Genomic DNA, 115343 nt, shown 5'->3' on the forward strand with positions numbered 1-115343 from the left:
TTTCTACTTTTCCTTGTATTATCTTGTGTCTATATTTGGTACACCACACTATATGATACTGGATAGTATAAACATACCCTCTCCCATAAGTAACTTTTCCCATATGTCACATCCTTTGATTATATGACAACATATGTAATGGTATGATTCTAGTGTTTTTAATGCCTTTAGTTTGTTTTTATACAAACATGTGTCGCCACTAACTCATGACTGAAGTCACGAGAATGCGTGGCGACTCATTCAATTGCCTGCCAACTGTTCGCAAATAGAAAAAGCCGAACACAATTCGGCTTTTTCATTATGACCAGCTTCTTATTCCAATCACATCAATTATATTAATATGCTCAATTTCTTTCGAGCTGTAGCCTCCTATCATAAAAGCCAATTGAACTGAAAACCCTATGCCAAAGACTGTTATTATCGTCCCTATTCCAACAGGCCCCCCCAGCATGGCTCCTATTACAAGTACTGCCATTTCGATTGAATTTCTTATTAGCCATACCGGCTTGCCGGTTTTCTTTACTAGAGTCTCCATCATACTGTCTCTTGGACCTGCCCCAAGACCTACCCTCAGATAAAAAAATGATGCCCATCCCATCATCAATATTCCGAATAGGAGCAACGCAACCTTGAGTATAAGCGTTTCTGGGGTGTAAAATATCCCAAGAGATTGCAGTAGGTCTATAAAAAAACCTATGAAAAACATATTGAATACGCTCCCCAGCCCGGGAATAACTCCACAAAAGTATGCTATCACTATTATTGCAACCCCTGTCAATTGAGACACTTGACCAAGGGTAAGATTCGAATGCTTCACTATTCCCATATGGAAAACATCCCACGGGCTCATTCCAAGGTCAGAATAGAGCGTCGACAGTATTCCCACCGCAAATAACAGAAATCCAAAGAAAAGAGATGGCATCTTTTTTATAATGTCTACAACTGTCAATTTTTCTTTTCTCATGTAATCCCCCCATTGATTTCGGCTACGAGCATGCTTATATACCCTACCTATTACACAGCAAAGCTTGCTTTGCTGCCATCTTTTGAAGCGGTTATCTCAAGCCTTGCATTTATTCTCTCCTTGAGCTCCGGCACGTGAGATATTATACCCACAAGCCTTCCGGACTCCTGAAGGTCGATCAGGCACTCAACTGCGCTGTCAAGCGATTCTGGATCCAGAGAACCAAAGCCCTCGTCTATGAATATCGTATCCAGGCTGACTCCACCGGCATATGCCTGGACAATGTCAGCAAGTCCAAGAGCGAGCGAAAGTGAGGCCTTGAAGCCTTCTCCTCCTGAAAGGCTCTTTACATGCCTTGCTTTGCCCGTATAGTTATCGAAAACTTCGAGTTCTAGCCCCTCCTGTTTTCTGCCCTTGCCCTTTTCGTCTTTCCTCAGGAGAAAGAATCTACCCTGGGTCATCTTATCCAGCCTGACATTGGCCGCCTTTATTATCTCGTCGAAATATGCCGCAAGCACATACCTTTCGAATGTAAGCCTTTCTGTATTTTCCCCGTTGGCTATGCCTGCCAGTCCTCCCACAAGCCTCAGACGCTCTTCATGGCCTTCGATTTCGCCGGCTATGCGTTCCATCTCTTTCAGCGCTTTTTGATTGTTGGTTCGTCTGGCATATATCATCTTTATTGTTCCATCGAGTTCCTCGCATTCCTGCTTAAAGGCTGCGAGCTCTTTTTCTATACATTCTACCGCAGTTTCCTTGAGTCCTTTCGCCTCTGACTGAGCCTTTATAAAGTTGTCTGAAGCCGACTTAAGCTCCTGATAATATTTGGTTATGTCATCATCAGTTTCTTCAATATCCTGCTTGCTCATCTTCAGCTCTGCAAAATGAGCATAGTCTTCAAATCCAGCTGCAGACAGCATATCCTCAAGCCTTGCTCTTAATTCATTTATCTCCTTTTCATTTTCACCTTCTGATTTTGCCGCAGCCTCTATCTCCTTCTCGGTTGTAGCCTTGTCTATTTGAGCCTTGCTGTGTTTTTCGCGCGCCGTATCGAGCGCCTTTTTCATAGTCTCGAGCTTGTCTTCCAACGCCTTTATTTTTTCATAAAGCCCTCCAAGAGTGCGTAGCTCCAGGGGTATCTCTTTTTCAATTGCTTGGAGCACACCCTCTTCTCCCTTTTGCCTTATCTGGAGCTCCTTCTTGTCCTCTTCGAGCTTTACAAGGTCCTTTTCTTTCTCTCCCATATGGAGCTCCAGTTTTTTGATAGACTCTTCTACCTTAGCCTTGCTTTTTGCAAGCTTGTCAATATCCTTGAGGCTTTTATCAAGCTCTTCAAGCTCATGCCTTAGCTTTTCGCCCTTATTTCTCAAATACGCTTGGAGCTCAACTTCTTCAACATCCATTAGCTCTTGCCCGAGGTCAGGTTTCAGATTCTCCCGCTGTTCCGATATGGAATCCCTAAGGCTCGTTATTCCTCCGTTTATGTTGGCCAGCTTCTGCAGCATATCGTCTTTATTTTGTTTTAGGATTTCATATTTATTCTTGGCATGCTTCAGAGTCTCTTCGGTTGGCATTCCCTCTATAAAAGCAGCCGGCAACGGATGATTTTTAGAACCGCAAACAGGGCATGGATAGCCTTCTACTAAGCTTTTTGCCAGAAGTCCGGCCTGTCCTTTTCTGAACATGTCATCGCTTTTTTCATACAGCTCCTTTGCGTGGATAAATGTCATTTCAAAGGCTTTATATTCTTTTTTAAGGTCGAGGTGCTTTTTCTGCTCATCTGAAAGCTTTTTGCATGTTTTATATATTTCTATGAGCCTCGCAATGAGTGAATTTTTCTGACTAAATTGCTTTTCAAGCTTTTCTCTTTGAATCTGTGCTTCGTTTGAAAGGCGCAACTCCTCAGTCAGCTTTTTATGTTTTTCTTTGTCATCTTCCAAGCTCTTCTTTAGATTTTCCAGCTCATTGCTCGTTTTCGCCAAGTCGCCGAGAATAACACCTATGGCCTTTTGCTTGTCCTCATATTCCCTGACTTTATGGGCAAAACCGCCGAGTTTCGTGACTTCTTCTGCTATCGCTTTTCTTTCCTGTTCTCTGGCTTCTTCTGACATGAGCACTTTTTTGCTGCTCACCAATTCCGCTTTGCAAACCTCCAGCTTTTTGACCAGCATCTCGCGTTCAGCTTTCTTAGAATTCAGGGCAAGCTTCTTTTCTTTTACGGCTTCGTCCACTATCGAAATCTCAAGTGCCCTTCTTCCCATGGCCAGCCTTGCCACTTTATCTTCATATGATTTTTTTTGACACTCCAGGCTTGCAAGCCTCTCTCTGGCAGCCTCCATTTCACGAAGCTTTTTGTTTGCCTCTGCAGCCTCCAGCATTGTCTTTTGAAGTTTCTCCTGGCCGAGCCTTCCGTCTGATAGCTTTTTCGAGAGCTCTTCCTGAAGCGCTTCATCACTCTTTATTAGCATGCTGCTTCTTAATATGATCTCAGGAATATTGAGTTCTTCTGATTCTAGAAGCTCTCGTAGCTCCTCGTTTTCTTCTGCATCTATGTGTTTTGCATTTGTTTCCAGTTTTGATTTAGCCTCGCTTATTGTAATGCGCAGCTGCTTTCTATCTTCCTGCAACCTCTTTTGTAAGGCTTCGAAAGCCTGCGTTCCAAATATCTTCCTGAATATCTCCTCGCGCTCCTTGCTTTCAGACTCTATTAGCTTTCTAAACTCCCCCTGGGGCAGCATCACTACCTGTCTGAACTGGCTCCTGCTTATGCCCAGGATTCCTCCTACTTTCTCGTCAACGCTGTTTATCCTGGTAACAACAGACCCATCTGGCAAAACTAGCTCTGCACTGGACTCCTTGATTGTGTATCCTTCTCCCCTTGCTTTTTTCTTCTCCTGCTGCGGATGTCTTTTTATGATATAGGTTTTCCCTCTAAGTTCGAATTCCAGCTCCACGTATGTTGGACTGTCTACCTCCGCAAAATCGCTCCTTAAATCGCTTTTGTCCCTGCTGCTTCCGGAGGCCTCTCCAAACAGTGCATAGCTTATAGCATCGAATATTGTAGTCTTGCCCGCTCCTGTTGGTCCTGTGATAAGGAATATATTGTTGCCCTGTAAATTTCTGAAATCAAGCGTCTCCTTGCCTGCATAAGGTCCAAATGCACTCATTACGAGTCTTATAGGCCTCATTATTTAATCAGCTCCTTTCTGAGCGGACTCTATAGCCTCTTTGACAATTTTGTTTTCTTCATCGTTCATATTCTTACCGCATATTGCCTCATAAAATTCCTCAAAAAGCTCAAATTTCGACTTTTCTCTGTGTCCGGCACCGGCCGACGTCCTGCCTGTTGCAGATTCTCTGGATTGCATTCTCTCTAGTCCCATTATATTTGGATACACAGCTCTTAGCTTTGTTATCGGGTCAAAAAGTTCACCCTCGTCTGTGAGCCTTGCAAAAATATAGTCGGCGGTGTCTCCGCCCGAATATACATTGGGACTTACAAGTTCGCTTAAAGGGCCTTGTATTACCCTCATATCTCTCACTGGAGCAAGTGACAGATGTTTTGTTGTCACATCTCCTGATTCGCCGATCTCTACTACTACGACGCCTTTCTTGTGCGCTGCCTCCGAAAAAGAGTATTTGAGAAGCGAGCCTGAATATCTCGTTTTTTCGCTTCCCGCTCTCTGCGGTCCGTGGAGATGTCCCAGGGCTGTATAGCAGAAATTTTCAAAGCATTCTGCATTAACTATTTCACTCCCACCCACACTCAGCGGTCTTTCCGATTCACATCTTTGCGGTTCTTCTGTTTCATATGATTCTTCATTGCTTTCTTTTTTGGAATATGCTATGTATCCGTGGGCCACTGCCACCTTTCTTGCAGAGCCTTCGGCGTTTGCTTCTATTCTTTCTATTATTATTCTCATCATATCATCATGAGTTGATATTTTCTCATCACCGAGTAGATGTCTTGCCTCCCTCGGATCCGAATAGGGTATCAGATAGAAATCTACAGATCCGAATTCGTCATAGAGTTGTACTCTCTTGGTCTCCGCGCTGAGAATTCCGGCGATGTGCAATCCCTTATCCGACAGCAGCCTACTCCCAAAAGAGAGCCTTTCAGGACTATCATGGTTGCCCGCTATCGCAAGTACTGGAATCTCAAGGTCAAGCAGTATTCGGTTCAGCGCCCAGTCAAGCAGTTCTACTGCTTCCACAGGCGGTATGCTCCTGTCGTATATGTCGCCTGCTATTACGAGAGCGTGCGGCTTTTCCTCCTCCAAAATCTCAATAAGCTGCTCAAGGGCATGCCTTTGGTCCTCCAGCATGCTGAATCCGTTCACAATCTTGCCTATATGCCAGTCAGAAGTATGGATTATTTTCATCCCGTCCTCCTCTTTCCGTTAAATTTATAATCGAAATGCCTTCATAATACTAATATACACATACTGATCATGCATATTCAAGCTGAAAAAAATCCCCTGCTTTCCATTAAAATAAAAAAAACCCCGATGAATTATCACCGGGGTTCTTGATTACTATCCTATTACAGTTACTTTAGCAGCTTGAGGTCCTTTTGGTCCTTGAACTACTTCGAACTCAACTTCTTGTCCTTCTGCAAGTGTTTTGAATCCATCAACTTGGATTTCTGAGAAGTGTACGAAAACGTCTTTTCCGTCTTCTCCAGTTATAAATCCGTATCCTTTTTCTCCGTTAAACCATTTAACTGTACCTTTCATATTCTAAAACCTCCAAAAATTAAAATTCCTTTAATTCTGACAATCAATTTTTTGTAAACGTTAACCTGCAGAACTGTTTGATGCTTCTTGCAAATATGTACTAAACAAAAAATCACATTGAGAATTAAATACTACATTTAGTATATATTCAAAGCCATATTTTTGCAATAGCTTTAACAATTATTTTTCCAAAATGAGCAGATATTATAACCATGAAAAAAACATTCGATTTTTAGTTGAAATCCTACATTGATAACATAAATTTAATTGAAATTTTTCCAAAACAAGTGTATCATAATAAAGTTGGTAATTTTTAATGATTAAACGTGTCTGCAGATGTGCTGCACACTTAATATAACTTAATATAAAAAAGAGGTTGATCAGAATAATGAAGAAGAAGATAATCAATATCGCGGTAATTGCCCACGTTGACGCTGGCAAGTCGACACTTGTAGACGCTCTCCTTTCACAGGGCGGCGTTTTCAGAGAAAACGAAGAGGTAGTCGAGTGCATAATGGACAGCAACGACATCGAAAGGGAAAGAGGAATAACAATATACTCTAAGAACTGCGCTATAGAACACGACGGCATCAAGATAAACATAGTCGACACTCCCGGCCACGCCGATTTCTCATCTGAAGTTGAAAGGATTATGAAAACTGTCGACACTACAATACTTCTTGTGGATTCAAGCGAAGGTCCAATGCCTCAGACAAGGTTCGTGCTTCAAAAAGCTCTGCAAAACGGTCTAAGGCCTATACTTTTCATAAACAAGATAGACAAAAAGGACCAGAGGGCTGAAGAAGTCGTAGACATGACATTCGACCTTTTCGTGGAGCTTGACGCAAATGACGAACAGCTTGACTTCCCAATAGTCTATGGAATAGCAAGAGAAGGAATTGCAAAGCTTGAAATGAGCGATGAGAGCAGCAACCTTGACCCGCTTTTCGATCTTATTAAGAACCACGTTCAGGCATATCCTGATCTTGACTCCGACCCGCTTCAGCTTCAGATATCATCGCTTGACTACGACGAGTACGTTGGAAGACTTGGCATAGGCAGGATAACAAGAGGAACTCTTAAAAAAGGACAGCAGGTGTCTGTTTCAAGAAGAGACGGCTCAGTTGTAAAAGCAAAAATTTCCAAGGTAATGGTAAATGAAGGCCTCAACAGAGTTGAGAAAAACGAGGCAACTAGCGGCGATATCGTAATACTTGCAGGAATAAGTGACATTTCAATAGGGGAAACTATATGCGACGTTGACAATGTGGATCCTATGGAAATGATAGAAATAGAAGAACCTACTCTTGCAATGAACTTCCTTGTCAACGACTCTCCTTTCTGTGGCAAGTCGGGCAAATTCCTAACTTCAAGACACCTTAAGGCAAGACTTGAAAGGGAACTGGAAGTCAATGTAGGCCTTAGAGTCGAAGAGCTGGAAGGCAGAGACGGCTTCAAGGTTTCAGGAAGAGGCGAGCTTCACCTTTCAATACTGCTTGAAAACATGAGAAGGGAAGGCTATGAGCTTGGAGTTTCAAAACCTGAGGTTCTATTCAAGCATATAGACGGAACTCTTTGCGAACCTGTTGAAAAAGTAATAGCTACAGTACCTGACGAGTTCAGCGGCACTGTAATATCAAGCCTCAACCAGAGAAAAGGCATAATGGAGTCAATGCACTCTGAAAACGGCTACACGAAGATTGAATATCTTGTGCCTACCAGAGGACTGCTTGGTTACAGAAGCGGCTTTATAAACGAGACAAGAGGTGAGGGAACGCTTGTCAAATCATTCCACTCCTACCAGCCGCACTTTGGCGAGATACAAGGCAGACTAAACGGCGTGCTCGTATCCCAGGAAGCAGGCGTAACTATGGCATACGCACTTTTCAACCTAAGCGACAGGGCAACTATGCTTGTAGATGCTGCTGTGCCTGTATATGAAGGAATGATCGTTGGCATAAACAGCAGAAAAGAGGACATGGTAGTTAACGCATGCAAGAACAAGAAACTTACTAACGTAAGAGCTTCCGGATCTGACGATGCTGTAAAGCTTAACGCCGCAAAATCCTTCACGCTTGAAGAGGCTCTTGAATTCATAGAAGATGACGAGCTTGTTGAAGTAACGCCTGATTCTATAAGGCTTAGAAAGAAGATATTAAACGCCAACGACAGAGCAAAATCCTATAAGTCGAACAAGGCCGTTTAATAAAACTGCTAACATCGAAATCAAACAAAGGTGTACATTCTTGAGATCACTCAGGCATGTACACCTTTTCTGTTTCTAGTAAGTCTGATTTATAAACCTTATCATCCTGTCGAGAGCATCCTCCAGGAGATACTCTGCGTGCTGCATTGCATATTCAACGCTCATTGGTGAACGCGTTATCGGCATAATGCTCTTAACCCCCGATTCATACAGCCATCCGACGTCCCCTCTTATTCCTCCGCATACTGCATAAAGGGGCACTCCATTTGCGGCACACACCTTTGCGATGCCGGAGATTGCCTTGCCCCTTGCTGACTGGCTGTCAATTCTTCCTTCACCGCTTATTACAAAACTGCACCCTTTGAGTATACTTTCAAAATCAGCCACTTCGAGCAGGGTCACTATCCCAGACCTCAGCTTGGCTTTGCAAAATGCGCAAAGCGCGCCCCCGACTCCCCCTGCCGCTCCTGCACCTGCAATCGCATCCATGTCTATACCGAGTTCCTGTATTACCTTTTCCTTGTATTTAACCATGCCTCGCTCTAGCAGCTCCAACTCATATTCTCCCGCACCCTTTTGGGGAGCGTATACATATGTGGCTCCACTCGCTCCTGTGAACGGATTGTCAACATCGCACATCACTGTGATGGTTGAATCTAAAAGTCGTTTGTCAAGCCCTGTGATGTCTATGCTTTCTATATGGAGCAGATTCTCTCCGCATGGCTTTATCTCGTTCCCGCTTCCGTCAATGAATCTGACTCCAAGCGCATGCAGCAAGCCTGTTCCGCCGTCATTTGTCGCGCTTCCCCCGATTCCCACTATGAAATTGCGAAATCCCAGCTCGAGTCCGAGCCTTATCATTTCACCTGTTCCTAACGAGCTGGCAATCAGAGGATCCCTTTCCTTTTCAGATAGAAGCGTGATGCCGCTTGCCTGGGCCATTTCCACAAAAAAGCATCCATCCGCTTGTCCGCAATATGCGTCTATTTCCCTGCCGATAGGATCATGCACCCTCGCCCTTATTTTCTGCCCGCATGTCAGCTCCAAAAGAGCTTCAAGAGTTCCCTCGCCTCCGTCGGCAATCGGCACTCCCACCACCTGAGCGTCAGGATAATGCTTTTTTATAGCCCTGCTTGATACTTCTATGATTTGAACGGATGAAAGCGATCCTTTGAATGAGTCTGCGGCGACTACTATCTTCATTTTAGGACTTCCTTGTTCACGCAAGTCTGGGGTCTTTCTCCGCTAAGCACGCTTACAATATTTCTTGCAGCTATAAGTCCCATCTCTTCCCTTGTTTCTATTGTTGCTGAACCAATGTGTGGCAGGAGCACTACATTTTTCATGTCGTAGAGCTCTTCTTCTATTAGAGGCTCATTCTCGAATACATCGAGTCCAGCAGCCCATATTTTGCCTTCTCTTAAGGCTCTCACAAGAGCCTTCTCATCTACCACAGGCCCTCTCGCGGTGTTTATAAGCACCGATGTGTCTTTCATCATGTCAAGTTCGGCATCACTTATATAATGTTTTGTTTCCGGATTCAGCGGCACATGCAGCGATACAAAGTCGGATTCGCGAAGGAGCTCCTCCTTGCTTACAAAGGTTCCACCGGTTTCCTTTTCAAAATCTTCGCTTCTGCTTCTGCCTGTGTAGAGTATTTTCATGTCAAAGCCTCTCGCCTTCTTTGCAAAGTTGGTGCCAATCCTGCCTCCACCTACTACACCCAGGGTCTTGCCCGTTACGTCTCTTCCAAGCAGCAGAGTGGCCTTCCATGAGTCGAACTTCCTGTCTCTTACATACCTGTCCCCCTCAGCAATCCTTCTGGCCGCAGCAAAAAGGAGCGCCCACGCCAGATCGGCTGTTGCATTGTCAAGCACCCCCGGAGTGTTCGTAACTAGTATCCCTTTGCGGGTCGCATGCTCAACATCTATGTTGTTGTAGCCCACCGCATAGTTGGCAAATATTCTGCAGCCGTGAGCGGCGTCAAGCACCTCCTTGTCAATGGGGTCAGTAAGCAGGCACAGTACCGCATCCTTGCCTCTTACCCTCTCCACAAGCTCTTCCTTAGACATCTGGCGATCATCGCCATCATATTCCACTTCAAAATGTTGCTTCAGCAATTCTACTGCAACCTCCGGAATCTTTCTCGTTACAAGAACCTTTTTCATAAGCCTCACCCCTATAATTTTTTCTTCTATACCATTTATATCCCTTTTCTAAAATTTAAAAACCCGCCGCTGAAGCCATTAATTAATGTCTCCAGTAGCGGGCTGCAAATGTAATCGCTATATATTATTTGAACTGCTTGATTTTACAAAAGCAAGCTTTGCAAACTGTATCAGCACAAGCGGCATGGCCGAAAGTCCAAATATGGTTGCCAGCTGACCACCTGCAAGAGGAGCCACTTCGAACACCTTCATAAGAGGCTTGATTTCAAGAACCGACATTAGCAGAACTAGTCCTATTATGGCTGCATACCAAACATACGGATTACTGAAAACTCCTGCTGCAAATATCGACTCCCTCGCCCTGCAGTTGAAACCGTGCAGCAGTCTCGAAAGACAAAGCGTAGCGAATGCCATTGTGCTTGCAAGCATATGGCCCCCGCTTGAGAGTCCTATGTGGAACGCCGTCATTGTAGCTATGGCAATCAGTATACCTTCAAAAAGAATCTCCAGAGAAAACTGTCTGCTCAGCAACGGAGCGCTTATGTCTCTTGGCTTGTCATTCATTATATTCTTCTTGTAAGGCTCCATGCCTATTGCTATGGCAGGAAGACTGTCTGTAAGGAGGTTTATAAACAGTAGGTGCACAGCTGCAAAAGGAACCGGCAGAGCCATAAACGATGCATAGAGCACCGAAAGTATACCGGCTGTGTTTCCCGAAAGCAGGAATCTTATAGAGTTCTTTATGTTCTCGTATATGCTCCTTCCGTTTGATATTGCCTTTACTATAGTTGAGAAGTTGTCGTCAGTAAGCACCATTGACGATGCATCCTTGGCAACCTCTGTTCCAGTTATGCCCATTGCCACGCCGATGTCAGACTGCTTGAGAGCAGGAGCGTCATTCACTCCATCGCCTGTCATTGCAACTATGTTGCCCTTGTCCTGCCATGCCCTTACTATCCTTATCTTGTGCTCAGGTGAAACTCTGGCGTATACAGAAATGTTTTCAACCTTTTCCCTCAGCTCTTCATCAGTCATGTCATCGAGCATCTGGCCTTCCATGGCCTCTGATTCGTGTTTTAATATGCCTATCTGCTTGGCTATGGCCGACGCAGTTATTTTATGGTCACCAGTTATCATGACAGGTTTTATTCCTGCGTTTGCGCATGCCTCAACGGCTGAAGCCGACTCTTCTCTTGGCGGATCCATCATTGATATAAGTCCAAGGAATGTCATGTCTTTTTCGTCATCCAAGCCTATTTCAGTATTATCTTCAATTTCCTTGTAAGCAAACGCAAGCACCCTTAGCCCATTTTCTGAAAAGCTTCGATTTGCGGCTTCGATTTCTTGTAAATCTTTTTCCGATATGCTGGATATTCCGCTGCATTTTTCTATAGCTACAAGTCTTTTTGCAAGCACATCCACGGCACCCTTGGTTACAAGCAGCGTCTTTCCGCCTATGCAATGCACCGTACTCATGAGTTTTCTTCCTGAATCGAATGGAACCTCTCCGAGCCTTGGATATTCATCCCTGGCTTTAATCTCGTCAATTCCATACTTTTCCGCAAGATTAACAAGAGCTATCTCCGTAGGATCGCCTATCTCCTTGTCAAAAGAAGTCACAGCATCATTGCAGAGCACTGACATCAATACAAGCTTTTGATCCAGGTCTTTGCAGCCTTCTTTAGACTCGTCTTCTACCACTTTACCGTCAACAAACAGCTTCTGCACTGTCATCTTGTTTTGAGTGAGCGTTCCGGTCTTGTCAGAACATATTACAGATATGCTTCCAAGACTCTCAACAGCGTGTAGCTTTCTTATTATGGCATTTTCCTTGGCCATCTTTTGGGTGCCTATCGCCAAAACTATTGTCACTATTGAGCTTAATGCCTCCGGTATAGCCGCTACTGCAAGCGCCACCGCGAACATGAAGGAATCTATTACTGATCCGCCCCTGAATATGTTGAGTGCAAATATGACCGCACAGATTGCAAGTATTGCTATTGCAAGCTTCTTGCCGAAGTTGTCCAGATTTTCCTGAAGCGGCGTCTTTTTCTCCTGCGTGCTTTCAAGCAGGTTTGCTATCTTACCTATCTCTGTTTCCATACCTATGCTCGTCACGGCAACAACTCCCCTGCCGTATGTAACAAAGCTGCCCGAGAAAACCATGTTCTTGCGGTCGCCAAGAGCTATGTTCTCGCCCTCTATAGCGTCTGTCAACTTGTCTATGCTCTCGGATTCGCCAGTCAGCGAGCTTTCATTTATCTGCAGGCTGTATGTCTCTATGACCCTGCCGTCGGCGCTGACATAGTCGCCTGCGTCCAAAAATAGTATATCTCCAACCATCACTTCTCTAGAGGGTATCTCAACCTTCTTGCCATGTCTTAGGACTTTTGCCGTTGGCGACGATAGAGCCTTGAGACTCTTAAGCGACTCCTCCGCCTTGACATGCTGCACTGTTCCTAGTATGGCGTTTATGGTGATTACTACAACAATTACTGCCGAACTTTCAAATTTTCCAAGGAAAGCTGAAATTACAGCCGCGGCTATAAGTATGATCACGAGAAAATCCTTGAACTGCTCCAAAAATACCATCAGAGTGCTCTTTTTCTCCGCCTCGACTAGTTCGTTATAACCGTACTGATCTCTTCTTTTTTCAACTTCTGCGTTGCTCAACCCTTCTTTATCTGTGTTCAGGTGCAGCAATGCATCTTCAACGGTCTTTTGATAAAGCCTGTACATGTTATGAATGCCCCTTTCATAGTATGAGTGTGTGAAATGAAGAATTCACATTATAATAATATATCACAAATAAAAAACGCCTACAATTGCGGCTCGATTAGAAATAGATTAAAAAACACCTGCACTTGGGCAGGCGTTTTGGAAGCCGTCAATGCCTATAACCTGGCGCATTCAAGATATATTTGCTTTCTGTCCGCTTCGAGTTTACCTTCAGAATGCTTTTCCCAATCCACAATGTATACCCTGCTGCTGTATACTATCGGTGAGATACCACTGAGCACTCCGTCTGCCGTGCTGCCTGCTGATGCGCCCATTATGAAGTAGTCATAATTCTTCTTTATTCTGGATATTCCTCTAACAAGCGTCTCAATATATTTTCCACCATCTTCTCTTGCAGCGTAAAATGCCACAGTGTAATACTTTAGAGTTGTACCTGGCTTGGGCATTTTGGGAATGCCTAATACTTTGAAAAGTGGCGATATGGCCCTGAACGCCTTGTATCGCCCCTTATAGCCAATAACTATGTGCTGTTTGTATCCGCTTTGATCCCATGGCGCCCCACATGCCAACAGTTTTCCGGTGCTCTTGTCCTTCAACACATAAAAATCGCTATATTTAAGCGGAAATTCAGTTTCACCATACAGATCTTCTCTGCTTATGGCAGGGTAGAAATCATAAAGCCCCCCCTGCTTCTTGAAAATCTCAAGCATATACTCAACGTCCGCCTCGCATGCCTGACTCAATTCAAAATCACCTGGCGCTCCTTTTTCAGGCAGATTCGTCCTTATGCAATGGACATTGTAGCCACCTGAGTAATTGTAGTCAGGCATTGACCTTCTTTTCTTTTCGAACATATTTTGCACATCTTTGTTGTCGCTTAGAATTGTCGTATATACATGCTCCACACCTTTATCCCTGAGTATATCTCCAATATATTCATATGCAGATGGAAGCAGCCTTGGATATTTCTTTCTGTGCTCTCTAGCCATCCTGAGCGCAAATATATAGCCCACCTTCACCGCTCTGCCTCCTACATATAGCCTGTTAATAGCACAAGCCCCGAAACCTATGAAGTCGTCGGTTTCCCTGTCCCTGCATATTACGACCAAAACATCTTCTCCCTCTTTCTTTAGCGAGAGCACTGCGTTTGGCCTTCGTGTATATAGTATGGATATGCCTCCCTTGAACTCCTCTTCCTCAAGCACCCTAAGTATGTGGCTGCTGTATTCTTCTCCAGCTATTTCAAACTTGAATCTGGAACTTCTATTTTTGTAGCTCATCAAATCCATCTCCTATAGGAAGCTCGAGCTTTTCGTCGGTTTCCCTGTAATATCGAATCAGGCTATACTTTTAGTCTTTAATGTCTGTGTTGTCAACCATCCGTTTACGGTCAAACTCCCTTAGCCTGTCTGCGTAATTTTTGTACGCATAGTTGCACATAAAATTCAGCGGAAGTACCTTGTGGAGCCTGGCTATCCTTTTTAATATTGATGGTGTGTTGTAAGTCTGCGTCCAGGCATATATGTTGCCTTCCTCAAGCTGCTGAGCGCTAATCTTCTTTGGCTTGAAAACGCAGTGCTCCACATCGTACATTGCCCAGTTGTCGTCAGTTATCCTGCCTTCCGTTTTGAGCTTCTCATAAAGGCTCGTTCCCGGGAATGGGGTAAGTATGGAATACCTCGGGAGATCCAGCTTTAGCTTTATAACGTACTCTACGGTGCGCTCGAACACATCAGGTCCGTCTTCGTCGGAGCCAAAGCAGAAGGTTCCGTTGACTGCTATACCGTGAGCATGCATAACTCTCATCAGCTCGAAATAGTCGACGTTCTTGTTTCGCGTCTTGTTCATATCGCTTAGCGAGAGCTGGTTTATGGATTCAAAGCCAATTAGCAGCCCCTTGCAGCCGCTTTTTGCCATGAGCGCTATTAGCTCCTTGTCGTGAACTATGTCAGCTGTCGAAAGCCCGAACCACCATTTTTTCAGTGGAATCATTTCCCTGAAGAGCTCTCTTGAATACTCGGGGTCAGCAATAAGATTGGGGTCAATAAAGAGCACATCCTTGCCGCCAAGCTGCTCCATCTCCGCTATCACATCTTTGACCGGCCTCTTGAACAGTTTTCCCTTGTGCAGCGCATAGACTGCGCAAAATGCACAATCGTTCACGCAGCCCCTGGTAGCCTCCATGCTGTTTATAGTTATGTAGCCGTCTTTTTTGAGAAGCTGGCGAAGCGGCGGTTTTACAAGCAGAAAATCATTCTCCTTGTCGGCATAGTAAAAATCCTTTAAAGAACCCGTCTTGAAATCAAGCAGCATCTGAGGGAACGTCCTCTCAGCAAAACCAACCGCCACAGAATCGGCGTGCTGCTTTGCCTCCATTGGCATGAGCGTCGGGTGCGGGCCCCCTATTATTGTAGTTATGCCTTTTTTTCTGAAATGCTCGCTGTAGGCATAAGCCCTGGGGGCAGTACCAGTTATGGCCGTTATGCCTATAATATCCGCGTCTATTTCCAGCGGTATTCTCTCCACAGTCTCGTCGAATATCTGGACTTGAGCGCCCAATTCTTCCGGCACGTACCCGGCAAGCGAGGTCAGCGTCAGAGGCGCGTAATGTATTGCTTTACCGAAATTACCAGTATATCTGTGCATGGCCCCTGCCGGAGCCAATAGAGCAATTTTCATGGAGTTCACTCCTCCCATTTAGTGAGGCTGCTTTCCTCAAACCACAAAGCCAACTTGTTCTTCAAATTATACCCTCACCAATTCTGATGTAACGTTTTTGTAAATGCCTGATATAACTCTCGTATAAGCTTATTATTAATGTCTTGATAGCGTATTATTTTTTCGACTGAATGGGTATATATTATTTGTAATGTTTCTCAGAAATAGCTATTATTTCATCAAAAATCCACTTATACGATTGGAGTGATAAAGTATGGAGAAAAGACTGTACCGTTCAAACAACAAGGTAATAGCGGGAGTATGCGCAGGAATTGCCGAATATTTCGATATTGACCCCACTCTTGTGAGAATAGCATGGGCTCTTACTGCATTATTGATGGGCTCTGGCGTGCTGGCCTATATAATATGTGCGATTGTTATACCTCAAAATCCAAATGCATCCGCAGCTCAGCCCGCCTCATCCGGCGCCGTGCCGGCTCGGCTATCTGCAACGCGAGATGGGCTTGGAGAGGAAGCCGGCGAAACCCAACAGACTGAAGGAACACCTGAAGCCGGGGATACGATGCCCGCTGCATCTCAAGTTTCACAAAAAAGCTCCGATGATGTAAGCCTGATATTGGGGCTCGTCCTAATTGTCGTAGGCGGACTTTTTCTCGCCCGTAAATTCTTCCACTGGCTGGATATGGGTATTGTTTGGGCAGGATTGCTTGTGATTTTTGGACTTTATCTCATATTCAAGTCATCGAACAAGAGGTGATCGACATGAAAAATAATTTATTCGTAGGCTTAGCGCTAATAGTTGCAGGCCTGCTGCTTGCCCTTTACAACTTCGGCTATATAGACTGGTCTATTTGGATGGCTATCGCAGATCTTTGGCCGCTAATATTCATTGTCATAGGCGTAAGCATAATATTCAAACATAAGCCATGGGTGAACGGCCTTGCATGGTCACTGTTCCTGCTTGCGCTAATCGCATACGGGTTCTACATGTCCTCTGTGTCTCCTGAAAGGTGGAAAAACGGCTTTCCAGGCAACCAGTTCAGACAATACGAGGAGCGTTCATTCTCATACGACTATAACGAGGGCATAAAAAATGCCAAGCTGTCTTTGGAGCTTGGCGCGGGGAATATAACTGTTGAATCCGACAGCAATAAGCTGTTGTCAGCACTTACTACAAATCCGTATTTTGAAAGCAAGCCTGTGATTGAAGGTGAAAATGCAAGCTTCGAATTCGCAACTGAGAGAATGGGCATGATGCCGATAGGAAGAGATTCTTATTCCTACGACTTCAAGCTTGGCAGCAAGGCAGTTTGGGATATCGAGGTCGACTGCGGAGCCATAGACTCCAATTTTGATCTTGCCGGAGTTCCTGTAAGTAGCCTGGATATAGATTTAGGCGCAGCAGACATAGAAATCCAAATGGGCAGCCTGCAAAAAGACAGCAGCGTAAACATAGATTCAGGCGCTTCAGACATAAGCATAGCTGTACCTTCTACTTCCGGAGTGAGAGTCTATATTGATGCGGCACTTAAGTCAAACAACCTCGATTCGCTCGGATGGACCAAGAAGAATGATTATTATGAATCGCCAAACTATGATCAGGCCGAGAACAAGATAAATATCGAACTAAATACGGGCGTTGGAAATTTCCAATTAACCCAGACAGGCTCTAACATATAGCTTGAATCCCATATATTAAGCAGTCCGAATAAAAAATTAAAAGGCCCCGATGATTATACTGTTAGCAGTATAATCATCGGGGCCTTTTTTATTTCATAGCTAAAATCAAAAATATGCTTACTATCTGTCCTATTACAGCGGCCGGGGCAAATATCCTGAAGCGAAAGCCCATAAGACCGGCAAAATATCCCACAAATCCAAAAGGCTTGAGCGGTATGGAGCTCAGCAAGAGCACTATGGCAAATGTCTTTTTGCCGCCTAGGCTCAAATTTGCATAGCACGAAAATTTTTTCGACAGCGGATGGCTTATCATGTAGCAGAAAAAAAGCCCTGCTGACGCTGCTATAACAGATATCAGTGTGCCCTGAATGTTTCCAAAATACTCCATGTTGGCATAAAGAACACCACTCTTTGGAAATATGGGTACCACAGTCTGCAGCATTCCTGCTGCAAGAGCCATAAGCATCCCGCCGTCTCCGAGTTCATAATAGTACATCATGAGTCCCTTGTAGCTTGACGTATTGAGCATCTCACTTATCCTGTTGATGTTTATAAGCACGGCAGGGACTGTTAAATACAGTCCCGCCATTGCTACTAGCACTAGTATGCAACTATACGAAATTACTGTCTTCATCTAATTAATCACTACTCTATTTTTCAAATTCTTGGTCAGTTCCCGCCCATTCGCTGAAAGATGCATTGTAGTTTCTGACATTCTCATATCCAACCATACGCATCATTTCAGCTGTAAAACCTGAACGTATACCAACTGTACAGTATGTTATTATTTCATCTTCAGGCTTAAGCCCCTTGCTTTCGAATACAGCCTTAAGATCAGCTATGCTCTTAACTGTTCCATCCACATTGTACAGATCCTGATAGTGAAGGTGTATAGCACCCGGTATGCGTCCTCTTACTTTTTCACCATGGTCAGTCTTTCCTTCAAACTCTTCTGGCGAACGAGTATCCACAAGCTTTGCAGTTCCAAGTTTTTCCTTAACCATGTCAGTAGTCGCAAGTGTTGAATCATTATAGTTAGCTATTTTGAAATCAACTGCAGCTATTTGCGGAACGTCTGTGCTTTCTTCTCCGCCAGCCTTAAGCCACATTGGATATCCACCATCAAGCAGTCTTGTGTTTTCAAGGCCTGCTATTCTAAGCATCCACAGAACCCTGCCGTCTTCTCCAAGACCTTTAGGGTCGTTGTATATTACTATATCCTTGCTGCCGTCAATTCCAAAGCTTCCCAGTTTCTTTTCAAGCTCTTCCTTGCCAAGTACTACTCCCCAGCCAATCTCACCTTGCTTTGGCTGCATGTTTGAAAGCATCTGCCAAGTTATGTTTATAGCTCCAGGCACGTGACCCTTTGCATATTCCTTGTCCGCTCTTGCATCAATTACAACAACCTTGTCCGCATTCTCCTTAAGCCAAAGTGCGTCCACAAAGTATCCCTGTTTACCTTCCTCTATAGATGCTATTTCAGGCTTCTTTTCCTCAGCTTGCTGTGCAGGCTCCTCTGCCGGCTTCTGACTGCATGCTGTAAGCCCGAAAATCATACTAACTGCAAGAGTTGCAGCAAGTACTAGTCTTGAAAATTTCTTCATCTTAACATACCTCCCAATATTATAATAATTACTTGCGAAGTGATTATATCACACCCGTGGGAGGTATTGTAACGCTTATGCTGTTTTTCAATCAAAGCTTAAATCATAATAGTTTTTGTAAATGAATTCATTTGACAAACATTTGATATCCTTGGCTTTTCCGTCCAGATTAAAAAATCACTTTTTTTACAATTTAGCATATGCTTTTTAGCTATACGCTCTGGATTTTAGATAGCGACTGTTCAATATCGGCTATGAGATCTTCGACTGTTTCGATTCCCACAGACACTCTTATGAGCTCAGGGCTCACGCCGCTTGCCCTTTGCTGCTCCTCGTCAAGCTGCTGGTGAGTAGTTGATGCCGGATGGATGACAAGCGACTTGGCATCCCCTACGTTTGCAAGGTGCGAGAAAATTTCCAGCGACTCTATGAACTTCTTGCCTGCTTCGTATCCGCCTTTTATGCCAAATGTCAGCATTGCTCCAGGACCCTTTGGCAGGTATTTGTCAGCCAGCGGCTTGTATTTGCTGTCTTCAAGCCCAGGATAGTTAACCCACTCCACCTTCGGATGATTTTTCAGATAATGGGCAATCTTCTTGGCATTTTCAACGTGTCTTTCAAGCCTGAGGGACAGAGTTTCCACCCCAAGTGCAAGCAGGAATGCGTTGAAAGGCGACAGGCATGCTCCGATGTCCCTTAAGAGCACCACTCTAAGCCTTACTATATACGCGGCCGCCTGGAATGTTTCGGTGTATGAAAGTCCGTGGTAGCTCTTGTCCGGCTCCACAAGCTTTGGAAACTTGCCGTTGCTCCAGTCGAACTTTCCAGAATCTATGACTACTCCACCTATTGAAGTACCGGCTCCGCCTATGTACTTGGTGGCCGAATATACTACGATGTCTGCTCCGTGCTCGAAAGGCCTGCAAAGGTAAGCCGTTGCGAACGTGTTGTCTACGATGAGAGGCACTCCATTACTGTGCGCAATGTCGGCTATTGCCTGTATATCGGCAACGTTTATTCCCGGATTACCTATAGTCTCGATGTATACCGCCTTTGTGTTATCCTGAATTACCTTGCTGAAATTCTCAACATCGTCAGGATCAGCAAATATGACTTCTATCCCAAAGTCCTTAAGCGTGTTGGCGAAAAGCGTATACGTTCCGCCATAAAGCGTCGATGCGGCAACTATGCTATCTCCAGACTTTGCAACGTTGAGTATGGAGTAGGTTATTGCAGCCATTCCAGAAGCAGTTGCAACGGCACCCACACCGCCCTCAAGCTCTGCAAGCCTTGCCTCGAATGCCCCGGTCGTAGGATTTGTAATCCTTGTATAGATATTGCCGAATTTCTTGAGCGCAAACAGATCCGCCGCATCCTGAGCATCGTCAAAAGTGAACGATGTTGTCTGATAAATAGGCAAAGCCCTTGACTTGTTTTCTTTTTCAGGCGAGTATCCTCCATGAAGCTGCGTAGTTTCAAATCCCAATTTCTTTGTCATAACAATCATTCCTCCAATTTTAATATTTTTTTATTTAGGAGCAATAAAAAAAGCTCCCAAGATAAGATGGAGAGCCTATGTTCATGCCTATAAAAAAATCCTGCGATAAGCGCAGGATAGTGTTCAAGCATCGCACCTTATCTTTCAGACATTTAAGTCTGCTGGATTTAGCACCTTGATTTTCAATCAGGTTGCCGGACGTCTTCGGGCCAGTCCCTCAGTCACTCTTGATAAGTAGTATTAAATTTTGTATTGAAGTCAATTATATCAGCTCTAGCTTATTTGTCAACATGCAAGTTATAAAATTTTCATAATATTTGTGCAACTTCCAATCTAGCGGACAATGCACTATTTAGCTAGACTTCAATTGGGCTATTAGCTCCCTTATTATTTCGGCAGCATCTCCGACTATGCCCACATTCGCTATCTTGAATATCGGGGCATCCTTGTCCCTGTTTATTGCCACTATGAAATCCGCAGAAGACATGCCCGCCACGTGCTGGACGGCTCCGGATATACCTGCAGCTATATAAAGCTTCGGTGCTACAGTCCTTCCAGTTTGCCCAACTTGATGGCTGTGGTCAATCCAGCCTTCATCGACTATCGGACGCGAAGCGCCGACAGCCCCGTTTAAAAGCCTTGCAAGCTCCTCAACAAGCGCCAAGTTCTTTTGATCACTAATGCCACGGCCCGCAGCCACTATGACTTCAGCATCTGCAAGAGATACCCCAAAGCTCTCCTCCTGTATCCTCTCTAGAAGCTTTGCTTTCGGACTCATTTCAATCACTGGCGCGAATTTGACAATGCTTCCGATCCTCCCGAAATCCGGCTCCGGTTTTTTCATGACTCTAGGTCTGACAGTAGCCATCTGAGGCCTTCTCGCCGGACAAACTATGGAAGCCATGATGTTTCCCCCAAAGGCTGGTCTTGTCTGTACGAACATGCCACTTTCCCTGTCTATCTCAAGTACCGTGCAGTCAGCAGTAAGGCCTGTTTCAAGACTTGATGATATCCTTGGCGCGAGGCTCCTTCCGTAGGCTGTAGCACCAAGCAGAAATATAGAGGGTTTGTGTCCTTCAATAAGCTTGATACATGCATCGGCGTAAAGCTCGTCACTGAAATTCTCATAGTCATTGCCTTCTATGACATATACAACGTCAGCTCCATACGCTATAAGCTCTTTAGCCTGCTCAGACACCACGTCTCCAATCAGAACAGCCGCTACGCTCTCTCCAAGCCTGTCAGCCAGTTTGCGCGCAGCTCCAAGAAGCTCGAACGCAACTCCGGCAGTTTCGCCGCCTCTTTGCTCAGCAAACACCCATACACCCTTGTAGAGCGATATGTCCTGCTCATATCCCTGCATTCTTTCTATCTTTATAGCTCCAAACGGGCAGTTCCTTTCACATGCTCCACACATCACGCATGCATCTCCGATTACGGCCTTCTTGTTTTCAAGGGTTATAGCATTAAACGGGCACACATTAATACATTTGCCACAACCTACACACTTTTCGTCAAAAACTAATATTTTTGCCATTACTCACCCTCCCTGCCTGATTCAATGAATCCGGCGTCAACAAGAGCAGCTATAGCTTCCCTTGCCTGCTCTTTTGGGCTTCCGCCTATCATATTGACGCTTTTTTCATAGCTTGGGGCGAATGTCCTCAGCACCCATGTGGCAGAACCCTCAAGTCCTATATGCTTCATGTCGGCCTTTACGTCGTCTGCTCCCCATATAGTCACTTCTTCCGCTTCGGACCTAAAAAATCCTTCTATCGATGGGAATCTTGGAATGTTTATTCCCTTTTCAACCGTAATCAGAGCTGGAAGTTCCACTTCTATGATTTCATATGCATCGTCTACAAGCCTCTTCACCTTGAGTTTTTTGGGAGACGCTTCCAATATTGAAATTACGTAGCTCACATGCGGTATGCCAAGTTTTTGCGCTAGACTTGGACCCACCTGAGCCGTATCCCCGTCTATCGCCTGCTTTCCGCATATTATCAGGTCGTAGGCTTTTATTTTCTTAACACCAAGATAAAGAGAATACGCTGTAGCCAGCGAATCCGCTCCTGCAAAGCGCCTGTCGCTGAGAAGAAATGCCTCGTCAGCTCCCGCAGCCATGGCTTCCTTAAGCATTCCCTTGACCGCAGGAATTCCCATGCTAAGAAGGCTAACCTTGCCACCCAGCTTTTCCTTTAGCCTAACGCCTTCTTCGAGAGCATAAGAGTCGTAAGGATTTATTATGGACTCAACGCCCTCCCTTATAATTGTGTTAGTCTTCTTGTCGAGCTTTACCTCGCTCGTATCCGGAACCTGCTTTACGCAGACTACAATATTCATGCCATCATCCCACCTTTACCCGAATAGATTTCCCCTGTTTAACCTGTTGTCTGGATCGAATATCTTTTTTATTTTCATCATGGAATCAAGAGCAGCCTGACTGTACATTTTCCTTAGCATCGCCACCTTGAACTTTCCAATGCCGTGCTCTGCAGACACAGTGCCGCCCATTTCGGCAACAGCCTGTGCCCATTCTCCGTAGAGCTTTTTGCCAGTATCGTATTCGCCCATGTTTCTAGGAAGTATGTTTACATGCAGATGGTTGTCGCCTATATGGCCGAATATGACAGATTCTAGCCCGGCGTTTTGTATCCCTTCATCATACATCCTCATGACAGTTCTTAGGAAACCGTTCGGAACTGCCATATCCGTACCCAGCTTGGTAAGAGTCGGCTCACCCTTCCGCCTCTCGTCTATTATGCTGTTTACAAACTCAGGTACCGCATGTCTGAATTCCTTGAGTCTCTCCATGTCATGCTTTGAAATGGAAAGCCATGCCTCTGCCAGATTGCCTCCGCAGCCTTCTATCAGAGCTGACAAAGCTTTAAGCATACCTTTGCCGGCATCTTCATCCGTTGCATGCAGCTCCGCGTATATACCTGTGTGATAAACGGGATCAACCCTTTGTATGTCCGGAAGATGTCCCCTATACATGTTAGCCCTTATTAGCTCCAGGGCCATGCAGTTGAAGAATTCTATGGCTGCAGGCTTACTTTCAAGCGCCTTGGCCGACTCTACAAAGTCAATCGCTTTTTCCTGGTCAGGAAAAAACGCCATAACGCCATATATGCACCCGGGCTTGGGTATAAGCTTTATTTCTGCTTCAACTGTTATCCCAAGCGTGCCTTCAGAGCCTACGAAAAGGTCTACAGCGTCCATATCGCTTTCCAGATAGTAGCCCGAAGCGTTTTTAACATGCGGCATATTATAGACATCCAGCTTTTCACAAATTTCTCTACCGCCTTGCGTGGTAAGTCTGAGTATCCCTCCGTCTATCCTTTCTCTGCCCCTTTTAAGACTTATAGTGTCGCCATCTGCCAGCACAATCCTGAGCGATTCTATGTGATTCCTCGTGGCCCCGTATTTGAATGACTTTGCTCCTGATGCATTGCAGGATATCATCCCTCCGATTGTGGCGCTCGTCTCGGTCGGATCCGGCGAAAAAAACCTGGACTTTGATGCTTTAAGCAGCTTAAGAGCCTCTAATGATTCTGCACTCCAAGCGGAGGTGTCGAATTCCAGCTTTGAGATCGCCGTGTTTACCTCGGATAGCAACACTCCCGGCTCGACTCTCAAAAAATAACAGTCCTTATCGCCGTCGTATCTCAGCCCCGTTATTCCGTTCATGTTTGATAGATTTATGACATGCCCCTGCATGGGCACCGCCCCTCCAGTTAGGCCTGTCCTGGCACCCTGGATAGTAATGGCTTCTTTGCTTTCAGCAAGCTTTTCAAGCACTCGCTTGAGCTCGGCCTCATTTTTTGGAAATGAAATCGAATCCGCCTTCCCCATAATCCTTGATTCATCCCTCATATACTCGACATACTCTTCAATGTCGTATCTTATGATATCGTTGGACATACCTGCGCCCTCCTATGTGTACTTAATTAAGATAAATGTATAATGCCCATTTCAGAAGCTTTGAATCCTAAAGATTAATCTCTATTGTCCTGACTTTGTATTATTTGATTTTTTTGTTATAATTATATCATAGTCTCAGCTGAATTCCCTTTTTATTATATAAAAATAAAATAATGGGTACATATATTAAGACACCACTATTAAAATCAAGATAACATTACGTAACCTGGAGGTATCCTTTTGAAAATAGCACTGCTTTCAGACTGCCACGGCAACATAGCAGCACTTGAATCTGCGATGAAAATAGTCGAATCCGAGAAATTAGAACGGCTTTACTTTTTGGGCGATATGATAGGCTATTATCCCAATCCGAACGAGTGCCTGGATATCGCCAAAAAACACAAATGCTTAATTGGCAACCATGAGTACGCCTGCATACACCCATCCTATTCCAGGCTTTTTAATCCCGCAGCTCAAAACGCCATAAAGTGGACTAAAGACAACCTTACAAGCGATAACATTGATTATATAAGCAAGCTTCCCTATACCTTGGAGGATGCGGATGCAATGATTAAAATGGCACATGGAGCGTTGACTAACCCTTTCGAATATATCCAAAGCAAGGTGACCGCGTTTGCAAACTTCGAGCTTTTCACAGAGCAGGTTCTGTTTGTCGGGCATACTCACAGGGCGGCAGTTTGGACCCAGGATATGAATGAGCCTTACGACATAAAACTGACTGAGGTTTGGGAAAGCTTTACATTTGATTTGGAAAATGATAAAAGGTATATCATAAATATCGGCTCAGTGGGTCAGCCTAGAGACGGCAATCCGGAAGGGTGCTTTGTCATTTTTGACTCCTCAGAAAATACCGTCAGATTTATCAGATTCGAGTACCCAGTCGAAGTGACTTATCAGCGCGCTCTAGATGCGGGAATGGACTCCATGCTCTGCAATCGGCTGTTTGCTGGTATTTAGCCCAAGCCTGCTTTAAACACTTGCTTACTAAGTTTTGCATAAGTATATAAAATATAAAAAAAGAGAAATCATACCCAGTCTATAGTATGGTTTCTCCTTTTTAATTAACTTGTTTCATTTTAAAAAACAAAATATACTTATGTCTTTCTCATTGTTTACAGTTTAATCAATATTTTCGTGAGAAGCTCCTCTGGCGGAACGCTGGCAGGATCGTTCAGATAGAACTCATATGCTGTCCCTGAATACTTAAGATTATTCTCCTCAAGCCAAAGCATTACAGCATCGTATGCAGAGCCTATATCACTGTAAGGGCCCTTGTACATGCATGCAGCATACCTGCCTGCTGGAACCTGGGTTTTTACAACAGCCTCCTTGCCTTCAATCTCTTCTGCCACTGGAAAACCCATTTCTATGTCCAGATCCTGCATGTCCATGTTGAAATAGGCCACATAGGGCGCACCTGACGGATATTTCCCAAGCTCACCAAGGTATCCCATGATAAGACCATAGCCTTCGCCTATTGCCTTTGGCAGATCATTGACCGCGCAGCGAGTCCTCACAGCGACCGCATTTATTGCTTCCTGTTCCACAACTTCAACCTTATAGTCCAAAATAAATCCCTCCCATTTTTTAATGTATAGCCTTCTTCTTATACTTCGTACCCGAAACCTCAACACTTCCTATTGTCATGAGAGCATTCTCATCAAAACCATGGACAATTGACTTTAACTTAGCTATCTCCAGACGTGACACTACAACGTATATGACATCAGTCCCTACTCCCTTGTAGGCCCCTCTGCCGTCAAGCAGCGTAAGTCCCCTGCCCAGCCTGTCCATTATGGCTTCTGAAATATCCTGGTGTTTTTCTGATATTATAATTACTGCCTTGGATTCGTCAATACCTTCAATTGTAATGTCAATAACCTTGAAAGCTATAAAATAGGCCAGGAGTGAATACATAGCCCTGTCCCATCCGAATACGAAACCCGCACTGCTGAGTATAAACAGGTTGAAGAACATCACTATCTCTCCGATTGAAAAGCTGTGCCTCTTGTCGAGTATTATGGCGACTATTTCCGTGCCGTCAAGCGAGCCCCCATTTCTGATTATCAGCCCTACTCCCGCGCCCAGTATTATGCCGCCAAATACAGAAGCCAGCAGGACATCATTGGTAATCTCGGGAATAGGTTGCATAATAGACACGCCCACCGAAAGGCATGCGACTGAAAATAACGTAGACAGCGTAAAAGTCTTTCCTATGTGGTTGTAGCCTATTACAAGAAATGGTATGTTGAGAACGAATGTGAATAGTCCCAGAGGCAGCTTCGTCAGGTGGCTCGCTATTATCGATATGCCGACAACTCCGCCGTCGATTACGTTGTTTGGAATGAGGAATACCTGAAGCGCTATTGATGCGAGAGTGGCGCCTACCATCATGAATATTACTCTGCTTATAAATGATACTATCTTGTGTTTTTTAGGCATGCTTAATCTCCATTCTGCATAAAACTTAACAAATACTAGTGATTTCTGCTTCATGATTAATATACATATAGTTTATCCCCATTTTACAACCAATTAAACTCCCTATACTTGATGGATACGACTTTATGCCCTTTTTTTATTATCTTTGCTTGTGGATTTTCACATCAAATAGTGATAATGTAGAAGTTGGATAATCAAAGTTATATACAAGGCAGGGATAAAAATGTTCAATATACTCTCATTGGTATTCAGGTATTTTTTCATTATAATTATTTACCTGTTCATTTTCGCCATAATAAGGCTCATTTATCTTGACATCAAAGGCGTCGCTACGCTCAAAAGTGCGCGCTCGTACCTCAAGCTCATAGTCATGAAGGAATATCTTCCTTTCCAGGTTAATGACATGTATGCAGTAAACAAATCCATCACCATTGGAAGAAAGCAGGGAAATGACATCGTCATAAATGATCCGTATATGTCGAGCGAACATCTTAAAATAACAGTCAGCGGCAAGCGATTCATGCTGACTGACCTTGGCAGCTCCAACGGCACTTATATAAACGGAGAGCGCATAGACGGCGAGGTCGAGCTTAAAAACAACGACCGTATAAGACTTGGGCAGCTTGAATTCCTATTCGTAACCAAATAAAGAGGGATAATATGATCAGAAAGCTTTTATCTTACAGGATTCCACAAAACCTAATACTGACAATCGACATAATGGCTATACTGCTTCTTAGCTTCTATGGAGGACGTTTTGACAGCTCTGTGCTGCTTCTTGGTGCGCTCTTGGCTCTTATAATATACATATCCAATTATGCGCTCCTAAAGATATCACCTGGAGACCACTACGTATTCCTCATAATAAGCATGCTGGTAAGCATCGGGGTAATAGTCATATACAGACTGAGTCCCGAATACGGCTTCAGGCAAATCAAGTGGTTCGGCCTTGGCATAGCGGCATATTTTGCGTTCTACTTCTTAACAAAATACATGCCCTTCCTGCGCAAATGGGCTACTCTCTATGCTGCGCTTTCATTTGCTCTGTTTATGGCTACGCTTGTTCTTGGTGTGAAGATAAAGGGCTCCACCAACTGGATTCAGATAGCAGGCTACAGCTTCCAGCCGACGGAGTTCATAAAGATACTCCTTGTCTTCCTGCTCGCCTCGTACTATAGCCTAAAGAATAAACCATTCAATCAGTACTGGCTTTTAGGGATAATATATGCGTTCATAGGTTTCCTCTTCATTCAGCGCGATCTTGGAACCGTCATGATTTTCTACTTCGTGTTCATGACTGTCTTTTATATTTTCGAGGAGGACAGGAGGCTTGTTTACTACAACATACTTGGTGCGCTGCTCATCGGCATCGCAGGCTACTTTGCAGTAAGCCATGTCCAGGTCAGAATAACAGCTTGGCTTGAGCCCTGGAAATATGCAGACAGCATGGGCTACCAGATAATCCAGTCGCTTATTGCAATAGCCTCGGGAGGATTCTTTGGTACAGGCATAGGCCTTGGCCATCCCGAGTTCATTCCCGAGGTCCATACAGACTTCATATTCTCCGCAATATGCGAGGAGATGGGGATACTCGGCGGAATAGGCGTAATAATGCTCTTTATGATACTCGTATACAGAGGCTTTAAAATCGCCCTGAACCAGGACGACAGATTCTTCAAGATAATAGCCCTTGGCATAACGACTATACTTGGATTCCAGGCATTTATAATAATAGGTGGCGTAATTAAAATGATTCCGCTGACTGGTGTCACCCTGCCGTTTGTAAGCTACGGCGGCAGCTCGCTAATATCCAGCTTTGCAGCGCTTGGTATACTGCAGGTCGCCTCTGAAAAGCAGCAAGCAGAACAGGAGGAACACAATGGATAAGACCGACAAGAGAATAATAAAGGTCCTTACGGCCCTTACACTAATGTTCATGGGCCTTGTAGTATATCTTACGTATTTCCAGGTCTTCCAGGCATCAAAAATTGTCAGCAGCAATTACAACAAGAGGCTCTGGGCAAATGAGGAAAGCGTACTGCGCGGTAAAATATATGATCGAAACGGCAGCGTGCTGGCATACAGCGAAAAGACTGAAAACGGACAGTCCCGGTTTTATCCCTTTGGGAGTCTCTACAGCCATGTAATAGGCTACAGCTACAGGGAATATGGCAAATCAGGACTTGAGGACTCCTACAACAAGGAGCTTCTCAACTTGTACAAGAACCCAATAGAAGAGATAGCCCAGAAGATCACGGGCCCAAAAGAAAAGGGAAACGACCTCTCACTCACCATAGACAACTCCTTGCAGGATAAGGCCTCGAAGTACCTGTCGGGCAAGAAGGGCTCCATAATACTCATGAATCCCAAAACCGGCGAAGTGTATGCAATGGTGAGCAAACCCGACTTCAATCCTGCAACTCTAAAGGAGGATTGGGAGGATATCGTGGAGAATCCTGATAGTCCGTTCATAAACAGGGCTTCAATGGGACTCTATACTCCGGGTTCTGTATTCAAGATAATCACTGCGACTGCAGCTCTTGAAAACAGCCTAAGCGGGAACTATAACTGCAAGGGCAGCATAGTGATAGACGGCTATGAGCTACGCGACTACGGCGGAAACTCTCATGGAAGCGTGGATCTTAGAAAGGCAATGGAAGTGTCCTGCAACTCAGCCTTTGCAAGCATGGGACTCGAACTCGGCAGTGATACGCTCCGTTACACAGCACAAAATTACTTATTCAATAAAAAAATACCATTTGACATAAAGACTAAGGACTCGATATTCCCGGAAAGCAAAATGGACAAGCCTGAGCTTGGTGCAAGCGCCATTGGCCAGGGGAAAATACTGGTAACGCCTCTTAATATGTTGCTTGCCGCAAGCGCAATAGCCAACGACGGTAATATTGTAAAGCCCTACCTCGTGCAAAAAATCGTGTCGCCCGAGGGTGGAGTCCTAAAGGAAGTAACCCCTGAAATACTTGCCACTGCCACAGATGCTTTAACGGCACAGACCATAAAAGACATGATGGTAGATGTGGTCAACAATGGCACAGGGAAAAATGCCCACATAAGAAATGTCGAAGTAGCGGGCAAGACTGGAACAGCCGAGAATGAAACCGGCAAAGAACACGCATGGTTTGTAGGCTTCGCCCCTGCAGACAATCCCAAAGTCGCGGTTGTAGTAGTGCTCGAAAGCGCCGGTTCTACAGGCGGTAAGAGTGCAGCTCCAATAGCTAGGGATATGCTTATAAACGCGCTCAATAGAATCCCTTAATGAAAAGAAAAAAGCTATGGGAAAATGACGTTATTAGCAGTCAATTCTCCATAGCTTTTATTTTTACAGCTCGAAATCTATTTTTCAAAAATCTGCTTTTCAGTTGTTACTTATACCTGTCTATTATGCTCCTAGCTTGCGCAGCTTTGCCACCCTATCCTCAATCGGAGGGTGTGTACTGAAAAGGTTCGCCACCCTCTGGGCGTTAAGCGGATTCACAATGAACATATGGCTTGCCGCCGGGCTTACCTGCATAGGTATCATTCTCGAGCCTTGATGCAGTTTGAGCAATGCATTTGCAAGACCTCTGCTGCTACCTGCTATTTCGGCGCCTGTGCTGTCTGCAATATACTCGCGCGAACGCGATACAGCCATCTGCACCAACATGGCCGCTAGAGGTCCAAGGATTATAAGAGGAAGTGCAGCTAATCCTCCTTCTTCCTCGTCGCTGCCTGCACCGCCAAACATAAGAGCCCACTGAGCCCAGTTGGCAACCGTAGTAATAACACCGGCCATTACCGCAGCTACAGTGCTTATGAGGACGTCGCGGTTTTTTATGTGAGCCAGTTCATGCGCAAGAACACCCTCCAGTTCTTCCTGATTCAACAAGCTGAGCAGACCCTGAGTTATAGCCACAGCAGAATGCTGCGGATCGCGTCCTGTAGCAAATGCGTTTGGCTGAGGCGACGGTGTAATATAAACTCTCGGCATTGGCAGATCCGCATTTTTCGCCAATCTCTCAACTATTCCATAAAGCTCAGGCGCTTCTTCTTTGTCGACTGGCTGTGCTCCCGTCATTGAAAGCGCAATCTTGTCACTGAACCAGTAGCTTCCGCCGTTCATTACAAGAGCGAATACAAAAGCCATCACCATGCCTGACTGGCCTCCCAATACTCCGCCTATCATTATCACCATAATTGTCAAAATACTCATAAAGAGCATCGTTTTCATTTGGTTTCCAAAATTACTCATATTTTTTTTAATCCTCCAATTGTTCAAAGTTAGTTGCCAAATTAAAGACCACAATTTCATATAGGCGCCTTAAATTTGGGCATCGTTTAAATCATCACTGCATGGTATAAACACCCTAACCTTCGACACTCGTTTTTCTTCAACTTCCTCAATTTTAAATACAAATCCGGCGAACTCAACATCCGGGTTTTCACCTTTTTCAGGTATCATTCCAAGCTGCCCTATTATGAAACCGCTTAAAGTTTCATGTTCCTCTGTAGGCAGTTCCACCCCAAGATATTCGCCTACATCGTCCAAACTGGCCGAGCCATTTATAACAACTGTATTGTCGTCTATTCTTTCAAAATCTTTTTCTTCTTCATCGTCTTCGTCAAAAATATTGCCTACAATCTCCTCCATCAGATCCTCTAATGTCACAATCCCAGCAGTTCCGCCGTATTCGTCGATAATAACCGCCATATGCATCTTGCTCTTTTGCAGCTCCCTGAAGAGCTCATCTGTACGCTTTGATGCTGGCACAAAATAAGGCTTTCTTGCCATGCTCCTAATATCTATTTTTTCTTTATCTCCATTCTCTGCGATGAATCTCAACAAATCCTTGCCATACAATATGCCAATAATATTATCTATACTGCCTTCAAAAACTGGGATTCTCGAATATCTTTCATTGTTTATAGTGGAAATAACTTCATCGAAGCTTGCAGATTCTTCTAAAGCAACTATATCGACTCTGTGAGTCATTATGTCCTCAACATTTTTATCATTGAACTCGAAAATGTTGTTTATCATCTGTTTTTCAATTTCGTGTATTGTCCCCTTCTCCTCGCCAACTTCTACCAACATACGAATTTCTTCCTCAGTCACTTTGTCGTCCTCAGAATGAGGATCGACGCCAAACATTCTTACGAAAAAATTTGTCGACACAGTCAAAAATTTTACAAACGGCGATGTTACCGTCATGATGAAATTCAATGGCTCTGCCGCAAACATCGATATTTGTTCTGCCTTTTTCATAGCCAGTCTTTTCGGAACAAGCTCCCCAAGTACCAAAGTAAAATATGAAAGGACCAATGTTATAACAAACACAGATATGGCCTTCAACCACTCCTCTGGAATTGGAGCTCCTATGCTCTGTACAAGAGTTACAACCCTGCCAGAGAAGCTTTCCGATGCAAATGCACTCGCCAGGAAACCTGCAAGCGTTATGCCTATTTGAATTGTGGCTAGGAATCTGCTGGGCTCATTCAGAAGCTTTTGCAGCAGTTTAGCCTTCTTGTCCCCTTCCTCAGCCATTAATTTTATTTTATTGTCATTGAGTGTAATCAAAGCGATTTCAGAAGCTGCAAAAAACGCGTTCAGCAAAATCAGTATCATTAAAAACAAAAACTCACTAGTCATTTCCTTTCCTCCAGCCATTAAGTATTTGAAAATAAAAAAAGACACAACAAAACCAACTAAACGGGTTTTATTATGACCTCATGCAATAACGTTTATTCAAATACTTTTTCGTTTTTAACGATACAAAAAAACACGTTGAATTGCAACTTCGTATGTCCTCAGGATTATCATCCATTCTATACTCACCCCCGCTTTCTAAAGAATTATTATATATAAATTTACTATATTATGCCATACTTTGCAAGCAGAAATTCAACCAGCCGCTTTTTAGAGCAGCTGGCTTTCCTTGTTGAAGAACGTCTTGTAGCCAAGCTGAAGCATTGTTATTACAGACAGTGAAACGGCACCGAGTATGCCAAGCATTATGGCTATCTGGTATGCTATGGCTGTAGTCGGAATCGTTCCCGAAAGAATCTGGCCTGTCATCATTCCAGGCAAAAACACAATGCCCATTCCAACCATAGAATTGATTGTTGGGAGTATTGCCGCATCGAATGTCCTGTTTACAATTTCCCTCGCTGCAGCCTCTGGCGTTGCCCCGAGTATTAACGCTTCTTCAACCATGTATCTTTTGGAAGTCATGCCCTCCGTAAGCGAGTTCACTCCCAACGAAATCCCTGTCATAGAATTGCCTATGAACATACCTGCAATAGGAATAAAATATTGCGGATTGTACCAGGGTGATATTCGCACAATGATGAACAGGAAATACAAAAGGCATGAAACCGTTCCTACAACAAGCGAAACAGCGATTACCCTCTTCAGCGAATCCGATACACGCCCCTTGAATTTCTTAAAAACCGTATGTACTGCAAAAATTTCCATAAGCACAATTATGCCGACTGTCATAAGCGGATCCGGACGCTTGAATATATAAAGCAGTACATAACCTGTCAAAATTAGCTGCAGCGTCATCCTTATCGAGGATATCATAATTTCTCTTTCCCTCTTGATGCCTCGGATTTTTACGACAAAAAGCACAAATGCTACGAAAACATATGCTGCAAGCACCTGAGCAAAAGACAGATTGACAGCTCCCCCAGTCATTATAATCCCTCCAATGCACATACGCCGTTTGACACTTTGAAAACAACGTCAGAATATTTTTGTGCCACGCTTCTTGAGTGGGTGACCATGACAAGCGTCTTGTTGTTGCGCCTTACATAGTCGGTTATCATGTCAATTATCAGGCCCTCAGTATGGTCGTCAAGTGCCGAAGACGGCTCGTCTAGCAGATATACCGGCGAATCCAGCAGGAGTATCCTCCCTAGTGCAAGCCTTTGCCTTTCCCCTCCCGAGAGCCTGTCCACGGGCTCTTCAAGCGCCTTTTTAAGGCTTACCTGCTCTAGCACTCTTTTTAAGGCGCTGTCGTCCGGCATTGGCCTGTTCTGGAAATTCAGTCCTGCAACCAGATTGTCTTTTATGCTTCCGTCAAAAACTACCGGATTCTGAGAGAGCATAGTCACCTGCCTGCGATGGTCTACTGAATCTATTTTGCTGAGCTCACGCCCCTCGTAGAGTATCTCGCCCTGTGTCGGCGAAATCATCTTGTTGAGCATTTTGAGTATAGTTGTCTTCCCGCCTCCACTCTCGCCAACAAGCGTAGTCACTTTGCCTTTTTCTATTGTTCCACCTGGTATATGAACTATGCCCTTGTATTTAACATCCTTGAATTCAAACATTGTCTACCTCTTTTCCGTTCCAGTAATCAGCATCTATTATTAATTCACTCTGCAGCTGTAAATATTTCTAAGAACGCATCAACAGCTCGCTTTTAAGTGTTTTGCTTAAATTCAGTATCAGAATCGAAATTACCATAGTCAGTATCGCGACAAGCCAGAGTGTTTTAATACCCAAAACGAACTTTAATACATGCACAATGAAAAAGTGAATCAGGTATATTCCAAAGCTACGCTGGCTTATATATAACAAAACGTCCTTGCCCGGCATTTTTTCCTTTTGATAGAGTGCAATAATCAGCAAAGTCATTCCAATTGCAAGAGGAAACAGGCTCGCTCGGTTATAGAAGTACCCTGTCCTGCCCGTAAGATACGGCAGCAGCGTTCCAATTGCAGCCAAAGCAGTAGAAATCATGACTGCGGCATTTCTATTCTCCCTGATATATTTAAACAGTCTTGGCGATTCGGCCGCAAGCATGCCCAGAGCCACAAAACCCCACCACTTGAGTGGATTTATGCCGCTGTATGTGATAATCCTTATCCCCGAGAAGCGCTGAATTTCAAGGATTGTGCATAATGCAAAGTTGCTTATTACCATAAACCACATAAAATACTTCATATAAAGCTTGGGCAGCATGTAAAGAAGCGGTATCGTAAGCGCAAATATCATGTAGTGAATTACATAGTAAAGATGGACTGCCGTTTCCCCAAGCAGCACGTCCGAAAATGTGAACGCCTTGCCATCATAATAATAAAAGTAAACTCCGTATGCCAACGAATAAAATAGGAATGGGATATATATTTTTTTAAACTTGCCTATGGCCGAATCAAGCCATGGCTTGAGCGCCGACCTGCCCATATAAAAGCCCTGCACCATGAAAAACGCCGGTACAGCCCATCTTCCAATTTCACCTATAAAAACATCCACATACTCCTTGCCCCTGAAAACATGCAGAAACACAACCGTTATGCACGCAAATCCTTTCAGTGCATCAATCTCATAATCACGTTTTTTCTCCATAATCCACTCCGTAATAGTATCTTTTCTCCTTATTTTAATACAAAACAAGCATATGTATAGCTATTTTATTAAAGAAAAACTGGCGGAGGATGAATTGTCCCCGCCAGCTATTATTTAGTCCTGTTATATATCGCGCAACATTACTCTCCAAGTTCAAAAGGCTTGAGGAGCTTATCGACCTGCTGCGGCTTGCCGCTCTCATCTTTAACCTCGACCTTTGCAAACACCCAACCTTCCACCTTTTCAGGGTCGGCCCCGGCTTCCATGAACGGCTCCGGATTCAAGACGAACACAATATCCTTGTCGTTAACGGCCATATCCTTGGCCCACTCAAACATGTTTCCATTGCCCATGGCAATCCCATAATGGTCAAGCTTTTCGTGGTATCCTATTGCCTCTCGGTTCGTTTTTACCACCTGCTTGAACGTGTCTATAGCAGTAGGTTCTCCGCTGTAGCTGAATTCTTCTGAGCCCAGCTCGCCAATCACCCTCAGATTCCCTGCACTTTCATCATACCTATATATCTCAGACGGCAGCTTGTCTGGCTCTAATCCGGCATTTATAAACGGCTCCGCGTCAAACTCCTGCACAACATCTGAATCGCCCGCAAAATCTTTTCCTATTAGGAACCTTTCTCCAGTTGGCGATTTCAGAGCCCAGGCATTGTCTCTCTCGTCAAACTCGACTTTGCTGCCAAGCTTATTCAATACGGATTCGAAAGACGTAACGGACACCTTGGCCACAACATCTGTGGAATTACACGCCGTCAAGGCAAGAACAGTCACAATCGACATTGCAGCAACAATCAATCTTTTCATCATAAAAATCCTCCTATGGTATTTAGTTATTCAAAAGCCTTGAACCTTTTGAGCCTCAATGCGTTTGTCAGCACCGAAACCGAACTGAGCGACATTGCCGCTGCAGCAAATATTGGATTGAGCATGGTTCCCCCAAGCGCATATAGAATTCCAGCCGCAATCGGTATGCCGGCTACGTTGTATGCGAACGCCCAGAATAGGTTCTGTTTTATGTTTCTTATTGTGCTCTTGCTCAGCTTGATGGCTGTAGGCACATCCATGAGGTCACTTCTCATCAGCACTATGTCTGCTGATTCCATGGCAACATCCGTCCCCGAACCTATTGCTATTCCAATGTCGGCCTGCGCAAGCGCAGGTGCGTCGTTGATGCCGTCTCCCACCATGGCTACATTTCTGCCCTCGGCCTGAAGCTTCTTCACCTCGTTTGCCTTGTCCTCAGGCAGAACTTCTGCAAGCACCCTGTCTATACCTACCTGCCTTGCTATGGCTTCGGCAGTTCTCCTATTGTCGCCAGTTATCATGGCTACTTCTATTCCCATGCCGTGGAGTTTTGCTATCGCCCTTGCGCTGCTATCTTTGACTACGTCTGCTACGGCAATTATGCCTGCCATTTTGTTTTCCACAGCCACAAACATGGGGGTCTTTCCTTCCCCTGCAAGCCTGTCAGATTCGCTTTCAAGCCGCCCCAGAGCTATGCCCTTGTCTAGCATGAGCTTTTTATTGCCCAGAAGCAGCGTCTTGCCTTCAACCTGCACCTCTATTCCATGACCCGGTATTGCTGCAAAGCGGTCCAGCTTTATTATGTCCAGATTTTCTTTTTCGGCGCCCCTGACGATAGCCTCACCCAGAGGATGCTCCGAGCTTTTTTCCGCGGATGCAGCCAGCTGGAGGAGCTTCATTTTGTCGATATTATCGCTCGCAACTATGTCCGTAACCTCGGGCTTCCCCTGAGTTATTGTCCCTGTCTTGTCGAATACTATTGTGTCTATCTTGTGCGTCGTCTCCAAAGCCTCTCCGCCTTTTATGAGCACTCCGTGCTCCGCTCCCTTGCCGGTTCCCACCATTATGGCTGTCGGCGTTGCAAGTCCAAGCGCGCAAGGGCACGCGATTACAAGAACAGATATGAATATGGTCAGAGAGAACACAGCAGACTCACCCGATACGTACCACGCCGCTGCCGAGATGACTGCTATTGCAAACACAATGGGCACAAAGTAGCCAGACACCACATCAGCCATCTGGGCAATTGGAGCCTTTGAACCCTGGGCATCCTCTACCATCTTGATTATTTGTGATAATGCCGTATCTCCACCCACCTTTGTTGCCTGGAACACTATAGAACCGTTCTTGTTTATGCTTGCGCCTATAACATTGTCTCCGGCCTTTTTTTCCACAGGTATGCTCTCACCCGTAAGCATAGACTCGTCCACAAAGGTGAAGCCTTCAATCACGATTCCATCCACAGGTATCTTTTCACCTGGCTTTACCAGAATGATATCTCCAGCTTCAACTTCATCTATGGGCAGTTCTATTTCTTTGTCCCCCTGAATTACTGTGGCTGTCTTCGGAGCCAGACCCATGAGTTTTTTGATTGCCTCTGAGGTCTTGCCCTTTGAGACAGCTTCAAGGGATTTCCCCAGCAATATAAGAGTTATTATCACGCCCGCCGTTTCGAAATATAAATCATTTACATATCTGAAGTCTCCCGCATATATCCTGTATGTAGAATACAGGCTGTAGAGTATCGCTGCAGACGTCCCCATTGCAATAAGAGAATCCATGTTCGGACTTTTTCTCAGTATGGCTTTGAAACCTACCGTATAGAACCTGCTGCCGGCTATGACCACAGGAGTCACAAGCGCTATTTCAACAAGCGCATACAGCAGAGGGTACTGCATCGGATTGAGCCAGGACGGTATTGGCCATTTGAGCCACCAAACCATAGCCCCCATCGCGATGTACAAAAGCGGGATTGAAAATGCCGCCGAAACCGCAAACTTCATCCAGAGCGTCTTGATTTCCTTTTCCTTTCTTTGCTTGTCCTCGTCCACCTGGTCTTTATTATCAATCTCAAGCGCCTTGAATCCTGCGTTAGCTATGGCCTGCTTGATTTCTGAAAGTCTCACCTGCTTTGGTTCGTATTTGACAATTGCTTTTTCAGAAGCAAAATTTACATTTGCCTCTTCTACGCCCTCCAACTTCCCTACAGCTCTTTCAATAGCTCTAGCACAGGCTGCGCATGTCATCCCCGATACGGGTATTGCTACTTCCTTTGATTCCGCTTCATCCACAGGCTCGAATCCCGCCTTGACTACTGCTTCCTTTATATCATCTTCACTTAGCAGCCTCTCATCAAATTTGACAACCATCTTTTCTGTAGCGAAATTTACATTTGCCTCTTCTACGCCCTCCAACTTGCCGACCGTTCTTTCGGCGGCTTTCGCACAGGCTGCTCATGTCATCCCTGCTATTTTGCATTGGTATGTTTTCATTGTAACTGACTCCTTCACTTGGATTTGTCACTGCCACAAGCAAGCTGCAGCATTATACTCATTACCCCTATAGTGTATTCATGTAATCAGTATAAAGCTCTTTTGTGTAAATTTTATGGAGAATTCTTTTTGTTTAGAAAATAATAAGCCGATGCAAATATAGCACCGGCTTAACACTATTTGTATTTCTATGATTTGGGAAGTGTCACAGTAAAAACAGTTCCCTTATTGAGCTTGCTTTCTACTTTTATTGTTCCGTTGTGGGCGATTATAATAGCCTTGGTTATGGCCAGACCTAAACCTCTCCCTCCTGTCTCCTTGTTCCTTGATTTATCCGCTCTGTATAATCTCTCAAATATGAACGGCCTGTCTTCTTCAGAAATGCCGCTGCCACTGTCTCTTATGCTTATTATCACTTTGTCGGAAATCTCTTCTGCCGTCATTACTATCCTTCCGCCTTCGCCAGTATGCCTTATGGCATTTGACAGCAGATTGAGAATTACCTGGCTTATTTTATCCTTGTCGGCTTTTATGGTCACATCACCGCCTTCATATACCATTTCTATGCCCTTGCTTATGTGCTCGTGTTCAAACTTCTTGATCATCTGCTTCATCAGGGATGACAAATCAAATTCGGCTTTGTTAAGCAGTATATTTTCTCCCTCGAATCTTGAGAGCTTTTCAATATCTCCCACCATTCTCTGTATCCTCATAATCTCATCATAGCATGCATTCATCCGCTCATTATCGGCAGCCCATACGCCGTCTATCATACCTTCCATATGCACTTGGAGTATTGAAAGTGGAGTTCTGAGTTCATGTGCCATGTCCGCGGTGAGCCTTTTCCTGAGATTTTCCTGTTTTTCCAACGTTTCAGCCATATTGTTGACTGTTTCAATCAATTCATTGATTTCTTTAGTATTGCTTTTTTCAAGGCTCCTGTGCTTGAATTCGCCCTTTGATATCATCCTGGCCGTGTTGATTACTCTTGATATGGGCCTTGTCAATCTTCCAGATATTACAGTGCCAAAAATAAACGCCAAAATCAGGCTAAGAAGGCCGACATACACTAGCGACTTGTTCAAGTCAGTTATAAACGCCAGGTCTCTGTCATCGAAATAGAAAGGCCCATAGTATCCTATTTTTACTGCTCCCACCTTTTTTGATCCTGTAACTATGCTATAACTCTTTTCAACATAACTGCCCTGCCAGTCATGGTACTTGCTTGTCATATTTTCAGACATATGCTCAATTATTTGTTCGCACATGCCATTGTTGTATTCCCTTGCATCCCACAGCAGGTTATTGTTTGCATCTTCTACCCTTATTATGAGTCCCTGCTTGAGCGCGTCCGCTCCTATGCTTTCAATAATTTCAGGATTCTGTGATGTGCCGAGAAAATACTGGCGCTCAATCCGTGAGACGATTTCATTGCTTTTTTGCTCCGTATTCTTGATTACGTATTCCTTGAACTGCCTTTCCATGAACACGTTTAATACCAAACTGATAAGCCCTATGCATATTAAGGCAATTGAAACGTGGGAAATCCACAGCTTCGCTTTAAGGCTGTATTTCATGCTTGCTCACCGCCGAATTTATAGCCGACTCCATGCACAGTCAAAATATACCGGGGTGATTTTGTATCAGTCTCAAGCTTTCGCCTTATGTTTTTTATATGCGAATCCACGCCTCTGTCATAACCGTCGTATGCTTCTCCCATAGCCAGCTTTATCAATTCGTCCCTTGTGAACACTTTCCTAGGATGCTTCGCCATGGTGATGACTATCTTGTACTCGTTTGATGTCAAATGTATCAACTCACCATTTTTCCAGATTTCATGCTTCTGTTTGTCTATAACCAAGTCTCCGTCATTGAAAGAAAGCTTTTCACCAGTAAACCCAGTGTCATTTGCGCTTCTTCTCAGCAGAGCCTGAATTCTTGCAACAAGTCGCCTTGGACTGAACGGTTTTGTGATATAGTCATCGGCGCCAATCTCCAAACCTTTTAATATATCTTCCTCTTCAACCTTTGCAGTCAGCATTATTATAGGCACCCTGGATGTTTTCCTTATAGTCATGCAGACCTCTTCACCAGCCATGTCGGGAAGCATCAAGTCAAGCAGTACCAAAGACGGCTTTTCTTTTTCGAACATATATAACGCATCCTTGCCGCTATATGCTTCAAGAACATTGTAGCCAAAGCTCATAAGATACGGCTTGAGCGCCTCCACAAGTCTTACTTCGTCGTCAACTAGCAGTATACTGATATCTTTATTCTGCACCATATCACTCCCTATGCGTTTCCTTTACTGTATGCAGCACGGAGGCACATCGTTTTCGCCCGGGCCTGCAGCAGCCTTATTCACCTCTTGTTCCGAAATATCATCTAAGGAAGGTACTACAGTGATGCTGCTTCTTATCATGCCCATCCAGCATGAGTATGGAAAAGTCCCGTCCTCGGTAGGCGTAAATTCGATGATGTTGTCGCCGGGTACAAGCTGCTTTTGAATTCCGAACTCCGGAACCTGCAAAGCTCCGTTGCAGCCGTTTATGTCTTCTTCCGCTGCCCGTATATTGAATCTGACCTTTATGCCTTTTTGCACAATTATCGGCTCATAGTAGCTGCTCTGGAGGTCTATCGTAACTTCCTGCACATCTCCATTTAGAGCCGCCACAGCTCCTGATGATTCCACGTTTTCAGAATTTACACCTGGAAATGCCATAGATACTCCAGACAGACTTAGGCCCCTGCCCATCATCACAAGCCCCAGAATCACAACAAGCGCGGCGCCTACTTTAATCATTTTGTTCGTTAATTTCCTGCTGAGCATTGTGCTTACAGCACCGAGACCGAACATAAGCGGCACAGTACCAAGACTGAATGCCAGCATTGACATTGCACCCGAAACTAAACTTCCTGTTCCCAGCGCATACAGCTGCATCGACTGTAAAGGACCGCACGGCATAAAGCCGCTCAGCAATCCAATATAAAAAGGGCCCTTGCCCGTTCTGCCTTCTGCAACATTATTGGCTAAAAAACGAGGCATTCTGGGTACAAACCTTCTCGCCCAAGGCGCTATACCCAGCATGTTGAGCCCCATTATCACCATGAATAGGCCGGCAAGCACAGCCACAATACCTTTTGCATGCCCTGAAAAACTAACTACCGAACCAAGCGCTCCTACAATCCCACCTATTACAGTATATGAGACTACTCTGCCAAGATTGTAAAGCAGACTCGGCTTTAGTTTTGAAAATCCAGAATATGATTCCTCCACCTGTACTGCACACTGAGAAACATTGATACCTCCGCACATTGCCACGCAGTGCAATGATGTCAAAGCACCCACTAAAAACAATATACCATACCCCATTGACTGGTCAACCTCAGGAATGAAATTAAAGCCCACAGTGCTTTTTATTATCATATATACTGCCAAAACGACAATTCCAATTCCGAGCACCTGATTTGTTGAGAGCTTTCCTGTATCCATCTCGCCAGCCATACCATTTTTCACAGAATATCCCTCAGCCTCTATGGCGTTTTTTATTGCGTCCAGCGTCACAGTTTCTTCATCAAATGCCACAGTGACATTTGATTTGGAATTGTCCGCCCTTACTTTTTTTACACCGTCCATTTTTTTCAGTGCGCGTTCTATTCTCATTTCACATGACGAACAGGTCATTCCATATACAACAATAGTTCTGCTATTTAATTTTTCTCCCATAAGAAACCACTCCCTGATGATCTTAGTTATACAATAAGACATATGATAGCAATCTATTGTGTAAATTTTGTGTATAAAAGATAATTTCACATAAAAATCCAAATAAAAAAAAACGCCCGTTTAGGAGCGCCTGTCAAGCTATTATCCAATTATATCCTTAACCCTGCCTACAATTCCGCTCTCTAGCATAACCTTGATTCCGTGCGGATGAGTCCCTGACTTTGTGAGAATTCTCTGAACCACTCCTTCAGTAAGTTTTCCCGAGCGCTGGTCCTGCTTTTGCACTATTCTGACCCTCATGCCCTGCTTTATATTATCCCTATTGGTACCACTCATAGCTGTTCACTCCTTCTATAATATGCTCTTCATTACCGTTTATCCTAAAAATCATATATCTTCCATACTCTCTATTTATAGTATATAATAATCTGTGGCTTAAAAACTGATTTTACAAATAAATTCAATTATTCAACAGAATTTTTGTTTTAGTAGTTAGGAAAAATAATTCAATACGGGAGAAAACATGAGAAATATAAAAATGTCGCTTCAGTTCGACGGAACGAGATACTCTGGCTGGCAGAGGCTTGGAGATAATGACAATACAATCCAGGGAAAGCTGGAGGACCTGCTAAGCAGAATGACGGAAGAGGAAATAAATGTGATTGGCTGCTCGAGAACCGACAAGGGCGTTCACGCCAAGGCCTTAATATGCAACTTTTTCACTGAGTCAACAATGAAAACTTCAGAAATGTTTGCTTATATCAACAACTATCTGCCAGAGGACATACGTGTAACATATTTGGCCGACGCAGCCGAAAAATTCCACTCAAGACACAACGCCAGCACAAAAACCTATCTATATACTATAGACAACGGAGCATACTGCGACGTATTCACAAGAAAATTCTCAAGCTATGTCAAGGGCAAGGTTGACACACAGCTCATGGAAAAAGCTGCAGAATATCTGACAGGCACACATGATTTCGACGCATTCACTACAATGAAGTCAAAAAAGAAAAGCTGCATAAGGACAATAAACAGCATATCAATAACCAGAAAAGGCAACGGCATATATATAACTTACACTGGAGACGGCTTCCTCCACAACATGATAAGGATAATCACCGGAACGCTGCTAAGAGTAGGAACAGGAGAGCTCAAACCAGAGGACGTCGCAAGAATTCTCGAGTCCAAGGACAGGAGCCTGGCTGGCCCAATGGCAGAATCTAAAGGACTTTGCCTGGTCCAGGTAGACTACAACTAGGAATGATATGGCTGCATAAAAGCATGCCGCCAAATACAAAAGGCTGTCTCGAGCATGAACTACAATCTGCTCGAGACAGCCTTTATATTTTTATATATTGTATATTCTATTCATTCAAAAGATTAGCCATTTCAAGCAGCTTGAACACCAAGCTAATGAATATTGCAACAACAGTCGCAAGCGCCATTCCCTGAAGTGAAACTGTAGCAAATTTAACTGAAGCTCCTGAAAGACCTATTATAAGGACAACTGCCGTTAAGATCAGGTTCTTAGGCTTTGAATAGTCAACCTTCTCTTCCACAAGCATTCTTATACCCGATGCAGCTATTACTCCAAACAGCAGCAGCGAGACGCCTCCCATTACGGGCTGAGGTATCGTAGTTATTGCAGCCGAGAACTTTCCAAAGAATGCAAGCAGCATTGAAATCACTGCAGCTCCTCCAATTACCCATACACTGAATACCTTTGTTATGGCAAGCACACCTATGTTTTCTCCGTAGGTTGTAGAAGGCACAGAACCGAAGAATCCTGAAATCACCGTCATAACACCGTTTCCAAGCAGCGACCTGTCCAGTCCCGGGTCTTTTACAAGATCCTTGCCAACTATATTTCCTGTTACAACAAGGTGCCCTATATGCTCAGCTATTACAACAAGAGAAGCTGGCAATATAGTGAGTATGGCTCCAATTTCAAATACTGGTTTGTAAATAGTCGGAGTTGATATTATAGCAGCTGCTTGAATAGCATTCGTATCTACGATTCCAAGAGCTAAAGCAAGTGCATAGCCTGAAATAACACCTATAAGTATAGGTATTATCGCCATAAATCCTCTGAATGCCACAGAACCGATTATTACAACTGACAAAGTAACTATTGATACCATTAAAACCTTTGGATTCATGAACAGGGAAGGGTTGTTTTCATCGTATACGAATCCTGCCATTTTTGCTGCTACAGGGGCCAGCTCCAATCCTATTATGGCAACTATGGCACCCATTGCCGCCGGAGGGAAAACTACATCAACCCACTTGGTTCCGAATAGTTTAATTAAAAATGCCACTAGCACAAAAACTAATCCTGAAGCTATGAATCCTCCTAGAGCTGCATTGTATGAACTTGATTTAAGCACTATAAATACCGGAGCCAAAAAAGCAAAGCTACTTCCCAGAAATGCGGGTATTTTTCCCTTTGTTATTATGAAGTATATTATTGTTCCAAGTCCGTTGAAAAACAGCACAGTTGCAGGGTCTATCCCAAACAGCATAGGAACAAGCACTGAAGCTCCAAACATCGCAAACAGGTGCTGAAAACTCAGCGGCAAGCTTTGAATGAGCGGCGGTCTTTCGTCAATTCCGATAGTTCTTTTATTAGACATACTCCCTCCAGATATTTAAATTTTTATACAAACGAATTAATTCTAGCATATTAAAAAGAATATATCAACCAAAATAAAATAACTGCCAAAAATAAAGTGAGCCCTGACTACACAAGGCTCACTTATGTGGATATCGACATATACTATCGTATTTTAAGATCCCAGCAAAATGGAGTGTATCTCAACGCCGTATCTGCGTATCAAGTCCTGCTTTGCCTGCCTGTATGCACTCCTTTGGCCCTTTTGCGTTGTCCTGTCAACATATCGGCGTGCAAGCTCCTCTGTGATGACATCCAGCAGAAGCTCCGCAAGCAACAGGCGCGCCCCATCCTTGAAATGTCCCTGTCCGCTCACATACAGCCTCACTGTCGGAGCCTCAGTATTGATTAGGATCAGACGCTCTTCCGGGCTGTATACAGCCCTTTCCATGTCATTGTTGAGATTGCGCAGCTCATAGCCTCTGAAAAGGTCTACCGAGTTATCCATGTTCCATGGTGCAGGCGGTTTTCCTGACGGATGCCCATAGCCTTTTCCAGATGCATTTTCTGCAATGACAATCTCGCAATACGCCGTGTACGGACCCGAGCTTACACCTATCCTGCCCTTGGCTCCTATCTCCGAGCCGGTTATAGTCCACTCGAAGCGTCCGCTCTCAGGCAGGTCGGAAACGGTCATATCCTCAAAATCAGGCTCAGCCTTTATGCTTTCGGGTAAATCGTACTCAAATGTGAGTATTTCCTGCTCCATGAGCTGGCTGCGGTCTACTATCATGGCAGCATGAAAGGGATGATTGACCTTCCTGTAGTAGAAGGGTGTACTAAAGCGCAGCACAGCTGGCCTTCCAGTGTCAAAGGGCCCGTACCTTCCCGAACCCGGCCCGGGCGGAAGCACTATGCCCAGCTCCTCTACCGCAATCTTGTTCATTTTCTGCAGTACGTGCTCAATCATAATTTGAGTGCGCCTCGATGTGGTAGCATGGTCTATGTGACTGAGCCGCTGCTGCTCCTTTCTTATTGCTTCTGAAATCATGTCGCTTACTGCGTCTGCAAATGCAGCCACGAAAGGCTCCTTGAGATTGAGCCCCGCCCTCTCATCTCCAATGACAGGATGTCCCTTGACCAGCATTTCTGCAAGTCCCGGGCATTCGACAACGCCATGCAGATATTCAGTGCCAAGCTGGTTTTCAAATCGGAAAAACTGACAATCGAATACTGCCGTATCAGAAATTACAAGTAAGCCATTGGTGCGCTCATCGCCCTTTAGAACAAGCTCAGCATTTGGGGCTTTTTTGAGCGTAAGCGTAAAATAGTACTCCTCCCCCTCATATTCAAAAAAACCCCTTGCATCCGGCCCTAAGACAGTCTCGGATTCAGGCTCTTCATATTTAAGAATAAGGGATGAACGCTTTTTCCCTGTGGTATTGAGGTTTGTCAGCTCTACCATTCTCCGCTGCAATACGTCTCTTAGATATATATTGTTTGATATGGCCGTCACTAGTGAGCTGAAATACGGTATGCTTGTTTGCGGATTCTCAACAACTATAGTCACATGGGTGCCATTGGAGCCTTCCGGAATCTTCAAACGCCTGTAATCATCGTCCTCGGCCGTCCTGTCTCCGTCCCAGTCGTCATACATATAGCCACCGGCTTCCGTCCTGAAGAGATCCACTCTCGAGTACTTGCCGTCATGCAGTGATTTTATCCAGCCATGTCCCAGACCGTATATAGCCTGCTTCATTCCGCGCCCAAAATATCCCCTCCCGCCGGCTTCGCCTTGAGCCATTAGGCTGTGGGCTCCCCCATACGAGAGTATCTTGCGTATGCGTTCATATGACATTCCTTCTGCCTCGTCTGTAACTGTTATTATTGCTCCGCTTTGATGTCTCTCGTAGCTTATACTTATTTTTCCGCTGGCCTCTTTCCCCTGCCTCTCAAGACGGGAATAGCTGTCATCGCTGTTTGTAATAAGCTCAACAAGCGCCTTTTCAATTGAGGCAAATCGCCTTGAATCTATGTCTATGACCCTTTGATCTACGGGCAATGCCAATACAGCCATCGGAATCATCCTCCGTGTTTTTTATGGTAGAAGCTATTTTTATTAATTATAGCCATATTCTTCCGTATGCAAGCAGAATTTCAAAATGTCCGAAGATTTTTCACAAAAAAAGCGTTCCAATTCTTCATTTTAAGAATTGAAACGCCCAAATACCACATCTTATATTTATATATTGTACTTATTTTAACTGAGCATCCTACAGGTATGAACAGCAGTAGTCTGTAGTTTCTTTCACGACAAGGCTAAAGCTTGAATTTGCAGGAACCTCAAAGGATTCCCCGCCTTTAATTGTCTGCCATGCATCGTTTCCAGGAAGCTTAACATCAAGGCTTCCCTGAGTGATCTCCATTAGCTCTTTGCTTTCTGTTCCAAACTCATATTCCCCCGGAAGCATTATTCCTAGAGTTTTCTTTTCTCCGTTAGGGAAAAGAACTATTCTGCTTGTAACCTTTCCATCAAAATAAATATTGGCTTTCTTAACTACAGCAACATTTTCGAACTTATCCATTGTCAGACCTCCACATAATTTTGTGCAAATATTATTTAACTACACGCTAAGTATAACACGAAGAAAGCCATGCTGCTTTTTATATATTGGCCAGTGCCTGCTCTATGTCTTCAATTATATCATCTGCATTTTCAAGACCCACCGAAAACCTTATAAGCCCTGGTGTTATCCCGGCAGCCACAAGCTGACTGTCTGTTAGCTGCCTGTGTGTAGAGCTCGCCGGATGAAGCACGCATGTGCGTATGTCAGCAACGTGCACCACATTCGAGGCTAGCTTCAGGCTGTCCATGAACTTGACAGCCAAATCCCTTCCTCCCTTTATGACAAAGGATACAACGCCGCTGCAGCCCTCAGGCAGATATTTTTTGCAAAGCTCGCTGTATTTGCTGCCTTCAAGGCTTGGGTAATTAACCGACTCTATCTTGTCTGATTTACTCAGATACTCAGCCACCCTCTCGGCATTTCTGCAGTGTCTTTCAATCCTAACCGGAAGTGTTTCAAGGCCAAGATTGAGCAAGAAGGCTGCATTCGCTGTCGGATAAGCGCCCATGTCCCTCATTAGCTGCACTCTCGCCTTTGCAATGTACGCTGCTCTTCCGAAATGCTCTGTATAGACGATCCCATGGTATGAATCGTCAGGCTCTGTGAATTCAGGAAATTTGCCGTTTGCCCAATCGAAGTTGCCGCTGTCTATAATGACCCCTCCAAGCTGCACGGCGTGCCCGTCCATATACTTTGAAGTCGAATGCACTACTATGTCCGCCCCGAATTCTATCGGTCTGCAAAGAACAGGAGTGGCAAATGTATTGTCTATTATTAGAGGCACATTATTCTTGTGAGCTATGTTGGCAAATTTCTCAATATCAAGCACCGAAAGCGCCGGATTGGCGATTGTCTCTCCAAAAACAGCTTTTGTGTTCGGCTTGAAAAGCTTCTGAAGCTCCTCCTCTGAAGCCTCCTGGTCCACAAATGTACACTCAATTCCGAATCTTTTCAGCGTCACAGAAAGCAGGTTTATAGTTCCTCCATATATTGTTGAGGCGCTTATGATGTGGTCTCCCGCCTTTGCTAAATTCATAATGCTTATGAAGGATGCCGCCTGACCTGATGAGGTGCAGAGCGCCCCAACTCCACCTTCAAGCGCCGCAATCTTATCCTCAACAGCCCCTACAGTAGGATTCGAAATACGTGAATACATATGTCCCTCAGCAGTAAGGTCAAAAAGCTTTCCTATATGTTCAGTCGAATCATAAACATAAGTCGTGCTCTGATATATCGGAAGCGCTATAGGCTCCCCGTTCCCCGGATGATATCCTTCATGCAGACACTTGGTTTCAATTTTCATATAAAGTCGTCCTCCCTTGTTTTCCTTCTTTTTTTTATTTTTTCATTCTCTAACCCTTTGTATCGTTATTATTTATTTGAATTTTCTAAATACTATCTGATTATACCATTTTTTAGCCAGCCTTGTTTCACATACTTCCAGAAAAATGAATATACCACACGAAAAAGCCGTATCGAATGTAATATTCTATACGGCTTAAGCTGTCTATTTGTTGGATTTCATTTCATTCTCTGTCAATAGGTCAACATAGGCGTTTTTAAGCTGCTCTTCATTTTCGCAGCCTTGCTGGTAATACCAATATTTCACCTTTTCCTCGATTTCCGCGTCAGTGCCCTCACTCTTATACGGATATACTGCTATGAGCTTTCCGGTTTCCCTGTCTCTTAGCCCTAGCTTTTCAACTCCTGCGAATTTGCCCATCAAAACCCCTCCTCTTTTTTCATTTATAGTTTTATACCCTTTCTCTCCTATTTTATGCATACTGCCTCGTGTTCATTTGCTTATTGTATCAGCGTTAGTTTTTATATTTGCATGATGGGTATAATAATGATGCATATCAAGGAAGGCGGTTTTTTAGATTAGATTCCGCATAACAGACTTGTGGCCTATTGATGGACTTAATCGTTGCAAGGCTCTTATGTTATTGCCAAAATAAACATAAGTGCCATTCCAACCACTGAGAATATAGCTATATTGACTGATGTGAAATATTGAAAATATTCTTGTCTTGGATATTCCTTCACATAAAGCTTCCAAGAAATCAAATTAGCAAGAGATGCAATAAGAGTGCCCATTCCTCCAAGAGACACACCAAGCAGTATAGGTCTTACATCAGGAGCAAAGGGAGAAAAAACTATCGCACTAGGGACATTGCTTATAAGCTGTGAGCCGATAGCAGAAATCCACATTGCATAGACTTGATTTTGCAGATGGCTGCTTACCATATCCCTAAGTCCATCCATCGCCAGCAAATTGTCAACGAGGAGAAAAAACAGTACAAATGTAGCCAGCAAAAAATAATCAAGCTGCAACAATAGCCTGCGATTTAAGAATAGCATCGCTATAAATATAATGCACGTGACGACTTGCCAGGGCAATATGTGCAGAATAGACAATATGGCCATGGTGAAAAGTCCAATATATGCGTATACCCTGGATTTCGACTTTATCGCAACCTTTTCAAGCTGGAACTCAATTCTGTCCTTTGAGCAGCCAAGAGCCGTAAAGCAAAGGGCTATCGACGCAAGAGCCACAAACTGAATGGATATTTCAAGAAATGAAAGCAAATTCATGTCGAAATAATTGAAAAGGAATATATTCTGGGGATTGCCAAATGGAGTAAGGCTGCTGCCTACATTAGCGCCCACCGTTTCCAGCGCTACGAGCTTGAAGGGATTAAATTTTCCGAGCCTTCCGATAAGCACTGTTATTGGCACTAATGTCAGCAGCGCCACATCATTTGTCATCAACATTGAGATTCCCATTGCTGTTGCTATAAGAGCAAATGCCAGAGAGCGCTCGTTATGGAATCGTCTACTTATCTGGCTTGCAACATAGTCAAGGAAAAATTCGCTTTCAAGAGCCACAGCAACAGCCATGAGATTCCAGAGTGCGGCAATAACCCTCCAATCAATGGAGTCCGCTGAAGGAATCCTAAATATCATGGATATACCAAGCAAAACCATTAATATAAAAAATAAAATTTCTTCATATAACTTATTAAAAAAAGATTGCAACATTAATCTAATACTCCTATTATTATTTTTAGTGGAAATTTGGGATACAAAATGCAGACCCCCTTATTTCTATACCACAATGACGCATACCTGTAAATAACGAGGTTTTCACGGTATTGAATTGCTCATTAAAAATACAGTTTTTTTCTGAATATTTTTTAATATTTAATTTCATTTGTTCAGTATATTTGATAGAATTTGATATAATAAATAGTTAGATATTTAGCTTGCTAAAACATTAAACAAACAAATAGCATAATATTTGAATAGGAGGCGAACTATGCCAAAGAGATCTGATATCAACAAAATCCTGATTATCGGTTCAGGGCCTATCATCATCGGACAGGCTTGCGAATTTGACTATTCTGGAACACAAGCCTGCAAGGCTTTGAGAAATTTGGGCTACAAGATAGTTCTTGTAAATTCCAACCCAGCCACAATAATGACAGACCCAGAAACGGCCGATGTAACTTATATCGAACCGCTTAATGTGAAAAGGCTCACAGAAATAATCGCAAAGGAAAGACCTGACGCTGTGCTTCCAAACCTTGGAGGACAGTCTGCTCTTAACCTGTGCTCTGAGCTGAGCGAGGCTGGTGTTCTTGAAGAATACGGCGTTAAGGTTATAGGCGTTCAAATTGACGCAATAGAAAGAGGCGAAGACCGTATAGCTTTCAAAGAGGCTATGAACAGACTTGGAATTGAAATGCCTCGCAGTATGCCCGCCTACAGCGTTGAGGAGGCAGAAGGCATAGCTCAGGAGCTTGGATTCCCTGTTGTAATTCGTCCTGCCTATACAATGGGCGGTACAGGCGGCGGTCTTGTGTATAATGTTGAAGAGCTAAGGACTATAGCTAGCCGCGGAATCGCAGCCAGCATGGTTGGACAGATACTCGTAGAGGAGTCTGTACTTGGCTGGGAGGAGCTCGAGCTAGAGGTTGTAAGAGACTCCAAAAACAAGATGATAACTGTATGCTTCATAGAAAACATAGATGCAGTAGGTGTACACACAGGCGACTCATTCTGCTCCGCTCCTATGCTTACAATAAGCCAGGAGCTTCAGGATCGTCTTCAAAAGTACGCATATTCAGTAGTTGAGGAAATAGAGGTAATAGGCGGAACCAACGTACAGTTTGCACACGACCCTAAGACTGGCCGTGTCGTAATAATAGAAATAAATCCTCGTACCTCACGTTCGTCAGCACTAGCTTCAAAGGCTACTGGATTCCCAATAGCCCTAATATCTGCAATGCTTGCTGCAGGCCTTACACTTGATGAAATCCCTTACTGGAAGGAAGGCACTCTTGACAAGTACAAACCTTCTGGCGACTATGTGGTAATCAAGTTCGCACGTTGGGCATTCGAGAAGTTCCCTGGAGCGGTTGACCGTCTTGGAACTCAGATGCGTGCGGTAGGCGAGGTTATGAGCATTGGAAAGAACTACAAGGAAGCCCTTCAAAAGGCTATACGTTCACTGGAGATAGGCCGTTACGGCATGGGCTTTGCAAAGGACTTCAACAGCCGTTCACTAGAAGACCTTATGTCAATGCTTTCAGAGGCAACAAGCGAGCGCCAGTTCGTACTTTACGAGGCTTTGCGTAAAGGCGCTGACATAGATCAGCTTTACAAGCTGACACACATAAAGCCATGGTTCCTTGAGCAGATGAAGGAACTTGTAATGCTTGAAGAAGAGATACTAAAGCACAAGGGCTCAAAGCTTCCGGATTCTCTTATGGTTGAAGCCAAGAAGAGCGGATTCGCTGACCGTTATCTTGCTATGCTGCTTGGTGTTTCTGAAACAGAAATTCGCCAGCACAGAACAAGCCTTGGCGTAGTTGAAGGCTGGGAGGCAGTGCCTGTAAGCGGTGTTGAAGACGCTTCCTACTACTTCTCAACATACAATGCGCCAGACACAACAACAACTAGCGACAAGCCTAAGGTAATGATACTAGGCGGAGGACCTAACCGTATAGGACAGGGAATAGAGTTCGACTACTGCTGCGTTCATACTGCTTTCGCACTTCGCGATCTTGGATATGAGACTGTAATAGTTAACTGCAACCCTGAAACGGTTTCAACAGACTACGATACATCAGACAAGCTATACTTTGAGCCTCTTACCGTTGAAGATGTGCTAAGCATATACGAAAAAGAGAAGCCTCTTGGCGTTATAGTACAGTTCGGCGGCCAGACTCCTCTAAACATTGCCGAAGAGCTTGAGCAGGCAGGAGTTAAAATACTGGGCACTACTCCGGCGACTATAGACCTTGCCGAAGACCGCGACCAGTTCCGTGCGATAATGGAAAAACTTGAAATACCAATGCCTGAATCAGGAATGGCTGTAAACGTGGATGAGGCTGTTGAAATAGCCAATAGAATAGGCTATCCTCTAATGGTTAGACCTTCCTACGTTCTTGGAGGACGCGGAATGGAAATCGTGCATGACGAGGATATGCTGCGTCAGTACATGGCTGCCGCTGTGGGCGTGACTCCTGACAGACCTATACTGATAGACAGATTCCTAAACAATGCTATAGAGGCAGAGGCAGATGCCATATCAACAGGAGCTGACGCTTTTGTTCCTGCCGTTATGGAGCACATAGAGCTAGCGGGAATCCACTCTGGAGACTCGGCGTGCGTGATTCCGCCAACTAGCATACCGCAAAAGCATCTTGATACGATAGTAGAATATACTAAGAAGATAGCCAAGGAAATGAACGTTATAGGCCTTATGAACATGCAGTACGCAATAGCCGATGAAAAGGTATACGTTCTGGAAGCCAATCCAAGAGCCTCAAGAACTGTCCCTCTGGTATCAAAGGTGTGCAACGTTTCTATGGCGCGTATAGCGACAGAGATAATGATGGCTGCTTATTCTGGCAAAGATTACCCTTTAGGCAATCTGAAGAACAAGAAAATAAACCACTATGGAGTTAAGGAAGCCGTGTTCCCATTCAACATGTTCCCAGAGGTTGACCCTGTTCTTGGACCTGAGATGCGCTCTACAGGAGAGGTTCTAGGACTTGCCGATTCCTTCGGACTGGCATTCTACAAGTCTCAGGAGGCAGCTCAGTCAACTCTTCCAACATCGGGCACAGTGCTTATAAGCGTAACTGACCAAGATAAGGCAGCTGCTCTAGAGGTTGCAAAGGAGTTCGCTCAAATGGGCTTCACAATAAAAGCTACTGAAGGGACTAACAAATTCTTGCAGGAAAACGGCGTTAAGTCGGAGCAAATAAACAAGCTTCAAGAAGGACGTCCAAATATAGTAGACGCCATAACAAACAGAGAAATCAACATGGTTATAAACACTGCCCTTGACAAGCGCAGCCAGGTTGACGATTCATACATCCGCAAGGCTGCCATAAAAGCCAAGATACCGTATATGACTACTATGACAGCAGCTCTTGCCAGCGCAAAAGGCATAGCTGCATATAGATCTGCCGGCTCTGACCATTCTCAGCTAAAATCACTACAGGAATACCACGCTGATATAACAGAGTAAACAAAAAAGACTGACTCGCTTCGGATTTAATCTTCCGACCGAGTCAGTCTTTTTTATATTTAAGAAGTCAGCTTTAACTTCAAGCTACTGACCTGGGGTCTTTATCACCCTTTTTCCCAGACATCTGCTTTTCCTGGGCTTCTATTTCAACCTTCCGAGAAAGGAGCATACCAACAAACGCTAGTATTATGACCATATAGAATATGGAATTATAGTTGCCCATTGCATCCTTTAAAAACCCGGATGCCAGGACGCCTACAACTGCTGCAATTCCGTAAGCCGTAAAAACCACGCCATAGTTCTGACTGTAATGCTTAACCCCATAGAGCCTTGTAGTGGCAGTAGGGGCTATTGACAGCCACCCTCCTAAATTAAGCCAGAACAGGGAAAAGGCTACTGCATATAGGACTGTGCTTTCATCCTTTGCCATAAGCATGAGCGAAGCAGCCATGATTATAAGTCCATAGGACAAGGCCATGGCATTCTTCACCTGGAATCTGTCGGCAACCCATCCAAACAACGGTCTTCCCACACCATTAAAAACAGCAAACAATGATGTAAACAGGGCTACACTGCCGGGATCTATTCCTATCAGTTCTATTCCGACACTACTTGTCATTCCTATCATTATCAGGCCAATCATTGCCCCGATTATAAAACATAAATACATGTTCTTGAAGCTTCTTGTTCTTAGCATGTTTTTTGTGTCAATGCCATGGGATAGCTCTCCAATGCTTGCGGCTCTTCCATTGCCAGACTGAGCCGACGGGTATTCGAAGGGCCATGACAGCAACGGTATCAATATTCCAAATGCAATTCCCAAAATCTGAAAAGAATTCATTATGCCGAATTCCTCTATCAAATATCTGGCTACAGGCGCCGTTATGAACGGTGACAAACCGAATCCTCCAAGGACAAGCCCTACAACTAGTCCCCTCTTTTCAGGAAACCATTTGGCAGCCACAGCCATTGGAACACCATATACTATGCCTACTCCAGCTCCCGTTATTAGCCCGTAGGTTGCAGTCAGGTGATAAATATTTTCCGCAAAGCCAGACAGAGTCCAGCCTAATCCCACCAGCAAGCCTCCAACGATTATTATTGCTCTTGGACTAAACCTGTCTAGATATCTGCCGCTTATAAGCATAAATATTGCATATGATGCCAATGAAACCATGTAGGGGAAGCCGCTCTGTGTCGTTCCTATTCCGAACTTTTCCTCTATTGGAATCCTGAAAATACTCCAGGAATATACAGTGCCAAGACTCATCATTATGACAATTCCAAGTAATATATAAAGCCATTTTTTCATTGATCCAACGCTGTCTTTCTCTATTCTATTCTCCATCTATATACCTCCATCTCATTATAGTTTGTCTTCCAGATCGAATATTACACTTTCTTTTGTCGCTGCTGTAAGCGCCTCAAGCCTGCTTCTAATAGCCGGATATTTAATACTCAGAATTCTGGCTGCAAGTATGCCGGCGTTTTTCGCATTGTTTATTCCGACAGTAGCTACCGGCACGCCTGACGGCATCTGAACTATAGACATAAGCGAGTCCATGCCATCAAGGTGTTTAAGCCTCACAGGCACCCCTATAACAGGCAGTGGCGTAAGTGATGCCGCCATTCCTGGCAGATGGGCGGCACCTCCGGCACCCGCTATGATAACCTCAAGCCCTCTAAGCTGTGCATTTTTAGAGTACTCATAAAGTCTGTCGGGAGTCCTATGGGCCGACACAACCTTTATTTCAAAGGGTATTCCAAACTCGGCCAGTATTGAGGCCGCTGGCTTCATAACCTCCAGGTCCGACTCGCTTCCCATTATAATTCCTACAATTGGAGCTTCTTTATTTTCAGCATTGCTGTGCATTTAAAATCTCCTCCCTGTAATTTTTATGCTTTTTACAGCCTTTTCGCCTTTTGTAAGGGCCTCCTCCATGGAATCGTCCAGGACTGTAATATGGCCTATTTTTTTTAGGTATCCGGATTTCGGTTTGCCGTAAAGGTGCAGGTGACAATCCTCTATGCCCAGCACTTGATCTACTCCATCTATTCTGTAGGCTCCCTCCACATCTCTGTCGCCCAGTATGTTGTACATGACGCAGCTAGCCCTCAGTCTGGCCGATCCCAGGGGCATTCCGGTCATTATCCTGACTAGCTGCTCAAACTGGGATGCCACGCACCCTTCAATGGTGTAATGTCCCGAGTTATGTGGCCTGGGGGCTATTTCGTTTACTAGCACCTGCGAATCGGCTGTTAAAAACAGCTCTATGCAGAATACGCCTATATCTTCCAGGACTGCTGCAACCCTTTCAGCAACATCTTTTATTTTGTTTTCAGCTTCCTTGCTAATTTTCGCAGGAACTGCTGATTTAATTAGTATGCTGTCTTCGTGGGTATTCTCGGCAACCGGGTACAAAGCTGTCCCTTCACTATTTCTGGCCACAATTATTGAAATTTCCTTTACATATTCTACGAATTCCTCAGCCATCAACTCAAAATCACTAACCTCATCATAAATACTTTTTAGGTCGTCTGATTCGGAAATCACTATGTTCCCTTTTCCGTCATATCCTCCCGTACAGAGCTTGAGCACCATTTTGCCGCCGTAATCCTTTAATGCCGCCTCCAGCTCCTGCAGGCTTTCAATGCGCCTGAAATCCGGCACCCCTATACCTGCTCTTTTCAACATGCTCTTTTGCAGATATTTATTGTTAATTTTCATAAGTGTACTAGTGGAAGGCACTACTCTGCAGCCATCTGCTTCAAGCAGTCCCAGAGAATTTGCATCTATATGCTCAAACTCGAATGTAATCACGTCCGTTTTAGCTGCCAATTCCCTCAGTGACATCATATTAGAAAAATCCGCAACAATTTGCTCGTCCGCAACTTGACCGGCCGGTGAATCCGGTGACGGATCAAGCACTACTACTCTGTAACCCATCTGCTTTGCCTCTTGACACAGCATTCGACCCAGCTGGCCCCCTCCTACTATCCCTATGGCTCCAGGCGGAGACAGTCTGGAAATATCTTTATTTTTCATTAGACCACCTCATTCAAAAAAAATGTTAAAGTATTAACGCCAATAAAAAAAGCCAATAGCAGTCTTCTTTACGAAGCTTGCTATTGGCTTACTCATCAACTGGTTTAAAACCCTTCGATTTGTCTTCCAATCAAATCTATATGATTTTTTCTATGTCCCTGTCAGCCACTATGGCAATTATCTTTTCGCCAGTCCTGGTGCTAACATCCGAATAGGTGCTTATTATATCCACATCTATTACCGACTTAATTGTCTCCTCAAGGAGCTCACGGGCATTCTCAAAAAGAGCTGTCCTCATTCTTTTGACAAGCTCTACGCCTTCCTTTGTCTGGGACAGATTTTTTTCAGATACGCTCAAGAAGCCTTTAATTCTGATTATTATCATATCCTGAAAAATAATTGTGCGAATTCTTTCAGGGCCTCTGCCCATGTGCTCGACTTCAAACTTACTTATTGCTTCACTTATTTGTGCTTCAATTTGTCCTTTTGTCATCTAACCACCTGGTATACATTATTTTCTGAACATTTTCAGTTTTAATAGCCCAATATAACTCAGTTAATACGTACCTTATGAAGATTATATCAGACAAACATCCATATTTCAACCATTTAGTTTGCTTTCCGAAATCAATGTACATTTTCAACAAAGGCATATCACTACATACTGCGTGACATGCTTTTGTTGAATTCAACACACTTCTTTAGAACTTAACCTGCGGAGCCTCTTTTTCAGTCTCCTCAGCCTGGAAGAAAAACTCCTCCATGAATCCGAACATGTTGGCCACTATGTTGCTTGGAAAAACCTGAATAGCGTTGTTGTACATAAGCACTGTATCATTGTAGAACTGTCTTGCAAAGGCTATCTTGTCCTCAACCTCGCTCAACTGGTTTTGAAGCTCCATGAAATTTGCACTGGCTTTAAGCTCCGGATAAGCCTCTGCTACTGCAAACAGCCTTCCTAGCGCCGCTGTCATCATGTTGTTGGCTTCAGCCTCCTGCGCTGGGGTTTGGGCTGACTGGAATGCTGTTCTTGCCTTTGTGACCGCTTCGAATGTGGACTTTTCATGAGCCGCGTATCCCTTCACAGTTTCAACTATGTTTGGTATCAGGTCGAATCTTTTCTTCAGCTGCACATCCACTTGCGCCCATGCATTCTTCACCCTGTTCCTCTTAACAATTAAACCGTTGTAAACCGAGACTATAAATACGCCGACGATTAGTAGCAGGCCTATTAAAAAGTATACTGTTTTCATAATGCACCCTCCTTTTTATTTTATATGAATATGTTGTTATGCAAAACCAAACCTTTATTTATCAGCCTAGAAGCCTCCGGTGCCACCACCGCCTCCTCCACCGCCTCCTCCGCCTGAGAAGCCACCGCCTCCTCCGCCAGAGGATGAAAGCTGTGATGTAGCAGCACTTAGCGCTTTTGCTGTAGAGCTTGATATGCTGTTTGTTATAGTGTCGAAGGATGTCACAGGACTCATTGAGCGTCCGTATGAGTGTCCAAGATAAGTAAGACCTGCAGCTTCGAAGGCTTCAGGAGGATATATTATCTTCAGAGTCTTAATTACTTCAGCTGCCACTCCAAGGCTTATAGCGTATACAAGATAATGCTCCCACATTACAATAGAAGGAAGCTGCGCCTTGTCAAGCTGGCTGAAATGATTAAGGAACCTCTTGAACGCCTTCCACATGCCGTACTGCTCTGCTCCGTACCTTGTACGCTTTTTGATAAGCGCAGAGTAGAGCACCAGTCCAATCGACGTTGCTATAAGAGCAACTCCCAGGCTTACAGCAGTAAGCATTGCTATGATCCCTGCTCCTCCAAATACGCCTGCAATTCCCAGAAGTATCGCCCCTATTCTGGCTCCGCTCATTCCTTCCTCGAAAAAGCCCCTCATTTGGGCAGCATCTTTCGCCGAATCCACGAACAAGTCATATCCGCTCTTATAGAGCATGGCCGTCGACTTGTCTCCCTTTATAGACTTTTCCAGCTGACTGAGAATCACCTCTTTTCCGTCACCCATGTCGTCTATAAGCCAGCTGACAAGCCTTATCTCATGCTCCTTTAGTCCCGATTCATCGTATCCGTCAACCTTCCTTATGAGTATGGATTCCACATCCTTGTCCGGCAGCAGGAATCTGTCTTCAGTGTAATTTATTTCATCAACCACAAGCTTCTTTCGCCTTACAAGGTCCATAACTGTAGCTGTGACATCATTCGGGCTTACCCTTCCAAATGTCATAAGGGATGACATCTCCGCAGGCGAATAATCTCCCGGAAGCTCTCTGTAGTATTCCCCATCGAATTTCGGCTTGTATTCCTTGTCGTATCTGAAATAGAGATATACAGCAAGAGCCAATTCAAGGACAATAAGCAGCGCCGCAAGCGACAACAGAACCCTGGCCTTCATCCTTACAGCATTTGCCTCGTCAGCCCATCTTGCTTCCTCTGCAAGAACTTCTTCAACTCGATAGGCATTAATCTCCTGCGCCTGAGAAAGATACGATTTGGGGAAAAGCAGCCTAGCTTCCACCATTGTGTTTGGTGGCAAACTGTCTACAGTAAAAACCGCCGAATTTGCAAACACATCAAGGCTGCCCTCGAGAGGCCCGTGTCCCCACGCTCTTATGTCGCCCTGCTTAAAGCTATCGCCAGGAACATTAACAGTAACATCAAAGCGGCCTATTTCAACACCAGTCTCAGTCCCCATGAACTTCCAGTAAAGTTCTCCAGTGTCGCTATATCTTTTGGCTGCGCCCTTGACCAGATATTCGATTCTAAAGACCCTGCCGGAATCAGTTGTGTTCTTGAAAATCTTCAGCGTAATGTTGTCGCCCTCCTGGAACAGCTGATATGTTCCCTCCTGCCCGCTATCATTCCTTGCAAACACCACTTCTCCCTGGCTGTCTGTTGTCGAAACCTTGACTACGTCTATCCCTTCGCTTCCAGATGTTCCAAGCGACCGGTATATGCCATGGCCCTCTCCATTGAAATAATATTCAAGATTCTCGACAACGTGCATTGAGCCATCTCTTTGAATATCGGCTTCTACGTTCATGCTTGGTATTTCGTATGTCATCTCATCTGCAAATGCAGGCATCTTCAAGACCGGCAGCAACATGAAAACAAAAAGCAGCATAATTGCTGTCACGCCCAAAAGCGCTGACCTATGAAATTTTCTGCGATTGTTCAAGGAATCCACCTCCATAATGCGCTATTTTTTAAGACTTGTATCCAAAATGAAGTGCTATTTCTCTATAAACAGGCATATCAACATTATATTTTTCTGACAGTCTTACTATATCGAATATTATCTGGTCTAATTCGCTTTCTTTTTTTGCATCCAGATCCTTCTGAAGTGAAGCTGTTGTGTCAGGAGTAAATCCGTCAATAATCTTAAGATGATCAGCCAGCAGGTCGCTTTCAAAGCTTATATCCATAGTCTCCGAGAGCTTTATTATTTCTTTAACCAGGGCTATGAAGGTGTTCCTGTAAACACCATCCTCCTGGAAATACCTGGCGCATACGTTATGATATGAGCCGGCGCTTGCAAATGCCGATGTGAAAGAAAATTTCCTGAATGTATCGCGCTTTATATTATCTGAAAGTATGACTTCAATTCCGCTGTCGTCAACATCATATCTAATTGCCTCCAGAGTCTCACACTCTACAGGCTGACTTTCCCTGGCTCCGAATACGAGCCTGAAAAGAGGATTTAGCTGGACAATCTCTCCGGGTGCCGATATGTATGAATTGACGTAAACGCACCCGTCTAAAAAAGTGATGCCTTCAGCGAGGCTTTCAAGCTTGTCACCTGTGGCAAAGGCATTGAGGACTGGAATTACCACAGTCGAATCTCCGGATGCCCTTTTCATAAGCGGAATCATATCTTTTACAGAGTATCCCTTAACACATAAAAATATGACGTCAGCCTTTTCCCAATATTCGTCTGCTGTGCACGCCTTTACATTTTCAATCCTGACTTCCCCAATACGCCCCGAGTGAAGCAGCAGCCCTTTTTGCCTTAGAGCCTCCAGCTGCTCACCTCTTGCTATGAATGTTACATCCTTTCCCTTGCGTGCCAAAAAACCACCAATGGAACCGCCGGTGCCTCCCGCACCTATAATCAGATACTTCATGGTCTTATTCTCCTTAAATATCCCCTTAAGTCTTATTTGCTCTTGTAATTATACCCCAATTTTTCGTTTGCATCTTCACACATACCCATTTATTTCTGCAAAAAATCCCCCAGAATTGACTTCCGAGGGATTTCTGTTAACTAACGCTCATAATATGTGTAGCCACGAAGCCCGCTTTCGAATGCACGCATGATTTCGCGTCTGTCACTGGTCTTAATAAGGCCTTCACGTATGGCTGCTTCAGCAGTTTTTCGGAATCTAACCACCATGTCCTTGGGATCAAACTCCACATATGAAAGCACATCAGCCACGCTGTCCCCTTGTATTTCCTTGACAAGATCATATGTGCCGTCAGGATTTATTCTAACGCTAACTACGTTTGTATCTCCAAACAGGTTGTGGAGGTCGCCCAACGTCTCCTGATAAGCTCCTACAAGGAAAGCTCCCAGGAAATAATCATCTCCATTGTTCATGTCGTGCAAAGGCAGAGTAGTCCTGACGTCATGAATGTCTATAAAACGGTCAATCTTTCCGTCACAGTCGCATGTTATGTCTGCAATTACAGCATTGCGCCTTGGCAGCTCCAGAAGACGGTGTATAGGCATTATCGGAAAAAGCTGATCTATTGCCCAGCTGTCTGGTAACGACTGGAACAGTGAAAAATTGCAATAGTATATGTCTGCTATTGCGCTTTCCAGATCCTCAAGATCCGGTAGAGGTCTTTTTATTTTCGTCTTTTCTTTTGCAATCTGATTTATAGTGTTCCAGAATATTTGCTCCGAGAATGCACGCTCTCTAAGGCTCATCCTGCCATGCTTGAACATATCACGTATTTCGTCTCTGTAGTAGAGCGCGTCATTGTAACATTCCTGCAGATTTCTAAGGTTTATGCTTTTATGAACCTCAAACAGGTTTCTTATCTGCTCTGACGCATTATCGTCAAGTTGCTCCGGAATGTCATACGCCTCAAATTTCTCCACATCCAGCACATTGAAAAGAAGTACCGAGTAGTAGGCTACTGTGGAGCGTCCTGATTCAGTCACAATAACAGGGTGGGGCACGTTGCTTGAATCAAGCACTGACATTACAGCCTCAACAATGTCGGAGCAGTACTCTTCCACAGTATAGTTTCGGCTGCAAGTGTAGTTGGTGTTTGAGCCGTCATAGTCCACAGCAAGGCCTCCGCCCAAATCCAGATATCCCATCGGTGCGCCCTCTTTCACCAGCTCCGCATAAACCTGTGTTGCCTCAAGCACAGCGGAACGGATATCGCGTATGTTAGGTATCTGGGAGCCAAGGTGGTAGTGGAGAAGCTTAAGTGAATCCAGCATTCCCCTCTCCTTGAGCGTGTCAACAGCCTCTATTAGCTGCGACACATTGAGTCCGAATATGCTGCGGTCTCCTCCTGAGTCTGTCCAATGGCCGCCCGCCTTTGCCGAAAGCTTTATGCGTATTCCCATGTTAGGCTGAATTCCCAACGCCTTTGATCGTTCCAATATAATGTCGAGCTCGCTAGGATTCTCTATTACAAAAAAGCACTTGAAGCCCATTTTAACGGCATAAAGACCCAAATCTATAAATTCCTCATCCTTGTACCCGTTGCATATAAGGCACGCCTCCTTGTCTTGCATAAGCGAAAGCGCCGCTATAAGCTCCGGCTTGCTGCCTACCTCAAGACCGTGGTGGTAGCGCTGCCCGAACTTTGTAACCTCTTCAATTACCTGCTGCTGCTGATTTACCTTTACCGGGTATACTCCTCTGTACTCGCCTTTATATTCCAACTTTTTCATGGCTTTGCTAAATGAGTTGTTTAGAAACGAAATCTGTGAATCCAGAAGGTTTTCAAAGCGCAGCAAAACAGGCATGTCAAGCCCGCGCTCTCTTACCCCAGAAACGATGTCCATTAGGCTCACCGCAGCTGAAGTGTCATCCTTTGAGGCATTAACCATAACCTCGCCATCGCCTGAAATCGAAAAATAGCCAGCGCCCCAATTTTTGATTCCGTAAAGCTCCTCGGACTTTTGCTTAGTCCATCTTCCAAGCAGTTCTGTTTTGTTCATTTTGCTTTATTCCTCCATTATAGGATAATGATTTATATCTGCATTCAGCATTTTCAACATAAAAAAGCATTAGCCTCTAAGCTTGGCAAATAAGCTATTTACCAAAAGCATAAGTCAAACCAGGAAGTTAATGCTAACAATAGTATAGCATATGAAATCCATAATTATAATGGAGCTGAAATATTTAATTACAAGTATTTGTCCTTGAATTCATGAAGCATTTCATGCAGTTTTTCATGCGCACCTTTTCCCATCACCGTTTCTTCAAATTCCTCGAATTGCTCAAGAAGCTGCCTTTGCTCCTCAACCGGTATAAGCTTGTCTCCCATTGGAAACACAACTGTATTTTCTTTTATTATGTGCGCACGGAGAAGTGATATATAAGCTGATGCAGCTTGAATGAAATCGTCCGTTTTCATCGGTTCTCCATCAACAGATGCCAACATTTGAGCTACATATTTTCTTCCTTGAACATGTTCGGTGAGCAGTTCTCCTATTGGTCCGTTTTCATTCTGTATCCCGGCTTTCTCCATTGCCGGAAATAGAATTCCTTCTTCCTTGCCATGGTGGCATTTGTCGGCAAACAGCTTGAGGAAATTCACTATCCCCTTAATATCTTCACCTTCAGCCACTTTACCGTCATCGATTAGCTTTACCATCTTTTCAAGAATTTTTAATCCCGTTAAAATTTCCTTATGCTCGTTAACCAGATCTTCGCTCGCATATATCATGTGCTCTCCCCCTCTATAATATAACTCGACAGTTAAAGAATCCTTAATATAGTAATACCAGTAAAAGCCCAATTCAAAACATCATAGAGGATTCATTCTAATGCAAAACTAATGCAACTTTCTAATAATTTGGAATTATAATATAATACAAAAGCAATAGTAATTGGTTCTTGCAATTTTTAAAGGAGGCTTTGCTTTGGAAAACACGGCTTTGATCCTGTCAATCATATTGTTTGCCGTTGGCATTCTCGGCACCGTAGTGCCTGTATTGCCCGGCGCCATACTCATATACGTCGGCATGGTTTCATACGGATTTATGACTGATTTTTCAACTCTAGACGTGAACTTTTTCCTCATTCAGGCGCTAGTCCTATTGTTAATTTTCGCTGTAGATTTCATAGCCTCTGTTGTAGGTACGCAACGCTTCGGCGGAAGCAAACAGGCCATATGGGGTGCGGCAATAGGAACGGTTTTAGGCATAATATTTTTCGGCCCTCTGGGAATCGTTACAGGACCATTTCTTGGGGCTGTGGCAGCCGAGCTTCTACGTGGAGAAAGCCTGAATCTGGCAGTTCGAGTTGGCTTCGGAACTATCGTAGGCTTTCTCGGTGGAACATTCTTGAAAATATGTGCCGAAATCATAATGATAACATACTTCTTCATGAGCATATGAAAAAATTAGAGCCAGGAAAGAGCTCCAGATTGCAGCTGCCGTAACGCTTAGCTATGCATTCTGACCTTTCCTGGCCTTTTTCATCTCCAGCCTGTAGTTTACATATTCGCCAAGGAGTCTGTAAACCACCGAGGCAAGCGGAATGAAGAGGAGTATTCCAAGCACGCCCATAAGGCTGCCGCCCACAGTTACTGCAACTAGTATCCAAATGGACGGCAAGCCAGATGCCTTCCCGACCACCTGTGGATAGATAAGGTTACCCTCAAGTTGCTGTATCACAAGAAACATGACAAGGAACCACGCTGCCTTTACAGGGTCGGCCACAAGTATGAAAAACACTCCAACTATGCACCCTATAAAGGCGCCGAATACCGGAACTAGCGCCGTTATGCCTATAAGAACGCTTATCATAAGGGCATACGGGAATTTGAATACAAGCATAGCCACAAAGAAAAGTAGCCCCAGTATTATCGCTTCGAGCACCTGACCTGAAAGAAAGCTTGAAAAAACAGTATTTGAAAGCTCTCCAACATAAAGCATTTTTTTCGCTGCTCTCTCTGGGAAAAAAGCATCTATCAGTTTCTTTAGCTGCCCTATGAGCGTCTCTTTCTGAAGCAGCAAATATATCGAAAAAACGAATGCCAGCAGGAATGTAGTTATTCCGCTAAATATCGAGGATGCAAACGTAAATGTCGAGCCGATCCAATCCAGAGCACTGCTTTTAAGAAACGCAATTGCATTGGCTTTTATTCCTTCCCAATCTAGCTCTATGCTGTTTATCCATTCTACAACTTGCGGATTGTCCTTGAGGTTCTGGATTGCCCAAGCTTTCATGCTTCCCCAGTACGACGGAATCTTAACCGACAAATCCTGAATTGTATTTATCATCTCAGGCACAATAATAAACGATACCAGATTCAGAACTCCTGCAAACAGTACAAGTGTGATTATGTAGCTTAAAGGACGCTTGAGATTTTTATCCAGCTTGCTGAATAGGCTCTTTTCTCCAAATAGCTTTTTTTCTATGAACATCATTGGTGTATTGAATATGAATGCTATTGCAAATCCTATTGCGAACGGGCTGACTATCCCCAGAATGCCTGATATAACCATCCATACGCCTGCAATATTGTTCAGCACCCACATGAGTATTATGGCAAATGATATAAGCAGCATTAATTTTTTCATCTGATTCCTGTCAAAATCCATCAATTCTCCCTCTCTTCCTAAATCTGTCTATGGATTCATTATACCCGACAATCCTTCAAAAATACACGAAAAAGCCGCACCATTTTTGGTGCGGCTTTCATAAACAGCTAGTCACTGCTCAGCTGATTCTTTCTTATGGCCAGGCTAAAAAGATATGGATAATCGTCATGCAGATATTTCATGTAGTCAACCCATTCCGAAAGAACTATTGGATATGCTCTCAAGATATCCGTCTTCAAATGTTCACAATCTTCCTTTGTTACATCACTTACGTTGTCAATACTCTGGAGCTCGTCCGCAATATGGAATACAGACCACAGCATGTCAGTAAAGGAATCGTGCTCGTATAAATTCGAATTTTCAAGCATATTAATCAAGAATGATTTTTTCTGAGACAGCACACTTCTTAAATGTTCCAGTTTTTCTGGAGTCGCTTTTATTTCATACTCGAATTCCTTAATTTGATTTTTTACAGCCTTAATCTTACTTTTGCTGCTTAAATCAGTCAAGTTCAGCTTTCTGAAATTGTCATTTCCGTCAAGTTCCGACAAAGCGTATAATATTGACATGCCGGTTTCAGCAAAAAACGCACTTATTATTACATTTATCTTCTTGAGCTGGTGCCTTTTTTCTATCACATTCAGCAGCTTGTTGAGCACAAGTGTCACGACTATGGCCTGCATAGGAACGAATGCCAAGTCTTGAAACAGGTAAAAAAAAGTGTCTGTCGGATTGTGGAACAACAGAAACTGTATGAAATATATGCACGCCGATGATAGTGACAGTATTAGAACTAGTAAAATATTATTAACTAACCTCAAAACAATCCACCTCTTTTGCTTTTATACGAAGTCCAGAAAACCCTCAGTGTTGCTTTTAGCTGAGGGTTTTGATATATTACAGTCAGTTTTGATTTAATAATTCTGAGCAAGCACCTGGAAATAGGCCTGTGGATGATCGCATACAGGGCAAACCTCAGGGGCCTTTTTACCCTTATATATGTGGCCGCAATTAGCGCACTGCCATGTCGTTTCTTCATCCTTTGCAAATACATTGCCGTCTTCTATGTTCTGGAGCAGCTTTCTGTATCTTTCTTCATGCTCCTTTTCTATCTTGCCTACTTCCTCGAAAAGATATGCTATTTTGTCAAAGCCCTCTTCTCTGGCTTCCTTAGCAAATGTATCGTACATGTCTGTCCACTCGTAATTTTCGCCATTTGCTGCATCCTTCAGGTTCTGTATTGTATCAGGCATTCCGCCGTGCAGCAGCTTGAACCATATCTTTGCATGCTCCTTCTCATTGTCTGCCGTCTCGGTAAAAAGTGCCGCTATCTGAGCGTAGCCTTCTTTTTTTGCAACACTTGCATAGTATGTATACTTGTTTCTTGCCTGAGATTCTCCAGCAAACGCCGCCATAAGGTTTGCTTCAGTTTTTGTTCCTTTTAGTTCAGCCATTTCATTACCTCCTGTTTTGTGATTAGATTATATGCATTTTGATAAGCTCTGCCGATCAAAAATAATTATACTATAAAAATTATGCTTTTATAATAAAAATGTAACCATTTTAATGTCATCTTTTTTGAGCTCCAAAGTGTCCCAATGTTTCTAAAGGCTTTCAATATCTGCTATAAGCAGCTTTACATCCTCTTCCCTCGTTGCCCAGCTTGTGCAGAAGCGGACAGCGGTATGCTTTTCGTCTATTCTTTCCCAGAAGGAATAAGAATATTTTTGAGATAGGATTTCAAGCTTGTCATTCGGAATTATTGGAAATTGCTGGTTTGTATGCGAATCGTACAGAAATTTATACCCTTTCTCATTGAATGCGTTTCTGATGAGCATTGCCAGCTTAACGGCATGCTTTGAAACCTCAAAGTAAAGGTTATCATTAAACAGCACATCAAACTGTATTCCTAGAAGGCGGCCCTTAGCAAGCATGCCTCCCCGCTGCTTTATTAGGTATCTGAAGTCCTTTTTAAGGCTGTCATTGCTGATAACCACGGCCTCTCCAAACAGCGCTCCTACCTTTGTACCTCCAATATAGAAAATATCCGTAAGCTTTGCAATATCTTTTAGTGTCAAATCGCTTCCATCAGCTTCAAGTCCATACCCAAGGCGCGCGCCATCCATGAAAAGAGGAAGCTGGCACTCTGAACAAACCTTACTGAGCGCCTCCAGCTCAGCTTTTGTGTATGTCGTTCCATTTTCTGTCGGGTGCGATATGTAGACCATACCAGGCTGAACCATATGCTCATGGGTCACATCATTCCAGTGAGCTTCATAAACTTTCCTTACCTGCCCGGCAGTGATTTTCCCGTCAGCGCTGGCAACAGTCAGCACCTTGTGACCTGTAGCTTCAATAGCTCCGGTCTCGTGAACATTAACATGCCCAGTGTTGGCAGAAATTACGCCCTGATGAGGACGAAGCATGGAGGCTATTACAGTCATATTTGTCTGTGTGCCCCCCACCAGGAAATGCACATCTATTTTGTCATTTCCACAAAGTTGCTTGATTCTGTTTCTCGCGCTTTCACAGTATTCATCGACTCCGTAACCGGGAGTCTGCTCAAAATTGGTTTCAACCATTTTTTCGAGTATCTTAGGGTGCGCACCCTCAGCATAATCGCATTCGAATCTTATCATTAGAATATCCTCCCACAAAAAATATAAGACTTGTTCTTTAGCTCAGGATAAATCACAGTTTAGGCAGCCGTCAAGTTAATTTCAGCATAGCCTGGTATTATGCAAACATCAGAAGGCTTCCCGCCATTACAATCATTCCCGAAATCAGGCCGTAGATTGCAATGTGGTGTTCTCCGTATTTCTCTGCCGCTGGAAGGAGCTCATCCAACGAAATGTAAACCATTATGCCTGCTACCCCAGCAAATAGGATACCGAACATGCCGTCATTAAAAAATTTCATCAAAAGGAAGTATCCTACAAGAGCTCCCACAGGTTCGGAAAGTCCAGAGAGAAATGAATACTTAAAAGCCTTTTTCCTGTCACCAGTTGCATAGTAAATCGGTACAGAGACCGCTATTCCCTCAGGGATGTTATGTATCGCTATAGCCACCGCTATGCTAATACCCAATGTCGGATCCTGTATTGCACCTGCAAATGTCGCAAGTCCTTCAGGAAAGTTGTGGATTCCTATGGCCAGTGCCGAGAAAAGCCCCATTCTCATCAGCTCGTGACCATTCTTTTTTCCATTTTCCATTTCACTTACGTCCCGCATTTCGTGCGGATTTTCAAATGTAGGTACGAATTTGTCAATCAATCCTATTACTGCAATCCCACTGAAAAAAGCAATGGTTGCTATCCAGTACCCGGTAGTTGTTCCATAGTGAGACTCCAGGGAGTGCCTCGCCTCTGCAAACATCTCAATCATTGAGACATATATCATAACGCCGGCTGAAAAACCCAAAGCTGCCGAAAGAAACCGTTCATCCGTTTTCTTTGCATAGAAAGCCAGCGCGCTGCCAACGCCGGTGGACAAGCCAGCAAGCAGCGTGAGCCCAAAGGCAATCACAAGTCTGTCCATACCTACTTCCATATCTTCTTCTCCTTAAGCATTTTATTTTAAGCTGAATTTTTATATACCCATACTTACATGGAAATCATACTAATGAATTGCATTAGTCGGAATGCTGACAGTGAATGTTGTGCCCACTTTGTCACTGCTTTCCACAGAAATCTTCCCACCATGATTTCCAACAATTGTCTTGGCGATTGCAAGCCCGAGCCCATATCCGCCTTCCTTGCGCGCCCTTGAGCTGTCAGCTCTGTAGAAACGCTCAAAAATGTGCTGTCGATGCTCTGGCGCGATGGGTTCTCCAGTGTTGTTTACTGCTAATCTGACATTCACGCCCATGCGTTTAAGGCTGAGAGTAACAGTTCCGTTTTTTCCTGCATACTTGCAGGCATTGTCCAAGAGTATGACTACAAGCTGTTTTAGCTGGCCCTCATTTCCGACAAGTAGGATATCAGAGTCAATATCGCTGTTTATTACAACGCCCTGCTCATATGCCACCGATTCAAAAGGAAGCACGCAACCCCAGACTGCATCGCTGAAATTCAGCCTGGACTGCAGCATTTGAATCTGCGAGGCATCCGATTTTGCCAGAAACAGCAAATCTTCTACAAGCTTTTTCATCCTGTTGGCTTCATCCTGTGTGTGCTCTATCCACTTAGACTGCTCCTCTATTGTATCACCCTTGTGAGAAAGGAGTATCCCTGTATTTGCAAGTATTATAGTTAGGGGTGTTTTAAGCTCATGCGACGCGTCTGCAACGAACTGTTGCTGCTGCTTCCAGGCCTTTTCCGCCGGACGCAGCACCCAGCCTGACAGGAAAAGGCTTATGAAGAAGAAGGCTGTCAGTCCGCCAACTCCCGCAAGCAGCAATGTGATTAGCAGATTTGTAAGCGAGTTGATCTCCCTTCCCATATCTGCAAAAGCTATCTTTGTACCCTCAGGAGTCTGCTTGACAAGAAAGCGCAGCTGCAAATCGAGCAGCATGCCTTCCTGCTTGCTCTCGCCCAGTGCGCGCTTTGTAACTTCAGAGAGCACCTCATCTGACACTGTGACGTTTTCCATCGAAGAGACTTTTATGCTGCCCTTTTCATCGAGTGTCACAGTGAATATAGGAGTCATAGGCCCTGTGTCTGGATGGCGTCTTTCTCCGATTTCCAGCAGAGGCGGCGGCATGCCTTCTCTTTCTATGACCTTTTCCATAGCTTTATAACTATCCCTTGCTGTCCACTGATAGCTGAAAAAGCTTATTGCTGCAAATACTATTATCATCACGAGGCTTATCAGAGTCATATTTATGAATATAAATTTTTTCTGCAATTTTTTAATCATGCCTCGTCAGCCTCCAGTCTATATCCGACCTTTCTGACGGTGCCTATGCTGACTTTCGAGCCCAGGAAGAAGAACTTTTTACGCAGAAACGAGATATAAGCCTCAACATTGTTGTCCTCGGCGTTCGACTCAGCTCCCCATACCTTTACTATGATATCCTCCTTAGGCACCACCATTTTCGGATTCGACATTAGAATCTTTAGAACCTCGTACTCCTTGAATCCCAGATGTATTGATTTTGATCCGCAGCTTAGGCTGTATGTCGACAGATTGAGCGTGAGATCATCAAACGACAGCTCTTCCATGGCTACCTCGCCATGTCTTCTTGAAATAGCCCTTATTCGAGCCATAAGCTCCTCGGGCGAAAACGGCTTTGTCATATAGTCATCGGCTCCGCAGTCGAGCCCTGTCACCTTGTCAGTTATTTCATCCCTGGCTGTAAGGAGAATGACTGGTGTTGTGATTCTGTTCTCCCTAAGCTCACGCACAACCTCGAAGCCGCTCTTTTTAGGAAGCATGACATCAAGCACAATGACATCATACATGCCGCTCATCGCATAGTCTAGTCCTGCTTCGCCATCATTCACAATGTCTGCAGCATATTTTTGTTCAGTTATTATCTGGCCAAGCGCCTCCGCCAGATGCAGCTCATCCTCAACTACAAGTACGCGCACGGCGCACCTCCTTTCCATTATTTGTATTCTAATGATTGGATTATATCACATAATTACTTCCTTGTTATTAGCAATTTTATAATGCAAAGCTGAAATTAGTCTGAAATCAGTTTTTCAGACTAATTTCAGCTTCTGGACGTATGATATAGGCATAGGAAATATAAAATGAAACGGAGGTGTCACACATGTCACACATGTCACACTATCAGGGCGTTTTCAGACGCTACGAAAAGAAATACATGCTAAGCAACGAGCAGCACCAGGCACTCATGGAGAGACTGTATGACTACACGACAAAGGACAGCTACGGCATGCACACCATATGCAATGTTTATCTGGACACCGAAAACTATGAGCTCATACGCACTTCCATAGAAAAGCCGATATACAAGGAAAAAATCAGGCTGCGCAGCTATGGAATACCCAAGCCAGGAGACAAGGTGTTCGTCGAAATCAAAAAGAAATTCGACGGGATTGTATACAAAAGGCGAGTGCAGCTTCCTTTGGACGAGGCATTGAGCTTTCTTACTCTGGGCAAGCAAACCACAGCATCAAGCCAGATACTCGATGAAATCGACTGGTTCATGAAAAGATACATGCCAGTTCCAAAGGTCTTCATAGCCTATGACCGGCTGGCCCTATTTGGCAACGAGGATCCAAGTCTGAGAATCACATTCGACCAGAACATACGCTTTAGGCAATGTCTGCTGGATCCTTCAAAGGGCAGCTGGGGAAATCCCCTGCTTGAGCCCGGCAAAGTCCTCATGGAGATTAAAATCCCAGGAACTATGCCCATATGGCTCAGCCAAATCCTTGCCGGATCGAATGTATTCCCGACCTCGTTTTCCAAATACGGAAACTGTTACAAGAAGCATCTGATTTATAACACATATCAAAAAGGAGGAATCAACCATGCTGGATAGCATTACAAACATAGCATCAACTAGCTCAATAACCCTCGAAAGCCTTCTGCTTTGCACTCTAGCCTCAATTGTTCTAGGAATAGGCGTTGCCCTTGTCCACATGTACCGCAATATTTACAGCAAGAACTTCATTGTGACGCTGGCTCTGCTTCCGGCAATAGTGCAGATAATAATCACACTGGTCAACGGCAACCTTGGCACCGGAGTAGCCGTCATGGGAGCCTTCAGCCTTGTGCGTTTCCGCTCCATACCCGGCGGCGCAAGAGAAATAGGAAGCATATTTCTGGCAATGGCCTTGGGTCTTGCAACAGGAATGGGACATATAACTATTGCGTTTATGTTTCTCGCCATAATAGGTGCTATGACATTACTCTTAAACATCACTAGGTTCGGAGAACAAAAGGAAGAGGAAAAGGAGCTTAAAATCACCATTCCTGAAAACCTTGACTACGAAGGCATATTCGATGACCTTTTTGTCAAATACACAAATGGCGCAGAACTGGTCAAGGTAAAAACCACTAATATGGGTAGCCTTTACGAGCTGCATTACAGGATTATACTCAAGGGCTCGGCTATAGAAAAAAAATTCCTGGATGAGCTGCGCTGCCGAAACGGCAACCTCAACATCGTCTGCGGCCGCATATCTTCAAACCACAGTGAACTTTAAACGCTAAGACTATTATAAAATACGAGGAGGAAATTATATGAACAGAATAAGAATCAAGCTGCTGTCTCTGCTTGCCGCCGCACTATTGGCTTCATCGGTCCTGACCGGGTGTAGCAATGACACATCATCGTCTTCGTCAACATCCGATACCGCCAATAATATACAGGTTGAATACAGCAGCGAGGATATAGACGGCACTTGGGATGACTCTGCTGCAACAAAAGTATCGCTTAGCGGCAACTCCATCGCCGTTGACGGCAGCGGAGCCTCAGCAAGCGGGGGCACTCTGACAATAAAGTCAGCCGGCACATATGTACTCAGCGGAACGCTGACCGATGGCCAGATTGTAGTTGACTCTGGACAGGAAGATACAGTGAAAATCGTGCTAAACGGCGCAGAGCTAAAATCCTCAAACAGCGCTCCTATTTACTCCAAACAGTCTAAGAAAACAATCGTCACGCTAGCAAAAGGTACCAACAATAAGATTGAAGACGCAGCTTCGTATGATTACGCCGAAGGCGCAGACGAGCCAGACGCAGCTGTTTTCAGCCAGAATAACCTTACCATAAACGGTTCAGGCTCTCTGACCGTCAAAGGCAACTTCAACAACGGAATATGCTCCAAGGACGACCTTGTAATAACCGGAGGAAACATAGCTATCACTTCGGCCAATGACGCTTTGCGCGGAAGAGACTCCATAGCGATAAACGGCGGCACATTTGCAATCACGGCGGGAGGAGACGGCCTTCAGTCAAACAATGACGAGGATGTCGAGAAGGGCTGGATTTCTATCGACGGCGGAGTCTTCAAAATCACAGCAGAAAGTGACGGTATCCAGGCAACCACGTCCCTTGTAGTCAACAGCGGCACGATTGACATATTCAAATGCTATGAGGGACTAGAGGGCTCAAACGTAACAGTAAACGGCGGCAGCATTAAAATTAAAGCTGATGACGACGGACTCAATGCTGCCGGCGGCAACGACGGTTCTTCAGTAGATGGAAGGCCCAGCGAGAACGCCTCAAGCGATGACAGCACTTATTTCATAAGGATAAACAGTGGGTATGTGACTGTAGATGCCGCAGGTGACGGCATAGACGCCAACGGCTCCCTCTATTTCAGCGGCGGCACTGTGCTGGTTAACGGTCCGACAAACAACGGCAACGGAGCCTTGGACTATGACAGAACCTGCGAGGTTACTGGAGGAACGCTTGTCATAGCAGGCAGCTCTGGAATGGCGCAGGCTCCAGGAGACACCTCTTCGCAAAGCTCGCTAACCGTCTATTATTCAACGGTTCAGAAAGCCGGAACGCTTGTAACTCTTTCGGATGATAGCGGAAAGCCACTGCTCTCCTTCGCTCCATCCAAGGACTACCAGTCAATAGTAATAAGCTCACCTGAGCTTGAGCAGGGCAAGACCTACACGCTAAGCTCCGGCGGAACAAATTCCGGCAAGCTAAAAGATGGACTCTACACAGGTGGAACAGTGTCAGGTGCGACAAAACTTGCAGATATAAAGCTTTCAAACATAGTGACAAGAATATCAGATGACGGCTCTGAGGTCGCTGAAAGAATGGGCGGACCTGGCGGCATGGGTGGCCAGGGAAGACCGGAAGGCAGCCATGACGGCAACCGCAAACCGCCCGAAGGCATGGAACCGCCGGATGGGATGCAGCCTCCAGAGGATATGACTCCTCCCGCTCAAGAGCAATAGGCAATGCAATACCTACTTTATATGCCAGCTAAATTCAATGAAATACAAGCTATGCAGGGCAAAAGCGCCTTCTCTTTGAGTAGGCGCTTTTTTTATCACTTGAGAAATCCCTGCAATACAGTATCCTCGGCTTCCTTTTCTGTCAGTCCGAGTGTCATCAGCTTTGTCAACTGTTCTGATGCTATTTTTCCTATAGCCGCCTCGTGTATCAGCTGTGCGTCCGAACTGAATGCAGTAATCTCAGGCACTGACGAAACCTGGGCGCTGTGCATTATTATAGAATCGCACTGTATGTGGCCTCGGCATCTTGTGTAGCCCCTCATGTTGAGGTGGAAAAGCTGCTTGGATTCATCCTGGGCCACCGAGCGCGAAATTATCTGGGCAGTCGAATCCTCCCCGACAAGCTCGACAGTTATGTTAGACTCGGCATCCTGCTTCATATATGTCAACAGCCTTTCAGACACTATGAGCCTGGCGTTTTTGTGAAGCTTTACAAGAGTGTCGCGAAGTGTGTGGTCCACTCCCTTTATCTGCACAAGCTCCAGTTCGGCTACTCCCCCCTCCTCAACCTCTATTATTGTTTTAGGGTTTAGTACCTTGTCTCCGGTTCCCTCGCCTTCGCCATAGTGCTTTTCCACATACCTTATGCGGGCTCCCTTGCGCACAAAAAATTCATGTATCCCGTCATGCTGAGCCTTCTCGCACCCAGGGTTGTGTATGCCGCAGCCTGCAACAATGAGCACGTCCGAGTCGGCTCCTATTTCAAAGGTATTGTAGACCACATCGGTAAGACCCTCAACTGAAATTATTACAGGAATGTGGACGCTCTCGCCCTTTGTACCCGGCTTTATTGTAACGTCAATACCCGGTTTGTCCATCTTTGTTACTATGTCTATATTCGCCGTTGTATTGCGGCTTTCGCCCTGGCCGTTTTTCCTTATATTATAGGCTCCCAGAGGTATCCCATGCAGGTCCGCAACCTCAAGCAGTATCCTTTTATCTATGACATCCAACATTCGCATTTCCCTCCCTGTTACAGCTTCTTCGGCACATGCATTCCGAATCCATACGGCCGATTTCACCGAAAATTTTCTCATGGCTCGTTATTTCGCTTATCCTTCCATTTTCCACAAGTATTACCTGACTTGCCAGCCTTAGAATCCTCTCCTGATGGGATATTATGACTATAGTATTGTCGTATTTTTCATGTAGCTTCTCGAAAGTCTCCGTAAGCCTCTGAAAGCTCCAAAGGTCTATGCCCGCCTCAGGCTCGTCGAATACTACAAACTTCAGCTTGCGTGCCAAAATGCTTGCGATTTCAATGCGCTTTATTTCGCCGCCAGATAGACTTGTATTCATTTCCCGATCCAGGTAATCCTGCGCACAAAGGCCAACGTCATACAGAAGCTCGCACTCATCTATTTTATTCCCCGAGCCTGCCGCCAGCCTGAGCATGTCCCGGACTGTAAGCCCCTTGAAACGCGGTGGTTGCTGGAAAGCATAGCCTATGCCAAGACGTGCCCTCTCGTCAATGCTCATATTCGTTATATCCGTGCCGTCCAGGAGTATTCGTCCCGCAGTAGGCTGGTATATTCCCATTATCGCCTTGGCAAGCGATGTCTTTCCGCCGCCGTTAGGACCGGTCATTACATATATCTTCTTATCCTCAAGTGACAGGCTGATGTCCTTTAGAACCTCAACCTTTCCGTCACTCCCATCCAGAGTTACGCTTACATTTATAAGTTCCAGCATCTTGCACCTCCGTGATAACCGTCTGATTTAATCATGATATTTCCTATTTTTATAAATACCCCAAAAACGGCGAGATAGCATCACGGAATTCAAGCCATATTACACAAAATAAAAGGCCATGACCAACAGTTAAATAATCTGCAATCATGACCTTTTAAATAGCTATGTAAAATTTTTTAACCTTGCTCCATTATTTTTCAAGAAGCTCGTCATATGGCCATCCACCTTGGCCGTTTTCAAGTATGAAAAGTCTTTCAGCCGCTATGCCTTTTGACTCTGTAAGGTAGTCAATAGTCCTTGTTGCTCCGCCTTTGCCGCCAGGGCATATAACTATTATAGGCTGTGTACCTTCAAGCTTTGATACAACCGCATCCAACTTAGCCTTTTCTTCGTCGGTTTTCACAGGATAGGCATGCGTAGGTATAGCGCCTTTTATGTGATGCGCAGCCCATTCCTCCTCAACCTGAATATCAAGCAAAATAACATCTTCGTTGTTTTCAATAGCTGCCTTAGTCTGATCTGCTGTGTAGTACTGGTATGTTTTTTCCTCTTCGGCTGCAGCTGCAGTTGCTTGCGTTGCCTTACCGCTGTTTGCTTCTTCTGCAGGCTTCGAAGTGCATCCAGTTACAAACAGCGCAAGAGCCAAAACCGATGCGATGATTAGTGTGATTTTTTTCATGTGATACCCTCCCAATAAATAATTTATGATGATTACACATTAATGATATCACACCCCATACCTCTGCTGTAATTGAAATATTTTATACCTGTACGGACATCCATAGAGGAAACCATCAAATCACGCAACTTCTTCCTTTTCATGATTTCCTGGCATGCCTCAGATTTTTTCTATAAAGAAATATCATAAGAACGGCTGAAACAAAGGCTAGCATTGAGCCATAATAAAAAGGCGCCCTATTGTTTATATTGTCGTAGAGAAATCCTGCTACGAGGCTCGCCGGAAGCAGTGTCACGCCCACAAGGCAGTTATATATTCCAAGGCCGGTGCCCCTTTTCTCCTTGTCCACAATGTCAGCTACAAGAGCCTTCTGCACCCCGTCAGTTGCCGCGCTGTAGAGTCCGTATAACGCAAACAGCATTACAACCGTCAGCTTGCTGCTTGTCCAGCCAAATCCGAAATATATGGCTGAATACAGCAGATAACCCAGTATGATGAGTCTTTCCCTTCCGAACCTGTCTGAGATAACTCCGGCTGGAACTGCAAATACGACTGACACCGAGTTAAATATAAGATATATCACAGGTATGAATGCAGCCTCTATTCCGATATCGCTGGCCTTCACCAAAAGAAGAGCATCCGTTGAGTTGCCCAATGTGAATATGAACACAATCGCAAGAAATGCGTAATATCTCCTCGGAAAATCCTTAAGGGTTATCCTGCCAAGAGGTGGCAGCCTCTTGGACTTCGCCTCCTTGACAAAGAATATAATTGACGCCATGCCAAGTAAACCCGGTATTGCGGCGAACATGAACACCCTGCGGTAGTCTCCCGGAAACATCAGCAGCACTCCTGCTGCAACAAGCGGCCCGATTATGGCCCCGCTGTTGTCCATTGCCTTGTGGAAGCCAAAGCTCCTGCCCCTTGCATCCTCCTCGGAGGATGATGCTATGAGGCTGTCCCTCGGGGCAGTCCGTATCCCCTTGCCAATCCGCTCAGTAAAACGAATCATTAGGACCTGGAGCGGTGTTGCTGCCAGCGCAAAAAGAGGCGAAAGCATAGCCGTAAATGCATATCCTATGATCATAAACGGTTTGTTCTTCCTGATCTTGTCGCTCCACCAGCCTGAGAGCGCCTTTATGAGAGATGCCGTGCTTTCAGCAACTCCTTCTATAAGTGAAATCTCAGTCTTGGACGCCCCAAGCGTCATTAGGAAAAGAGGCATTATGGCGTATATCATCTTGGTTGTAGTGTCAGTGAGAAAGCTTGTAAGTCCTACAAAGAATATATTCTTTTCGATCCCCATGATTTTCTTTTTCGAATGTTCGTCTCCACTCATATCTCTGCCTCCTTTAAAGTGCGATCAGACACTTACTTTCCGCAACCTTCTTCTAACGTTGTAAAAAGAGCCGCCGCAGCAAGAGCGCACATCCCGCCTATTAATTTGGAAATCATGTATATGCTCACAACATCCGCGCCCTCCACGCTGGCAATGAAGGCAAGCTGCCCTCCAAGTACGTAGGCGCCGCTTACCGTAAACGCTGCGTTCATAACTTTTCCCCGACGATCCATATGCGGAAAAAGCGGAAGCATAGAAAGGCTTGTTGTCAGGCTGAGCATAAGCCCCATTACTGACTTTTCGTTTATATCCAGTTTTCCTGAAATCCAGTCCAATGGCCTTCTGCAGTACAGAATAGCTAGGCGTGACAGAACCATGGAGCCGCACACCACGGCAGTCATCTTTGCCAGAATTATTAGTATTTCGTTTACCAAAGTCATATCCACTATGCGCCATGCGGGCATAAAAAGTCCTGCTATAACCAATCCAAACATCGCAAAACTGGCCGCACGTATAGTATAGCCAACAATCGACATGACCCTAATTGTGGCCTTTGTAGCTTTTACAAATGCCAAGGCAAGCAAAAAGCACAGCAGCGCCACAGGCGCAATGTTAATCGCCAGTTCTCTTACAGAAAGACCAAGCATTATACCTCCTGCCAAAAGCCCTGCAGGTATTGTGATTATTCCAAGAAGCAGACCATTCATCATATGACTTACCTCTTCTTTCGGAATAGTGGCAAGAGATACCGGCAGCTGGAAACTAACGGCACATCCCAGAGTGGAAGCCACTATAGCCCCAGAAAACAACCCTAAAAGTGGCGTTGAGGCAACATTCTTGGAAATGGCATAGCCTCCAAGGTCCGTTGCCAGCATGCTTCCAATTAACACCGAAGCGTCAAACGGAAGACTTTCCGCAAGAGCAGCGATTGATTGTGCGTTTGCCTGCACCGCAGTAATGCCAATACAGTATATACCAACAACAGAAAAAGCCATCGGTCCCATAAGCACAAGCCCTCTGTCGAATTCTTCGCAAAGACCCAATTTTCCACCCAACATCTTGTCAAGCAGCCCCATACCAGCCAACAGCAGCATTATAGCTATAAATATATTCATATAAAGACTCCCATCAGAAGGCCCAAGCGCGAAATCATGCGCTTAAATTATCGCCGGCCAGTTTCATAAAAATTATATATCACTTTAATAATACTGTGAAATCAGCCAGCTTACAATATTGGCAGGTTTGAATTTGCATCATCACGCATGAACCATGAAAAAAAAAGAGCTACCTCATAGCGCTCATTAATCGTTTTAAGGCAACTCTTTTGCTATCTATATATGCTTGTCAGCCTTAGCCATCTAGTCGTTTTATTTGTAGCTGACTTGAACCTTTCTGGGCACAAGCTGTATCCAGGTTTGTCCTGTTTTCAGCCGCATCTGCGCACCCGACTCATCGTAAAACCAAGTGCGCTCCGTTACAGTATCCTTCCGCCAGGTCCCCTCCTGCACTCGCCCTTCTGAAAACAGCCAGGCCTTGCCTTCTCCAATCAAATCCACCTCAAGCCTTCCCTCGCTGTCAAAGGCTCGCACAGAAACCTGCTGCACGATGACATTTGCGGCCGAGAGCTGCACGCCTGAAGTCAGGTCATTATAAGGATTGCCGTTTAAAAATCGCTTGTATTCTTCTGTCTGGGCATCGTAGCTGTAGCCCACCTTTCCGTAGCTGTATGGTATAAGAAGCTCCGCAGCGGCAGCACCTTTGAGCGCCTCCCCTTCATTCCTGAATTCGAAGCCTTCCGGAACAGAGTTTTTATCTAGCCCCAGCTTTTCAATCTCCCGCCACAGATTGTCGGTACTGCTATAGAGATTGTGTGGTGCCCTCCTGGATTTGTCGCGCCAGAATCCAGAAGGGTGGAACATCTCGTTTATATGGGCAACACTAGTATTCTTAAAATATGTCTGAGCCTGCGGGCTTTGTCCTGCATGAATGTAGACCGCATTCCACTCCCGTGAAATGTCTATAAGGTAAGGCCTGGCGGAACGTACCGGTCCTATGATGTCAGTCTTGCCATGAAAAAATATCGCAAGGTAGCGTGTTATTCCACCTTCTACAGGCACCTCATAAACCAAATCCGCCTTGTCTAACCCTGATTGGGGCCTGGCTCCCTTGTAATTGTCTATTGTTACGGCCACCGGTCTTACCGGCATCTCATCAATTCCTTCTCCATCCATAGGACAAGTGAACTTGGGTTTAAGCGGTGCAGTTTCTGTCTCATCGTCTTCATTTTCTTCTGTTTCATTATTGTTGGCTTCCTCGATTACGTCAACCGGTTTTTCCGGACTAGTGCCTCTGCCGCATCCCTGGAATGATGCCAACACTATTATTGACATTATAACAAGCAATATTTTCTTAAAGCTCAACCTTCTATAACTCATTGGCATTCTCTTTCTTTGAAATTGCTTCGCCAACAAAGCGTTCAGCAACCGAGCTCCAGGAATAGTTTTCGGTGCATATTCTTCTGGCTTCTTTCCTCACCCTATCAACAAGGTCTTGCCCTTCTGCTCTATAGGCCTCAAGAACAGTGTTTATATTGAGAGCTATATTTCTTACAAGATCCTCCCTAAGCCATAGCTTGTCGAGGCTTTTTAGCCTTTCATCAAGTTCAAAGAGCTCCGAATAAGTGTCCACCACGTATTTGAAACCCGAATGATATGTCTGGAGTGGAAGCACGCCGCAGGCTAAGGCTTCAACGCCCACTAGCCCGAATGCCTCGGGGAATATGGAAGGGGCTATTGCAATATCCGCACATGGTATCATGTCCTTTAAAATTTCATGATCCATGAAGCCTGTGAATATAACACGCTCTGCAAAATTCCCCCTGGCCATATCCAAATAATCCTTTGAAAAAAAATCATTTTCCAACATTTCCACAAGCCATTCAGAATATATTTCAGTACCCTTCTCTACATGATTTTGAAATTCATGCGGATTCTTCAATAGATACATGAGTTTTTCCAGGTCACCACTGTTTAAAGCGCTTGTAATGGCCTCGAGATAACCTCTTGCTGTTCCAAATCCCACAATTATGAGCCTGGTATCCGGATTCTCTTTGAGCACTAATGGGAGCGCAAGTATGATGTTGTGGATTCCCTTCGTCCAGAGGTATTTGCCGTAGAAAAGCACTATATTTTCATTTTCCCAGTCTATCCTAAACAGTTTTTGTCTTATATCCGCATCGATGCACTTTTGGTCACCCTTTTCCATAAGTTCAGTCTTATGCTCGCTTAGCTGGAAAGCAGTGGAGTCCTTTATCAATCCAGAAACCATCTTATTTTTTTCAATATGCTCGGTATGTATGCATACCTCTCCGGAGGTATCAATGTTTTCAAGCAGTTTTCCTATTCTCTTGTTCTTGCTCTCTCCTTTTTCAAGCGGGATGAACCTTTCAATGTCTACTCCCGCCGGAATCAGAATCCTTCTGGCTTTAAAATCAGCACGTCTATCAAAATACTCGGAAAACTCCTGCATAGAGTGCTCAGTTAGAAAGACTATGCCGTCTACGGCGCTCAGACCTTCTATCGCATAACTTGACGCTAATTCGCTTTTTCTGACAGAAAAATTCAATGCGCTTCCGTGAACCACGTTGAAATTTACTATACCCTCAGTACTTTCAAGAGCTCTCTTCACATACACCGGCTGCATTACAACGTGATTGCTTATAATCATATCCGGTTTCTCATGCAAAATGCGCGACTTCAATGCCTTGGCATTACAATCAATGTAGTTCTCCAACTCTTCTTTTGAAAGTTGTGGAATCTCTTGGGCATCAAAACCCTCATACCTGTCCTTGACATACACAGGAAGAATATTTCCGATATTTGGGACGAAACACCTGCATTTTCCTCTGAAGGACGTGACCTTTGTGTGAATCAAATCAGCGTGCTCGTTTGTCTCATCAAACACATATGCGGATTCTATGAAGTTATGTTTTTCAACATCCTTATCTTGGCAAAACAGAGTGACATCGTGCCCCATTGAACAAAACTGCCTGCATAAATTCTTTACATAAAGATTGCTCCCCGTCCCCGTCAAAAAATATCCATGTATTATCCATATTTTCATTAAAATAGCCTCCTGCCACAAAATCTTTATATTCGATATATTTATGTGTTTACCCCAGATTCGGCTGTTGTACTCTCAATTGAAACTTCTTAAAGTCATATAGACATTGCCAATCCATAAAAAATGTGATAAAATCTTCTCATTCGGGCAATTAACTCAGCTGGTAGAGTGTCTCCTTGACGTGGAGGAAGTCAGGGGTTCGAGTCCCTTATTGCCCACCAATCATAATAAAAAAAGTGTGTATCTCAATGAGGTACACACTTTTTTTATCCATCTTTAAAACTGATTATTGATTTTTTTTGTATAAAAAATTTTAGAATGTTATAATAACTGAGCCTTTATTTTGATAAGAAAGGAGGATTATTGTAATGAAAAAACTTGTTTTACTTATGCTGCTAGCAATATTGGCTGTACCTTCTTCATCTCTAGTTATAGACGTTACATCTGCTGGACTTGTTATAGATGTTCCGTCTGCCGGGCTCATACGATAACTGTTACATATCCATAGTTCGATAATCATATTGTTTATAGAATTTACAGGCCAACAAATTCGTTGGCCTATTTTTTATGAAAAATTAATTCCTAAATCATTTCCTCTTCACAAAAGCCATACTGCGCTCTATACTCCGCAATCATTCTGCTCCTGTCAGCCAACTCCTGTGCCAACTTCTTTACAGAAGATTCAACCTGCTCCCTCTTAAACAGAATCGATTCTGTAAGCATCTTTCCATTTTCAATTACAATGCTCACCGTCTTCATTGATTTCATTTCCAATTCCCCCTCAAATAATTTGATCCCGGCAATCGCCAAGATAATTTGCAAGTCAGCAACTTTCGAATTGCAATCCGTAATCAGATTATATGTTTTTCAAATATAAACAGCAACCATTGTCTATGGTTTTTTCAGTAATTTGCAATTTAACAATCTCGTTTTTTCATTTTTTGTTAAGGTTTTGCATGTTTTCCAATGCCTAAATTTTAATCATATAAATTTATTATTTGATTTAGCTTTTGTCATTACATGACCGCGAAAAAAAATTGCGTTAGCGAATAGTTTTCATCACTTGCGAAATCTAGTAGCTTGTGAAATCATGTTTATAATTTTTCTTTAAAATCAACAGTATAAGGATATGTTACGCTGGTAAATTGTGAAAAATATCTTTTTTTACTCTCAGCTACCCTCATTGAATTACTACCTTACCGTTTTGTTGAAGTTGCGACTCAACTTTGTCAATCCTTTCTCGTATACAAAATGTGTGCCCTTCACATTCCATGGCAGAAAACTGCTTTGACATCTCATGATTAAATCGATTTACATAGCTAGATAATTTCATAACTCCTCTAGAAACTAATTTTAATCCGCTACTTTTGGGGTTTTGTTCCCCTATTGGCTTTATAACCTATATAAATTGAAAAAGCGCCTGTCATTTTCAGACAAGCACCTTTCGCAAAACTGTTCGATAGATTATTATTTTACAAAAAACTCATTCTTGATAACTCTTCCCATGACCTTGACTTTTTTCAAGTCAACAGTCTCCGCCGAGTCGTCGTTTGGACTTTTTAACAGCTTCACCATGTTGTTTTGTTCTTTTCTAAGCTGCCTTATCATTTTCTTACCGTCAATTTCAAAAAGATACAAGGAGTTGTTTTGTATCTCCTTTGTCGCAAATATAGTAAGCACGTCGCCCTTTTCTATCCTGAAAGCCTCCATATCGTTGTTTGAAGCTTTTGCGAACATTATCTTGTCAGGATGGTGCCCTTCTATTTTTTTGCTGATTATAGGAAGCTCCTTATAATCGACCGTCTTGTTGCTGTGCAAGTCAATCACCGGATATTTCTTGATAACTCCAGACAAGGCATCTGCCCAGGACTGGCTCGGCTCCACAATCAACGTCTCCTGAGGCCTAGGCACTTCGGCTGTCTTTGCCGATTTTTCAGCCGGCTTTTCCTCGGGCTTCTCCTCCTCAATAAATATCTCCTTGACTCCCAGTGCCTTGAGTATCTTCTCTGCAACGCTTTCATTTATTATTTTCTTGCCTGACTCAACCTGGAGTATGTAGCCTACTGAAAGGCCACATTTTTTCGCCAGATCTTTTTCAGAAAGTCCAGCCGCCACTCTAGAATCTTTTATTTTTATAGCAAGTCTGTTCATAAAATCACCTCTTTAATCCATTTTACCTGCGCAAGCATTATCTGCTCTATTAAAATTTCATTAGTTATTGTCGGGCTCAGTTTAATTTTAAACGGCCTCATTCTATTATAATAACACAAAAATTGTCAATTGTCGGCAAGCTTCTTTCTCTTGCCCTTTATGTCGGTAATATCGAAAGCCTCAGCTCACGGTCCTTCCTTCTCATCTCACCCATTGATACCGCCTCCTCTCCATTTTCGACTATATAGTTGTAATACATATATACTACCCAATATTATTCCATTAAAAAAAGGGACAGAGGCTTGTTTTAAGCATCTATCCCTTACCTTTTAAATCAAAGCTGCATCAATTGCCGAATTACTTAAATACCTTTATGCGCTCATCCAAAGGTTGAAACTGCTTTTCAGCAGGCTCGGCCGTAGGCTTACCAAACGGCATTTGCGCTATAAGCTTCCATTCCGTAGGAAGATTCCATTCTTTTTCAACATCCGCTTCAATAAGCTCAGTGTAGTGCTGAAGAGAGGCGCCAAACCCTTCTACTCCCAAGGCCGTCCATATTACGTATTGCAGCATTCCATTTGAATGCTGCGACCAAATCGGAAAATTGTCCTTGTAGCTTGGAAATTGATTCTGAAGCGATTCAACCACGCTACTGTCTTCGAAGAATAAAACCGTTCCGTAGCCGTTGCGGAAAGAATTGATTTTTTCCTCGGTAGGAGCAAATTTGTCAGCTGGTACCCTCTTTCTCAGAGCTTCCTTTGTAATGTCCCAAAGCCTGTCGTGCTGCTCCCCAAGAAGTAAAACTACTCTGGCGCTCTGGGAATTAAATGCAGACGGCGTATGCTTCACCGCATATTCAATAACTTCCTCAATTATCTCGTCAGAAACTACAGGTTCCTTGCTTATTGCGTAGATTGAACGCCTGTTTTCAACAGGAGCGTGTTTGTCTTTTCTCATTTCTTCATCCCTCCAATTTTATTATAGGAAATATGTCTCTACTTATTTATTACTAATTAGTATCATTTCCTTAAAGTGCAGGGTGTATAATCTATACACCCGATAATTTCTTCAGTAGCCCTGTCAAACTTTTCTTTTCCTCTTCTGTCAGAACGCTGAAAATTTCATTTATATTTTCCACGTGCTTGGGAAAAATCTCGCTCATCAGCTTTCTTCCCTTTTCCGTAATGCTTATAAGGTTAACTCGCCTGTCGCTGGAATCTATGCGCCTTTCAACGAGATTCTCCTTTGCTAGATTGTCTATTACTACAGTCATGTTGCCACCTGTAGATAATATTTTATCTATTATCTCGGAAATCCTCAGGTCTCCCTTATGGTAGAGCACCTCAAGTACTGCAAACTGAGAAACCGTTAAGCCTCCCTCTTTTATAGTTTTGTACTCTCTTTTGTGGACACTCTGCATGCATCTGCTCAGTATAACCAAAGTTTTCAAATTTAAATCGCTCTGTTCTCCGTATGTTTCATTTTCACTGTTCATACTTATAATATATTACTAATTAGTAATATTGTCAAGGCTTTTTTCTGCTTCTATGTTACGGTCAGCATATTGTAGATCTTCATTATCCGTATGTCTTCCTTAGAAATCTTTAACTCGTCTATTAACTCTTTTCCCTCGGCCAGGGGCTCCTTCGAAAATAGCATCTTGAGAGCTATGGGCATGAATGGCCTGAACGAAACTCCTGACATTAGCCCCCACTTTTTATGGGAGTCCATGAAAGATGCTAGTATGTTAATGATTACTCTCTCAACAGGTGTAGCCTGATTTCTCAGCACAATAGTCGTAATCACATCATAATGCTCCATGTAGCCCCAGTAAGTATTTTCGCAGTCCTCGTAATTGTCATAGCTCTTTACGTTCATGTACAGCACTGTTTTAAAAAAAGGAGGGTCCTCCTGAGGGAAAACGTCTATGACGCACCTGACGAGTCCGTTGCTCCTCCCATCATATAAATAGGAATAAAATCTTGTGGAATTTCTGAAAAATGCGGATGGTTCTGATTTTAACAAATGCTTTTCAGTCTTAGGCTCGATGTAGAGAAGCTGTTCTACGTGTATGTTTAGGGCATCAGCAATGATATATAGAGTAACAACATCTATTGATATTTCACCGTTCTCGTATTTTGAAACTGTGGATTTGCTCTTGCTTATTATGTTCGCCAGAGCATGCACTGTCATGCCTCTGCCCTTCCTGAAATTTTTGATTTTCCTGCCGATCTCTAGGTTTATCTTTTCCATGCTCAGCCTCCAAATCTAGGTTTCACCAAATTATTCAATTTGCTGAATAAATCAAAAATCCATTAATCTTCTTCAATCTTAGCATAGTAGAGAGAATTTATCCACTTTAACGAAACTATTTTAATATTTTGTTTCCCCTAAATGGATTTTAGCTTTTTTGTAAAACCGAATCACTTGTGCGATAATAACTTCAATGAATTAGACTTTTCAGATTGAAACGATAAAATTAAAAAGGAAGGTGCTTTATGAACTACAATTTTGATGAGATAGTTGAAAGAAGAGGCACAAATGCCATGAACACAGACGGATTCAGGGAGTACATTTTCCACGCCCCGCCAACTATGGAGTTTCCTTATGCGGATGATGAATTCATACGCATGTGGGTGGCAGACATGGAGTTTGCAACCCCTCCAACGGTAGTCCAGGCAATTAAAGACAGGGCCGACAAGAGGATATTTGGCTACACAAAGGTTTTCGATCCGGAATATTATGAGGCGTTTTCATCATGGACACAGAACCGTTACGGCTGGACATTCCCTAAGGAGCATCTGGTAACATCAAACGGCATAATACCGGCACTTTTCGAGCTCATAGGACACATCTGCAAGCCCGATGAGAAGATACTGATATTTACTCCTTCGTATGCCTATTTCAAGTACGCGGCCGACTTCAACAGCATAGAAACAGTATGCTCGACTCTGCTGGAAAATGACGGCTACTATACTATGGATTTCGATGATATAGAGAGAAAGACAAAGGACGAGAAGGTCACTCTGTGCATATACTGCAATCCCCACAATCCTTCAGGGCGTGTATGGTCTGAGGAGGAGCTTAGAAAAGTCGGACAGATATGCCTGGACAACGGCCTGTGGATAATATCGGACGAGATACACTGCGATCTCCTTAGAACGGGGCTCACGCATACGCCTCTAGCCAAGCTTTTCCCGGAAACAGACAGGATCATCACTTGCATGGCTCCAAGCAAGACATTCAACCTAGCGGGGCTTATGTTCTCGAATGTTATAATACCTAACGACGAGCTCAGGGACACCTGGAAACAGCGACACTATCCTTTTGAAAATCCTCTGAGCATTGCAGCGGCTCAGGCAGCATACCTGCATGGCGAAGAGTGGCTCAATCAGCTTAAGGCATATTTGGACGTTAACTTCGAATTCACTAGGCAGTACCTGGAAGAACACCTTTCGAAGGCTGTCTTCAAAATCCCAGAGTCAACCTACCTGGCTTGGGTCAATATAAACGCCTATGTTTCAAAGGATGAAGACCTGCCTCTTTACTTTGCAAACAATGCCGGAGTGCTTCTTGAGGGAGGCAACATGTTCGTTGCGGACTCCGACGGATACATCAGGCTCAACCTGGCCTGCCCAAGGTCAGTGCTCGAAGAGGGACTTAGGAGAATATGCGAGCTTTTGAACAAGTAATTTTAGCAAGTGGACCGGATTTTTCATTCTTTGAAATCCGGTCCTTTTCTGATTAGAATATTTTCGGACTCTAAAAAAGCACCTACCTTTTCAGATAGATGCCTTTGATTTCATACGACTTTTGTGAACTAACTCATTACTAGAGTCACGAAAGTGCGTGGCGTCTCTTCAATAGAACTTAATTATCTGCCAAGCTCAAGTATATTGGCAATAAGAGCCTTACATCTTCCACAGCCTTCGCCAGTGCCTGCTCCTGTAACTTCCCCAACCTTATCTACCGTGTCGGCGCCATTATTGACAGCGTCTACCACAGCCTTTAGCGAAACGTCCTTGCAGCCGCATACAGATAAAAGTATTTTATCCAGCTCGCTTTTGCATCCCTCGCAGGCAGTGCATACTCCAACCATATCAACTAGCTCTTGCTGTGTTCTTGCTCCCGAGCACATTGCCTTTCTTATTGTAGAGTAGTCCACGTTATTTACAGTGCAAATAGTTTTGTTTCCAGCCATTATCCCCATTCTCCTTTATACTTTGTTGATAAAAAGCGGCCTAATCATTTAAAGTGATTTATATATTTTACCGCAATCATTCATAGTATATTATACAACAGACTTTGGATGTATCAAGCAAAAAATCAAACCTCCGTCAATCCTCTACCTGCCCAACCCCCTTGATGCCCTGCAGGTCTTTTCGTAAAGCCCTCTGAATATGTTGTCCGGGTCTGTTTTGCTCTTTACCAGGTCGTAGTTATTTTTGTTCCATATCCTCCAGAACTCCTCTTCGGAATACAAATTGGTTGATATGAGAGTCTTTATTGCGCCGAGCTCTATGAGCTTTTTCTCTATTATCCTGTGGTAATGCTCCGCATCTTTCCTTCGCATGCCGTATAGTGCGATGTCGAGGAACAGCTCGTCCCTGACATTGCTTATGAATTCATCAGACAGCCATTCGTATTTGCGCATCACCCTGTAGGGTACGCACCATAAGGGGAAATGACCTATTTCCCGCTCATACCATTCCATGAACTCCTCCATCTTTGAAAAGGGTATGAAAGTATCGACCGTTATAGGTATAGCCGTTGATGGTATGACCTTTCTGAAGGTATTGGCCAGCTTCAATGTGCTGTTGGAATTTATGAGCCTACCTAGCAGCAGCCTTCCGACGAAAGATTTCGGATGCACGTTAGTCACGCCCTTGTTGTACCTGAAGAAATAATCGGGCGTCTTAAGGTAATCCTCTTTCCGCCTTGCCGTACTGAGAAAATATATCCTCATCCAGTCATAGCTGTGGGTGTATGGAGCCTTGTCTACAAAATCGCCTGCGCTGAGGACATACTCCTTGGGCGAATGTATAATTCCATCCATAAAATCTATGTCTTTTTTCGTGTAATGCTCCCATATGGCGTTCTTGAATTCTTCAAGAGTCCCGTATTTCTCATATGTCACCTTAACAAACGGCTTTGCGGGTATTAGTCTGAATTTAAGAAGCGTTATTATCCCCAATGTGCCGAAAGCCCAGTGCACCATCTGGAACAACAGCTTATTGTGATTATCAGGTGTGCAAATAAGTATATCACCTTTTGCCGTCACCACCTCATATTCAAGGCAGCTGTCATGGAATCCACCGAACCTGTACGACATGGACTCAATAGACCCCCCTGAAACCGCGCCGCCTATAGTTATAGTCTTTAGCTCGGGCACTACAACCGGGGCAAGGCCGTGCTCCATTGCAGCAGCCACAACCGTCTCGAAGGTAGCGCCTGGCTCTGCTATGCATATGCGTTTTTCCGCATCGATATGGATTATCTCGTCAAGGTCGCTGACGTCCAGCTTTTCGTCCGAATGCTTCTTGTCCCTGGGCTTTGGAACTTCGTGGGAAACAGCCTTCTTCTTCAAAGTCAATGGCGCTGAGCTTTTGCGCTCCTTCAGTTGCTTTGCAATCCTGCTTACCTTTTCTTCATGGGAGTCCATGGGTACCCTCCTTTTGCGCAGGCACTTACGCACCTTTTCTCTAGCCATATAAGCTACTCTTACCCTAAATATGATTTTTTACAATATTGGCTCCTATTTGAGTCCTATATAAATATAAAAAATACGCTATTTTTTGATGGGTGACTTTGATAATTTCTGGATTTGACTCAACCCCCGGTGTTGTGGGTATAACATATACCAATTCTATATTTATTTGTCCGGAAAAAGTCCAAGAGATTAGGAGATGATTTTCGTGGAAGACAATGTTAAGTTTTCAAAGCAAAAGGCCTTTCTTGTCCCTGTAATAATTTCAGTTCTGCTCGCCCTGGTATTATTCGCACCTGCAGGTTCGTTGAGATTTTGGGAGGCCTGGGTTTACTGGTCGGGATTTACTGTCTTGACGCTTTTTATTGCAGTATATTTCTCTAAAAAGGATCCCAAACTTCTGTCGAGACGAATGAAGTATAAGGAAGATGAAACCACAAGAAAGCCGCCCGCTTTCTTAAACTTGTTTTTCCTATGCTATGTGATACCTGGCCTTGATTTTCGGTTTCATTGGTCTGCAGTGCCGCTTTGGCTCGTTATAGCAGCCAACGCAGTTGTTTTTCTAGGATATATACTTATTATATTTGTCTTCAAGGAAAACAGTTACGCCTCCACCACTATTCAAGTCGAGAAGGGACAACAAGTCATAACAACCGGCCCCTACGCAATAGTCCGCCATCCGATGTACCTGGGACTTATTACAATGATATTGTTCACGCCTCTTGCGCTTGGCTCCTATTGGGCTATAATCCCCGCCCTTCTTTGCATTCCTATGAACGTAATTCGAATAATAGGCGAGGAAGAGGTGCTGCTGAGAGGCTTGGCTGGATACAGCGATTATTGCGCTAAGACGCGTTATCGCCTTGTTCCGTTTATTTGGTGAAATCTTCAACTTTTTCTTGCATAGAAAATGACTTCAGGACATTGGGTTTTCTGGCAATCTCCTGAAACGGCACAATTATAAAAAATGTTAAACATGCCCATATAAACAACTTTATTTAGGGAGCTGATTTTGTGATTTCGCAGGAAAGAGTTAAAATTCTTAATGACAAACATGTTGTCGATAATCCCTATGTAGTATATTGGATGCAGAGCTCTCAAAGAGCTGAGTACAATCATGCCCTTGAGTATGCAATTCATGAGGCAAACAGTCTGAAGAAGCCTTTGATAGTCTATTTTGGGGTTACAGATAGTTTTCCTGAAGCAAACGAAAGACACTATTACTTTATGCTGGAAGGCCTAAAGGAAGTCAAAGCGGAATTGGCGGCTAGAAATATAGGAATGCTTATAAGAAAAGTGTCTCCTGAAATAGGCGCTCTCGAAATCTCTTCTCTGGCTGCGTTAATGATTGTAGATAGAGGTTATTTAAGAATAGAGCGGCAATGGAGGGATTTTTTATCCCTTAATGCAAATTGCCCCGTGATACAGGTGGAAACCAATGTCATTATCCCCGTTGAGTCGGCTTCCATAAAGGAGGAATATTCAGCCGCCACGTTCAGGGCTAAAATTAGCAAAAAACTAGACAGCTTCATTTTACCGTTAAATGATACGACCGTTAATCTGCCCTCCACTGATTTGGAAATTCCCTTTGTTGAATTTGATGTGGACGATATTGAAGGTGCGGTGGCACAGCTGGAAATTGACAAAGCAGTGAGGCCGGTAAAATTTTTCAAGGGCGGCACCAGCCAAGCTAAGAAATTGCTGGAAGATTTCATCTTAAAAAAATTGCCATTCTACGGCAAATATAAAAATGAACCGGGACTGGATTATTCATCAGAAATGAGTCCATATCTTCATTTTGGACAGATATCTCCTCTGTACATTTTCAGAAGATTGATGGATTTAAACCAAGATGATAAAAAAGACTTTCTTGAAGAACTGATTGTCAGAAGGGAATTAGGTGTGAATTTCGTTTATTATAATTTAAAGTACGATTCCTACAGATCAATACCCTCCTGGGCCAAGTCAACTCTTGAAAAGCATGAAGCGGATGATAGGGAATATTTATATACTCTTGCAGAATTGGAACAGGCCATGACCCATGACTTGTATTGGAATACCGCACAAAAAGAGATGCTGCTGACAGGAAAAATGCATGGTTATATGAGAATGTACTGGGGCAAGAAAATACTGGAATGGAGCGCAACCTCTGAGGATGCCTTTGAAAAAGCCCTATATCTCAACAACAAATATTGTCTTGATGGTAGAGACCCTAATAGTTTTGCAGGGGTAGCATGGTGTTTCGGAAAGCATGACAGGCCTTGGAAGGAGCGAGAAATATTTGGAACTGTAAGGTATATGAATTCTAAAGGCTTGGATAGAAAATTCGATATGGCCAAGTACTTAGATAAAATAGACAAATTACAATGACTAACCATTCTTAGAAACTCCACAATTGCCTCAATCTAAGCGATAATATTCTTTAGTGCTTCCAAGACCAAAAAACCAAAAAGGGCCTTGCCTTCATGGCATGCCCTTTTGCTATTTTACTGTTAGAAGCCTTTATAAGCCTGAAAAACTTCTCTTTTTAAATAAAAACAGCCTGAACAAGCACCATATAGAGAACAGTGCCTGCTCCTATGCTAAGGAGCGCATTCTCCTTGAAATAATGAAGCGCCGCTACGAAAATGACGGCTATCGCCTCCGGAAGTCCGTGGGTCGGTCCGCTTAGATCAACGCCCTTGAGGCAATACACAACCAGCAAGCCTATTGCGGAATAAGGCAATACCTGACCTAGATAACTTATATATGAACTGTTTGAATTTGCATTCTTGAATACTGCAAAGGGCAAAAACCTTGTTATCATTGTCCCTATAGTCACCACACCTATAGTAATAAGGGTCTGAACAGGTGTTAAAGTCATTATGCTCCCTCCTCTAGCAATTCTCTGTCGCAATCATATTTTTCTTCTCTTTTCCTAGACATCGTAAGCACAGCAAGTATTGCAAGCATAGAAGGGATAATGAAATTGCCTTGCCCGAAAACTAAAAGGCAAGCCAATGAACACACAACACCTATTATTGCCGGCTTGTGGTCCTTTTGAGATTTCCACTGGCCTACAAAAATTACTACAAAAAGAGCTGTAAGCACAAAATCCAGACCCTTAGTATTGAAAGAAATCATAGAACCAAGCAATCCTCCAAGAGCCGAGCCCATAACCCAGTAGCTGTGGTTTAGGAGAGTTATGAATAACATAAACCAGCTTCGGTCTACGCCTTCAGGCGGCTCAGTTGAACAAGTGATTGAAAATGTTTCATCGCACATGCCAAAAATAAGGTATGGCTTTAGCCTGCCTGTCTCCCTATACTTGTCCAGCATTGAAATTCCGTAAAATAAATGGCGGGCATTAACCATTAACGTCATAAGCAGTGCGTAAACAGGATTGAAAACTGATGTAAGAAAGCTTATGGCTACGTATTGGGCCGAGCCCGCAAATGCTACCAAGCTGAACAACACACTCCAGCCAATGCCGTATCCCTTGCTGCTCATCAGTATGCCGTAGGCGAAGCCTAAGAAAATAAATCCGGTAAATACAGGGATTGTATGAGGAAATGCCGCTTTTAATGCTTTAGTTTTTTCGTTCAAATTTTTCACCTCGTTGTGCTTAATCCACCGGCACATTATCAATGATAAGAATACAATGTGATAATCACATTTTCCGGCGATTAATTATATTTTGCATGTAGGTTAATATAGCATAAAACATTTTGAGCGTAAACCTTTAATCCATATTTAATTTTTTATATAGCTCTAAACAGAACATATTATTCAGGAAAACGACATCTGGATTTTTCATGTCTCTGATAGGTAATTTAGTGAGGCGAAATCATCTTCAGCCCAATTATTCCAATTAATATGAGCATAATGCAAATTATTCTGATTGCATCTATAGGCTCTTTAAATAGCGTTATTCCTAAAATCACAGTACCAAGAGTGCCTATTCCTGTCCAAATCGCATAGGCCGTCCCTAGCGGGATGCTCTTTAAAGCTAATGATAGTAAATAGAAACTTGCTGTCATACCTGCTATTGTGATTATGCTGGGTAAAGGCTTCGTAAATCCTTGTGAGTATTTCAAGCTTAAAGCCCATCCGACCTCAAATATCCCTGCGATGATAAGTTCAAACCACTTCATAGTCCACCTCCAATAATTTTTAAAACAAAAAAAGCCGTGGGTAATATATAAAATATCTCCCAGGCTTTTATCCTTCCGTGAACACAGTATTCTGTGCGTTTTATCTTGGACCAGACCAGTAATAAATTGCATACCGCGGAACCCTATAAAACTTTATAATATTAAGATTTTGTTTGTATTCATATATTACGACAGTATTTATGATTAAGTCAATGTCTAATACCCACTCATTAATCTTTAGCAGTTATAAAATAATGTCACAATTTTCACGCCGCTTCTCTTTTGCTAATATTATATTTCAGAAGTATAATACTTATATGTAATCCGGTTACTCATGTTTTTATCAGATCATATCAATTTAAGCAGGAGCGAATGCTGCCGTTTTTTCAAAAATCGTGTAGATCAAAGCTTATTTCAGTATATCTTAAACTTCAGAGTAAATAAAAGCATCGAACCGCTGGTAAACACCAACAAAAGTATTGCAGATATAGCTTATGGGATCGCTTTTAAAAAATATATTTAGGTGAGGGTATTTATTATGTCACTATATTCATACAAAATTTTCGATGCAGTAGCAAAACATCAGAGTTTTATACGTGCTGCCGAAAGCATCAACTTAACACCATCCGCTGTAAGCAGATCTATTGCTACCTTAGAAAAAACTCTTGGTTTCCGGCTTTTTGTCCGCAGCAGAAAAGGTGTTCGACTTACTCGGGAAGGCGAAAGCGTAATTGCGTCTATCAGATCAGTTTTGAATGCAGAAGAACAGCTGCAGCAATTGGCTGCTCAGATCAATGGACTTGAACAAGGAACTGTAGTAATAGGTACTTTCAGCAGCGTATGCAGCAATTGGATTCCCGACATCATAAAATCCTTTAGACAATTGTATCCCAATATAAACATTCACATTATGCAGGGTGACTACGAAGACGTAATTCATTGGACAAGTGTCGGAATAGTAGATATCGGTTTTGCAAGCTTGCCAGTAAGTGAAGATCTTATAGCAACTCCACTTTTCGAGGATCGCTTACTCTGCATTACACCAAAAAATTTTAAATCAAAGCATCCTGAATTTGTTACTATTGACGATATTCAAAATCAAACTTTTGTCTTGCAACGCGAGGGGTATAACGCAGATACCATATCTTTTATAAAAAAATACAACCTCACAATACAACCTGAATTCTTTATTGACGACGATCAATCCATTCTTGCAATTGTTGAAAGCGGATTAGGTATAAGCGTTGTGCCAGAATTAATTCTTAAAAAAGTATCTTACGATATTAAAATCTATCCATTGGAGCCTAATGAATATAGAACCATTGGACTCATTACTCAGCAAAAGCAGCTGCTTTCACCTGCTGCCAAAAAATTGTTCAATCATATTCTCGACCATGTCAAAAATAATATAACTTAGTCAGTAGATGGACATTGCTCTAATCTATAAAACGATTGGCATGATCACGTGACTCTAGCTTTTCTCTAGAGCCACGTGATTTATTCTAATTCTATAGTAAAGCTCTTGTAATTGTTCCCATGCCTGTGCCAAGCACTTTGGAAATCCGTTTCATTTTTATTTATTGAGTAGGATTTTTGTGATTTCCGCATATCTTTCATCTGAGATACCAAGCTTTTTCTTAAACGGTTCATCTTCCATTCGCACAACAATGACCTTACTTGGCGAAAGGAGCTTAATAATCTCTTTTAACTTCTGTACCGATACTTCATCGTCGTTGCATCCCTTCACAATCGTAATTTCGAAAATGAATTTGCCTGTATATTGCTTGTTGAATGAAACCATGTTGGAAATATATTCTTCCAATGTATATCCTTCAATTGGCCTCTGAACCTTTTGAAAGTCTTCTTCCGTAATCACTTTTATCTCACCGATTACCTCATCACAAACATTGGCGATTTCTCTACATGACGCATTTCCCAACAAGTACCCATTTGTAAGCAATCTTACAGGTAGACCTTTTGATTTTATAAAGCTGACAATTTCAGCGATTCTATCGTTTACAAAAGCTTCACCTTTCGAATTGATAAAAATCAATTCTGGCTTTGTCTTTTCAATCATGTTATCCAAATCTTGCATCGATTCTTGAAATCCGTCAAAAGTCATCTGTGTATCTACTTTTTTCGGTGATCGCCCGATAGGACAAAATATGCAATCAAAATTGCAATACTTTTCTGGCAGCACATTGACCTCTAGAACCTTATTGCCGTCCTCTATATAGGTATCTTTATAAGTGAAACTCCCCATATCAACAACCTCCTTTTCTGTACTAATAAGCCTTTTCCTTTAAAATGATTTACAGATTCATCTGACTTTTGACATTGTGCAATGCTTGGTCTAAGTCATATATGATGTCCTCAACATCTTCAATTCCTATTGATAGCCTTACCTGCCCATCTGCTATGCCCACCGCTTCACGCTCTTCTTTACTCATTGAAGCATGGCTCATTGATGCGGAGTGCTGTATAAGAGAATCCACATTCCCTAGAGAAGTCGCCAAACTAAACAATTTCACGCTATCCATGAGGAGTTTTCCTGCTTCAAATCCACCACGGACATTAAAACTCATCATTCCACCAAAATCCTTCATCTGCTTTTTAGCGATCTCATGACCAGGGTGGGATTCAATACCCGGGTATAACACTTTTTCAACCATATTGTGGTTTTCCAAGAAATCGGCTATCTTCCTTGCATTAGAACAATGAACATCCATTCTAACACCAAGAGTTTTTATCCCCTTAGAAAGCCCTGCCGCATCTGCCGGGGACATAATCCCGCCAATCCACTTCATATAATCACTATCAAATTTATGAATTAATTCTCTTTTCCCCACAATGGCTCCGCCTATCATGTCGCCATGTCCATTCAAATATTTAGTTGTTGAATGCAAAACAATGTCTGCACCGAGAGAAATAGGCTGTTGAAGATATGGAGTTGCAAAAGTGTTATCCACATACAATAATGAACCACATTCATGAGCGATTTCTGCAGCTCTCTTTAAATCTGTGATTGCAAGCGTTGGATTGCATGGTGTTTCAATATAAACAATTTTTGTATTTGGTTTCATGGCGTTTCTTATATTTTCAACTTGATCTCCAGTAACACGAACCATAGTTACTTCAATGCCAAAACGCGGAAGAATTTTCTTCATGAAACCAAACGTACCGCCATAAACTGTATCTGAGGCAACAATATGATCGCCTGTATTAAGGACAGCTAATAGCGCTGTTGTAATTGCTCCCATCCCAGAAGCGGCCATTAGAGCTGCTTCTGCATTCTCTAATGCGGCAATTTTTCGCTGTACTGCATGGATTGTTGGGTTCCCGTATCTCGTATAGGCGTAGTATTTTCCTTCCGGGTCGCCATAACCTGCTGCAATCGCTTCCTCCACGTCTTTCATCACAAAAGTAGAAGTACGATATATTGGTGCAATATGTGCCCCGGTTACCGGACAGTGTTCGCTTCCAGCATGAATTGCACTTGTGTTAAAAAGTTGTTTTCCAGTGTTCATTTTAAGAATCCTCCCTCAATTTTTCTAGTATTGCTTCATCACGTCAAACAATAAGCCATATGTTGATTAATCATCTTTAGTTCTTTGGCTTCAGTATAATATTTATATATAAGTGCGTAAAGCGCAAATACATCAATATTAAATTGAATAAATATCATTTAACTTGGCGTATGAAACACACAGGAATAATTCTTTAATTTGGGAGGCTATAACATTTATCCAATAAAAAAACTAACCTGTATGTGTCAAGCACTCTTTCTCAGAGAGCGCAGTGGAATCCGTCAATACAGCATAATAAAAAAACTAACCTGTATGTGTCAAGCACTCTTTCGGTTAGTCTGGGGCAGTTATTCAATTATTTTCTTCTTGCTATCATTTCTATCTCAATTTTAGCACCTAGAGGCAGCGATGCTACTCCTATAGTTGTACGAGCAGGATATGGTTCAGAAAATTGTTTTGAATATATTTCGTTCATTTTTGTAAAATCATTAATATCAATTAAAAATACATTTACTTTTTCAACATTGTCAGAGGTTAACCCTGCTGCTTCCAATACACTGAAAATATTCTTAAAACATTGCTTTGTCTGTTCAACAATATCACCCTCCACAAGCTTTCCAGTTTGTGAGTCTATCGGTGTCTGCCCAGATAAAAAAATTAAATCTCCTGATTCAATTGCATGTGAGTATGGTCCAACAGTTGCAGCTCCAGCTGCACTAACGGCTTTTCTTGGCATTTGAAATTCCTCCTCATTCCAGCGATATTTTTTATTATGCAAAAAAGTTTCCAGATTGCAGTTCAGACACAGTCCATTGTGGCAGCAGATTGTTCCACCGCACTCCGGGCATTTCCACTCGGCTTCTTCCTTTTTTAGGAATTCTTCAATTCCTTTTTCTTTGATGAAGTCCAGGTTTTCAATCATGCTCATGTGGTATTTTGTGCGGTATCTCTTATCCAGAGCCTTCAATAGCTTACAGGGATATGCTTCACACTCAAAGCAGAATCGAACCTTCCCTTTTCCCAGCAGCTCGCACTTATCTCCCATGTGTGTGCAGTTTTTACCCCTCTTTATACAGCCGCAGCAATATGTCCTGTGAAAGCCTTGTTTATTCAAGTCCTTTTCTTTGAATTGATAAGAAATGCATAAAGCGCAGTTCATCCCACATGGAGCAATAAGCTCTTCTTTTCTTTCAATATCTTGCTCACGCTCTTGCTTTTTCTCTGTCATAATAAATATCCTTCCACTATAGTTTGAATCAACTAGCAGGCGACCTTATAACTATTTTTTAGCTATTATGAGCTATAGTTTCCATCTTGTTATTTTTCTACCTTAATCCAATACCCTGTAAACACTCTATAGTATTTTGAATGATCCTGTCTTTTGCTCCTATATTCAAACAGCGCTAAAAAAAAATTAAAATCTCAATGTGAACCCGCTGCATATTTCCTACCTTTTTGAAACTGAATCACCAAAAAGTGCCTTCTTTTTTTAATGGATCGATGGTTTTATACTAAGAATGTGCCTGGGGACATCCTAAAAAACTAAAACAATTATTAATTTTCTAAGGAGGACATAGATATGCAAAGATTTACAATTCCAAGAGACGTTTATTTCGGTGAGAATGCCATAGAGCATCTAAAGTCGGTAGGCGGAAGCAAGGCCATGCTTGTTATAGGTTCTGAAAGACTTATACAGGATGGTACTGTTCCAAAGATTCAGTCGCTTCTTAAGGAAGCAAACATAGAAACTTCAATATTTTCAGGAGTTGAAAACGATCCTTCAGTTGCAACTGTAATGTCAGGTGCGCAGGCTATGAGAGAGTTCAATCCTGATCTTGTAGTTGGAATAGGCGGAGGCTCTCCTATAGATGCGGCCAAGGCCATGTGGATATTCTACGAGTATCCTGAATTCACATTCGAGGAGGCTGCAAAGCCTTTCAACCTGCCTGAGCTTAGAAAGAAGGCAAGATTCATAGCAATACCTACTACAAGCGGTACTGGAACTGAGGTTACTTCGTTTTCAGTAATAACTAATCACGAGACAGGCGTAAAGTATCCTATCGCCGACTACAACATAACTCCAGATGTTGCAATAGTTGACACTGGACTTGTTCAAAGTATGACTCCGTCACTTGTTGCAAATACAGGTATGGATGCTCTTACACATGCATTCGAAGCCTATGTTTCAAAGGCTAGAAATCCAATAACTGATTCACTTGCGATGAAATCAATAGAAATGACTGTGGCAAGCCTTGTTGACTCTTACAAAGGGGCAGACCAGGCCAGAAAGGACATGCACATAGCTCAGTGCCTTGCAGGAATGTCATTCTCTAATGCCATACTTGGAATAGTTCACTCAATGGCTCACAAGACAGGCAAGATATTCGACATACCTCACGGCTGCGCCAATGCAATATACCTTTCATATGCAATTCAGTTCAACTCTAAGGCAGCTGGAGCTGAGTACGCCGACATAGCAAGAAGACTTGGTCTTTCTGGAACTACAACTGATGAGCTTGTTGCATCTCTTGTGCAGCTTGTAAAGGACTTCAGAACTTCTATGAACATGCCTCACACACTTAAGGAGTTTGGCATAGCAGAAGACTTCTTCAAGTCAAGCCTTGATGAAATATCTAAAAACGCAGTGGGAGATCCTTGTACAGGCACTAACCCAAGAGACATATCTGTAGAAGAGATGAAACAGCTATTCGAAGCTGCTTACTACGGTACAGACGTAACTTTCTAGTCTCCCGTAAATAAACACTAAAAAAAGTGATGTTTGGTTTAATCCAGACATCACTTTTTCATGCTGAAAAAGAATCATATTTGTTTTGCTCTTATATCTAATATTGTCATCAGATCAAATACACATCAACCATATTTCTATATGTCAGGCTGTCATCTGTCACTTCGCAGTCTAAAGCAACAATATTGACACCTCTTCTATTCACATCCTTCAATGTTTCTCCGAATTCCTTATGAATCGTATAATTAGGAGTAAAATACAGCACATCCTTCATTTGGATTATAAAGCATATATACGCTTCATAACCGTCAGAAATACATTCGGCAAGTTCATTTAAATGCTTAAGACCTCTTTCTGTAGGCGCATCAGGAAACTTGACAACTCCAGCTTCTTCTAATGTCACGCCTTTAACTTCCACAAATATTTTTCTGTCATCTGTTTCAAATTGAACTACCGCCACCTACGCTAACGCTTAGAGGTGTACGGATTCCTAAGAACACCGATCTACCGAGCAGTTTGTTATTAGGCTAACCCCGTAGTTCCTACGGTTAGAAGCCTTAGGGCTTCGTTTTTAAGATTTATGCTTGCGTTAATATCTCTGTCGTGGTTTGCTCCGCATTCTGGACAAGTCCACTCTCTGACAGAGAGATTTTTAACGTCTTTGTTTTTGCAACCGCAATTAGAACACAATTGGCTTGAGGCGAAGTTCTTAGCTACGATGACGACCTGCTTGCCGTACCAGTTGGCCTTGTATTCAAGCATTGTCCTGAACTCCGACCATGATACCTCGGATATGGCTTTCGCTAGCTTGCCGTTTTTGAGCATATTGGATACCTGCAAATCCTCAATGCCGATGATGTCGTGGTTTTTGACTATCTCTGTGGAGATTTTGTGCAGGTAATCTGCTCTTGCATTGGCTATATGCTCGTGTATTCTGGCAACCTTGATTCTTTGCTTGTGCCAGTTGTTTGAGAACTTGATACGCCTTGACAGTATGCGTTGCTCTCTTGCAAGCTTTGCTTCAAGCGTTCTGAAAAACTTGGGATTCTCGTATGCTGTGCCATCTGAAAGTATGGCGAAATCTTTCAACCCTACGTCTATCCCGCATGAAGAATTCGACTTAGGCAGCTCTTGCACCTTTGCTTCGACAAGCACAGATACAAAATATTTGCCGGATGGATTACGCCTTATAGTGGCACTTAGAATCCTGCCAGTTATTTCTTTAGACTTAGCAAATTTGATTAGACCAAGCTTAGGCAGTTTGATTTTGTTGTCTGCTATAGCTATATTGCCATTGGTAAATTTTGTAGTATACGACTGCACTTTGTTTCTTTTGGATTTGAAACGTGGAGCGTCATTTTGCTTCTTGAAGAAACGGTCGAAAGCATCGCCAAGATTCCTCAGGGAAGATTGTAGAGCTATGCTGTCCACTTCCTTGAGCCAAACAAGCTCTTTCTTGAGTTGGGTCATTTGTGCCGAGCAAGAATTATATGTCAATCCCTTGCCTGTTTGTCTGTATTCGTTATTCCAAGCATTCAGGAAGTGGTTGAATACAAAGCGGCTACAGCCTATTGTTTTGGCTATCAGCTTTCTTTGCTGGCTATTCGGATATATGCGGAACTTGTACGCTTTGCTAACTAGCATTGCTTTTCAACTCCTTGTGTGACATATAAGGCTGATTGCTGCTATTATATGTATACCCTTGAACAGACACAAAAAACACAACTTAAAAACATTAGGCGATTCATCCCCCACCTAAGAGGATGAAGGTATTCTCGCCCTAACATTGATAAAAATTCATGAAAAACTTTATTGGGTGCCTGACTATCCATGTTAATCAATCTTTCACCTTTGTAAACAGATATCAGATCGTATTTTGTCTTCCGGTTGCTGGAATCACATTCTTGAACATTAATCTCAGCGCCCTGAGTTAATAATTCCTTACATCGCCCGGTATTTTTAACATGGCATAATTCAAGCTTTCCATCTATTTCAATATTCGCAATAAATCTATTTGGCCTGCTGATAAATTTAGCTTTTTTTATATTGTTGTATATCATTTTAGTTTTCCTGCTCAATTTTAGCTGTTTAGCTTATTTTGGGGTTAACAGACATACCGTCTCGCAATGCGGGGTATGCGGGAACATGTCTACTGGCATTACTTTTTCTATCTTGTAGCCTGCTTCCTGGAGCTGCAGCAGGTTGTCTATCAGTGTCTTCGGGTTGCAGGAGATGTATACAATGTCCCTTGCCCCGAAGGTTATTATGTCGGCTATCGCCTTTTGTGTGGCTCCCATTCTAGGAGGGTCTATTACTATTATGTCTGGCTTTTCCTCCAGCTCTCTTACCTTCTCGCCCACGTCTCCTGCTATGAAGGTGCAGTTTGATATGCCGTTGAGCCTGGTGTTCTCGTTTGCGGCGTCTACCGCCTCGCCCACAAGCTCTATTCCTATTACCTTCGTAGCTTCCTTTGAGAGTATCTGGCCTATTGTGCCTGTTCCGCTGTAGAGGTCGAATATTGTCCTGCCCTTTGACTCTCCTGCGAATTCTCTGGCTATTGAATACAGCTTTTCTGCGCCCTTTGTGTTCGTCTGGAAGAATGAGAAAGGCGATATCTTGAATCTGAGTCCCAGTACTTCTTCAAATATGTGGTCCCTGCCGTGCAGCACTCTTAGCTCCTCACACTTTACCGCATCCGCCAGGTTGTCGTCTATTGTGTTGAGTATGCTGACTATATTTGATTCAAGATTCAGAGAAAGGAGCATGTCCACATAGCCTGAAAGGTCCGGATCCAACTGCGATGATGTAACCAGGTTGACCATAAGTTCTCCGGTGTTTTCGCCTCTTCTTATTATGAAGAACCTGAGGTAGCCTTCATGGGCCTTCTTGTTGTAGTGGGGTATTCCCAAACTCTTGAAATACTCAAGTGTGGCTGAGAGTATCCTGTTGAAATCTTCACTGACTATCATGCACTCATCTACCGTGACTATATCAAAGGACCTTCCCTTCTTGTGCATGCCAAGCATTGTAGGGCCGTTCTTTTCATTGTCACCAAATGTATACTCCATCTTGTTCCTGTAGGCGTAGGCCGATGGGCTTAACTGAATGGGGAAGGCCTCAAAACCTGAGATGCCCGCCTCTTCAAAGAGTCTGTAGACCATTTCCTCTTTAAGTCTTGCTTGCTCTTCATATGGAAGCGAAAGGTACATGCAGCCTCCGCAGTCTCCAAAATGAGGGCATGTAAGCGCTGTCTCAAGCGGTGATTTTTCTATAACGCCTAATATGCTGGCCTCGGCTTTGTTCTTTCTGGCTTTCTTGACTCTTGCGCTGATTCTTTGGCCTGTTATTCCGCCCTTAAGCTCCACTTTTCTGTCTTCTGATATGGCGTATGACCTTCCCCCAAACTCCATACCCTCTATTGTAAGCTCTATTATATCTTTTCTTTTCACTAAATTTCCTCCCGGCTGCTAATCGCAAATATGCCGCCCGAACGGGCGGCAGTTTCTGTAATCTAAATTGTGTTTTATAACTCTATATGAAGCTTTTCTTCCTAAGCTCCTTTATGTCTTCTATGGTCGTCTTACCCTTGCTTTCCAGGAAATCTATGAGCCTGTCTACGCTCGTGTTTATTATCTGCTCCTTTTGCATTCCTATATCATGGAGGAGCTTGCCCGCATACTCGAAATTACCTACATCAAATGCTATATGACAGTCGGAGCCAAGCACAACCATATTCCCGTTATCCCTGGCAAGGCTGGCTATAAGGCTGCAGTTCTCCTTGCTGCCCTTCCTGGATGGTCCAAACGAGCTGTTATTTATCTCGATGAGAACGTTGTTCTTCTTCGCGGCCTTTACAACCTTCTCCTCATCTATTGGAAACATTGGGTTTCCTATGTGTCCCACTATGTCGACATTTCTGTTTTCCATGGCCTTAATAATTGCATTTGTGTTTTCATCCCTGGTTCCAGGATCTATACATATGTGATGAAGGCTTGCTATGACGATATCGAGCTCCTTGAGGTCTGAATCCCTCATGTCAAGCTCGCCGTCGTAGTCCATTATATTGGCTTCTACGCCTCTTAGAACTATTACTCCGTCTATTATTCTTGGTATTACTCTCTGGTTCTTTATATGGTAAAGGTGAGGCGCTCCCGGCATCTCCGGCCCGTGATCGGTCAAAGCAAATAACTTTATACCCTTTTTCGCAGCTTCCCTTGCTATGTCGTGCACAGTGCTGTATGCATGGCCGCTTGCTATTGTGTGGCAGTGAACATCAAGTATAAACTCCTTCATCATAATCACCTCTCCTCTTCAAGCATTAGCAATTCTTCTCCTGTCAGCTCCCTGTATTCCCCAAGCCCCAAGCTTTCGTCCAGCCTGAGATTCCCCATCGAAAGCCTCTTGAGGTACGTCACCTTCTTGCCTACCGCCTCGAACATCCTCTTGACCTGGTGGAACTTGCCCTCGTATATTGTAAGCTCAATCCGCGACGTTTCGCCGCTTTCAAGTATTTCCAGCTGGGAAGGCAGTGTTTTGTAGCCATCTTCAAGCTCCACACCCTCTGAGAAGGCCTCTATGTCATCGCTTGTTACCTCGCCTTCTACAAGTGCGAAGTATCTCTTTTTTACATGTTTTTTTGGCGATAGCACCCTATGCGCGAGCGCTCCGTCATTTGTCAGCACAAGCAGTCCCTCTGTGTCCTTGTCTAGCCTGCCTACCGGAAAAGGTTCGAATACCAGGTATTCGCCGTCTATCAGGTCAAGTACCGTTTTGTCCCTGTTGTCGAACGTGGCGCTTACGTAGCCGTCCGGCTTGTTGAGCATGAGGTATATGAATTCCCTGTACTCTATCCTCTCACCGTTATATTCGACGACGTCCTTTTCTGGATCTACATGCCTTGCCGGGTCCTTTTCAAGCTCTCCGTTTACCTTGACTATTCTAGACTTAAGCGCCAGCTTTATATCCTTTCTGCTCCCGTATCCAAGATTCGAAAGCAGCTTGTCGAGTCTCATCCCTTTTGCCATTAAAAATGCTCTCCGTTTTCGTAATACTTTTCCTTCTCGTATACCTTGAATGCCAGGTCCATGCTTTCTATGCCCAGCCCTTCCATGAGGACTTCTGTAATTGTCTTTGCAACCTCGTCCTGAAGCTTCTGGCCCCTGTCGAACCAGGCAACCTCCACAAAGGGATATGGCTGCTCTATAATGCCATTTGTTACCTTAACCGAGCTGATGCATTCTATTTCAAAGTAGTCTCTGGGACATTCCACAGCCTGTGTCAGCTTGTCTATCAGCTTCTGGCTCACCTTGCAGACCTCTTCCGGCTGTATTCCTCTTATAATTATTTGCGGCATGATGTCGCCTCCGTTCTTGTCAGTTGTTTGCAAATACTATTATACTTTAAATTAAATATCATTTACAACCATTACAAATTTTGAATCCCTAAGTTGCTAACAATATGCTATTTGCTGAATGCAAAAGGCTCTAAAATGGTATATAATATATGTGGTTATTAAGTGTCATATTCTGAGCTATTCTAATTGAATCAACTATATTAATTACATATAAAGGGAGGATTTACAAAATGCCATTAGTCAATACCGCGGAAATGTTCAAGAAGGCCTACGAAGGCAAGTATGCCATAGGAGCCTTCAACGTAAACAACATGGAGATAATACAGGGCATTGTTGCGGCTGCACACGAGGAGAAGTCTCCACTAATACTCCAGGTGTCTGCAGGCGCAAGAAAATATGCCAATCCTATATACCTTCGAAAGCTTGTCGAGGCTGCAATTGAAGACACTGACCTTCCTATAGCGCTTCACCTTGACCACGGCGAAAGCTTTGATATATGCAAGCAGTGCATAGACGACGGTTTCTCTTCTGTAATGTTCGACGGCTCTGCGCTTTCTTTCGAGGAGAACATAAGAATAACTAAGCAGGTTGTCGAATACGCTCATGCCAAGGGAGTTTCAGTTGAAGCTGAACTTGGAAAGCTTGCCGGTGTTGAGGACGACGTCAAGGTTAAGGCAGAGGACGCAACCTACACAGATCCTGACCAAGCTGTGGAGTTCGTTGAGAGAACAGGCGTTGACTCCCTTGCAATAGCTATAGGCACAAGCCACGGAGCTTACAAGTTCAAAGGCGAGCCTAAGCTTGATTTTGAAAGACTTGAAAAGATAAGCAACCTTCTTCCTGGGTATCCTCTAGTGCTTCACGGAGCGTCTTCAGTGCTTGAAGAATACGTTGCAATGTGCAACGCTTTCGGCGGAAGCATACCGGGCGCAAAGGGAGTTCCTGAAGACATGCTGGCTCAGGCTTCAAAGCTTGGGGTGTGCAAGATAAACGTCGATACTGACCTTAGGCTTGCAATGACAGCAGCAATAAGAAAGTGCCTTGCTGAGAATCCAAATGAATTCGACCCAAGAAAATACCTTGGTCCTGGAAGGGATGCAATAAAGCAGGTTGTTCAGCACAAGATAAAGAACGTATTCAACTGCTCAAACAGAATATAATCGCATTATGCGATTACTGAAAAAGAGTGCCCTCGGGCACTCTTTGTTTTTGTTTCATTCAGCTTAGTTGTTTAGTTAAAGTATTTCGAAGAACCCTGGAGCTGTCTTTTTGCGACTACTCTAGTAAGGTCCGCCTGCTGCTTTCTTGGAGCGTCCATGAATGATATTACAAGCACGAATTTCACATCCGTAATAGTCTCGTCCACGTCGTATATTTCGGCACTTACCCTTATTTTTTCGAATCTGTATTCTTCCCTCAGATCATGCTCTATATCCTGGCACATGTCGGCTATATACAGCTTTATGTCGTCAAACACCACCTGGAAGTATTCTGCATCCGTTCCAAACTCTTCGAAGAAATCATCGTCTGGATCTTCGATGTTGAATATTGTCTCGTCGAGTTTGCAGTCGAACACCATGATGTTCTTCTGACTTATCGAGTTGGATATGTCATTTACGTATTCAAAATCTGCACTTTCCCTGAGATCCTGTTCTATATCCATGCTCTTTATGACAGTTTTGCCGTTGTTCTTGTTCATAAAAGATACTTTTATCATTTTATTCCTCCTGGTTTACCTCTCAGCCATCATGTCCACAAGCCCCTTGATTTCGTTCCAGCTGTGCACTCTCGTGACCCTGTTCATCTGAAGCTCCTGGTTGTAGTTAGTATCCACAAGCAGCACGTTTATGCCATTTTCTGCAAGTTGCTGAGCATTCTCTGGATTGTCCTCAAGGAAAACGTCACAGCACAGCTCTTTGGCGGCATCCACCTTGTAGTGGCTTCCAAGCGAGTATAACCTGGCGGGCGGAAGCTGGTTGAGCTGTATCCACTCGAGCGTGGTGCCCTCCATCTCCTTATACCTTGCCGTTACAAAATATATGTTGTGATTCTTGTACATCTCCCACAATATCTCTCTGGCATCAGGCTGGACTGTTGCTTCAAGGTGCATCCTCCTGCCCTCTTCCATGTAGAATCTGGTCATCTCGTCGCGTGTGACTTCATATACTATATCAAGCCTGTGGTGTGAAAAGTCTGTAGGCTTTATTTTCTTGTCGAAATAGCTGTTAAAATACTCCAGATAGCAGTATGGGTCTGTTATGGTTCCATCTATGTCAACGCATATATTGAGCCTTTTCATGCTTTACCCCTCACTCCTTTTTCTCTATACTATTATTGTATACTTTTTCCTAAAATACAACAACTATTTAAATCAATATTATAAGGAGCTGATATTTTTGGATTTTATGGAAAAATACATGTCTGAGCTCGAGTCAAATGGCAGCGTGAGCCTCAGGATAAAAGTGACCCCTAAGATGTCTAAAACCGAGTTCAAAAAGGAGCTCTCTGACGGAACCCTCAAGCTCAATATAAAGTCAGCCCCGGAAAAGGGAAAGGGCAACAAGGAAATCATGGGATACCTTGCCGCCCTCTTTAGCGTGTCTGAAAGCTGCATCACAATCCTTACAGGTGAAACTTCACCTATGAAGACTGTAGTCATTCGAAAAAATTAGTATATTAACTTTTCAAGTGTTGGATCAACGCTGAGCATACCCTTGAGTAATGTGTAGTTCTCCATGGCCTGTTGGTTTCTCTCCTCTTTCTTTACTGCCCTTATCATGAGATTCTTCGGAGTATCCAGAGGCGATATATACTCAATAGCTGACACCTCATAGCCGTGCCCTTCGAGCAGGAGGGCCCTGAGCCCGTCTGTTATAAGGTCTGCCATCCTGGCCTTGAACACGCCATGCTTTAGTATAGGTGCTAGAGCTTCAAATGAGTATTGCTCCAAAAGCTCCTTGTGACAGCATGGCACTGCTACTATGGCATCCGCATTTGCCCTTACTCCAAGCGCTATCGCCATATCGGTTGCGATATCGCACGCATGCAGGCTTATTACCATGTCTATACGGCGATCCGCTGTGTATGACACGAGATCCTCGGTTATGAACTCCATGTTCTTGTAGCCGAGATTTTCGGCCATCTTCCTTGACGATTCTATTACATTCTCGGAGTTGTCTATACCTATGAAGTGACAGTTCTTCTTGAGCACATCCTTGATATAAAAATTGAGCACAAAGCTGAGATAAGATTTGCCACATGCGCAGTCAATGATGTTTATCGTCTCCTTGTGCTCGAAGCTCTTTATTATGTCGTCTATTAGCTCCACGAAGTGGTCTATCTGGTTGTACTTTCTTATCTTGTCGTTTTTAATCTTGCCTTCCTGGGTTAGTATGCCTATCTCCTTCAGGAGCTTCGAAGCTGGACCCACCTTAACTCTGTATTCCCTGTTACCGAGCATCGACTGCGCCTGCTTTTTGGCTACAGCGTCCTCGTCCTCTATGTTGTCGGCATACCTTATGTTGACAGCCTTGCTGTCACCTTCTATGAGTATTATTGTGCCTCTTTCAACATACTCTATATTGAGCGAGTCGTAATCGGCGGCCTCCTTTAGTATGAGGCTGCATATGCCTTCGAAGTCCAGGCTGTCCTTTCTCCCCTTGTATGTCAGCTGGAAGCGGTCTCCCTTTTGCACAGCTGTGGCTGGAAACTCCTTCCTGCCCGATTTGAACATTATGTTCATGCCTATGAAAAAATCCCTGTTGTCCTCGCTCCTTTGCCTTAGTCCCATGAGCAAAAGGGCAAGCTTGTCTATGTTTTGCTTTTTCATCTTTATCCTCCCAGATTACAGAATCTTTACCAGCTTAAAGCCGGTATAGTCGCATGCTGCAAATATGTATTCGACACCGTTTCGTTCGCCCCGGAGCGCTCCCTTGAAAGCCTCTTTGCCATGCAGATGTCCGTAGACCACCTTTTCCACGCCGAATTCCTCATAGAGCCTTGTGAATTCAGACTCGTCCTGTCTGTCGTTTGTTGGAGGATAGTGAGTTGCGACTATGAGTTTTTTGTAACCCGCTGCCTTGGCACCCTCGAGCGCTATCCTGAGCCTGTTTATTTCCCTTCGGTATATCTTTTCATCGCTTGATGTGAAGTAGTAGTCGTTCGGGCAAAGCCAGCCTCTGCTTCCGCACACCGCATAGTCCTCATATGCAGCAAAGCTGTTTTGTATGAATATCATGCCCTCGAAAAGTCTGTTGAGCTTGCTGAGCGTTGTCCACCAGTAGTCGTGGTTGCCCTTGACTATTATTTTTTTGCCCGGAAGCAGGCTTATGTCTTCCAGGTCAGGCATGGCCTCTTCCATGTTGATTGCCCACGATGTATCGCCGGCTATTATGACTGTGTCCTCTTCGGTAACCATGGATTTCCAGCTTTCAATTATCTTTCCCCTGTGCTCTATCCATTCGTCTCCAAATATGTCCATGGGCTTGTCTACAGCCATTCCAAAATGAAGGTCTCCTATAGCATACAGTGCCATAAAATCAGCCCCCTTATTATTATTATTTGTAAGCTATGCGGCTGCGAGTGGGCTCAATTCAAAAATAAATCAAAAGTGCTCCTATAATAGGAGCATCTTCTATTTTGTCTTTCTTAATTTTTCAAGTGCCGCCTCGAGCTCTCTTTTAAACAGGAACATCCTGTCGATGTCTTCAAAGTTGCTGATGCTGTCAAATCTCTCCTGGAAAGATACCGCTTCTTGTATAAATCCCATGCTGTTGAGCTCTTGTATATTGTCCAGTATGTCCTTTATTGCAATCGACTTCATCTCGAACATTACCTGCGCCCTTACTACTATGTCCCGTATCTCGCTCATTTCCTGGTCCAGCAGGAATGCGGCGTCGCCTGCCCTGCTTAGCCTTGCCGCAAGGTCAGATGGTATGTCGTGATCGTATTTATATTTGAGCGAATGCTCTATTGTGGCCCAGAAGTTCATTGCAAGAGTTCTTATCTGTATTTCGGCCATTATGTTTTTAAGTCCCTTTGCAGTTTGAAAAGGATACTTTATTATCACATGGTAGCTTCTGTAGCCGCTAGCCTTGTAGTTGGTTATGTAGTCCTTTTCGTACAGGACCTCCATATCCTCCCTGCTTTTTATAAGACTGACAACTGTATATATGTCTTCGACAAACTGGCACATTATCCTTATGCCCGCTATGTCCTCTATTTTTTCCTCGACTTCGTCAAGGCTTATATCCAGCTTTTCAGCCTTTGTTATTATGGATGAAATCTTCTTTACCCGTCCTGTTACGAACTCAATAGGCGAATATTCGCCGTTGGCCTTAAGCTCTTTTCTTATGTTCTTGAATTTTCCCTTAAGTTCCTCGACCGCGAATTCATATGGGGTTAGAATAGTCTTCCATTCCCTAAGTTCCATTTATATTACGCCTCCTTTAAAAAAGCACACAGGAACATTTTATCACTAAACCCCGATATTTTGTATTATTTTTTGTAGTAAAAAAGCATTCCGGACTCCACTTCATAGTCTATTTCACCCCTGTCCGCAAGGTACGATACTATGGAGGCAATTGTGGAGCTTGTGAAATAGTACTGCTTGTAGCCTGTCTCTATGCCATTGTACTCTATTATGTCGGCTGTCAACTGCTCCCTGCTCCTTGGCCCAGTCAGGAATTCCCTAGCCTGATCTATATACTCGTTTATGGCCTCTATGTTGCGCTTTAGAGTATCTTCGGCCTCTTCCCGGTTCAGAACCGGCTTTTCATGTCCCATGACCATATATTCGAAATCCAACTCGTGGAGCCGTTGCAGCGAATCAAGCTGGGCGCCTATGTCATACAGAAACGGAATGCTGTATTTTTCGAGTATGCTGATGTTGAATACGGCATCCCCAATGTAGATCACCTTGTCCTCAGTCATTATGCCCAGCTGTCCCGGGCTGTGCCCGGTTATTTCATGCATAGAGAACTTCTTGTCGCCAAGCTTTATAACACCAGCCTCCAGCACGTTGTCCACCCTTATATCAGCTCCTTTTTGGCTGAAGCTCTCCTCCAGGAAGCTGTTTGATTTTCCACCGTATACGTAACCCGAAAAAATCTCAGGATTCTCTATTATGAGCTTTGCCTTGGCGGACGAATACGACGATGCCCCCGTAAAATGGTTCATTATTACCTTCGCAGCTCCGTGGTGGTCGTAGTGCTCGTGGGTGAATACTATGTGCCTTGGCCTTATGCCCTCGTCTTCGCAGTACCTTATTATCCTGTTTCCCCTTGAGTTTGTAAGTCCCGGATCTATCAAAAGCGCGGACTTATCCTTGAAAAGGTATAATCCTGTATTTGTCCCCCCGCGTATTATGTAGCTGTGTCCGCTTATTTTCTCCATGTTCAAAACGGTTACCTCCCGATGTTTTATAATGCTTTAATTATAAACCAAAGCGTTGATTTATGGTATAATACGATTATCAGCGAGTGTTAATTGTCAACTACAATGCAATTGAAAGGACGATTTGGATGAAAAAGAAAAAAAACAAAAATAAAAGCCAAGTACTCACTGAAAATAAGAAGCCAGGCACCAATAAGCAGCAGGTATACGCAAATCAGAGCAAGGCTTTCTATATTATTCAGGCCGCACTCAAACCCATAATGCCCATCGTTTGGCTAGCGGCTTTCACAATGATACTTACTGGACTGGTTCCGCATCTTGCCGAAACTACAGACATGGGACTTTTCAAGGACTGGAATAACATGCTCTTGCAAAAGATTGGCAAATACACACTATCCAGCATACTAAACAATGCTTTGCAATTCATAATAGTTGGTTACTTTGCAGCCCTTATGGTTGCTGTAGTGTTGAAAAAGGTTGCCACTAAAAAATAGAATTATACAGGACGGTGCATATAATTGAACAGGTATACTAAAGTCATAGGTCTAAGAGGCCATTATTTCTTAAAGGAGTTCGACAAGAGCAAGAAGAACAAGCTCCAGATAAGAAAGGTTGCTGATTTTACAGTCAAAAAATTCTTCCTCGAAGGCAAGTGCGAGGTGCTCGTTTACTTTGAGGAAACAGAAAAGGAAGTCCTTGTTACTCCAGACAGCAGCCCCGAGCTGATCAAGCAATATCTTGGAGAAGACTTTTTATAATAATTGAATTTAAACAGGCCTCGCGCTGCAGCTTTTTCAAGCTTAGCTCGAGGCCTTTATATTTCAGCTGCAATTTACTCCCACCTTCTAAGAGCCTTGCCGTTTAGGTAGTCACAGAACTTGCCCTGGTATATGTAATTTTCATCCATATACCGCTCTATCATATCCTTTATCTTCCACCATGATGTGTTCCAGTTGCAAAATAGCGTGTCCTCTTCAGGCGCCCTTCCCACTAGGCGCTCTATTATAACATCCTGCGAAAGATACCCCATGAAAGTCGCAGCTCTTTTCACGTACTCATCAAGGCTTGAAAGCTGCAGCTTCCCACCTTCGTAATCTAGAGCCATCTGGCTGCACCTTGGAATGTATAGCGAATGCAGCTTTACGCCGTCCACTCCAAGCGCCGATATGACCTTTGCAGTCTCTATTACATCTAGCATTTCATCTCCGGGAAGGTTGAGTATGACATGTGCACACGACTCGAATCCGAATTTTTTGATTCTTATTACAGCGTCTATGAACTCTGCCAGAGTGTGACCCCTGTTTATGGCTTTGAGTGTGTGGTAATTAACCGTCTGAAGCCCTAGCTCTATTGATATTGCTACGCCTTTTTGCTCAAGCTCCTTCATTATCTGAAGGTATTCGTCGCTTATTGCATCCGGTCTTGTGGATATGGCTATCTCGACTATATCCTCAAGCAAGGCCTCTTCAAGGCAGTTTCTGAAAGTATCCTTGTCCACGTATGTGTTTGTGTAGTTTTGGAAATATGCAATGAACTTTCTTGCCTTGTATTTGCTCCCAATATACTCCTTGTTACTAAGCAGCTGGTCTTTTATGCTGACGCTGCTATCGAAAGCCTCGAAACCTGCTCCCACCTCGGCGCAGAAAGTGCAGCCTCCCTCGCCAACCTGGCCGTCCCTGTTGGGGCAGGTAAGTGGCAAGTTCACCGGAAGCCTGTATACCTTTTCTCCATATTTTCCAACAAGGTAGTCTGAATACGCATTATATCTTCTGTTCATTATATGAAATTCACCCCATGAGCTCTATTTGAATTTTGTGTTCATGTAAACCCCGCCAATTATAAGTGCCGCCGCCGCAACCTTTACGGCGCTTATCGCTTCGCCGAGTATGAAAAATGCAAGAACCATCGAAAACAAAGGCACCAGGTTTACATAAAGCGATGTCTTGCTTGGGCCCATTTTCTTTATGGACATTTGCTGTATCAGATATCCTCCCACAGACGGGAAAATGGCCATGTAGACCACAGATGCCCAACCGCCAATTGTAGTGCCTGGAAGAAACTTCATCGGGCTCTCAAACGGCAGGAACGGCAGGAGCAGAATTGTGCACACCAGGAATGCATATGAAGTCACCTTTATGGGGCTGTACTTGGCAAGAGCCTTTTTTGAAATTATAGCATATGCAGCCCAGCACACGACTGCCACAAGCATGAGCAAGTCGCCTATGTTGAACCTCATATCAGCAAAAAATCCAAGGCTGCCGTTTGTAACTATAAGCACGACGCCCGACAGCGAAACCATTATGGCGAGTGTGTTAACAATTCTTATTTTTTCCTTCAGAAAAATCACCGAAAAGATTGTCGTGACTAGAGGGTTGATAGCACCTATGAGCGCAGCATTTACAGGAGATGTGAATTTTAGCGCTATGAAAAACAGTATGTGGTAGCCAATCATGCCTATTGCTCCGAGTGCTATGAATATAGGCAGATCCTTCCTCTTTATGCGAATGTCTCTTTCCTTTACGGCCAGTATCGCAAATATTACAGCACTTGCAATCAGGAATCTAAAGAAAGTAAGCGATATAGGGGGAAACTCCCTTACAGAAAGCTTGCCCGCTATGAATGCGCCGGCCCAGAAAAGCGCCGCCATGACCATGAGTATTTTTATTGCGCCATTTTCAGTATTTTGAGCTTCGTTTGCAGCGTTTATTTTTTCCATGTGCGCCTCCTTTTTTTCTTATTGACATAACCATTATACACCAACGCAAAAGGCGCCGCAGTGAAATTTTGCGGCGCCCTTTTATTTATTAATCTTCCACGCGAGTTTTCATTATCTTTTCATCAAGCTCTGCTATCTCCTTGGAGAGCCTGCCGTTCAGCCTCGAGTATATCTGGGCTCTGAATCTCATGC

The 115343-nt window shown here is 43.7% G+C and carries 110 protein-coding genes, 1 tRNA gene, 1 pseudogene and 2 riboswitches (1 of these 114 running past the window's edge); of the genes and pseudogenes, 24 read left to right on the forward strand and 88 right to left on the reverse strand.

Annotated elements, in window-relative coordinates; all coding sequences use genetic code 11:
• The 5 genes from GT589_RS06130 to GT589_RS06150 form a co-directional block, all read right to left on the reverse strand.
• Nucleotides 1-103, reverse strand: a 103-nt coding sequence (locus GT589_RS06130) for a transposase (protein WP_293397883.1), incomplete at its 3' end; no start/stop codon positions are given.
• 195 nt (nucleotides 104-298) lie between these two features.
• Nucleotides 299-964 carry a YczE/YyaS/YitT family protein gene (locus GT589_RS06135; protein ID WP_293397530.1) on the reverse strand — a complete coding sequence of 222 codons (666 nt, stop codon included), beginning with the start codon at nucleotides 962-964 and terminating at the stop codon, nucleotides 299-301.
• 50 nt (nucleotides 965-1014) lie between these two features.
• On the reverse strand, nucleotides 1015-4152 hold the full coding sequence (locus tag GT589_RS06140; RefSeq protein WP_293397532.1) for an AAA family ATPase: 3138 nt from the start codon (nucleotides 4150-4152) through the stop codon (nucleotides 1015-1017).
• Nucleotides 4153-4155: 3 nt separating this feature from the next.
• Nucleotides 4156-5346, reverse strand: coding sequence for an exonuclease SbcCD subunit D (locus GT589_RS06145; protein WP_293397534.1), 1191 nt, complete (start codon nucleotides 5344-5346; stop codon nucleotides 4156-4158).
• A 153-nt stretch (nucleotides 5347-5499) separates the two neighbouring features.
• A complete protein-coding gene (locus GT589_RS06150; RefSeq protein WP_293397536.1) occupies nucleotides 5500-5700 on the reverse strand; it encodes a cold shock domain-containing protein in 201 nt (66 codons plus the stop codon).
• A gap of 388 nt (nucleotides 5701-6088) precedes the next feature.
• On the opposite strand from GT589_RS06150, the gene typA reads away from it, so the two are divergent.
• Nucleotides 6089-7906: a translational GTPase TypA gene (gene typA, locus GT589_RS06155; protein ID WP_293397539.1), complete on the forward strand. Its 1818-nt coding sequence runs from the start codon at nucleotides 6089-6091 to the stop codon at nucleotides 7904-7906.
• 75 nt (nucleotides 7907-7981) lie between these two features.
• Here typA and GT589_RS06160 read toward each other — a convergent pair whose 3' ends face one another.
• The 5 genes from GT589_RS06160 to GT589_RS06180 all read right to left on the reverse strand — a co-directional run bounded on the left by GT589_RS06160 (nucleotide 7982) and on the right by GT589_RS06180 (nucleotide 15492).
• Nucleotides 7982-9109, reverse strand: coding sequence for a glycerate kinase (locus GT589_RS06160; RefSeq protein ID WP_293397542.1), 1128 nt, complete (start codon nucleotides 9107-9109; stop codon nucleotides 7982-7984).
• Nucleotides 9106-10074, reverse strand: a complete 969-nt coding sequence (locus GT589_RS06165; RefSeq protein WP_293397545.1) for a 2-hydroxyacid dehydrogenase — start codon at nucleotides 10072-10074, stop codon at nucleotides 9106-9108. The genes GT589_RS06160 and GT589_RS06165 overlap by 4 nt, the downstream gene beginning before the upstream one ends.
• Before the next feature lie 117 nt (nucleotides 10075-10191).
• Nucleotides 10192-12813, reverse strand: a complete 2622-nt coding sequence (locus tag GT589_RS06170; protein ID WP_293397548.1) for a cation-translocating P-type ATPase — start codon at nucleotides 12811-12813, stop codon at nucleotides 10192-10194.
• 155 nt (nucleotides 12814-12968) lie between these two features.
• Nucleotides 12969-14093 (reverse strand): hypothetical protein, encoded by a 1125-nt coding sequence (locus tag GT589_RS06175; RefSeq protein WP_293397551.1) that lies wholly within the window; start codon nucleotides 14091-14093, stop codon nucleotides 12969-12971.
• A 70-nt stretch (nucleotides 14094-14163) separates the two neighbouring features.
• Entirely contained in the window at nucleotides 14164-15492 is a 1329-nt protein-coding gene (locus tag GT589_RS06180) for a B12-binding domain-containing radical SAM protein (protein ID WP_293397554.1), read from the reverse strand.
• Between the two features lie 253 nt (nucleotides 15493-15745).
• On the opposite strand from GT589_RS06180, the gene GT589_RS06185 reads away from it, so the two are divergent.
• Nucleotides 15746-16249, forward strand: coding sequence for a PspC domain-containing protein (locus tag GT589_RS06185; RefSeq protein WP_293397557.1), 504 nt, complete (start codon nucleotides 15746-15748; stop codon nucleotides 16247-16249).
• Nucleotides 16250-16254: 5 nt separating this feature from the next.
• Nucleotides 16255-17172, forward strand: a complete 918-nt coding sequence (locus tag GT589_RS06190; protein WP_293397560.1) for a LiaI-LiaF-like domain-containing protein — start codon at nucleotides 16255-16257, stop codon at nucleotides 17170-17172.
• Nucleotides 17173-17260: 88 nt separating this feature from the next.
• Here the strand turns inward: GT589_RS06190 and GT589_RS06195 are convergent, their stop codons facing one another.
• The 6 genes from GT589_RS06195 to GT589_RS06220 form a co-directional block, all read right to left on the reverse strand.
• Complete coding sequence (locus GT589_RS06195) at nucleotides 17261-17806, reverse strand: VTT domain-containing protein (protein WP_293397563.1); 546 nt, start codon at nucleotides 17804-17806, stop codon at nucleotides 17261-17263.
• A gap of 16 nt (nucleotides 17807-17822) precedes the next feature.
• A complete protein-coding gene (locus GT589_RS06200; protein WP_293397566.1) occupies nucleotides 17823-18776 on the reverse strand; it encodes a sulfurtransferase in 954 nt (317 codons plus the stop codon).
• Between the two features lie 211 nt (nucleotides 18777-18987).
• Complete coding sequence (locus GT589_RS06205; RefSeq protein WP_293397569.1) at nucleotides 18988-20274, reverse strand: O-acetylhomoserine aminocarboxypropyltransferase/cysteine synthase family protein; 1287 nt, start codon at nucleotides 20272-20274, stop codon at nucleotides 18988-18990.
• A gap of 134 nt (nucleotides 20275-20408) precedes the next feature.
• Nucleotides 20409-20511: riboswitch (SAM riboswitch) on the reverse strand.
• 115 nt (nucleotides 20512-20626) lie between these two features.
• Nucleotides 20627-21811, reverse strand: a complete 1185-nt coding sequence (locus tag GT589_RS06210) for an electron transfer flavoprotein subunit alpha (protein ID WP_293397572.1) — start codon at nucleotides 21809-21811, stop codon at nucleotides 20627-20629.
• Nucleotides 21811-22617, reverse strand: a complete 807-nt coding sequence (locus tag GT589_RS06215; RefSeq protein ID WP_293397575.1) for an electron transfer flavoprotein subunit beta/FixA family protein — start codon at nucleotides 22615-22617, stop codon at nucleotides 21811-21813. The genes GT589_RS06210 and GT589_RS06215 overlap by 1 nt, the downstream gene beginning before the upstream one ends.
• 15 nt (nucleotides 22618-22632) lie before the next feature.
• On the reverse strand, nucleotides 22633-24198 hold the full coding sequence (locus GT589_RS06220) for an FAD-binding oxidoreductase (RefSeq protein ID WP_293397578.1): 1566 nt from the start codon (nucleotides 24196-24198) through the stop codon (nucleotides 22633-22635).
• Between the two features lie 240 nt (nucleotides 24199-24438).
• On the opposite strand from GT589_RS06220, the gene GT589_RS06225 reads away from it, so the two are divergent.
• Nucleotides 24439-25176 (forward strand): metallophosphoesterase family protein, encoded by a 738-nt coding sequence (locus GT589_RS06225; RefSeq protein ID WP_293397581.1) that lies wholly within the window; start codon nucleotides 24439-24441, stop codon nucleotides 25174-25176.
• Nucleotides 25177-25331: 155 nt separating this feature from the next.
• Here the strand turns inward: GT589_RS06225 and GT589_RS06230 are convergent, their stop codons facing one another.
• Complete coding sequence (locus GT589_RS06230) at nucleotides 25332-25787, reverse strand: GyrI-like domain-containing protein (protein ID WP_293397584.1); 456 nt, start codon at nucleotides 25785-25787, stop codon at nucleotides 25332-25334.
• A 19-nt stretch (nucleotides 25788-25806) separates the two neighbouring features.
• Complete coding sequence (locus GT589_RS06235) at nucleotides 25807-26661, reverse strand: YitT family protein (protein ID WP_293397587.1); 855 nt, start codon at nucleotides 26659-26661, stop codon at nucleotides 25807-25809.
• Nucleotides 26662-26884: 223 nt separating this feature from the next.
• Here GT589_RS06235 and GT589_RS06240 point away from each other — a divergent pair, with 223 nt between their 5' ends.
• The 3 genes from GT589_RS06240 to GT589_RS06250 are packed head-to-tail and all read left to right on the forward strand — an operon-like array spanning nucleotide 26885 to nucleotide 29938.
• Nucleotides 26885-27310, forward strand: coding sequence for an FHA domain-containing protein (locus tag GT589_RS06240; protein WP_293397590.1), 426 nt, complete (start codon nucleotides 26885-26887; stop codon nucleotides 27308-27310).
• Between the two features lie 11 nt (nucleotides 27311-27321).
• Nucleotides 27322-28548, forward strand: coding sequence for an FtsW/RodA/SpoVE family cell cycle protein (locus GT589_RS06245; protein ID WP_293397593.1), 1227 nt, complete (start codon nucleotides 27322-27324; stop codon nucleotides 28546-28548).
• Nucleotides 28541-29938, forward strand: coding sequence for a peptidoglycan D,D-transpeptidase FtsI family protein (locus GT589_RS06250; RefSeq protein WP_293397596.1), 1398 nt, complete (start codon nucleotides 28541-28543; stop codon nucleotides 29936-29938). The genes GT589_RS06245 and GT589_RS06250 overlap by 8 nt, the downstream gene beginning before the upstream one ends.
• Nucleotides 29939-30061: 123 nt before the next feature.
• Here GT589_RS06250 and GT589_RS06255 read toward each other — a convergent pair whose 3' ends face one another.
• The 12 genes and pseudogenes from GT589_RS06255 to GT589_RS06305 all read right to left on the reverse strand — a co-directional run bounded on the left by GT589_RS06255 (nucleotide 30062) and on the right by GT589_RS06305 (nucleotide 42381).
• Nucleotides 30062-30853, reverse strand: a complete 792-nt coding sequence (locus GT589_RS06255; protein WP_330582871.1) for a zinc metalloprotease HtpX — start codon at nucleotides 30851-30853, stop codon at nucleotides 30062-30064.
• A gap of 126 nt (nucleotides 30854-30979) precedes the next feature.
• A complete protein-coding gene (locus GT589_RS06260; protein ID WP_293397602.1) occupies nucleotides 30980-32308 on the reverse strand; it encodes a hemolysin family protein in 1329 nt (442 codons plus the stop codon).
• A 267-nt stretch (nucleotides 32309-32575) separates the two neighbouring features.
• Complete coding sequence (locus GT589_RS06265) at nucleotides 32576-33355, reverse strand: ABC transporter permease (RefSeq protein ID WP_293397605.1); 780 nt, start codon at nucleotides 33353-33355, stop codon at nucleotides 32576-32578.
• Nucleotides 33355-33990 (reverse strand): ABC transporter ATP-binding protein, encoded by a 636-nt coding sequence (locus tag GT589_RS06270; RefSeq protein ID WP_293397608.1) that lies wholly within the window; start codon nucleotides 33988-33990, stop codon nucleotides 33355-33357. The genes GT589_RS06265 and GT589_RS06270 overlap by 1 nt, the downstream gene beginning before the upstream one ends.
• Nucleotides 33991-34057: 67 nt before the next feature.
• On the reverse strand, nucleotides 34058-35008 hold the full coding sequence (locus GT589_RS06275; protein ID WP_293397610.1) for an acyltransferase: 951 nt from the start codon (nucleotides 35006-35008) through the stop codon (nucleotides 34058-34060).
• Nucleotides 35009-35148: 140 nt separating this feature from the next.
• Complete coding sequence (locus GT589_RS06280; RefSeq protein ID WP_293397613.1) at nucleotides 35149-35826, reverse strand: hypothetical protein; 678 nt, start codon at nucleotides 35824-35826, stop codon at nucleotides 35149-35151.
• Between the two features lie 26 nt (nucleotides 35827-35852).
• A complete protein-coding gene (locus tag GT589_RS06285; protein ID WP_330582879.1) occupies nucleotides 35853-37829 on the reverse strand; it encodes a copper-translocating P-type ATPase in 1977 nt (658 codons plus the stop codon).
• Nucleotides 37830-37916: 87 nt separating this feature from the next.
• Nucleotides 37917-38267 (reverse strand): annotated as a pseudogene (locus GT589_RS10115) (copper ion binding protein); the annotation flags it as partial.
• A 239-nt stretch (nucleotides 38268-38506) separates the two neighbouring features.
• Nucleotides 38507-39895 (reverse strand): sensor histidine kinase, encoded by a 1389-nt coding sequence (locus GT589_RS06290; protein ID WP_293397616.1) that lies wholly within the window; start codon nucleotides 39893-39895, stop codon nucleotides 38507-38509.
• Complete coding sequence (locus GT589_RS06295; RefSeq protein ID WP_293397619.1) at nucleotides 39892-40602, reverse strand: response regulator transcription factor; 711 nt, start codon at nucleotides 40600-40602, stop codon at nucleotides 39892-39894. Before GT589_RS06295 ends, GT589_RS06290 begins: the two co-directional genes overlap by 4 nt.
• Nucleotides 40603-40623: 21 nt before the next feature.
• Complete coding sequence (locus tag GT589_RS06300) at nucleotides 40624-42045, reverse strand: urease accessory protein UreH domain-containing protein (protein ID WP_293397622.1); 1422 nt, start codon at nucleotides 42043-42045, stop codon at nucleotides 40624-40626.
• A gap of 141 nt (nucleotides 42046-42186) precedes the next feature.
• Nucleotides 42187-42381: a YwbE family protein gene (locus GT589_RS06305; RefSeq protein ID WP_293397625.1), complete on the reverse strand. Its 195-nt coding sequence runs from the start codon at nucleotides 42379-42381 to the stop codon at nucleotides 42187-42189.
• 187 nt (nucleotides 42382-42568) lie between these two features.
• Here GT589_RS06305 and truA point away from each other — a divergent pair, with 187 nt between their 5' ends.
• Entirely contained in the window at nucleotides 42569-43309 is a 741-nt protein-coding gene (gene truA, locus GT589_RS06310) for a tRNA pseudouridine(38-40) synthase TruA (RefSeq protein WP_293397628.1), read from the forward strand.
• Nucleotides 43310-43415: 106 nt separating this feature from the next.
• Here the strand turns inward: truA and uraA are convergent, their stop codons facing one another.
• From uraA to GT589_RS06340, 6 genes are all read right to left on the reverse strand, one after another.
• Nucleotides 43416-44684 (reverse strand): uracil permease, encoded by a 1269-nt coding sequence (uraA, locus tag GT589_RS06315; protein WP_293397631.1) that lies wholly within the window; start codon nucleotides 44682-44684, stop codon nucleotides 43416-43418.
• A 153-nt stretch (nucleotides 44685-44837) separates the two neighbouring features.
• On the reverse strand, nucleotides 44838-46739 hold the full coding sequence (locus GT589_RS06320) for an ATP-binding protein (protein ID WP_293397634.1): 1902 nt from the start codon (nucleotides 46737-46739) through the stop codon (nucleotides 44838-44840).
• 196 nt (nucleotides 46740-46935) lie between these two features.
• The gene (gene ppnP, locus GT589_RS06325; RefSeq protein WP_293397637.1) at nucleotides 46936-47247 is read right to left on the reverse strand and encodes a pyrimidine/purine nucleoside phosphorylase; all 312 of its coding nucleotides are present in this window, start codon (nucleotides 47245-47247) and stop codon (nucleotides 46936-46938) included.
• Between the two features lie 79 nt (nucleotides 47248-47326).
• Nucleotides 47327-48592, reverse strand: a complete 1266-nt coding sequence (locus tag GT589_RS06330; protein WP_293397640.1) for an O-acetylhomoserine aminocarboxypropyltransferase/cysteine synthase family protein — start codon at nucleotides 48590-48592, stop codon at nucleotides 47327-47329.
• Between the two features lie 204 nt (nucleotides 48593-48796).
• Nucleotides 48797-49012 (reverse strand): hypothetical protein, encoded by a 216-nt coding sequence (locus GT589_RS06335; RefSeq protein ID WP_293397643.1) that lies wholly within the window; start codon nucleotides 49010-49012, stop codon nucleotides 48797-48799.
• A gap of 215 nt (nucleotides 49013-49227) precedes the next feature.
• Nucleotides 49228-50331 carry an SLC13 family permease gene (locus tag GT589_RS06340; RefSeq protein ID WP_330582872.1) on the reverse strand — a complete coding sequence of 368 codons (1104 nt, stop codon included), beginning with the start codon at nucleotides 50329-50331 and terminating at the stop codon, nucleotides 49228-49230.
• A gap of 277 nt (nucleotides 50332-50608) precedes the next feature.
• Between GT589_RS06340 and carB the strand changes: the two genes are divergently transcribed.
• A complete protein-coding gene (gene carB / locus GT589_RS06345) occupies nucleotides 50609-53833 on the forward strand; it encodes a carbamoyl-phosphate synthase large subunit (RefSeq protein WP_293397649.1) in 3225 nt (1074 codons plus the stop codon).
• Nucleotides 53834-53912: 79 nt separating this feature from the next.
• Here carB and GT589_RS06350 read toward each other — a convergent pair whose 3' ends face one another.
• The 9 genes from GT589_RS06350 to GT589_RS06390 form a co-directional block, all read right to left on the reverse strand.
• On the reverse strand, nucleotides 53913-55181 hold the full coding sequence (locus tag GT589_RS06350) for an L-lactate MFS transporter (protein WP_293397652.1): 1269 nt from the start codon (nucleotides 55179-55181) through the stop codon (nucleotides 53913-53915).
• 18 nt (nucleotides 55182-55199) lie between these two features.
• A complete protein-coding gene (purE, locus tag GT589_RS06355; protein WP_293397655.1) occupies nucleotides 55200-55706 on the reverse strand; it encodes a 5-(carboxyamino)imidazole ribonucleotide mutase in 507 nt (168 codons plus the stop codon).
• Nucleotides 55707-56879, reverse strand: coding sequence for a 5-(carboxyamino)imidazole ribonucleotide synthase (locus tag GT589_RS06360; protein WP_293397658.1), 1173 nt, complete (start codon nucleotides 56877-56879; stop codon nucleotides 55707-55709).
• A 136-nt stretch (nucleotides 56880-57015) separates the two neighbouring features.
• Nucleotides 57016-57372, reverse strand: coding sequence for a DUF2294 domain-containing protein (locus GT589_RS06365; RefSeq protein WP_293397661.1), 357 nt, complete (start codon nucleotides 57370-57372; stop codon nucleotides 57016-57018).
• Between the two features lie 208 nt (nucleotides 57373-57580).
• Entirely contained in the window at nucleotides 57581-58132 is a 552-nt protein-coding gene (locus tag GT589_RS06370) for a LemA family protein (RefSeq protein WP_293397664.1), read from the reverse strand.
• 66 nt (nucleotides 58133-58198) lie between these two features.
• Complete coding sequence (locus GT589_RS06375) at nucleotides 58199-60079, reverse strand: DUF2207 domain-containing protein (RefSeq protein WP_293397712.1); 1881 nt, start codon at nucleotides 60077-60079, stop codon at nucleotides 58199-58201.
• A gap of 28 nt (nucleotides 60080-60107) precedes the next feature.
• Complete coding sequence (locus GT589_RS06380) at nucleotides 60108-61025, reverse strand: ketopantoate reductase family protein (protein WP_293397715.1); 918 nt, start codon at nucleotides 61023-61025, stop codon at nucleotides 60108-60110.
• A gap of 140 nt (nucleotides 61026-61165) precedes the next feature.
• A complete protein-coding gene (speA, locus tag GT589_RS06385) occupies nucleotides 61166-63085 on the reverse strand; it encodes a biosynthetic arginine decarboxylase (protein WP_293397718.1) in 1920 nt (639 codons plus the stop codon).
• A gap of 188 nt (nucleotides 63086-63273) precedes the next feature.
• Complete coding sequence (locus GT589_RS06390; RefSeq protein WP_293397721.1) at nucleotides 63274-63816, reverse strand: hemerythrin domain-containing protein; 543 nt, start codon at nucleotides 63814-63816, stop codon at nucleotides 63274-63276.
• A 196-nt stretch (nucleotides 63817-64012) separates the two neighbouring features.
• On the opposite strand from GT589_RS06390, the gene GT589_RS06395 reads away from it, so the two are divergent.
• Nucleotides 64013-64489: a DUF456 domain-containing protein gene (locus GT589_RS06395; RefSeq protein ID WP_293397724.1), complete on the forward strand. Its 477-nt coding sequence runs from the start codon at nucleotides 64013-64015 to the stop codon at nucleotides 64487-64489.
• 51 nt (nucleotides 64490-64540) lie between these two features.
• Here GT589_RS06395 and GT589_RS06400 read toward each other — a convergent pair whose 3' ends face one another.
• The 7 genes from GT589_RS06400 to GT589_RS06430 form a co-directional block, all read right to left on the reverse strand.
• Nucleotides 64541-65698 (reverse strand): AI-2E family transporter, encoded by a 1158-nt coding sequence (locus GT589_RS06400; RefSeq protein ID WP_293397727.1) that lies wholly within the window; start codon nucleotides 65696-65698, stop codon nucleotides 64541-64543.
• A 107-nt stretch (nucleotides 65699-65805) separates the two neighbouring features.
• Nucleotides 65806-66519 (reverse strand): hypothetical protein, encoded by a 714-nt coding sequence (locus GT589_RS06405; protein WP_293397730.1) that lies wholly within the window; start codon nucleotides 66517-66519, stop codon nucleotides 65806-65808.
• A 93-nt stretch (nucleotides 66520-66612) separates the two neighbouring features.
• Complete coding sequence (rbr, locus tag GT589_RS06410; RefSeq protein ID WP_293397733.1) at nucleotides 66613-67152, reverse strand: rubrerythrin; 540 nt, start codon at nucleotides 67150-67152, stop codon at nucleotides 66613-66615.
• A 150-nt stretch (nucleotides 67153-67302) separates the two neighbouring features.
• A complete protein-coding gene (locus tag GT589_RS06415; protein ID WP_293397736.1) occupies nucleotides 67303-68337 on the reverse strand; it encodes a threonine aldolase family protein in 1035 nt (344 codons plus the stop codon).
• 97 nt (nucleotides 68338-68434) lie between these two features.
• The gene (gene zupT / locus GT589_RS06420; RefSeq protein WP_293397885.1) at nucleotides 68435-69235 is read right to left on the reverse strand and encodes a zinc transporter ZupT; all 801 of its coding nucleotides are present in this window, start codon (nucleotides 69233-69235) and stop codon (nucleotides 68435-68437) included.
• Between the two features lie 81 nt (nucleotides 69236-69316).
• Nucleotides 69317-70555, reverse strand: coding sequence for a sensor histidine kinase (locus GT589_RS06425; RefSeq protein WP_293397739.1), 1239 nt, complete (start codon nucleotides 70553-70555; stop codon nucleotides 69317-69319).
• On the reverse strand, nucleotides 70552-71229 hold the full coding sequence (locus GT589_RS06430) for a response regulator transcription factor (RefSeq protein WP_293397742.1): 678 nt from the start codon (nucleotides 71227-71229) through the stop codon (nucleotides 70552-70554). The genes GT589_RS06425 and GT589_RS06430 overlap by 4 nt, the downstream gene beginning before the upstream one ends.
• Nucleotides 71230-71414: 185 nt before the next feature.
• On the opposite strand from GT589_RS06430, the gene GT589_RS06435 reads away from it, so the two are divergent.
• Genes GT589_RS06435 through GT589_RS06445 form a run of 3 tightly spaced genes read left to right on the forward strand, consistent with a single transcriptional unit; the run spans nucleotide 71415 to nucleotide 74533 of the window.
• Nucleotides 71415-72152, forward strand: a complete 738-nt coding sequence (locus GT589_RS06435) for a polyphosphate polymerase domain-containing protein (protein ID WP_293397745.1) — start codon at nucleotides 71415-71417, stop codon at nucleotides 72150-72152.
• Complete coding sequence (locus GT589_RS06440; protein WP_293397748.1) at nucleotides 72142-72819, forward strand: DUF4956 domain-containing protein; 678 nt, start codon at nucleotides 72142-72144, stop codon at nucleotides 72817-72819. The genes GT589_RS06435 and GT589_RS06440 overlap by 11 nt, the downstream gene beginning before the upstream one ends.
• Nucleotides 72820-72856: 37 nt before the next feature.
• Nucleotides 72857-74533 carry a carbohydrate-binding domain-containing protein gene (locus tag GT589_RS06445; protein WP_293397751.1) on the forward strand — a complete coding sequence of 559 codons (1677 nt, stop codon included), beginning with the start codon at nucleotides 72857-72859 and terminating at the stop codon, nucleotides 74531-74533.
• A 95-nt stretch (nucleotides 74534-74628) separates the two neighbouring features.
• Here the strand turns inward: GT589_RS06445 and GT589_RS06450 are convergent, their stop codons facing one another.
• From GT589_RS06450 to GT589_RS06480, 7 genes are all read right to left on the reverse strand, one after another.
• On the reverse strand, nucleotides 74629-75549 hold the full coding sequence (locus GT589_RS06450; protein ID WP_293397754.1) for a SufB/SufD family protein: 921 nt from the start codon (nucleotides 75547-75549) through the stop codon (nucleotides 74629-74631).
• The gene (locus GT589_RS06455; protein WP_293397757.1) at nucleotides 75530-76285 is read right to left on the reverse strand and encodes an ABC transporter ATP-binding protein; all 756 of its coding nucleotides are present in this window, start codon (nucleotides 76283-76285) and stop codon (nucleotides 75530-75532) included. Before GT589_RS06455 ends, GT589_RS06450 begins: the two co-directional genes overlap by 20 nt.
• A 190-nt stretch (nucleotides 76286-76475) precedes the next feature.
• The gene (locus GT589_RS06460) at nucleotides 76476-76964 is read right to left on the reverse strand and encodes a rhodanese-like domain-containing protein (protein WP_293397760.1); all 489 of its coding nucleotides are present in this window, start codon (nucleotides 76962-76964) and stop codon (nucleotides 76476-76478) included.
• Between the two features lie 139 nt (nucleotides 76965-77103).
• A complete protein-coding gene (locus GT589_RS06465; protein ID WP_293397763.1) occupies nucleotides 77104-78303 on the reverse strand; it encodes an MFS transporter in 1200 nt (399 codons plus the stop codon).
• Between the two features lie 32 nt (nucleotides 78304-78335).
• Entirely contained in the window at nucleotides 78336-79418 is a 1083-nt protein-coding gene (gene eutH / locus GT589_RS06470; RefSeq protein WP_293397766.1) for an ethanolamine utilization protein EutH, read from the reverse strand.
• Nucleotides 79419-79670: 252 nt separating this feature from the next.
• Entirely contained in the window at nucleotides 79671-80693 is a 1023-nt protein-coding gene (locus GT589_RS06475; protein ID WP_293397769.1) for a DUF3048 domain-containing protein, read from the reverse strand.
• A gap of 34 nt (nucleotides 80694-80727) precedes the next feature.
• Nucleotides 80728-82425, reverse strand: a complete 1698-nt coding sequence (locus GT589_RS06480) for a glycosyltransferase family 4 protein (RefSeq protein ID WP_293397772.1) — start codon at nucleotides 82423-82425, stop codon at nucleotides 80728-80730.
• A 145-nt stretch (nucleotides 82426-82570) separates the two neighbouring features.
• Between GT589_RS06480 and GT589_RS06485 the strand changes: the two genes are divergently transcribed.
• Nucleotides 82571-82646 (forward strand) — tRNA-Val (locus GT589_RS06485).
• A 147-nt stretch (nucleotides 82647-82793) separates the two neighbouring features.
• Nucleotides 82794-82916, forward strand: coding sequence for a hypothetical protein (locus tag GT589_RS06490; protein ID WP_293397775.1), 123 nt, complete (start codon nucleotides 82794-82796; stop codon nucleotides 82914-82916).
• Nucleotides 82917-83007: 91 nt separating this feature from the next.
• On the opposite strand, the gene GT589_RS06495 is transcribed toward GT589_RS06490, so the two are convergent.
• From GT589_RS06495 to GT589_RS06515, 5 genes are all read right to left on the reverse strand, one after another.
• The gene (locus tag GT589_RS06495) at nucleotides 83008-83193 is read right to left on the reverse strand and encodes a hypothetical protein (RefSeq protein ID WP_293397778.1); all 186 of its coding nucleotides are present in this window, start codon (nucleotides 83191-83193) and stop codon (nucleotides 83008-83010) included.
• Between the two features lie 699 nt (nucleotides 83194-83892).
• The gene (locus GT589_RS06500) at nucleotides 83893-84576 is read right to left on the reverse strand and encodes a helix-turn-helix domain-containing protein (RefSeq protein WP_293397781.1); all 684 of its coding nucleotides are present in this window, start codon (nucleotides 84574-84576) and stop codon (nucleotides 83893-83895) included.
• Between the two features lie 357 nt (nucleotides 84577-84933).
• Nucleotides 84934-85533 carry a nitroreductase family protein gene (locus GT589_RS06505; RefSeq protein WP_293397784.1) on the reverse strand — a complete coding sequence of 200 codons (600 nt, stop codon included), beginning with the start codon at nucleotides 85531-85533 and terminating at the stop codon, nucleotides 84934-84936.
• Nucleotides 85534-85624: 91 nt separating this feature from the next.
• A complete protein-coding gene (locus tag GT589_RS06510) occupies nucleotides 85625-85996 on the reverse strand; it encodes a MarR family winged helix-turn-helix transcriptional regulator (protein WP_330582874.1) in 372 nt (123 codons plus the stop codon).
• Between the two features lie 125 nt (nucleotides 85997-86121).
• Nucleotides 86122-86829: a helix-turn-helix domain-containing protein gene (locus tag GT589_RS06515; protein ID WP_293397790.1), complete on the reverse strand. Its 708-nt coding sequence runs from the start codon at nucleotides 86827-86829 to the stop codon at nucleotides 86122-86124.
• Between the two features lie 245 nt (nucleotides 86830-87074).
• Here GT589_RS06515 and GT589_RS06520 point away from each other — a divergent pair, with 245 nt between their 5' ends.
• Complete coding sequence (locus GT589_RS06520; RefSeq protein ID WP_293397793.1) at nucleotides 87075-88268, forward strand: MalY/PatB family protein; 1194 nt, start codon at nucleotides 87075-87077, stop codon at nucleotides 88266-88268.
• 182 nt (nucleotides 88269-88450) lie between these two features.
• Here GT589_RS06520 and GT589_RS06525 read toward each other — a convergent pair whose 3' ends face one another.
• Nucleotides 88451-88777, reverse strand: a complete 327-nt coding sequence (locus tag GT589_RS06525; protein ID WP_293397796.1) for a (2Fe-2S)-binding protein — start codon at nucleotides 88775-88777, stop codon at nucleotides 88451-88453.
• A 144-nt stretch (nucleotides 88778-88921) separates the two neighbouring features.
• A complete protein-coding gene (locus tag GT589_RS06530) occupies nucleotides 88922-90238 on the reverse strand; it encodes an FAD-binding oxidoreductase (RefSeq protein ID WP_293397799.1) in 1317 nt (438 codons plus the stop codon).
• A 253-nt stretch (nucleotides 90239-90491) separates the two neighbouring features.
• On the opposite strand from GT589_RS06530, the gene GT589_RS06535 reads away from it, so the two are divergent.
• Nucleotides 90492-91166 carry a methyltransferase family protein gene (locus GT589_RS06535; RefSeq protein ID WP_293397802.1) on the forward strand — a complete coding sequence of 225 codons (675 nt, stop codon included), beginning with the start codon at nucleotides 90492-90494 and terminating at the stop codon, nucleotides 91164-91166.
• A 131-nt stretch (nucleotides 91167-91297) separates the two neighbouring features.
• Entirely contained in the window at nucleotides 91298-92653 is a 1356-nt protein-coding gene (locus GT589_RS06540; RefSeq protein WP_293397805.1) for a deoxyribodipyrimidine photo-lyase, read from the forward strand.
• Between the two features lie 157 nt (nucleotides 92654-92810).
• Here GT589_RS06540 and GT589_RS06545 read toward each other — a convergent pair whose 3' ends face one another.
• The 3 genes from GT589_RS06545 to GT589_RS06555 form a co-directional block, all read right to left on the reverse strand.
• A complete protein-coding gene (locus tag GT589_RS06545) occupies nucleotides 92811-93146 on the reverse strand; it encodes a branched-chain amino acid transporter permease (protein ID WP_293397808.1) in 336 nt (111 codons plus the stop codon).
• Nucleotides 93146-93868, reverse strand: a complete 723-nt coding sequence (locus GT589_RS06550; RefSeq protein WP_293397811.1) for an AzlC family ABC transporter permease — start codon at nucleotides 93866-93868, stop codon at nucleotides 93146-93148. Before GT589_RS06550 ends, GT589_RS06545 begins: the two co-directional genes overlap by 1 nt.
• A 227-nt stretch (nucleotides 93869-94095) precedes the next feature.
• On the reverse strand, nucleotides 94096-94416 hold the full coding sequence (locus GT589_RS06555; RefSeq protein ID WP_293397814.1) for a DMT family transporter: 321 nt from the start codon (nucleotides 94414-94416) through the stop codon (nucleotides 94096-94098).
• Between the two features lie 54 nt (nucleotides 94417-94470).
• A riboswitch (guanidine-I (ykkC/yxkD leader) is annotated at nucleotides 94471-94574 on the reverse strand.
• Nucleotides 94575-94954: 380 nt separating this feature from the next.
• On the opposite strand from GT589_RS06555, the gene GT589_RS06560 reads away from it, so the two are divergent.
• A complete protein-coding gene (locus GT589_RS06560; protein ID WP_293397817.1) occupies nucleotides 94955-95833 on the forward strand; it encodes a LysR family transcriptional regulator in 879 nt (292 codons plus the stop codon).
• A 156-nt stretch (nucleotides 95834-95989) separates the two neighbouring features.
• Here the strand turns inward: GT589_RS06560 and GT589_RS06565 are convergent, their stop codons facing one another.
• The 3 genes from GT589_RS06565 to GT589_RS10080 form a co-directional block, all read right to left on the reverse strand.
• Nucleotides 95990-96679, reverse strand: coding sequence for a radical SAM protein (locus tag GT589_RS06565; protein ID WP_293397820.1), 690 nt, complete (start codon nucleotides 96677-96679; stop codon nucleotides 95990-95992).
• 49 nt (nucleotides 96680-96728) lie between these two features.
• Complete coding sequence (locus GT589_RS06570; RefSeq protein ID WP_293397823.1) at nucleotides 96729-97943, reverse strand: trans-sulfuration enzyme family protein; 1215 nt, start codon at nucleotides 97941-97943, stop codon at nucleotides 96729-96731.
• Nucleotides 97944-98298: 355 nt separating this feature from the next.
• Nucleotides 98299-99171, reverse strand: a complete 873-nt coding sequence (locus tag GT589_RS10080; RefSeq protein WP_330582875.1) for a Rid family detoxifying hydrolase — start codon at nucleotides 99169-99171, stop codon at nucleotides 98299-98301.
• A 351-nt stretch (nucleotides 99172-99522) separates the two neighbouring features.
• Here GT589_RS10080 and GT589_RS06585 point away from each other — a divergent pair, with 351 nt between their 5' ends.
• Entirely contained in the window at nucleotides 99523-100689 is a 1167-nt protein-coding gene (locus GT589_RS06585; RefSeq protein ID WP_293397826.1) for an iron-containing alcohol dehydrogenase, read from the forward strand.
• A 109-nt stretch (nucleotides 100690-100798) separates the two neighbouring features.
• Here GT589_RS06585 and GT589_RS06590 read toward each other — a convergent pair whose 3' ends face one another.
• The 7 genes from GT589_RS06590 to GT589_RS06620 all read right to left on the reverse strand — a co-directional run bounded on the left by GT589_RS06590 (nucleotide 100799) and on the right by GT589_RS06620 (nucleotide 106042).
• Entirely contained in the window at nucleotides 100799-101149 is a 351-nt protein-coding gene (locus GT589_RS06590) for a DNA/RNA nuclease SfsA (RefSeq protein ID WP_330582876.1), read from the reverse strand.
• Nucleotides 101150-101211: 62 nt separating this feature from the next.
• On the reverse strand, nucleotides 101212-102333 hold the full coding sequence (gene tnpB, locus GT589_RS06595) for an IS200/IS605 family element RNA-guided endonuclease TnpB (protein ID WP_293397829.1): 1122 nt from the start codon (nucleotides 102331-102333) through the stop codon (nucleotides 101212-101214).
• A gap of 44 nt (nucleotides 102334-102377) precedes the next feature.
• Nucleotides 102378-102749, reverse strand: coding sequence for a hypothetical protein (locus GT589_RS06600; protein WP_330582877.1), 372 nt, complete (start codon nucleotides 102747-102749; stop codon nucleotides 102378-102380).
• A gap of 33 nt (nucleotides 102750-102782) precedes the next feature.
• Nucleotides 102783-104138 carry a 23S rRNA (uracil(1939)-C(5))-methyltransferase RlmD gene (gene rlmD / locus GT589_RS06605; protein ID WP_293397832.1) on the reverse strand — a complete coding sequence of 452 codons (1356 nt, stop codon included), beginning with the start codon at nucleotides 104136-104138 and terminating at the stop codon, nucleotides 102783-102785.
• An 82-nt stretch (nucleotides 104139-104220) separates the two neighbouring features.
• On the reverse strand, nucleotides 104221-104985 hold the full coding sequence (locus GT589_RS06610; RefSeq protein WP_330582878.1) for a phosphatase: 765 nt from the start codon (nucleotides 104983-104985) through the stop codon (nucleotides 104221-104223).
• Between the two features lie 2 nt (nucleotides 104986-104987).
• Nucleotides 104988-105713 carry a pseudouridine synthase gene (locus tag GT589_RS06615; protein ID WP_293397835.1) on the reverse strand — a complete coding sequence of 242 codons (726 nt, stop codon included), beginning with the start codon at nucleotides 105711-105713 and terminating at the stop codon, nucleotides 104988-104990.
• A complete protein-coding gene (locus tag GT589_RS06620; RefSeq protein WP_293397838.1) occupies nucleotides 105713-106042 on the reverse strand; it encodes a DUF1904 domain-containing protein in 330 nt (109 codons plus the stop codon). The genes GT589_RS06615 and GT589_RS06620 overlap by 1 nt, the downstream gene beginning before the upstream one ends.
• Nucleotides 106043-106272: 230 nt before the next feature.
• Between GT589_RS06620 and fba the strand changes: the two genes are divergently transcribed.
• Nucleotides 106273-107202, forward strand: a complete 930-nt coding sequence (fba, locus tag GT589_RS06625) for a class II fructose-1,6-bisphosphate aldolase (protein ID WP_293397841.1) — start codon at nucleotides 106273-106275, stop codon at nucleotides 107200-107202.
• Between the two features lie 71 nt (nucleotides 107203-107273).
• Here fba and GT589_RS06630 read toward each other — a convergent pair whose 3' ends face one another.
• Together GT589_RS06630 and GT589_RS06635 are read right to left on the reverse strand one after the other, a co-directional pair.
• Entirely contained in the window at nucleotides 107274-107759 is a 486-nt protein-coding gene (locus tag GT589_RS06630) for a hypothetical protein (RefSeq protein WP_293397844.1), read from the reverse strand.
• Nucleotides 107760-107774: 15 nt separating this feature from the next.
• Complete coding sequence (locus tag GT589_RS06635; RefSeq protein ID WP_293397847.1) at nucleotides 107775-108341, reverse strand: 5' nucleotidase, NT5C type; 567 nt, start codon at nucleotides 108339-108341, stop codon at nucleotides 107775-107777.
• Between the two features lie 106 nt (nucleotides 108342-108447).
• Here GT589_RS06635 and GT589_RS06640 point away from each other — a divergent pair, with 106 nt between their 5' ends.
• Nucleotides 108448-108714 carry a DUF167 domain-containing protein gene (locus tag GT589_RS06640; RefSeq protein WP_293397891.1) on the forward strand — a complete coding sequence of 89 codons (267 nt, stop codon included), beginning with the start codon at nucleotides 108448-108450 and terminating at the stop codon, nucleotides 108712-108714.
• Here GT589_RS06640 and GT589_RS06645 read toward each other — a convergent pair.
• The 4 genes from GT589_RS06645 to GT589_RS06660 all read right to left on the reverse strand — a co-directional run bounded on the left by GT589_RS06645 (nucleotide 108711) and on the right by GT589_RS06660 (nucleotide 112435).
• Complete coding sequence (locus tag GT589_RS06645) at nucleotides 108711-109871, reverse strand: class I SAM-dependent methyltransferase (RefSeq protein ID WP_293397850.1); 1161 nt, start codon at nucleotides 109869-109871, stop codon at nucleotides 108711-108713. The two genes, GT589_RS06640 and GT589_RS06645, sit on opposite strands and share 4 nt — an antisense overlap.
• 15 nt (nucleotides 109872-109886) lie before the next feature.
• Nucleotides 109887-110576, reverse strand: coding sequence for a metallophosphoesterase (locus GT589_RS06650; protein WP_293397852.1), 690 nt, complete (start codon nucleotides 110574-110576; stop codon nucleotides 109887-109889).
• 99 nt (nucleotides 110577-110675) lie between these two features.
• Entirely contained in the window at nucleotides 110676-111473 is a 798-nt protein-coding gene (locus GT589_RS06655) for a GTP pyrophosphokinase (protein WP_293397855.1), read from the reverse strand.
• Between the two features lie 65 nt (nucleotides 111474-111538).
• Nucleotides 111539-112435: an MBL fold metallo-hydrolase gene (locus GT589_RS06660; RefSeq protein ID WP_293397893.1), complete on the reverse strand. Its 897-nt coding sequence runs from the start codon at nucleotides 112433-112435 to the stop codon at nucleotides 111539-111541.
• A gap of 128 nt (nucleotides 112436-112563) precedes the next feature.
• On the opposite strand from GT589_RS06660, the gene GT589_RS06665 reads away from it, so the two are divergent.
• Nucleotides 112564-112929, forward strand: a complete 366-nt coding sequence (locus GT589_RS06665; protein ID WP_293397858.1) for a hypothetical protein — start codon at nucleotides 112564-112566, stop codon at nucleotides 112927-112929.
• A gap of 24 nt (nucleotides 112930-112953) precedes the next feature.
• On the forward strand, nucleotides 112954-113193 hold the full coding sequence (locus tag GT589_RS06670) for a hypothetical protein (RefSeq protein ID WP_293397861.1): 240 nt from the start codon (nucleotides 112954-112956) through the stop codon (nucleotides 113191-113193).
• Between the two features lie 74 nt (nucleotides 113194-113267).
• Here GT589_RS06670 and GT589_RS06675 read toward each other — a convergent pair whose 3' ends face one another.
• The 3 genes from GT589_RS06675 to GT589_RS06685 all read right to left on the reverse strand — a co-directional run.
• Nucleotides 113268-114212, reverse strand: coding sequence for a TIGR01212 family radical SAM protein (locus GT589_RS06675; RefSeq protein WP_293397864.1), 945 nt, complete (start codon nucleotides 114210-114212; stop codon nucleotides 113268-113270).
• A 24-nt stretch (nucleotides 114213-114236) separates the two neighbouring features.
• The gene (locus GT589_RS06680; RefSeq protein ID WP_293397867.1) at nucleotides 114237-115151 is read right to left on the reverse strand and encodes a DMT family transporter; all 915 of its coding nucleotides are present in this window, start codon (nucleotides 115149-115151) and stop codon (nucleotides 114237-114239) included.
• A gap of 88 nt (nucleotides 115152-115239) precedes the next feature.
• Nucleotides 115240-115343 carry the end of a hypothetical protein gene (locus tag GT589_RS06685; protein WP_293397869.1) on the reverse strand. 907 nt of this gene lie beyond the right edge of the window, so the window shows 104 of its 1011 coding nt (coding positions 908-1011); the start codon falls outside the window, past its right edge; it ends in the stop codon at nucleotides 115240-115242.

The organism is Peptoclostridium sp. (assembly GCF_009881055.1).
Classification (GTDB): Bacteria; Bacillota; Clostridia; order Peptostreptococcales; family Peptostreptococcaceae; genus Peptoclostridium_A.

Excerpts from the sequence above, each read along its gene's own strand:
- GT589_RS06135 (WP_293397530.1), bottom strand. The coding sequence starts at position 964 with ATGAGAAAAGAAAAATTGACAGTTGTAGACATTATAAAAAAGATGCCA.
- GT589_RS06140 (WP_293397532.1), bottom strand. The coding sequence starts at position 4,152 with ATGAGGCCTATAAGACTCGTAATGAGTGCATTTGGACCTTATGCAGGC.
- GT589_RS06145 (WP_293397534.1), bottom strand. The coding sequence starts at position 5,346 with ATGAAAATAATCCATACTTCTGACTGGCATATAGGCAAGATTGTGAAC.
- GT589_RS06150 (WP_293397536.1), bottom strand. The coding sequence starts at position 5,700 with ATGAAAGGTACAGTTAAATGGTTTAACGGAGAAAAAGGATACGGATTT.
- typA (WP_293397539.1), top strand. The coding sequence starts at position 6,089 with ATGAAGAAGAAGATAATCAATATCGCGGTAATTGCCCACGTTGACGCT.
- GT589_RS06160 (WP_293397542.1), bottom strand. The coding sequence starts at position 9,109 with ATGAAGATAGTAGTCGCCGCAGACTCATTCAAAGGATCGCTTTCATCC.
- GT589_RS06165 (WP_293397545.1), bottom strand. The coding sequence starts at position 10,074 with ATGAAAAAGGTTCTTGTAACGAGAAAGATTCCGGAGGTTGCAGTAGAA.
- GT589_RS06170 (WP_293397548.1), bottom strand. The coding sequence starts at position 12,813 with ATGTACAGGCTTTATCAAAAGACCGTTGAAGATGCATTGCTGCACCTG.
- GT589_RS06175 (WP_293397551.1), bottom strand. The coding sequence starts at position 14,093 with ATGAGCTACAAAAATAGAAGTTCCAGATTCAAGTTTGAAATAGCTGGA.
- GT589_RS06180 (WP_293397554.1), bottom strand. The coding sequence starts at position 15,492 with ATGAAAATTGCTCTATTGGCTCCGGCAGGGGCCATGCACAGATATACT.
- GT589_RS06185 (WP_293397557.1), top strand. The coding sequence starts at position 15,746 with ATGGAGAAAAGACTGTACCGTTCAAACAACAAGGTAATAGCGGGAGTA.
- GT589_RS06190 (WP_293397560.1), top strand. The coding sequence starts at position 16,255 with ATGAAAAATAATTTATTCGTAGGCTTAGCGCTAATAGTTGCAGGCCTG.
- GT589_RS06195 (WP_293397563.1), bottom strand. The coding sequence starts at position 17,806 with ATGAAGACAGTAATTTCGTATAGTTGCATACTAGTGCTAGTAGCAATG.
- GT589_RS06200 (WP_293397566.1), bottom strand. The coding sequence starts at position 18,776 with ATGAAGAAATTTTCAAGACTAGTACTTGCTGCAACTCTTGCAGTTAGT.
- GT589_RS06205 (WP_293397569.1), bottom strand. The coding sequence starts at position 20,274 with ATGACAAAGAAATTGGGATTTGAAACTACGCAGCTTCATGGAGGATAC.
- GT589_RS06210 (WP_293397572.1), bottom strand. The coding sequence starts at position 21,811 with ATGGCAAAAATATTAGTTTTTGACGAAAAGTGTGTAGGTTGTGGCAAA.
- GT589_RS06215 (WP_293397575.1), bottom strand. The coding sequence starts at position 22,617 with ATGAATATTGTAGTCTGCGTAAAGCAGGTTCCGGATACGAGCGAGGTA.
- GT589_RS06220 (WP_293397578.1), bottom strand. The coding sequence starts at position 24,198 with ATGTCCAACGATATCATAAGATACGACATTGAAGAGTATGTCGAGTAT.
- GT589_RS06235 (WP_293397587.1), bottom strand. The coding sequence starts at position 26,661 with ATGCCTAAAAAACACAAGATAGTATCATTTATAAGCAGAGTAATATTC.
- GT589_RS06240 (WP_293397590.1), top strand. The coding sequence starts at position 26,885 with ATGTTCAATATACTCTCATTGGTATTCAGGTATTTTTTCATTATAATT.
- GT589_RS06245 (WP_293397593.1), top strand. The coding sequence starts at position 27,322 with ATGATCAGAAAGCTTTTATCTTACAGGATTCCACAAAACCTAATACTG.
- GT589_RS06250 (WP_293397596.1), top strand. The coding sequence starts at position 28,541 with ATGGATAAGACCGACAAGAGAATAATAAAGGTCCTTACGGCCCTTACA.
- GT589_RS06255 (WP_330582871.1), bottom strand. The coding sequence starts at position 30,853 with ATGGTGATAATGATAGGCGGAGTATTGGGAGGCCAGTCAGGCATGGTG.
- GT589_RS06260 (WP_293397602.1), bottom strand. The coding sequence starts at position 32,308 with ATGACTAGTGAGTTTTTGTTTTTAATGATACTGATTTTGCTGAACGCG.
- GT589_RS06265 (WP_293397605.1), bottom strand. The coding sequence starts at position 33,355 with ATGACTGGGGGAGCTGTCAATCTGTCTTTTGCTCAGGTGCTTGCAGCA.
- GT589_RS06270 (WP_293397608.1), bottom strand. The coding sequence starts at position 33,990 with ATGTTTGAATTCAAGGATGTTAAATACAAGGGCATAGTTCATATACCA.
- GT589_RS06275 (WP_293397610.1), bottom strand. The coding sequence starts at position 35,008 with ATGGAGAAAAAACGTGATTATGAGATTGATGCACTGAAAGGATTTGCG.
- GT589_RS06280 (WP_293397613.1), bottom strand. The coding sequence starts at position 35,826 with ATGAAAAGATTGATTGTTGCTGCAATGTCGATTGTGACTGTTCTTGCC.
- GT589_RS06285 (WP_330582879.1), bottom strand. The coding sequence starts at position 37,829 with ATGAAGTTTGCGGTTTCGGCGGCATTTTCAATCCCGCTTTTGTACATC.
- GT589_RS06290 (WP_293397616.1), bottom strand. The coding sequence starts at position 39,895 with ATGAAATACAGCCTTAAAGCGAAGCTGTGGATTTCCCACGTTTCAATT.
- GT589_RS06295 (WP_293397619.1), bottom strand. The coding sequence starts at position 40,602 with ATGGTGCAGAATAAAGATATCAGTATACTGCTAGTTGACGACGAAGTA.
- GT589_RS06300 (WP_293397622.1), bottom strand. The coding sequence starts at position 42,045 with ATGGGAGAAAAATTAAATAGCAGAACTATTGTTGTATATGGAATGACC.
- GT589_RS06305 (WP_293397625.1), bottom strand. The coding sequence starts at position 42,381 with ATGAGTGGTACCAATAGGGATAATATAAAGCAGGGCATGAGGGTCAGA.
- truA (WP_293397628.1), top strand. The coding sequence starts at position 42,569 with ATGAGAAATATAAAAATGTCGCTTCAGTTCGACGGAACGAGATACTCT.
- uraA (WP_293397631.1), bottom strand. The coding sequence starts at position 44,684 with ATGTCTAATAAAAGAACTATCGGAATTGACGAAAGACCGCCGCTCATT.
- GT589_RS06320 (WP_293397634.1), bottom strand. The coding sequence starts at position 46,739 with ATGGCTGTATTGGCATTGCCCGTAGATCAAAGGGTCATAGACATAGAT.
- ppnP (WP_293397637.1), bottom strand. The coding sequence starts at position 47,247 with ATGGATAAGTTCGAAAATGTTGCTGTAGTTAAGAAAGCCAATATTTAT.
- GT589_RS06330 (WP_293397640.1), bottom strand. The coding sequence starts at position 48,592 with ATGAAAATTGAAACCAAGTGTCTGCATGAAGGATATCATCCGGGGAAC.
- GT589_RS06335 (WP_293397643.1), bottom strand. The coding sequence starts at position 49,012 with ATGGGCAAATTCGCAGGAGTTGAAAAGCTAGGGCTAAGAGACAGGGAA.
- GT589_RS06340 (WP_330582872.1), bottom strand. The coding sequence starts at position 50,331 with ATGTTGCAATCTTTTTTTAATAAGTTATATGAAGAAATTTTATTTTTT.
- carB (WP_293397649.1), top strand. The coding sequence starts at position 50,609 with ATGCCAAAGAGATCTGATATCAACAAAATCCTGATTATCGGTTCAGGG.
- GT589_RS06350 (WP_293397652.1), bottom strand. The coding sequence starts at position 55,181 with ATGGAGAATAGAATAGAGAAAGACAGCGTTGGATCAATGAAAAAATGG.
- purE (WP_293397655.1), bottom strand. The coding sequence starts at position 55,706 with ATGCACAGCAATGCTGAAAATAAAGAAGCTCCAATTGTAGGAATTATA.
- GT589_RS06360 (WP_293397658.1), bottom strand. The coding sequence starts at position 56,879 with ATGAAAAATAAAGATATTTCCAGACTGTCTCCGCCTGGAGCCATAGGG.
- GT589_RS06365 (WP_293397661.1), bottom strand. The coding sequence starts at position 57,372 with ATGACAAAAGGACAAATTGAAGCACAAATAAGTGAAGCAATAAGTAAG.
- GT589_RS06370 (WP_293397664.1), bottom strand. The coding sequence starts at position 58,132 with ATGAAAACAGTATACTTTTTAATAGGCCTGCTACTAATCGTCGGCGTA.
- GT589_RS06380 (WP_293397715.1), bottom strand. The coding sequence starts at position 61,025 with ATGAAGTATCTGATTATAGGTGCGGGAGGCACCGGCGGTTCCATTGGT.
- speA (WP_293397718.1), bottom strand. The coding sequence starts at position 63,085 with ATGAACAAAACAGAACTGCTTGGAAGATGGACTAAGCAAAAGTCCGAG.
- GT589_RS06390 (WP_293397721.1), bottom strand. The coding sequence starts at position 63,816 with ATGATATATGCGAGCGAAGATCTGGTTAACGAGCATAAGGAAATTTTA.
- GT589_RS06400 (WP_293397727.1), bottom strand. The coding sequence starts at position 65,698 with ATGGATTTTGACAGGAATCAGATGAAAAAATTAATGCTGCTTATATCA.
- rbr (WP_293397733.1), bottom strand. The coding sequence starts at position 67,152 with ATGGCTGAACTAAAAGGAACAAAAACTGAAGCAAACCTTATGGCGGCG.
- GT589_RS06415 (WP_293397736.1), bottom strand. The coding sequence starts at position 68,337 with ATGATAAGATTCGAATGCGATTATGCTGAGGGTGCGCACCCTAAGATA.
- zupT (WP_293397885.1), bottom strand. The coding sequence starts at position 69,235 with ATGGACAGACTTGTGATTGCCTTTGGGCTCACGCTGCTTGCTGGCTTG.
- GT589_RS06425 (WP_293397739.1), bottom strand. The coding sequence starts at position 70,555 with ATGATTAAAAAATTGCAGAAAAAATTTATATTCATAAATATGACTCTG.
- GT589_RS06435 (WP_293397745.1), top strand. The coding sequence starts at position 71,415 with ATGTCACACATGTCACACTATCAGGGCGTTTTCAGACGCTACGAAAAG.
- GT589_RS06440 (WP_293397748.1), top strand. The coding sequence starts at position 72,142 with ATGCTGGATAGCATTACAAACATAGCATCAACTAGCTCAATAACCCTC.
- GT589_RS06445 (WP_293397751.1), top strand. The coding sequence starts at position 72,857 with ATGAACAGAATAAGAATCAAGCTGCTGTCTCTGCTTGCCGCCGCACTA.
- GT589_RS06450 (WP_293397754.1), bottom strand. The coding sequence starts at position 75,549 with ATGTTGGATGTCATAGATAAAAGGATACTGCTTGAGGTTGCGGACCTG.
- GT589_RS06455 (WP_293397757.1), bottom strand. The coding sequence starts at position 76,285 with ATGCTGGAACTTATAAATGTAAGCGTAACTCTGGATGGGAGTGACGGA.
- GT589_RS06460 (WP_293397760.1), bottom strand. The coding sequence starts at position 76,964 with ATGAAAAAAATCACACTAATCATCGCATCGGTTTTGGCTCTTGCGCTG.
- GT589_RS06465 (WP_293397763.1), bottom strand. The coding sequence starts at position 78,303 with ATGAGTGGAGACGAACATTCGAAAAAGAAAATCATGGGGATCGAAAAG.
- eutH (WP_293397766.1), bottom strand. The coding sequence starts at position 79,418 with ATGAATATATTTATAGCTATAATGCTGCTGTTGGCTGGTATGGGGCTG.
- GT589_RS06475 (WP_293397769.1), bottom strand. The coding sequence starts at position 80,693 with ATGTCAATAATAGTGTTGGCATCATTCCAGGGATGCGGCAGAGGCACT.
- GT589_RS06480 (WP_293397772.1), bottom strand. The coding sequence starts at position 82,425 with ATGAAAATATGGATAATACATGGATATTTTTTGACGGGGACGGGGAGC.
- GT589_RS06490 (WP_293397775.1), top strand. The coding sequence starts at position 82,794 with ATGAAAAAACTTGTTTTACTTATGCTGCTAGCAATATTGGCTGTACCT.
- GT589_RS06495 (WP_293397778.1), bottom strand. The coding sequence starts at position 83,193 with ATGAAATCAATGAAGACGGTGAGCATTGTAATTGAAAATGGAAAGATG.
- GT589_RS06500 (WP_293397781.1), bottom strand. The coding sequence starts at position 84,576 with ATGAACAGACTTGCTATAAAAATAAAAGATTCTAGAGTGGCGGCTGGA.
- GT589_RS06505 (WP_293397784.1), bottom strand. The coding sequence starts at position 85,533 with ATGAGAAAAGACAAACACGCTCCTGTTGAAAACAGGCGTTCAATCTAC.
- GT589_RS06510 (WP_330582874.1), bottom strand. The coding sequence starts at position 85,996 with ATGCAGAGTGTCCACAAAAGAGAGTACAAAACTATAAAAGAGGGAGGC.
- GT589_RS06515 (WP_293397790.1), bottom strand. The coding sequence starts at position 86,829 with ATGGAAAAGATAAACCTAGAGATCGGCAGGAAAATCAAAAATTTCAGG.
- GT589_RS06520 (WP_293397793.1), top strand. The coding sequence starts at position 87,075 with ATGAACTACAATTTTGATGAGATAGTTGAAAGAAGAGGCACAAATGCC.
- GT589_RS06525 (WP_293397796.1), bottom strand. The coding sequence starts at position 88,777 with ATGGCTGGAAACAAAACTATTTGCACTGTAAATAACGTGGACTACTCT.
- GT589_RS06530 (WP_293397799.1), bottom strand. The coding sequence starts at position 90,238 with ATGGACTCCCATGAAGAAAAGGTAAGCAGGATTGCAAAGCAACTGAAG.
- GT589_RS06545 (WP_293397808.1), bottom strand. The coding sequence starts at position 93,146 with ATGACTTTAACACCTGTTCAGACCCTTATTACTATAGGTGTGGTGACT.
- GT589_RS06555 (WP_293397814.1), bottom strand. The coding sequence starts at position 94,416 with ATGAAGTGGTTTGAACTTATCATCGCAGGGATATTTGAGGTCGGATGG.
- GT589_RS06560 (WP_293397817.1), top strand. The coding sequence starts at position 94,955 with ATGTCACTATATTCATACAAAATTTTCGATGCAGTAGCAAAACATCAG.
- GT589_RS06565 (WP_293397820.1), bottom strand. The coding sequence starts at position 96,679 with ATGGGGAGTTTCACTTATAAAGATACCTATATAGAGGACGGCAATAAG.
- GT589_RS06570 (WP_293397823.1), bottom strand. The coding sequence starts at position 97,943 with ATGAACACTGGAAAACAACTTTTTAACACAAGTGCAATTCATGCTGGA.
- GT589_RS10080 (WP_330582875.1), bottom strand. The coding sequence starts at position 99,171 with ATGACAGAGAAAAAGCAAGAGCGTGAGCAAGATATTGAAAGAAAAGAA.
- GT589_RS06585 (WP_293397826.1), top strand. The coding sequence starts at position 99,523 with ATGCAAAGATTTACAATTCCAAGAGACGTTTATTTCGGTGAGAATGCC.
- tnpB (WP_293397829.1), bottom strand. The coding sequence starts at position 102,333 with ATGCTAGTTAGCAAAGCGTACAAGTTCCGCATATATCCGAATAGCCAG.
- GT589_RS06600 (WP_330582877.1), bottom strand. The coding sequence starts at position 102,749 with ATGATATACAACAATATAAAAAAAGCTAAATTTATCAGCAGGCCAAAT.
- GT589_RS06610 (WP_330582878.1), bottom strand. The coding sequence starts at position 104,985 with ATGATGAAGGAGTTTATACTTGATGTTCACTGCCACACAATAGCAAGC.
- GT589_RS06615 (WP_293397835.1), bottom strand. The coding sequence starts at position 105,713 with ATGGCAAAAGGGATGAGACTCGACAAGCTGCTTTCGAATCTTGGATAC.
- GT589_RS06620 (WP_293397838.1), bottom strand. The coding sequence starts at position 106,042 with ATGCCGCAAATAATTATAAGAGGAATACAGCCGGAAGAGGTCTGCAAG.
- fba (WP_293397841.1), top strand. The coding sequence starts at position 106,273 with ATGCCATTAGTCAATACCGCGGAAATGTTCAAGAAGGCCTACGAAGGC.
- GT589_RS06630 (WP_293397844.1), bottom strand. The coding sequence starts at position 107,759 with ATGATAAAAGTATCTTTTATGAACAAGAACAACGGCAAAACTGTCATA.
- GT589_RS06635 (WP_293397847.1), bottom strand. The coding sequence starts at position 108,341 with ATGAAAAGGCTCAATATATGCGTTGACATAGATGGAACCATAACAGAC.
- GT589_RS06640 (WP_293397891.1), top strand. The coding sequence starts at position 108,448 with ATGGAAAAATACATGTCTGAGCTCGAGTCAAATGGCAGCGTGAGCCTC.
- GT589_RS06645 (WP_293397850.1), bottom strand. The coding sequence starts at position 109,871 with ATGAAAAAGCAAAACATAGACAAGCTTGCCCTTTTGCTCATGGGACTA.
- GT589_RS06650 (WP_293397852.1), bottom strand. The coding sequence starts at position 110,576 with ATGGCACTGTATGCTATAGGAGACCTTCATTTTGGAATGGCTGTAGAC.
- GT589_RS06655 (WP_293397855.1), bottom strand. The coding sequence starts at position 111,473 with ATGGAACTTAGGGAATGGAAGACTATTCTAACCCCATATGAATTCGCG.
- GT589_RS06660 (WP_293397893.1), bottom strand. The coding sequence starts at position 112,435 with ATGGAGAAAATAAGCGGACACAGCTACATAATACGCGGGGGGACAAAT.
- GT589_RS06665 (WP_293397858.1), top strand. The coding sequence starts at position 112,564 with ATGAAAAAGAAAAAAAACAAAAATAAAAGCCAAGTACTCACTGAAAAT.
- GT589_RS06675 (WP_293397864.1), bottom strand. The coding sequence starts at position 114,212 with ATGAACAGAAGATATAATGCGTATTCAGACTACCTTGTTGGAAAATAT.
- GT589_RS06680 (WP_293397867.1), bottom strand. The coding sequence starts at position 115,151 with ATGGAAAAAATAAACGCTGCAAACGAAGCTCAAAATACTGAAAATGGC.